Annotated in this window: 97 protein-coding genes and 1 pseudogene; 37 read left to right on the top strand and 61 right to left on the bottom strand. The window is 72.9% G+C overall.

All coding sequences use genetic code 11. The annotated features are described in order from the left end of the window. Positions 1-16 precede the first annotated feature (16 nt). Complete coding sequence (locus ACFY04_RS36190) at positions 17-1,168, bottom strand: acyl-CoA dehydrogenase family protein (RefSeq protein WP_389123725.1); 1,152 nt, start codon at positions 1,166-1,168, stop codon at positions 17-19. A gap of 68 nt (positions 1,169-1,236) precedes the next feature. On the opposite strand from ACFY04_RS36190, the gene ACFY04_RS36185 reads away from it, so the two are divergent. Next, positions 1,237-1,887 carry a TetR/AcrR family transcriptional regulator gene (locus tag ACFY04_RS36185; RefSeq protein ID WP_389123722.1) on the top strand — a complete coding sequence of 217 codons (651 nt, stop codon included), beginning with the start codon at positions 1,237-1,239 and terminating at the stop codon, positions 1,885-1,887. Then, positions 1,884-3,281 (top strand): HEAT repeat domain-containing protein, encoded by a 1,398-nt coding sequence (locus tag ACFY04_RS36180; protein ID WP_389123719.1) that lies wholly within the window; start codon positions 1,884-1,886, stop codon positions 3,279-3,281. The genes ACFY04_RS36185 and ACFY04_RS36180 overlap by 4 nt, the downstream gene beginning before the upstream one ends. Here the strand turns inward: ACFY04_RS36180 and ACFY04_RS36175 are convergent. The 8 genes from ACFY04_RS36175 to ACFY04_RS36140 all read right to left on the bottom strand — a co-directional run bounded on the left by ACFY04_RS36175 (position 3,278) and on the right by ACFY04_RS36140 (position 15,485). Further along, positions 3,278-4,357: a Zn-dependent alcohol dehydrogenase gene (locus tag ACFY04_RS36175; RefSeq protein WP_389123772.1), complete on the bottom strand. Its 1,080-nt coding sequence runs from the start codon at positions 4,355-4,357 to the stop codon at positions 3,278-3,280. The two genes, ACFY04_RS36180 and ACFY04_RS36175, sit on opposite strands and share 4 nt — an antisense overlap. Positions 4,358-4,437: 80 nt before the next feature. Then, positions 4,438-5,850: an aldehyde dehydrogenase family protein gene (locus ACFY04_RS36170; RefSeq protein ID WP_389123716.1), complete on the bottom strand. Its 1,413-nt coding sequence runs from the start codon at positions 5,848-5,850 to the stop codon at positions 4,438-4,440. Positions 5,851-5,948: 98 nt separating this feature from the next. Beyond that, positions 5,949-7,436 (bottom strand): CitMHS family transporter, encoded by a 1,488-nt coding sequence (locus tag ACFY04_RS36165; protein ID WP_389123714.1) that lies wholly within the window; start codon positions 7,434-7,436, stop codon positions 5,949-5,951. A gap of 73 nt (positions 7,437-7,509) precedes the next feature. Continuing rightward, positions 7,510-9,708: a molybdopterin oxidoreductase family protein gene (locus tag ACFY04_RS36160; protein ID WP_389123711.1), complete on the bottom strand. Its 2,199-nt coding sequence runs from the start codon at positions 9,706-9,708 to the stop codon at positions 7,510-7,512. A 307-nt stretch (positions 9,709-10,015) separates the two neighbouring features. After that, positions 10,016-10,636 (bottom strand): TetR/AcrR family transcriptional regulator, encoded by a 621-nt coding sequence (locus ACFY04_RS36155; RefSeq protein WP_389123770.1) that lies wholly within the window; start codon positions 10,634-10,636, stop codon positions 10,016-10,018. Positions 10,637-10,671: 35 nt separating this feature from the next. Then, on the bottom strand, positions 10,672-11,973 hold the full coding sequence (locus ACFY04_RS36150) for a hypothetical protein (protein WP_389123768.1): 1,302 nt from the start codon (positions 11,971-11,973) through the stop codon (positions 10,672-10,674). 406 nt (positions 11,974-12,379) lie between these two features. After that, positions 12,380-13,198 (bottom strand): hypothetical protein, encoded by an 819-nt coding sequence (locus ACFY04_RS36145; RefSeq protein ID WP_389123766.1) that lies wholly within the window; start codon positions 13,196-13,198, stop codon positions 12,380-12,382. Between the two features lie 148 nt (positions 13,199-13,346). After that, positions 13,347-15,485: a right-handed parallel beta-helix repeat-containing protein gene (locus tag ACFY04_RS36140; protein WP_389123709.1), complete on the bottom strand. Its 2,139-nt coding sequence runs from the start codon at positions 15,483-15,485 to the stop codon at positions 13,347-13,349. Positions 15,486-15,782: 297 nt separating this feature from the next. Between ACFY04_RS36140 and hmgA the strand changes: the two genes are divergently transcribed. Both hmgA and ACFY04_RS36130 read left to right on the top strand, forming a co-directional pair. Further along, the gene (gene hmgA, locus ACFY04_RS36135; protein WP_389123706.1) at positions 15,783-17,096 is read left to right on the top strand and encodes a homogentisate 1,2-dioxygenase; all 1,314 of its coding nucleotides are present in this window, start codon (positions 15,783-15,785) and stop codon (positions 17,094-17,096) included. Positions 17,097-17,186: 90 nt separating this feature from the next. Beyond that, complete coding sequence (locus ACFY04_RS36130) at positions 17,187-17,936, top strand: GntR family transcriptional regulator (protein WP_314249322.1); 750 nt, start codon at positions 17,187-17,189, stop codon at positions 17,934-17,936. Between the two features lie 87 nt (positions 17,937-18,023). On the opposite strand, the gene ACFY04_RS36125 is transcribed toward ACFY04_RS36130, so the two are convergent. Then, a complete protein-coding gene (locus ACFY04_RS36125; RefSeq protein ID WP_189739804.1) occupies positions 18,024-18,185 on the bottom strand; it encodes a hypothetical protein in 162 nt (53 codons plus the stop codon). A gap of 136 nt (positions 18,186-18,321) precedes the next feature. On the opposite strand from ACFY04_RS36125, the gene ACFY04_RS36120 reads away from it, so the two are divergent. After that, on the top strand, positions 18,322-19,446 hold the full coding sequence (locus ACFY04_RS36120) for a type ISP restriction/modification enzyme (RefSeq protein ID WP_389123763.1): 1,125 nt from the start codon (positions 18,322-18,324) through the stop codon (positions 19,444-19,446). A gap of 135 nt (positions 19,447-19,581) precedes the next feature. Here the strand turns inward: ACFY04_RS36120 and ACFY04_RS36115 are convergent, their stop codons facing one another. Then, positions 19,582-20,304: a TetR/AcrR family transcriptional regulator gene (locus tag ACFY04_RS36115; RefSeq protein ID WP_314249319.1), complete on the bottom strand. Its 723-nt coding sequence runs from the start codon at positions 20,302-20,304 to the stop codon at positions 19,582-19,584. 73 nt (positions 20,305-20,377) lie between these two features. On the opposite strand from ACFY04_RS36115, the gene ACFY04_RS36110 reads away from it, so the two are divergent. From ACFY04_RS36110 to ACFY04_RS36100, 3 genes are all read left to right on the top strand, one after another. Beyond that, entirely contained in the window at positions 20,378-21,379 is a 1,002-nt protein-coding gene (locus ACFY04_RS36110) for an ATP-binding cassette domain-containing protein (protein ID WP_389123703.1), read from the top strand. Further along, positions 21,376-22,164 carry an ABC transporter permease gene (locus ACFY04_RS36105; RefSeq protein WP_389123701.1) on the top strand — a complete coding sequence of 263 codons (789 nt, stop codon included), beginning with the start codon at positions 21,376-21,378 and terminating at the stop codon, positions 22,162-22,164. The genes ACFY04_RS36110 and ACFY04_RS36105 overlap by 4 nt, the downstream gene beginning before the upstream one ends. A 78-nt stretch (positions 22,165-22,242) precedes the next feature. Beyond that, entirely contained in the window at positions 22,243-23,439 is a 1,197-nt protein-coding gene (locus tag ACFY04_RS36100) for a CaiB/BaiF CoA transferase family protein (protein WP_389123699.1), read from the top strand. Positions 23,440-23,488: 49 nt separating this feature from the next. Here ACFY04_RS36100 and ACFY04_RS36095 read toward each other — a convergent pair whose 3' ends face one another. Then, positions 23,489-23,758 (bottom strand): hypothetical protein, encoded by a 270-nt coding sequence (locus ACFY04_RS36095; protein ID WP_076046471.1) that lies wholly within the window; start codon positions 23,756-23,758, stop codon positions 23,489-23,491. A 279-nt stretch (positions 23,759-24,037) separates the two neighbouring features. Here ACFY04_RS36095 and ACFY04_RS36090 point away from each other — a divergent pair, with 279 nt between their 5' ends. Next, positions 24,038-25,834 (top strand): serine/threonine-protein kinase, encoded by a 1,797-nt coding sequence (locus ACFY04_RS36090; protein ID WP_389123697.1) that lies wholly within the window; start codon positions 24,038-24,040, stop codon positions 25,832-25,834. Here the strand turns inward: ACFY04_RS36090 and ACFY04_RS36085 are convergent. Next, positions 25,804-26,616: an SGNH/GDSL hydrolase family protein gene (locus ACFY04_RS36085; protein ID WP_389123695.1), complete on the bottom strand. Its 813-nt coding sequence runs from the start codon at positions 26,614-26,616 to the stop codon at positions 25,804-25,806. The genes ACFY04_RS36090 and ACFY04_RS36085 overlap by 31 nt on opposite strands. Before the next feature lie 200 nt (positions 26,617-26,816). Here ACFY04_RS36085 and ACFY04_RS36080 point away from each other — a divergent pair, with 200 nt between their 5' ends. Further along, positions 26,817-27,914: a DUF5925 domain-containing protein gene (locus ACFY04_RS36080; RefSeq protein ID WP_389123692.1), complete on the top strand. Its 1,098-nt coding sequence runs from the start codon at positions 26,817-26,819 to the stop codon at positions 27,912-27,914. Positions 27,915-28,148: 234 nt separating this feature from the next. Here ACFY04_RS36080 and ACFY04_RS36075 read toward each other — a convergent pair whose 3' ends face one another. Further along, positions 28,149-28,538: a GntR family transcriptional regulator gene (locus tag ACFY04_RS36075; RefSeq protein ID WP_389123691.1), complete on the bottom strand. Its 390-nt coding sequence runs from the start codon at positions 28,536-28,538 to the stop codon at positions 28,149-28,151. 71 nt (positions 28,539-28,609) lie between these two features. Here ACFY04_RS36075 and ACFY04_RS36070 point away from each other — a divergent pair, with 71 nt between their 5' ends. From ACFY04_RS36070 to ACFY04_RS36050, 5 genes are all read left to right on the top strand, one after another. Beyond that, positions 28,610-29,551 (top strand): GNAT family N-acetyltransferase, encoded by a 942-nt coding sequence (locus tag ACFY04_RS36070; RefSeq protein WP_389123688.1) that lies wholly within the window; start codon positions 28,610-28,612, stop codon positions 29,549-29,551. Next, the gene (locus ACFY04_RS36065) at positions 29,548-30,030 is read left to right on the top strand and encodes a DUF402 domain-containing protein (protein ID WP_389123685.1); all 483 of its coding nucleotides are present in this window, start codon (positions 29,548-29,550) and stop codon (positions 30,028-30,030) included. The genes ACFY04_RS36070 and ACFY04_RS36065 overlap by 4 nt, the downstream gene beginning before the upstream one ends. A gap of 249 nt (positions 30,031-30,279) precedes the next feature. Next, positions 30,280-30,951 (top strand): histone deacetylase, encoded by a 672-nt coding sequence (locus ACFY04_RS36060; protein ID WP_389123683.1) that lies wholly within the window; start codon positions 30,280-30,282, stop codon positions 30,949-30,951. Between the two features lie 154 nt (positions 30,952-31,105). Then, a complete protein-coding gene (locus tag ACFY04_RS36055; protein WP_373041385.1) occupies positions 31,106-31,333 on the top strand; it encodes a hypothetical protein in 228 nt (75 codons plus the stop codon). A 331-nt stretch (positions 31,334-31,664) separates the two neighbouring features. Continuing rightward, on the top strand, positions 31,665-32,750 hold the full coding sequence (locus tag ACFY04_RS36050; protein WP_389123680.1) for a lytic polysaccharide monooxygenase: 1,086 nt from the start codon (positions 31,665-31,667) through the stop codon (positions 32,748-32,750). A 31-nt stretch (positions 32,751-32,781) separates the two neighbouring features. Here the strand turns inward: ACFY04_RS36050 and ACFY04_RS36045 are convergent, their stop codons facing one another. From ACFY04_RS36045 to ACFY04_RS36025, 5 genes are all read right to left on the bottom strand, one after another. Then, positions 32,782-33,642 (bottom strand): esterase/lipase family protein, encoded by an 861-nt coding sequence (locus ACFY04_RS36045; RefSeq protein ID WP_389123678.1) that lies wholly within the window; start codon positions 33,640-33,642, stop codon positions 32,782-32,784. Between the two features lie 180 nt (positions 33,643-33,822). Then, a complete protein-coding gene (locus ACFY04_RS36040) occupies positions 33,823-34,833 on the bottom strand; it encodes a hypothetical protein (RefSeq protein WP_389123675.1) in 1,011 nt (336 codons plus the stop codon). After that, positions 34,830-38,369, bottom strand: coding sequence for a DNA polymerase III subunit alpha (locus ACFY04_RS36035; protein ID WP_389123673.1), 3,540 nt, complete (start codon positions 38,367-38,369; stop codon positions 34,830-34,832). Before ACFY04_RS36035 ends, ACFY04_RS36040 begins: the two co-directional genes overlap by 4 nt. Before the next feature lie 699 nt (positions 38,370-39,068). Continuing rightward, positions 39,069-40,724: an amidohydrolase gene (locus tag ACFY04_RS36030; RefSeq protein WP_389123670.1), complete on the bottom strand. Its 1,656-nt coding sequence runs from the start codon at positions 40,722-40,724 to the stop codon at positions 39,069-39,071. Between the two features lie 32 nt (positions 40,725-40,756). Further along, entirely contained in the window at positions 40,757-42,148 is a 1,392-nt protein-coding gene (locus ACFY04_RS36025) for a purine-cytosine permease family protein (RefSeq protein ID WP_389123667.1), read from the bottom strand. A gap of 138 nt (positions 42,149-42,286) precedes the next feature. Between ACFY04_RS36025 and ACFY04_RS36020 the strand changes: the two genes are divergently transcribed. The 8 genes from ACFY04_RS36020 (at position 42,287) to ACFY04_RS35985 (ending at position 54,306) form a co-directional block, all read left to right on the top strand. Beyond that, positions 42,287-42,889 (top strand): TetR/AcrR family transcriptional regulator, encoded by a 603-nt coding sequence (locus tag ACFY04_RS36020; RefSeq protein ID WP_389123665.1) that lies wholly within the window; start codon positions 42,287-42,289, stop codon positions 42,887-42,889. A gap of 382 nt (positions 42,890-43,271) precedes the next feature. Next, the gene (locus ACFY04_RS36015; RefSeq protein WP_389123662.1) at positions 43,272-44,174 is read left to right on the top strand and encodes an alpha/beta fold hydrolase; all 903 of its coding nucleotides are present in this window, start codon (positions 43,272-43,274) and stop codon (positions 44,172-44,174) included. A 371-nt stretch (positions 44,175-44,545) separates the two neighbouring features. Then, on the top strand, positions 44,546-44,710 hold the full coding sequence (gene fxsA, locus ACFY04_RS36010; protein ID WP_389123660.1) for an FxSxx-COOH cyclophane-containing RiPP peptide: 165 nt from the start codon (positions 44,546-44,548) through the stop codon (positions 44,708-44,710). A 28-nt stretch (positions 44,711-44,738) separates the two neighbouring features. Beyond that, complete coding sequence (fxsBH, locus tag ACFY04_RS36005) at positions 44,739-46,991, top strand: radical SAM/SPASM protein FxsBH, inactivated beta-hydroxylase extension form (RefSeq protein ID WP_389123657.1); 2,253 nt, start codon at positions 44,739-44,741, stop codon at positions 46,989-46,991. Beyond that, positions 46,988-47,884 carry an aminoglycoside N(3)-acetyltransferase gene (locus ACFY04_RS36000; RefSeq protein ID WP_389123654.1) on the top strand — a complete coding sequence of 299 codons (897 nt, stop codon included), beginning with the start codon at positions 46,988-46,990 and terminating at the stop codon, positions 47,882-47,884. Before fxsBH ends, ACFY04_RS36000 begins: the two co-directional genes overlap by 4 nt. Before the next feature lie 80 nt (positions 47,885-47,964). Beyond that, positions 47,965-49,341: a TIR-like protein FxsC gene (locus ACFY04_RS35995; RefSeq protein WP_389123652.1), complete on the top strand. Its 1,377-nt coding sequence runs from the start codon at positions 47,965-47,967 to the stop codon at positions 49,339-49,341. Further along, a complete protein-coding gene (gene fxsT / locus ACFY04_RS35990) occupies positions 49,325-53,323 on the top strand; it encodes an FxSxx-COOH system tetratricopeptide repeat protein (RefSeq protein WP_389123650.1) in 3,999 nt (1,332 codons plus the stop codon). Before ACFY04_RS35995 ends, fxsT begins: the two co-directional genes overlap by 17 nt. Positions 53,324-53,409: 86 nt before the next feature. Further along, a complete protein-coding gene (locus tag ACFY04_RS35985) occupies positions 53,410-54,306 on the top strand; it encodes a DUF4231 domain-containing protein (protein ID WP_389123648.1) in 897 nt (298 codons plus the stop codon). 18 nt (positions 54,307-54,324) lie between these two features. Here the strand turns inward: ACFY04_RS35985 and ACFY04_RS35980 are convergent, their stop codons facing one another. The 4 genes from ACFY04_RS35980 to ACFY04_RS35965 form a co-directional block, all read right to left on the bottom strand. Next, positions 54,325-54,804 carry a hypothetical protein gene (locus ACFY04_RS35980; RefSeq protein ID WP_389123645.1) on the bottom strand — a complete coding sequence of 160 codons (480 nt, stop codon included), beginning with the start codon at positions 54,802-54,804 and terminating at the stop codon, positions 54,325-54,327. Positions 54,805-54,901: 97 nt separating this feature from the next. After that, positions 54,902-55,798, bottom strand: a complete 897-nt coding sequence (locus tag ACFY04_RS35975; protein WP_389123642.1) for a S1 family peptidase — start codon at positions 55,796-55,798, stop codon at positions 54,902-54,904. Positions 55,799-55,933: 135 nt separating this feature from the next. Beyond that, positions 55,934-56,749, bottom strand: coding sequence for a DUF1684 domain-containing protein (locus tag ACFY04_RS35970; protein WP_389123639.1), 816 nt, complete (start codon positions 56,747-56,749; stop codon positions 55,934-55,936). A gap of 77 nt (positions 56,750-56,826) precedes the next feature. Continuing rightward, positions 56,827-58,134 carry a DUF5685 family protein gene (locus tag ACFY04_RS35965; RefSeq protein ID WP_389123636.1) on the bottom strand — a complete coding sequence of 436 codons (1,308 nt, stop codon included), beginning with the start codon at positions 58,132-58,134 and terminating at the stop codon, positions 56,827-56,829. A 285-nt stretch (positions 58,135-58,419) separates the two neighbouring features. On the opposite strand from ACFY04_RS35965, the gene ACFY04_RS35960 reads away from it, so the two are divergent. Continuing rightward, positions 58,420-58,869: a cell division protein SepF gene (locus tag ACFY04_RS35960; protein WP_373041407.1), complete on the top strand. Its 450-nt coding sequence runs from the start codon at positions 58,420-58,422 to the stop codon at positions 58,867-58,869. A gap of 9 nt (positions 58,870-58,878) precedes the next feature. Here the strand turns inward: ACFY04_RS35960 and ACFY04_RS35955 are convergent, their stop codons facing one another. Continuing rightward, entirely contained in the window at positions 58,879-60,051 is a 1,173-nt protein-coding gene (locus ACFY04_RS35955) for an acyl-CoA dehydrogenase family protein (protein WP_189739730.1), read from the bottom strand. 314 nt (positions 60,052-60,365) lie between these two features. Next, positions 60,366-62,024, bottom strand: a complete 1,659-nt coding sequence (locus ACFY04_RS35950) for an MFS transporter (RefSeq protein WP_389123634.1) — start codon at positions 62,022-62,024, stop codon at positions 60,366-60,368. Positions 62,025-62,329: 305 nt separating this feature from the next. Between ACFY04_RS35950 and ACFY04_RS35945 the strand changes: the two genes are divergently transcribed. Both ACFY04_RS35945 and ACFY04_RS35940 read left to right on the top strand, forming a co-directional pair. Beyond that, positions 62,330-63,445: a hypothetical protein gene (locus tag ACFY04_RS35945; protein WP_389123761.1), complete on the top strand. Its 1,116-nt coding sequence runs from the start codon at positions 62,330-62,332 to the stop codon at positions 63,443-63,445. Between the two features lie 242 nt (positions 63,446-63,687). After that, positions 63,688-64,836: a phosphatase PAP2 family protein gene (locus tag ACFY04_RS35940; RefSeq protein ID WP_389123631.1), complete on the top strand. Its 1,149-nt coding sequence runs from the start codon at positions 63,688-63,690 to the stop codon at positions 64,834-64,836. A 286-nt stretch (positions 64,837-65,122) separates the two neighbouring features. Here ACFY04_RS35940 and ACFY04_RS35935 read toward each other — a convergent pair whose 3' ends face one another. The 3 genes from ACFY04_RS35935 to ACFY04_RS35925 all read right to left on the bottom strand — a co-directional run bounded on the left by ACFY04_RS35935 (position 65,123) and on the right by ACFY04_RS35925 (position 67,543). Then, on the bottom strand, positions 65,123-66,103 hold the full coding sequence (locus tag ACFY04_RS35935; protein WP_373046256.1) for a helix-turn-helix transcriptional regulator: 981 nt from the start codon (positions 66,101-66,103) through the stop codon (positions 65,123-65,125). 37 nt (positions 66,104-66,140) lie between these two features. Then, positions 66,141-66,695 (bottom strand): hypothetical protein, encoded by a 555-nt coding sequence (locus ACFY04_RS35930; protein ID WP_389123628.1) that lies wholly within the window; start codon positions 66,693-66,695, stop codon positions 66,141-66,143. Between the two features lie 101 nt (positions 66,696-66,796). After that, a complete protein-coding gene (locus ACFY04_RS35925; RefSeq protein ID WP_389123625.1) occupies positions 66,797-67,543 on the bottom strand; it encodes a transglycosylase family protein in 747 nt (248 codons plus the stop codon). 296 nt (positions 67,544-67,839) lie between these two features. Between ACFY04_RS35925 and ACFY04_RS35920 the strand changes: the two genes are divergently transcribed. Beyond that, positions 67,840-68,649, top strand: coding sequence for a hypothetical protein (locus ACFY04_RS35920; protein WP_389123622.1), 810 nt, complete (start codon positions 67,840-67,842; stop codon positions 68,647-68,649). A 208-nt stretch (positions 68,650-68,857) separates the two neighbouring features. Beyond that, entirely contained in the window at positions 68,858-69,220 is a 363-nt protein-coding gene (locus ACFY04_RS35915) for a hypothetical protein (RefSeq protein WP_389123619.1), read from the top strand. A gap of 22 nt (positions 69,221-69,242) precedes the next feature. Here ACFY04_RS35915 and der read toward each other — a convergent pair whose 3' ends face one another. The 5 genes from der to ACFY04_RS35890 all read right to left on the bottom strand — a co-directional run bounded on the left by der (position 69,243) and on the right by ACFY04_RS35890 (position 74,007). Further along, a complete protein-coding gene (gene der / locus ACFY04_RS35910) occupies positions 69,243-70,706 on the bottom strand; it encodes a ribosome biogenesis GTPase Der (RefSeq protein WP_301372070.1) in 1,464 nt (487 codons plus the stop codon). Between the two features lie 76 nt (positions 70,707-70,782). Next, positions 70,783-71,370: a lysophospholipid acyltransferase family protein gene (locus tag ACFY04_RS35905; protein WP_389123759.1), complete on the bottom strand. Its 588-nt coding sequence runs from the start codon at positions 71,368-71,370 to the stop codon at positions 70,783-70,785. A gap of 56 nt (positions 71,371-71,426) precedes the next feature. After that, the gene (gene cmk / locus ACFY04_RS35900) at positions 71,427-72,134 is read right to left on the bottom strand and encodes a (d)CMP kinase (RefSeq protein ID WP_389123616.1); all 708 of its coding nucleotides are present in this window, start codon (positions 72,132-72,134) and stop codon (positions 71,427-71,429) included. A 142-nt stretch (positions 72,135-72,276) separates the two neighbouring features. Beyond that, the gene (locus ACFY04_RS35895) at positions 72,277-73,365 is read right to left on the bottom strand and encodes a prephenate dehydrogenase (RefSeq protein WP_389123613.1); all 1,089 of its coding nucleotides are present in this window, start codon (positions 73,363-73,365) and stop codon (positions 72,277-72,279) included. A 132-nt stretch (positions 73,366-73,497) separates the two neighbouring features. Then, on the bottom strand, positions 73,498-74,007 hold the full coding sequence (locus tag ACFY04_RS35890; RefSeq protein ID WP_389123611.1) for a YidB family protein: 510 nt from the start codon (positions 74,005-74,007) through the stop codon (positions 73,498-73,500). A 59-nt stretch (positions 74,008-74,066) separates the two neighbouring features. Between ACFY04_RS35890 and ACFY04_RS35885 the strand changes: the two genes are divergently transcribed. The 3 genes from ACFY04_RS35885 to ACFY04_RS35875 all read left to right on the top strand — a co-directional run bounded on the left by ACFY04_RS35885 (position 74,067) and on the right by ACFY04_RS35875 (position 75,687). Further along, complete coding sequence (locus tag ACFY04_RS35885) at positions 74,067-74,408, top strand: DUF952 domain-containing protein (protein WP_389123609.1); 342 nt, start codon at positions 74,067-74,069, stop codon at positions 74,406-74,408. An 81-nt stretch (positions 74,409-74,489) separates the two neighbouring features. Next, on the top strand, positions 74,490-74,969 hold the full coding sequence (locus tag ACFY04_RS35880) for a Rieske (2Fe-2S) protein (RefSeq protein WP_389123606.1): 480 nt from the start codon (positions 74,490-74,492) through the stop codon (positions 74,967-74,969). Between the two features lie 28 nt (positions 74,970-74,997). Continuing rightward, positions 74,998-75,687 (top strand): DNA polymerase beta superfamily protein, encoded by a 690-nt coding sequence (locus ACFY04_RS35875; protein WP_389123603.1) that lies wholly within the window; start codon positions 74,998-75,000, stop codon positions 75,685-75,687. A gap of 311 nt (positions 75,688-75,998) precedes the next feature. Here the strand turns inward: ACFY04_RS35875 and ACFY04_RS35870 are convergent, their stop codons facing one another. The 4 genes from ACFY04_RS35870 to ACFY04_RS35855 all read right to left on the bottom strand — a co-directional run bounded on the left by ACFY04_RS35870 (position 75,999) and on the right by ACFY04_RS35855 (position 79,393). Continuing rightward, positions 75,999-76,832 (bottom strand): ABC transporter permease, encoded by an 834-nt coding sequence (locus ACFY04_RS35870; RefSeq protein ID WP_389123600.1) that lies wholly within the window; start codon positions 76,830-76,832, stop codon positions 75,999-76,001. Continuing rightward, positions 76,829-77,749 (bottom strand): ATP-binding cassette domain-containing protein, encoded by a 921-nt coding sequence (locus tag ACFY04_RS35865; RefSeq protein WP_389123598.1) that lies wholly within the window; start codon positions 77,747-77,749, stop codon positions 76,829-76,831. Before ACFY04_RS35865 ends, ACFY04_RS35870 begins: the two co-directional genes overlap by 4 nt. Positions 77,750-77,916: 167 nt before the next feature. Next, positions 77,917-78,300 carry a VOC family protein gene (locus tag ACFY04_RS35860; RefSeq protein ID WP_389123596.1) on the bottom strand — a complete coding sequence of 128 codons (384 nt, stop codon included), beginning with the start codon at positions 78,298-78,300 and terminating at the stop codon, positions 77,917-77,919. Between the two features lie 142 nt (positions 78,301-78,442). Next, positions 78,443-79,393 (bottom strand): alpha/beta fold hydrolase, encoded by a 951-nt coding sequence (locus ACFY04_RS35855; RefSeq protein ID WP_389123593.1) that lies wholly within the window; start codon positions 79,391-79,393, stop codon positions 78,443-78,445. Between the two features lie 139 nt (positions 79,394-79,532). Between ACFY04_RS35855 and ACFY04_RS35850 the strand changes: the two genes are divergently transcribed. Next, entirely contained in the window at positions 79,533-80,189 is a 657-nt protein-coding gene (locus ACFY04_RS35850; RefSeq protein ID WP_389123590.1) for a TetR/AcrR family transcriptional regulator, read from the top strand. Positions 80,190-80,491: 302 nt separating this feature from the next. Here the strand turns inward: ACFY04_RS35850 and ACFY04_RS35845 are convergent, their stop codons facing one another. The 13 genes from ACFY04_RS35845 to ACFY04_RS35785 all read right to left on the bottom strand — a co-directional run bounded on the left by ACFY04_RS35845 (position 80,492) and on the right by ACFY04_RS35785 (position 95,315). Continuing rightward, on the bottom strand, positions 80,492-81,502 hold the full coding sequence (locus ACFY04_RS35845) for an ADP-ribosylglycohydrolase family protein (protein ID WP_389123587.1): 1,011 nt from the start codon (positions 81,500-81,502) through the stop codon (positions 80,492-80,494). Beyond that, entirely contained in the window at positions 81,499-82,227 is a 729-nt protein-coding gene (locus ACFY04_RS35840) for an NUDIX domain-containing protein (protein ID WP_389123584.1), read from the bottom strand. The genes ACFY04_RS35845 and ACFY04_RS35840 overlap by 4 nt, the downstream gene beginning before the upstream one ends. Continuing rightward, on the bottom strand, positions 82,224-83,303 hold the full coding sequence (locus tag ACFY04_RS35835) for an AAA family ATPase (protein WP_389123582.1): 1,080 nt from the start codon (positions 83,301-83,303) through the stop codon (positions 82,224-82,226). The genes ACFY04_RS35840 and ACFY04_RS35835 overlap by 4 nt, the downstream gene beginning before the upstream one ends. Next, positions 83,300-83,908, bottom strand: coding sequence for a nicotinamide riboside transporter PnuC (gene pnuC, locus ACFY04_RS35830; protein ID WP_389123579.1), 609 nt, complete (start codon positions 83,906-83,908; stop codon positions 83,300-83,302). Before pnuC ends, ACFY04_RS35835 begins: the two co-directional genes overlap by 4 nt. 145 nt (positions 83,909-84,053) lie before the next feature. Continuing rightward, positions 84,054-85,496: a pseudouridine synthase gene (locus tag ACFY04_RS35825; protein WP_389123578.1), complete on the bottom strand. Its 1,443-nt coding sequence runs from the start codon at positions 85,494-85,496 to the stop codon at positions 84,054-84,056. Continuing rightward, the gene (gene scpB, locus ACFY04_RS35820; RefSeq protein ID WP_389123576.1) at positions 85,496-86,116 is read right to left on the bottom strand and encodes an SMC-Scp complex subunit ScpB; all 621 of its coding nucleotides are present in this window, start codon (positions 86,114-86,116) and stop codon (positions 85,496-85,498) included. The genes ACFY04_RS35825 and scpB overlap by 1 nt, the downstream gene beginning before the upstream one ends. An 8-nt stretch (positions 86,117-86,124) precedes the next feature. Then, entirely contained in the window at positions 86,125-87,195 is a 1,071-nt protein-coding gene (locus ACFY04_RS35815; RefSeq protein ID WP_389123574.1) for a segregation and condensation protein A, read from the bottom strand. A gap of 336 nt (positions 87,196-87,531) precedes the next feature. After that, positions 87,532-88,053, bottom strand: a complete 522-nt coding sequence (locus ACFY04_RS35810) for a hypothetical protein (RefSeq protein WP_389123572.1) — start codon at positions 88,051-88,053, stop codon at positions 87,532-87,534. Continuing rightward, a complete protein-coding gene (locus tag ACFY04_RS35805) occupies positions 88,038-89,156 on the bottom strand; it encodes a ParA family protein (protein WP_078851667.1) in 1,119 nt (372 codons plus the stop codon). The genes ACFY04_RS35810 and ACFY04_RS35805 overlap by 16 nt, the downstream gene beginning before the upstream one ends. Before the next feature lie 368 nt (positions 89,157-89,524). Next, a complete protein-coding gene (ald, locus tag ACFY04_RS35800) occupies positions 89,525-90,640 on the bottom strand; it encodes an alanine dehydrogenase (protein ID WP_389123569.1) in 1,116 nt (371 codons plus the stop codon). Between the two features lie 152 nt (positions 90,641-90,792). Next, positions 90,793-92,781, bottom strand: a complete 1,989-nt coding sequence (locus ACFY04_RS35795; protein WP_389123567.1) for a tetratricopeptide repeat protein — start codon at positions 92,779-92,781, stop codon at positions 90,793-90,795. Between the two features lie 162 nt (positions 92,782-92,943). Next, the gene (locus tag ACFY04_RS35790; RefSeq protein ID WP_389123756.1) at positions 92,944-93,579 is read right to left on the bottom strand and encodes an NUDIX domain-containing protein; all 636 of its coding nucleotides are present in this window, start codon (positions 93,577-93,579) and stop codon (positions 92,944-92,946) included. Between the two features lie 83 nt (positions 93,580-93,662). Further along, entirely contained in the window at positions 93,663-95,315 is a 1,653-nt protein-coding gene (locus ACFY04_RS35785) for a CTP synthase (RefSeq protein ID WP_389123566.1), read from the bottom strand. A 464-nt stretch (positions 95,316-95,779) separates the two neighbouring features. Here ACFY04_RS35785 and ACFY04_RS35780 point away from each other — a divergent pair, with 464 nt between their 5' ends. The 3 genes from ACFY04_RS35780 (at position 95,780) to ACFY04_RS35770 (ending at position 100,741) form a co-directional block, all read left to right on the top strand. Next, the gene (locus ACFY04_RS35780) at positions 95,780-97,591 is read left to right on the top strand and encodes a glycoside hydrolase family 15 protein (protein ID WP_389123753.1); all 1,812 of its coding nucleotides are present in this window, start codon (positions 95,780-95,782) and stop codon (positions 97,589-97,591) included. 106 nt (positions 97,592-97,697) lie between these two features. After that, entirely contained in the window at positions 97,698-99,080 is a 1,383-nt protein-coding gene (locus tag ACFY04_RS35775; protein ID WP_389123564.1) for an FAD-binding protein, read from the top strand. A gap of 35 nt (positions 99,081-99,115) precedes the next feature. Beyond that, complete coding sequence (locus ACFY04_RS35770; protein ID WP_389123562.1) at positions 99,116-100,741, top strand: PucR family transcriptional regulator; 1,626 nt, start codon at positions 99,116-99,118, stop codon at positions 100,739-100,741. A 255-nt stretch (positions 100,742-100,996) separates the two neighbouring features. On the opposite strand, the gene ACFY04_RS35765 is transcribed toward ACFY04_RS35770, so the two are convergent. The 5 genes from ACFY04_RS35765 to ACFY04_RS35745 all read right to left on the bottom strand — a co-directional run bounded on the left by ACFY04_RS35765 (position 100,997) and on the right by ACFY04_RS35745 (position 106,206). Continuing rightward, positions 100,997-102,109 carry a glycosyltransferase family 4 protein gene (locus ACFY04_RS35765; protein ID WP_389123561.1) on the bottom strand — a complete coding sequence of 371 codons (1,113 nt, stop codon included), beginning with the start codon at positions 102,107-102,109 and terminating at the stop codon, positions 100,997-100,999. A gap of 195 nt (positions 102,110-102,304) precedes the next feature. Further along, on the bottom strand, positions 102,305-104,029 hold the full coding sequence (gene recN, locus ACFY04_RS35760) for a DNA repair protein RecN (protein ID WP_389123750.1): 1,725 nt from the start codon (positions 104,027-104,029) through the stop codon (positions 102,305-102,307). A 107-nt stretch (positions 104,030-104,136) separates the two neighbouring features. Next, complete coding sequence (locus ACFY04_RS35755) at positions 104,137-105,081, bottom strand: NAD kinase (RefSeq protein WP_389123559.1); 945 nt, start codon at positions 105,079-105,081, stop codon at positions 104,137-104,139. After that, positions 105,078-105,893 carry a TlyA family RNA methyltransferase gene (locus tag ACFY04_RS35750; protein ID WP_301372019.1) on the bottom strand — a complete coding sequence of 272 codons (816 nt, stop codon included), beginning with the start codon at positions 105,891-105,893 and terminating at the stop codon, positions 105,078-105,080. The genes ACFY04_RS35755 and ACFY04_RS35750 overlap by 4 nt, the downstream gene beginning before the upstream one ends. 7 nt (positions 105,894-105,900) lie before the next feature. Continuing rightward, positions 105,901-106,206 (bottom strand): hypothetical protein, encoded by a 306-nt coding sequence (locus ACFY04_RS35745; protein ID WP_389123556.1) that lies wholly within the window; start codon positions 106,204-106,206, stop codon positions 105,901-105,903. A gap of 64 nt (positions 106,207-106,270) precedes the next feature. Between ACFY04_RS35745 and ACFY04_RS35740 the strand changes: the two genes are divergently transcribed. Next, positions 106,271-106,618, top strand: a complete 348-nt coding sequence (locus ACFY04_RS35740) for an SCP2 sterol-binding domain-containing protein (RefSeq protein WP_389123554.1) — start codon at positions 106,271-106,273, stop codon at positions 106,616-106,618. 313 nt (positions 106,619-106,931) lie between these two features. Here ACFY04_RS35740 and ACFY04_RS35735 read toward each other — a convergent pair whose 3' ends face one another. Genes ACFY04_RS35735 through ACFY04_RS35720 form a run of 4 tightly spaced genes read right to left on the bottom strand, consistent with a single transcriptional unit; the run spans position 106,932 to position 111,064 of the window. Next, positions 106,932-107,738 (bottom strand): ABC transporter ATP-binding protein, encoded by an 807-nt coding sequence (locus ACFY04_RS35735; protein ID WP_356790931.1) that lies wholly within the window; start codon positions 107,736-107,738, stop codon positions 106,932-106,934. A gap of 20 nt (positions 107,739-107,758) precedes the next feature. Beyond that, the gene (locus ACFY04_RS35730; protein ID WP_389123747.1) at positions 107,759-108,829 is read right to left on the bottom strand and encodes a FecCD family ABC transporter permease; all 1,071 of its coding nucleotides are present in this window, start codon (positions 108,827-108,829) and stop codon (positions 107,759-107,761) included. A gap of 20 nt (positions 108,830-108,849) precedes the next feature. Further along, positions 108,850-109,917: a FecCD family ABC transporter permease gene (locus tag ACFY04_RS35725; protein ID WP_389123552.1), complete on the bottom strand. Its 1,068-nt coding sequence runs from the start codon at positions 109,915-109,917 to the stop codon at positions 108,850-108,852. A gap of 49 nt (positions 109,918-109,966) precedes the next feature. Further along, entirely contained in the window at positions 109,967-111,064 is a 1,098-nt protein-coding gene (locus ACFY04_RS35720; RefSeq protein ID WP_389123549.1) for an HAD hydrolase-like protein, read from the bottom strand. A 113-nt stretch (positions 111,065-111,177) separates the two neighbouring features. On the opposite strand from ACFY04_RS35720, the gene ACFY04_RS35715 reads away from it, so the two are divergent. After that, complete coding sequence (locus tag ACFY04_RS35715; RefSeq protein WP_389123548.1) at positions 111,178-112,449, top strand: DUF1015 family protein; 1,272 nt, start codon at positions 111,178-111,180, stop codon at positions 112,447-112,449. A gap of 67 nt (positions 112,450-112,516) precedes the next feature. On the opposite strand, the gene ACFY04_RS35710 is transcribed toward ACFY04_RS35715, so the two are convergent. Then, on the bottom strand, positions 112,517-113,365 hold the full coding sequence (locus ACFY04_RS35710) for a hypothetical protein (protein WP_389123744.1): 849 nt from the start codon (positions 113,363-113,365) through the stop codon (positions 112,517-112,519). A gap of 282 nt (positions 113,366-113,647) precedes the next feature. Beyond that, positions 113,648-114,491 (bottom strand): annotated as a pseudogene (locus tag ACFY04_RS35705) (hypothetical protein); the annotation flags it as partial.

The following is a 114,491-nucleotide window of genomic DNA, read 5'->3' as shown; positions in this document are numbered from 1 at the left end:
AAGGCCGCGGACGACCTCAGAAGGCGGAAACCCCGGTGCGGGCGCGGCCGATGAGCAGCTTCTGGATCTGGCTGGTGCCCTCGTACAGGGTCATCACGCGGGCGTCGCGCAGCAGTTTGCCCGCCGGGTACTCGTCGATGTAGCCGTACCCGCCGTGCACCTGGAGGGCGTTGCTCGCGGCGCGCACGGCGGCCTCGGAGGCGAAGAGCTTGGCGGTGGAGGACTCGGTGGCGAAGGGCTGCCCGCGGTCGATGAGGTCGGCGACCCGCCAGGTCAGCAGACGGGCCGCGTCCACGTCGACGGAGATGTCGGCGATCAGCTCCTGCACCAGTTGGTGGTGGGCTATCGGCCGGCCGAACTGCTCGCGCCGGGCGGCGTACGAGACGGCCGCGTCCAGGGCCGCCTGGGCGATGCCGACGCAGCCGGCGGCGACCGACATCCGGCCCTTGGCGAGGGCGGACATGGCGACCGAGAAGCCCTTGCCCTCGGGGCCGAGCATCGCGGAGGCGGGCACGCGGACGCCGTCGAGGACGAGCTCGGCGGTGGCCTGGCCGCGCAGGCCGAGTTTGCCGTGGATCTCGCGGCGGGTCAGTCCCGGGGTGTCGGTGGGGACGAGGAAGGCGGAGACCCCGCGGTGGCCGGGCTCGTCGCCGGTGCGGGCGAAGAGCAGCACCACGTCGGCCCAGGTGCCGTTGGTGATGAACATCTTGCTGCCGTCGAGGACGTACGCGTCACCCGTGCGCACGGCCCGGGTGGTGAGGCTGCCGGCGTCGGAGCCGGTGCCGGGCTCGGTCAGGCCGAAGCAGCCGAGTGCGTCGCCGGAACACAGGCGGGGCAGCCAGGCGCGCTTCTGCTCCTCGGTGCCCCAGGCGGCGATGGTCTTGGCGACCAGGCCGAGCGAGACGGAGACGATCCCGCGCACGGCGGAGTCGCCGCGTCCGAGCTCCTCGGTGACCAGCACGTAGGCGAGGTGGTCACCGCCGGAGCCGCCGTACTCCTCGGGGACGGTCAGGCCGAGGAATCCGAGCGCGCCCAGCTTCTTCACGATGGCCCGGTCCACGCGCTCGGCGCGGTCCCACTCGGCGGCGTACGGGACGACCTCGCGCTCGGTGAACTCGCGGGCGAGCCTGCGGACGGCGGTCTGCTCCTCGCTCAGCTCCAGATTCACCGGGCACCTCCGGGGCGGGATCGGCGCCTTTAACTAGCACCGGTAGTTTATGGCGGGCAGGCCCTACTATGTGGCGCATGGCCAGACCGCGCAAGCCCCTCCTCAGCCGGGACCGCATCATCGAGGCGGCCGGCGCCCTGGTGGACGCGGAGGGGCTGGAAGCGGTGTCGACGCGGCGGCTGGCGGCCGCGCTCGGGGTCAGCGGGCCCTCGCTCTACAACCATTTCCGCACCAAGGACGAGATCCTGGACGCGGTGGCGGACGCCGTGAGCGCGCGGGTGGACCTGTCGATGTTCGACGGCGGCCAGGACTGGCGGGCGGCTCTGCACGCGTGGGCGCACTCGTACCGGGACGCCCTGGCGGACCACCCCAACATCGTGCCGGTACTGGCGCGCGGGCCGGGCCGCCGGCCGGCCGGGCTGCGGCTGGCGGACGCGGTCTTCGGGGCGATGACGGCGGCGGGCTGGCCGGCGGCGCAGGCGACCCGGATCGGTGCGCTGATGCGGTACTTCATCCTGGGCTCGGCGGTGGCCTCCTTCGCCGGGGGTTTCGTGGACGACCGCACGGCATACGACCCGGCGGACTACCCGCACCTGGGCCAGGCCCACCTGCTGGCGGAGCGCGGGCGCGAGGTCGACGAGGGCGCCTTCGAGACGGGCCTGGCGGCGCTGCTGGACGGACTGGCCCTCCAGTACGAGGCGTTGAAGGAGACGGCGTGACGCTCGGGGACACCGGCCTGGTCAACCTGGTCAACCTGGTCACGGCGGTGCGGGCCGACGACGCGGTGCGCGTCCGTGCGCTGCTGCGGGCGGCCGAGCAGGCCGCTCCGGAGGGCCGCGACGCGGACGCGCCCGGTGCGGACGCGCCCGGTGCGGACGCGCCTGGTGCGAAGGCGCTCGACGTCGACGCGCTCGGTGCGGACGGGCTGTCGGCGCTGGACATCGCGGCGGTCCGCGGCTCGTACCCGGTGGTCGACGCCCTGCGCGCCCACGGGGCCCGGCTCGACCGCATCGGCCCCGACGGCCGGACCCCGCTGCTGCGGGCGGTCGACGCCGGGGCCTACGCGGTCACCGAGCTCCTCATGTCCTCATCGGTGCCGCTGTGGCCCACGGGCCCCGACGGCCGGACCGCCCTGGAACTGGCCCGTCACTGGCACGAGAAGGGCGCCGAGAACGAATTGCGCCACCGGACGGGGGCCACCGGACCGGCGGAGTTCAGCCGGGTCCCGGACGGCGAACACTCCTTCACCGGCCTGCTGCGGCTGCCGGGCACCGACGCGCAGGTCCGCACCGGGCACACGGCGATCCTCTGCCTCCTGGAGGCCGCCCACGGGATACGGGCCCCCTTCGCCGAGCTCCTCGCCCGCGCCGAGACGGAGGCCGACCTCCAGGGCGTGACGCGCGATGCTGCCGTACAGGTCCTGTACCGCCGGGCCGACCGCGAAAACTGGCAGGAGGCGGCGGCGCTGCGCGCCCATGCGCGCCCGTCCGTACGGCACTTCGGCGCCGAGGTCGTCCGCTGCATCGCCCTCTTCGACGCGTGCGAAGAGGGCGGGAGGTGTGGCGACGGGCACGCGTGCGTGGCGGAAGGGGCGCGCGACCTCTTCCTCGCGTGGGCGGCCTGCGAGCGGGCGCCGGAGGTTCTCGCCGTTCTGCTCCGTGGCCTGCCGGACTGCCCCGCACTGCCCCGGGCCGCCCTCGCGGAGGCCCTGCTCCCCCACGCGCGGCATCCGTCCGCCGTGGTCCGACGGGCCGTCGCGGGTGCGTTCGGCGGTTGCGGGGACGAGGAGGGGGTGCTCCGGGAGGTGCTCGAACACCTTCGGGACCCCGACGCCGAGGTGCGCGTCCAGGGCTGCCGCGCGCTGGCGCGGCAGGCGGACCGTTCCCGTGCGGTACGCAACGCGCTGAGGCCGCTCCTCGCCGATCCGTCGGTCGAGATCCAGATCGAGGCGGTACGGGCCCTCGTACTCCTCCACGACCCGCGCGGCGAGGAGGCGCTGGACTGGCTCAGCAACGGGTACCCGGAGGACGCGCCCGGTTACTGGTCGCTGTACGACGCGCACCGGCACCTGCGGCAGAAGCAGGACACGGGCGCCCGCGTCGGACCCGGCTAGAAAACGATGAGGGAGCGGCCGCCCTTGCCCGCCAGCATGGCGTCGAAGGCGGCCGGGATGCCGTCGAGGGTGATGCGGTCGGTGACCAGGGCACCGAGGTCGAGACGGCCCGCGCGGACGTGCTCGGCGATCACCGGAAGGTCGCGGGCCGGGTCGCTGTTGCCGTAGACGCAGCCGGTGAGGGTGCGGGCGAAGTGGAAGATCTCCATGGAGTGGAAGGTGACCCGCTGCTCCTTGCCGCCGATGCCGACGACCGTGGTGCGGCCGCCGCGCCGGGTCGACTCCCAGGCGCCGCGGATGGTCTCGGCCCGGCCGACACACTCGACGGCGACGTCGGCTCCCTGCCCGCCGGTCAGCGCGCGGATCTGCTTGGCGGTGGTGTCGGAGGCCGTCACGAACTCGGTGGCCCCGGCCGCGCGGGCCAGTTCCTCCTTGGCCGGGGACACGTCGACGGCGATGACCGGGCCGGCCTGCGCGATCCGGGCGGCCTGGAGGGCCACCAGGCCGACCCCGCCGACTCCGAAGACGGCCACCGACTCGCCCGGGCGGACCTGGGCGCTGTGGTGGACGGCCCCGTAGCCGGTGAGGACGGCGCAGCCGAGGAGGGCGGCCTCGGCGAGCGGGATCCCGGCGGGGGCGGGCAGCACGCAGCTGGCCGCGACGAGGGTCTCCTCGGCGAAGGCGGCCACATTCAGCCCGGGGTGCAGTGCGGTGCCCTGCGCGTCGTGCGCGTAGACGGCCCCGACCCCGGTGAGCGCCGTGGCGCAGAGCCAGACTTCACCGATCGTGCAGTGGTGGCACTCTCCGCAGGACGGGGCCCAGTTGAGCACCACGCCGTCACCGGGGGCGACGTGGGTGACGCCCTCCCCCACCGCGAGGACCGTGCCCGCGCCCTCGTGGCCGAGGACGGCGGGGACGGGAACCCGCATGGTGCCGTTGGTGAGGGAGAGGTCGGAGTGGCACACCCCGGCTGCGGCGAGCCGTACGCGGACCTGCCCGGGGCCGGGATCCGGCAGCACGATGTCCCGTATCTCCAGCGGGGCTCCGACGGCGGGCAGGACAGCGGCGCGGACCATGGTCGTCATCTCGTCTTTCCGGTGCGGGGCGGGTGCGGCAGATCGGGCGTGCGTCAGTTCGGGCGGGGCGGGCGAGGGGATCAGAACTGCAGGGACTTGGTCTGGAGGTACTCCGCCAGGCCGTGCGCGCCCAGCTCGCGGCCGACACCCGACTGCTTGTAGCCACCGAAGGGCGCGAGCACGTTGAAGCGGCCACCGTTGATGTCCACCTGCCCGGTGTCCATCCGGCGCGCGAAGGCCACGGCCGTCGCGTCGTCGGCGGCCCAGACGGCGCCGCCCAGGCCGTAGACGGTGCCGTTGGCGATGCTGAGCGCCTCCTCCTCGTCCTCGTAGCGGAGGATCGACAGCACCGGGCCGAAGATCTCCTCCTGGGCGATGGTCATGTCGGGCGTGACGTCGGCGAACACCGTCGGCGCCACGAAGTACCCCTGCTCCAGCGGGGCGTCGGGCCCGCCGGCGACGAGCCGCGCACCTTCCTCCAGGCCCTTGGTGATGAAGCCGCGGACGCGCTCGTGCTGCTTGGCGTTGACGACCGGGCCGACGCGGACACCGGCCTCGCGGGGGTCGCCGGTGGGGTAGTCGGCGACGGCGGCGGCCGCGAGCGAGACGGCCTCCTCGTAGTGGTCCCGGTGGACGAGCATCCGGGTGAGCGCGTTGCAGCTCTGGCCGCTGTTGTTCATGACGTGCCCGACGCCTGCCGCGACGGCCTTGACCAGGTCGGCCCCGGGCAGGATGACATTGGCCGATTTGCCGCCCAGTTCGAGCGCGACCCGCTTGACGGCGGCGCCGGCCGTGGCGCCGATCTGCTTGCCGACCGCGGTCGAGCCGGTGAAGGAGACGAGGTCGACTCCCTCGTGCGCGGCGAGGGCCTGGCCGGCGACCGGACCGGTGCCGGTCACCAGGTTGAAGACCCCGGCCGGGATGCCCACCTCGTGCACGGCTTCGGCGAAGAGCTGTGCGGTCAGTGGGGTGTCCTCGGCCGGCTTGAGGACGAGGGTGCAGCCGGCGGCGAGAGCGGGCGCCACCTTTGCAACGACCTGGTGCAGCGGATAGTTCCAGGGCGTGATGGCCGCGACCACCCCGATCGGCTCCAGCAGCACGGTGGAGTTCCCGACCCGCTCCTCGAAGGCGTACGAGGAGGCGAGTTCGGCGTAGGAGGTGGCCACGGCGATCGGCGCTCCGACGTGGACCGCCTTCGAGAAGCCGAGCGGGGACCCGAGCTCGGCGGTGATGGTCTCGGTCAGCTCGCCCGCGCGGGCCAGCAGTGCGTCGCGGAGCGCGCCGATCAGGGCGGCCCGCTCGGCCGGGGCCGTGGCGGCCCAGCCGGGGAGGGCCGCACGGGCCGCGCGTACGGCCGCGTCCACATCCTCTTCGGTACCGGCCGGGACCTGGGCGATGACCTGGCCGTCGGCCGGGTTCACGACCTCGATCAGATCGCTGCCGACGGCGGGCCGCCACGCGCCGTCGATGTACATCCCGTCGTGGGCCTTCATGGCATTCCTCCCGAGCACGCACGAGCGCGTAGATCCGACCTCGCGAACACCCTACAAACTAGCGTCGGTAGTTTTTACCGGCCAGAGGGCACGGGATTTCAGATGATGCCGAAAAGCATCCCTGCCGCGAGGACCACGAGTGAGGTCAGGGCCGCCCATTTCACGGTGAACCGGGTGTGGTCGCCGAACTCGACCTTGGCCATGCCCACGAGGACGTAGACGGCCGGAACCAGTGGGCTCGACATGTGCAGGGCCTGGCCGACGAGGGAGGCACGGGCGATCTCGAGCGGGGAGACCCCGTGGGCGGCGCCGGCCTCGGCCAGGACGGGCAGGACGCCGAAGTAGAAGCCGTCGTTCGACATGAAGTAGGTGAGCGGCAGGCTGAGCAGGCCGGTGACCAGCGCCATGTGCGGGCCCATGCCCTCGGGGATGGCGCCGACGAGCCAGTCGGCCATGTGCTTGACCATGCCGGTGCCGGTGAGGACCCCGGTGAAGACGGCGGCGGCGAAGACCATGCCGGCGACGTTCAGGACGTTGTCGGCGTGGGCGGCGATCCGGGCCTTCTGGTCGGGCATGTGCGGGAAATTGACGGTGAGGGCGAGGGCGGCGCCGAGCAGGAACAGCACCGGGATGGGCAGCAGCTCCATGATCATCGCGGTGAGGAGGGCCACGGTGAGGCCGGCGTTGAACCAGTAGAGACGGGGCCGCAGGGTGGGGCGGTCGGGGTCCAGGCCCTGGAAACCGTCCTCGGGCTCGGGGGCGGAACCGCTCCCGTGCGGGGCGACGTCGCCCGGACCTGCGGCGGAAGCGGCGGATCCAGCGGAGGCCTTGGATCCGGCGGAGGCCTTGGATCCGGCGGACCCCTCGACGGACGTGGACGTCTCGGCGACGGCCGCGGCGGCCGTGCCGGGCGCGGCCGGGACCAGCTCCGCCTCGGCGGCCTCCGGCGCCGCCTGACCGGGCAGCACCAGCGTGCCGACCCGGCGGCGCTCCTTCACGCCGAGGACGTACGCCAGGACGAACACGAACAGCAGACCCACCGCGAGTGCCGGAATCATCGGGACGAAGATGTCGGCGGCGTCGAGCTTGAGGGCGGTGGCGGCGCGCGCGGTCGGACCGCCCCAGGGCAGGGTGTTCATGACGCCGTTGGCCGTGGCCGCGACGCCCGTCATCACCACCAGGCTCAGGCCGAGCCGCTTGTAGAGGGGGTACATGGCCGAGACGGTGATCATGAAGGTGGTCGATCCGTCGCCGTCGAGCGAGACGATCGCGGCGAGGACGGCGGTGCCGACCACCACCCGCATCGGGTCCGCCTTGCAGAAGCGCAGGATGCCGCGGACGATCGGGTCGAAGAGGCCGACATCGATCATCACGCCGAAGTAGACGATGGCGAACATCAGCATGGCGGCGGTCGGGGCGAGCTTGCCGACGCCTTCGATGACGTAGTCGCCGAGGTGCGCGCCCTTCCCTGCGAACACGCAGAAGAGTGCGGGGATGAGGACGAGCGCCGCGATGGGCGACATTTTCTTCATCATGATCAGGACCAGGAATGTCGCGATCATGGTGAAGCCGAGGAAGGTCAGCATGTGGGGAAGGTAGGTGCCCCCTCCTTGCCCCAACAAGACGTCTGCGCGTGAGCAATACGAGCAAAACCCCAGCTCAGGGCAGCGGTGTGAGCTCGACGGGGAAACCGTTGAGCACCGCCGTACCGGACAGCCGGTCCATGCGGGAGCCGTCGAGCAGCTGGTTGACGTTCGCGCCGGGCGCCGCGGCGGCCACCGACAGCCGAGAGCCGGCCCGGTCGTGACCCCAGCCGTGCGGAAGGCTCACCACACCGCTGCGGATGGCGTCGGTGACCTCGACGGGCACCTCCAGGCTCCCGCCGTCGGCGGTGATCCTGGCCTGACCTCCGTCGACGAGGCCGAGCCGGTCCGCGTCCTGCGGATGGACCTGAAGGGTGCAGCGGTTGGAACCTCCGGTGAGGGCCGGGACGTTGTGCAACCAGCTGTTGTTGGACCGCAGATGGCGGCGGCCCACGAGCACCAGGGCGGCGGGGCGGTCGGCGAGCGCCGCACGCAGTCTGGGAAGCTCGGCCGCGATCGGGTTCGGGAGCAGCTCGATCCTGCCGCTTCGGGTCTTCAGCACGCCCGGGAGCCGGGGCCGCAGCGAGCCGAGGTCGATGCCGTGCGGCGCCTGCCGCAGATCGTCGAGTGTCAGGTCGTACGGGCCGGTGCGCAGCATCAGGTCGAGGCGCCGCTCGGGTCCGCTGCGTCCGGTCAGCCGGCGGGCCAGCTCCTGCGGGTCGCCGCCGTGGAGCGGTGAGTGGGGATCGGTGACGGCCCGGGCCAGGCTGTCGGCGATGACGCGCTCGTCGACTGCCCCCGGCGGCGCACCGTGCAGCCCGGAGACCGCGAGGATCAGGCGCGCGTGGATCTCGCACTCGTCCATGCGCCCGTCCGCCAACGGGAGGGCGGCGGGCGAATAGCGGGCCTGGTTGCGCACGGCGAACCCGTTGAACGCGAAGTCGAAGTGCGCGCTCTGCGAGGGCGGCGGCGGTGGCAGGACGACGTGGGCGTGGCGTGAGGTCTCGTTCAGGTAGGGGTCGACCGAGACCATGAAGTCCAGCCGGGCCAGCGCCCGGTCCAGCCGATCGCCGTCGGGTGCGGACAGGACCGGGTTGGCGGCGATGGCCAGCAGGACCCGGATCCGCCCGTCACCCGGGGTCTCGATCTCCTCCGCGAGGGCGGCCATGGGCAGCTCGCCCTTGACCTCGGGATGGCCGGCGACCCGGCTCGACCAGCGGCCGAGGGCGAACCCCTTGCCCGGGCCCGCGGGGCGGCCCGCGGGGGCCGTCGCGGAGAGCGGGAAGAGGGCTCCGCCCGGCCGGTCGAGGTTGCCGGTGAGGATGTTCAGTACGTCGATCAGCCAGCTCGCGAGCGTGCCGAACTCGACGGTGCAGCTGCCGATCCGGGCGTAGACGGCGGCGGTGGGTGCGGCCGCGAGCTCGCGGGCGAGGGTGCGGATCTCGGCAGCGGTGAGGTCGCATGCGGGTGCGACGGCCTCAGGAGTGAAACTCCCGAGCGCGGCGCCGAGTTCCCCGATGCCGTCGCAGTGTTGCTCCAGCGCTCCGGGGTCGGCGAGCTTCTCCTCGATCAGGGTGTGCGCGAGGGCGGCGAGCAGCAGCGCATCGCTGCCGGGGCGCGGCGCGAGGTGGCGGTCGGCGAGCGCGGCGGTGCGCGTACGGCGCGGGTCGACGACGACCAGGGTGCCGCCGCGGGCACGCAGGGCCTTGAGCCGGCCCGGGAAGTCGGGGGCGGTGCACAGGGAGCCGTTGGACTCGACCGGGTTCGCGCCCAGGAGCAGCAGGAAGTCGGTCCGGTCGAGGTCGGGGACCGGGATGGCGAAGGGGTCGCCGAAGAGCAGCCCGCTGGATACGTGCTTGGGCATCTGGTCGAGGGTGCTGGCGGTGAAGAGGTTGCGGGTGCCGAGGCTCTTGAGGAGCAGGGGCGGGTAGAGGGCGCCGGCCATGGTGTGGACGTTCGGGTTGCCGAGCACGACCCCGACCGACTGGGCCCCGTACTCCTGGACCAGGGCGGGGACGGCGGCCGCGATGGCCTCGAAGGCCTCCTCCCAGGTGGCCTCCTGCAATCGGCCGTCGCGGCGGACGAGGGGCCCCCGCAACCGGTCGGGGTCGGAGTCGAGCGCCCCGAACGCGGCTCCCTTGGGGCAGATGAAGCCGCGGCTGAAGACGTCCTCGCGGTCACCGCGGGCTCCGGTGACTACGCCGTCCGCGAGGGTGAGGGTGAGGCCGCAGGTGGCTTCGCAGAGGGGGCAGATACGCAGGGCGGTGCGGGGCATGGGCCCTCCAGGGGCGGCGGTCTGCGGCACGGGCACGGGCATGCGGAGCGCATCGAGCATACCGACCGGTACGCATGGAGGGGAGGGGTGTGCGGGACCGAATGGGTGCGGGTGACGACCGGCACCTCTCCCGGGCCCGGCAGAGGCCGCGGCACGGACACTGGCAGCGGCAGCGGCAGCGGCAGCGGCAGCGGCAGCGGCAGCGGCAGCGGCAGCGGCAGGGTCAGCGGCAGCGGCAGCGGCAGCGGCAGCGGCAGCGGCAGCGGCAGCGGCAGCGGCAGCGGCAGCGGCAGCGGCAGCGGCAGGGTCAGTCCAGCACGCGGGCGAGGTACGCGTGCATCATCGCGCGGGTTTCGGCGACGATGCCGGGGTCCCCGGCCGGGTCGGCCCGGAACGCGAGCTGTATCAGCGCGTCGGTGGCCTCGACCGCGACGAGGACGGCACGCTCCAGGGTGGCGTCCGGGGTCAGGGCGAGGTGCGCGGAGAGCAGTTCCGTCAGCCGGGCGGCGACCTGATGGTTGGGATCCGCCTCCGGACCCTCGGCCGGAGGTGCGGGCACACCGAAGTCGACGAGCGCGAAGCCGGGAACGCTGCGCTTCATGGCCAGGTACTCGTCCAGTACCGCGTCCACGACGGGCCGCCAGTGGGTGGCCGCGAGGTCGGCGAGCCGGTCCGCGATGCCGTCGACGTAGCGGTCCAGGTTGCGGTGGGCGAGGGCAATGGCCATGGCCCGCTTGTTGCCGAAGAAGCGGTAGACGGAACCGATCGGCACGCCGGCGCGCAGGGCCACGGCACGGGTGCTGAGGTTCTCGTACCCGGTCTCGTCCAGCAGTTCGGCGCAGGCGTCGAGGATCCGGGCGAGCCGGTCGGCGCTGCGCTGCTGGATCGGCGTTCGGCGCAGGGAGTGGGCGGGAGGCACGGGGTCCATCATGCCGCTCCTCGCTTCTCGGTTCCGCGGGGGTCTCAGTTCAGCAGAAGACTGAGCCCTCCGACGGTGTAAATGATCATCAGCGCCAGCAGCGGCAGTTGTCCGGCCACCGCCTTCGCGGGCGGGAAGAGTCGCACGGACCGGTCGTGGGCCGCGACGACACCGAGGACGTGACCGGTGACGACGGCGATGACCTGGAGGGCGGCGAGGCCGCCGGGACCCAGGGGTGGCACGGGTTCGGGGGCGTTGTCAGTGCCGAGTGCCATGCTTACTGTGCGTGGTCCTTCGACTACCAGGAGGGAGAAGTAGTGGGCGGTGAGATAGCCGAGCGCGATCGGTACGAGTGAGTGCGCGAAGGCGGTCAGCGGGCCTGGGTGCGGGCCGCTGACGAGGCGGGTGGCGGCGGCACAGAGGCAGTAGAGGGTGCCGACGAGGGCGATGGAACCGAGCAGTCCGAGTGTGGCCGTGGGGATGCGGCCGAGGGGGGAGGTCTGTATGGCGTTGATCCACGAGGGGTTGTCGGAGAAGCCGTCATAGGCGGTGGAGCCGAGCAGGACGCAGACGGTGGCGACGAGTCCGGGCCGCTCGGGTGTCGCGTCGAGTCCGTGGAAGGGGTTGCGGAGAACGAGGCGGCCGTCGCTGCGACGGCCGAGGGGGGAGAGCCGGGCGAAGAGGGCGGAGTACGCCTCGAAGGCGTCGCCGTCGTCGAACCAGCGCTCGCCGAAGCGGGCGGCGAGCAGGAGGTGGGCGGTGGCGTAGGCGGTGATGGCGATCAGGAGGGTGGTGGTGGATGCGGGATCAGGAGCGACGAGTTCGAGCCAGGTGAAGCCGAACAGTCCGGCGGCGGCGGGCCATTGACCGAGCCGGGTGGGGAGGGGGCGGCCGGGGCCGCAGCGGGGCAGGGCGCGGGAGAGCAGGCGGTGCAGGGTGCGGAGCGGGTTGAGCAGGCGCCAGACGGGGCCGAGGAGGAGGGAGGCGGGCACGAGTCCGACCCAGAGGAGGACGTAGACGGCTCCGGGAGCGGGGTTGTGCGCGGGGTCGTCGGGACCGAGGAGGAGGTGGAGCAGGACGGCTGCCGCGGCGGCGAGCCCCAGTCCCCGCACGGCGGTCCGGGTGGCGGGCGCGTCGGCCACCCGCTGGAGGGCGGCGGGCAGGGCGAGGCCCGAGCGCGCTCCGCGGAAGCGGGAGGTGGACCAGAGCAGGCCGAGCGCGAGAAAGGAGACGAACAGCGCTGCGAAGGCACCGGCGAAGGCGTAGAAGGGAGAGATCGGCAGATCGTGCTGGGACCCGATCCCGTGCGCGAGCGAGGTGAGCGGATCGGCCGGGTGAAGGACCACGCCCTGGCCGTGGCCCCCCTCGCCGGCGCCCGGGGCGAGATCCGGCCCGAGCGGGCTCACCGTCCCCCCGCCCGGGGCGACGTCCCGTCGGCGGCCCGGCCCGGCCGCCCGGACTCCGGCCCTGGTCCGGACGGCCGGGTCTGGACGCCGCTCGGGAACGCGGGCGGCACGCCGGGCCGTGCGGGCCGGGGCGCGGGCCCAGGCACGGGTCCATGTCCAACCGCAGGGCCCAGCACGGGTCCATGTCCAACCGCAAGACCTGGTGCGGGTCCAGGCCCGGCCGCAAGACCTGGTGCGGTCACAGGACCCGATGCGGGCGCAGGGCCCGGTGTCGGCTGGGCCGCGGGCCCAGGCGTCGGCCCGAGCTCCGTTCTGGGCACAGGGCTGGGTTCGGGGCGGGGCGGGGTCATCGGACGAGGAGTTGGGTCAGGACGAGGCTGGACTCGTGGGTCTCGACCTCGAAGAGGCCCGTGCGGTCGGCCGTCAGGATCAGGGTGGCCTCCTGGCCTGCCGGCAGGGCGAGTTCCTTGTCGTAGCCGTGGACGTGCAGGGTGTCCGCGCGGTCGCTCGTGACGCGCAGGGCCACGCGCTCTCCGCGCCGCAGCTCGGTGCGGGCGGGGGCCGGGCTGACCTTGCCGTCCCGGACGGTGACGGTGACCGTGCGATCGGCCTGCTCCGGCGCCGGGGTCTGGCCGGGCGCCTGGGTCTGGCCCGGCGGCGGGGTGTCCCCGTGGCCGTGTCCGCCCGGCCGGCCCGCGGCGGTGGCGGTGAGCTGGGCCGTGCCCTCGACCGGCTTGCCCGAGACCGCCCAGGCGGTGTGGTCGTCCGCGTAGAGGCGGACGGTCAGGGTGTGCGCGCCCTCGGGGACCTGCGCCGCGGGCAGGTGGAACCAGGGGCCGTACAGCCGGGCCAGCTTGCGCCCGTCGAGCTCCAGGTGGGCGTGGCCCGCGCCCGGGAGGGCGGCGCCGCCGGTGCTGTCCGGGGTGAAGCGGTAGTTCGTCACCGCCAGTTGGAGGTTCCAGCCGTCCTCCGAGTCCGGGCGGACGGCCAGCTGGACCTCCGGCGCGCCCTCGACCGGAACCTCGCGGAGCCGGTGGCCGGTGGCGTCGGTGGCCGTGAGCAGGGTGCCCACGCCGCCGGACGCCTGCTCGTGGCTGGTGCCGGGCTTGTGGTGGGTGGTGGCCCGCCCGCCGCAGCCCGTCGCCGCGCCGCCCGCGAGGAGCAGGACGAGGGCGACCGGGGCCGCGGCGCGGGCGGTTCGGCGGAGCGTGCGGGCCGCGCGGGGCGGCGTACCGCAGGCGTCGCGCCGGTTGTCGTCGTCGGGCCGGTCGGTCACGGCTGGCCTCCTGTGGCCGGGGCGGCGTGGGCGGGGGTCACGGCGCGGGGTCCGGGGTCGCTGGGGGCTCGGGGGCGGCGGCGCTGAGCGCCGGGGCGGGACCGGCCGGGGCCGGGGCGCGGTCGCCCGCGGGGTCGCCGCCCGGGCCGGACGGGCGGGCCGGGGTGCCCGGGCGGGCCGAGGCCACCACCGCCCACAGGACCCAGATCACGGCGACCAGGGCCCGTACCCAGGCGGGGCTCAGGGGGGTCCAGGGGATCATCAGGACGGCCTTGTCGAAGGCGTCCAGCAGGGTGAGCCCGGCCAGCAGCAGGGTCAAACGGGCCAGCCAGGGGCGGGTTGGGCGCAGGACCAGGCCGGCGCCCGTCCACCACAGGCCGAGCAGGAGGAGGGCGAGCGCCGGGACGAAGGTGGCGGTCAGCGGCATGGTGGAGCCCGCCACGTCCAGGACCAGACCCGCCAGCCCGGCCAGCGTGGCGGCCGTGCCCAGCCGGGAGCCGCGCAGGCGGCGCCACCACAGGACGCCGCCGACGAGCAGCAGCACCGCGGCCACGGCCAGTGCGAGCTGGGTCTCCACCCGCTCCAGTCCGCGCGCGCCGTACCAGTCGCAGCCGGACGGGAGTTTGCGCGCCTGGACGCTGTAGTCCGCGCAGACGAGGAGTTGGGCCAGCTTGACCGGTTCGCCTACCAGGCGGGCGGACGCCCCCGAGACCTCGCCCCGGCGGTCACCGCACTGCGGGACCGCGCCGGGGGTGGAGCCGTCGGGTCCGTCCTGCCAGCAGTTGGCGCGCCCCTGGCCGTCCCACCAGACGTCCATGCCGTTGGGGCGGGCGGCGCCGGACTTGTCCTTGCCCATGACGTTCCCGGCGTACCGGTTGTGGTGGGAGGTGTCGGTCTGCTTCGACCACGCCTCCTCACCGCGGATGAAGGCGGGGACCGCGCTGAGGAAGAAGCCCGCGCGCCGGTGCCCGTACACCCAGTTGTTCTCGTAGAGATTCCAGTTGCCGCCCGCGGTGATGATGCCGGTGCCCGGCGGCATGGAGATCTGCGGGCAGACCACGCCCCGCTCGTAGCCGCGTTCGATCGGCGGTTTGGCGCAGGTGCCGTCGGCGACGTACCCGTAGTAGTCCTGGTTGTTGTCGTGGATCAGGTTCCGCTCGAACTTGGCGTGGTTCTGCGGGAGTCCGGGGTGACCGGGGAAGGCGCTGTCCATCGAGGCGCCGCCCATGTTCTGGTCGAACTCGTTGTCGTGCACCCACACCGAGTCGCCCGCGGTGCCGGAGTAGCCGACCATGTTGTGGTGGCTGCGGCAGCCGGTGATCTCGATGGAGTACCGGGGGACCTCGTAGCCGCGGCCGTCGTTGATGTTCGAGGCGCTGCCCGGGTAGATGCCGGAGTCGCCGTTCCCGTACGACTCGCAGTTCTTGTAGAGCCCGTGGTCACTGGCGAAGGTCAGGAAACCGTACTCGTCGTTCCAGCGGGTCAGCACGTCGTCGATGACGAAGCCGTCGCCCGCGAGGACGTACAGCGAGTTGAAAGTGGTGCGCTGGGCGGTGAAGTTGCGGAAGTAGACGCCGTTGGACCTGTCCGCCCGGATGGCGTTCAGCTTCTGGTACTTGGCGTCGACGACGACGTCGAGCCGTGACGCGCCCGTGCCCTCGATCTGCAGGTTCGTCTTGCCGAGGATGGCGACGAGGTTCTGGTTGTGCCGGCACCGCACCTGCTGCTCGTAGGACAGGATCTGGTACCCGAGCGAGGACTGGGGGGCCTTGAGCGCGGCGCACTCCCCCGTCGGCGTGGGGAGCGAGGGCTCCTCCTCGTACAGGCCGGGGAGGATCGCGATGTTCATCCCGGGCCGGTCGACGGCGTCGACGGCCTCCTGCAGGTGCCGGTAGCCGCTCTTCTCGCACCGCTCGTACAGGGCGAGGTTGCGCTGCCTGAGCTCGTCGGGGAAGGCGGATATCCGGCGCTCGAAAGCGGGCCGGTCGGTTTTGCAGACGATCAGGTCGGGCTCCGCCGTGCGGTACTCGGGTACCGATCCGGAGCCGTCCGGGAGGGTGATCGGGCGCTCCTCGTGCGCGCCGGCGGTGGGCGCCGCGACGAGGAGGGACAGGAGGGCGAGAAGGGCGGCGAGGAGCGCCGCCGGCACGGCAGGGAACCTGCGGGTCCACGACATGCGCGTGAGAGTAGAGCAATGTTCATCTTTTGGGATCCCCCTCGACCGAATCCGTGTTCCCGACCGGCCTTTCCGCCCCTTGCTCCGCCCCCTGCCGCCGACCCTGCCGCCGGCCCTGCTGCCGCCCCCTGCCGCCGACCACCGCTTCCGGCCGCCACTTCCGCCCGCACTCCCGCCACCCCGCATTTCCGGCCTTTCCCGCCGATCTCCGGGCCGGGCCCAGGTCTCCCGTTGACGTGCGAGCCACGGAATCCTACTGTCGACCATAGGATTCCTTCGACGGAGCGGGAGCAGCACATGAGCGAGCAGGCCAGGAAGACGGCAGAGGCACTGGAGTACCTCACCGGCTTCGGCAACGAGCACAGCTCGGAGGCCGTCCCCGGCGCACTGCCGATCGGCCGGAACTCGCCCCAGCGCGCACCCCTCGGCCTCTACGCCGAGCAGCTCAGCGGCAGCGCCTTCACCGAGCCCCGCACCCACAACCGGCGCTCCTGGCTCTACCGGATCCGCCCCTCGGCCGCGCACCCGCCCTTCACCCGGATCGACAACGGGGCCCTGCGTTCCGCACCCTTCACCGAGTCCGTGGCGGACCCGAACCGGCTCCGCTGGAACCCGCTGCCCGACCCGGCCCCCGGCACCGACTTCCTCTCCGGCCTGTGGACCCTCGGCGGCAACGGCGACGCCGCCCAGCGCGCCGGCATGGCCATCCACCTCTACGCCGCCAACGCCGACATGACCGACCGGGTGTTCAGCGACTCCGACGGCGAGCTGCTCATCGTCCCCGAGCGCGGCGGACTGCTCCTGCGCACCGAGCTGGGCCAGCTCGCCGCCCGCCCGGGCGACATGGCCCTCATCCCCCGCGGCGTCCGCTTCCGCGTCGAGCTGCTGGACGCCGACGCCCGCGGCTACATCTGCGAGAACTACGGCCAGCCCTTCGAGCTGCCGAACCTGGGCCCGATCGGCGCCAACGGCCTCGCCGCCGCGCGGGACTTCCAGGCCCCCGTCGCCGCGTACGAGGACGGCGAGCGCCCGACCGAGGTGATCAACAAGTTCTGCGGCAACCTCTGGTCCGCCACCTATGACCACTCCCCGCTCGACGTGGTCGCCTGGCACGGCAGCCACGTCCCGTACGTGTACGACATGCGCCGCTTCAACGTCCTGGGTTCGATCAGCTACGACCACCCCGACCCGTCGATCTTCACGGTCCTGACCTCACCCTCCGACACCCCGGGGCTGGCGGGCGTGGACTTCGTGGTCTTCGCCCCGCGCTGGCTGGTCGGCGAGGACACCTTCCGTCCGCCCTACTTCCACCGCAACGTGATGAGCGAGTACATGGGCCTCATCGAGGGGGCCTACGACGCCAAGGCCGAGGGCTTCGTCCCCGGCGGCGGCTCGCTCCACAACATGATGTCCGCGCACGGACCCGACCACGAGACCTTCGAGCGGGCGAGTGCGGCCGAGCTGAAGCCGCAGAAGATCGACGACGGCCTGGCCTTCATGTTCGAGACCCGCTGGCCGATCACCGCCACCGCGCAGGCGGCCGGTGCCGATCACCTCCAGCGCGGCTACGACGACGTGTGGCAGGGTCTGCAGCGCCACTTCCGCGCCTGACCTGCACTGCATACGCTGCATGCGCCGTACCCGTACCCGTACCCTGCATGCGCCGCACGTCACCCCTGTCCAGCCTTCGGAGATCCACCCGTGACCGCCTTCGCCCCCGACTCGCTGGTACTGAACCGGAAGCTGCCGCTCTGGTACCAGGTGTCGCAGTCACTGCGCGCCTCGATACTGGGGCGCACCCCGGACGCCTCGCTGCGCCTGCCCACCGAGGAGCAGCTGGCCGGGCACTACGGGGTGAGCGTGCTGACCATGCGGCAGGCGCTCAAGGAGCTGGAGGGTGAGGGCCTGATCAGTCGGCACCGGCGGCGCGGCACCTTCATCGAGCCGGGCGCGCTGCGCAGCACCCCGGTCCGGCTGCTGGGCTCGGTCGACGCGATCGTGGCCCAGCAGTCGGGCGACCGCACGACGATCCTCGGGCACGGCCGCACGGCCGTGTCCGGGGAGCTGCTGGAGCACTTCCCGGACACGGCCGAGGTGGTCACGTACCGCCGCCTGCGCCACGACCGGGAGAGCGGCGAGCCGACCAACTGGGCCGAGAACGCCGTCCTCCCGGAGTTCGCCGAGGCGGTGGATCTCGCCGATCTCGAACGCTGGCCGATGACGAAGGTCCTGCGGGACATCGTGGGGGTCCGCATCAGCCGGATCACGGACACGGTGGAGGCCCGGCTGGCCGACCCGGAGACGGCCGAGCTGCTCCAGGTACCGCTGCTGAGCCCGATCCTGCACTACACGGGCGTCACGTACGACGAGGACGGCCGGGTGGTGGACGTGGCCCGGATCCGCTACCGGGGCGACCGGTTCTCGTTCACCGTGACGGTCGACGCGCACTGACGCCCCTCCGGCGCCACTCCGACAGCCCTCCGACAGCCCTCCGGCCGCCCCCCGGCGGTCCTCTGGCGCCCCTCCGGCTCCGCGCGACTACTTCTCGTCGTCCTCCCTGGTGCGTTCGCCCTCCGCCTGGGACGGCGTGGTCCGCATCGTCTGGGGGTGCCGCTGCTTGCGCTGGGCCTCGTCCATGTCCTCGTCGAGGCGCTCTCCCTCGGCCTGTGACGGGGTCGTGTATTCGTCGTACTGGCTCATGACCGCCTCCTCGGTCGATACCGTACGTATGCGTACATAAGGAGCCTAGCTCTTCGGCCTGCACGCAGCCCGGCCATCGGATGCCGTCGCTACCATCGGCGGCGTGAGCGAAGACGTACCGCTGCTCGATGATCTGATGCCCTGGTCCGTGGGCGGCCTGCGCCTGGGCCGGGACTGGGTGGCCGCACCCGATCCGGCGGCCCTGCGCGCCCGCTGGGCCGCCCTGACCGGCTCCGAGGGTGCCGAGCGGGAGCGGCTGTTCCGCCCGAGCCGCAGCCGCGGGCCCGACGCCGGGGCGGCCGCCCTGCCGGGGCAGCGCTCGGCGGCCACGGCCCGTTTCGCCGACGACCCGGGCCCCTGCCCCGACCCCGTACGGGTGCTCCGCGAGCCCTTCGACGAGCAGTGGCTGCTGCCCGACCAGCGGCTCATCGACGCGGCCCGCCCCGAGCTCTGGCGGGTGCGGGACGAGCACCAGCTGTTCCTCGTCGGGACCCCGGATCCGCTGGTCACCGCGCACCTCCCGGTCGGCCGCCTCGGCCGGATCCGCCCCCTGCACCGGCGCCCCGGCGGCGCCGAGCCGAATCTCGCCCCCGGCCTGCTGCCCCTGCTCGGTGCGCGCCACGGCGGCCGGGTCACCGCCGAGGACGTCCTGTGCTGGATCCTCGCGGCGGGCCGCCGGGGCCCGCGCGGGTACGAGGTCCCGCTCGCCGCCGGCTCCGAGCACTGGCGGGCCGGGCTGGAGCTGGGGCACCGGCTGCTGAGCGTGCAGCTGCGCGGTGCGCGCGGCGGTGAGCCGCCCCGGCTGCCCGGCGGGCGCCGCCCGTACGTCCGCTCGGCGGTCACGGGCCGGCCGCGCGAGCTCGCGTACGACGCCGGGAGCGAGACGCTGAGCCTCGGGAGCGGGACGGTCTCCCCCGTACCGGCCGGGGCCTGGGAGTACGAGGCGCAGGGCGTGCGGGTGCTCCCGGCCTGGTTCGCCGCCCGCACCGCGCACCGGGGTCCGGACGCCGAGGGTCTGGCCGCGCTGGGGCCGGCCGAGTGGCCGCAGAGCTGGACCTCGGAGCTGCTCGCCCTGGTGACCACGCTGGCACTGCTGGCCGAACTGGCCCCGGAGCGGGCCGCGTTCGAGCCCGGGCCGGGGCTGTCGGCGGAGGCGCTGCGCGCGGCCGGGGTGCTGCCGCCGCCGGCCTGGGCCCGGCGGCCGGCTTCGGTGCTGGACCACCAGGAGGAGGGCCCGGGCGGGCAGTTCGCCCTCCTCTGAGGATCCGAGGAGGGGCGGGCCTAGGCCGGGCAACCGAGCCACCGGACCGCCGGGCCACCGGGCCACCGGGCCGCCGAGCCGCCGGACCACCGGGCCGCCGGACCACCGGACCGCCGGACCGCCAGACCGCCAGACCTACGCTCCCCAGGCCCCCAGCAGCCGGGACACCGTACGGTCGAAGACCTGGGCCATGTCGAGCCCGGCGCCCGGGACCGGGCCGCCACCGACGGCCGCCGCCAGCCGCGGATACTCCCCGGTGGCCAGCCGGGAACCGAGCCAGGCCGTCCGTACGCGCTGCTCCTCCGCCTCGCCCCAGGGCAGCGACCGGGCCCGTTCGGCCAGCGCCAGCTCGCTGGCCACGTAGGTCGCGACGGCCCCGTTGACGGCGGCTACGAGCTCCAGCTTCTCGCCGTCCGGCACGTCGAGCGGAGCCAGGCAGTCCAGGCTGTACTCCAGGTAGCGCAGGGCGTTGGGGCCGAAGCCGTAGACGGGGCTCAGCAGGCGCGGCAGCCAGGGATGGCGGTGCATCAGCGCGCGTGTCCGGCGGGCCAGCGCGAGCAGGTCGGCCCGCCAGTCGCCGGTCGGCGCGGGGAACTCGTACTCCCCGCTGACCGCGTCGACCATCAGCTCGTACAGGTCCTCCTTGCGCGGCACGTAGTTGTAGAGGGACATCGTCCCCGCGCCGATCCCGGCCGCCACGCGCCGCATGGAGACGGCCTCGATCCCCTCCTCGTCGGCGATCCGCACCGCCTCGGACGCGATGGACTCGCGGCTGTGCGCGGGCCTGGGGCCGCGGCCGGCCCGCTGGGGGCGGGACCAGATCACTTCGGGTTCAGCGGGTCGCCCGCCGGCTGTCATGGCTCAGATCACCTCGTCGTCTCCCCACCATCTTAGTTACGTACGTCGTACGTAGTGAGGTACGGTGGCGCACATGATGACTACGTACGCTGTACTTAGTGAAGGTCTGGAGAAGAGCTACGGGGAGGTCCACGCCCTGCGCGGCCTCGACCTCGCCGTCCCCGAGGGCACGGTCTGCGGCCTCCTCGGCCCCAACGGCGCGGGCAAGACCACCGCCGTCCGGATCCTCACCACGCTCACCGCACCCACCGGCGGCCGCGCCCTCGTCGCCGGTCACGACGTCACGCGGGATCCCGCAGCCGTCCGCCGCGCCATCGGCGTCACCGGCCAGTACGCCTCCGTCGACGGGGACCTGACCGGCCGTGAGAACCTCCGGCTCTTCGCCCGGCTGGCCGGACTGCGCGGCCCCGCGGGCCGGGCCCGCGCGGACGAGCTGCTGGAGCGCTTCGGGCTCGGCGAGGCAGCCGACCGAGTGGCCGCCACCTGGTCCGGCGGCATGAAGCGGCGCCTGGATCTGGCCGCCGGCCTGGTCACCCGCCCCCGGGTGCTGTTCCTCGACGAGCCCACCACCGGCCTGGACCCGGCGGCCCGCGAGCAGATCTGGACGGCGGTGCGCCGGCTCTCCGAGGAGGGCACCACGGTGCTGCTCACCACCCAGTACCTGGAGGAGGCCGACCGGCTGGCCGGCGAGATCGCGGTCGTCGACCGCGGCCGGGTCGCCGCCACCGGCAGTCCGGCCCGGCTGAAGGCCCGGATCGGCGCCCGCGCCGAGGTCACCGTCGCGCGGCGCGGGGCGCTCGCCCGCGCCGCCGCCGTGCTCGACCAGCTCACCGGCGGCCGGCCCGTGCTCGACGAGGAGCGGCTGACCGTCGGCGTCACCGTCCTCGACGGCGCCCTCACCCTGCCCCGGATCATCCGGGAACTCGACACCGCCGGGGTCCCGGTTACGGACGCGACCCTGCGCCCGCCCACCCTCGACGAGGTGTTCCTGCGGCTCACCCAGGCCCGTTCCACCGACACCGACACCGACACCGACGCAGGCGCAGGCGCCGGCGATCAGGAGTACGCCGCATGAGCACCCTGCTGTCCGACGGCGGAGCCGTCCTCACCCGCCAGCTCCAGAAGGCCCGGCACGCCCCGGCGCTGCTGGTCCTCACCCAGACCATGCCGATCACCATGCTGCTGTTCTTCGGCTATGTCTTCGGCAGCGCGCTCGCCATGCCGGGCGCGGAGTACCGGGAGTTCCTGGTCCCCGGGCTGCTGGCCGCCACCGCCGCGAACGGCCTGATGACCGGCATGTTCACGGCCGCGCAGGACGCCCACCGCGGGGTGATGGACCATTTCCGGACCCTGCCGATGAGCCGTACCGCCGTACCGCTCGGGCAGACGGCCGCCGATCTGCTGACCACCGGCGTGTCGATGGTGCCGCTGATGCTGGTGGGGCTGGCGATGGGCTGGCGCATCGAGAACGGCCTGCCCGGCGCGCTGGGGGCCCTGGGCGTGCTCCTGCTCTTCCGCTTCGCCACCGCGTGGGTGGGCACGTACCTCGGGCTGCTGAGCAGCAGCGAGGAGGCGGCCGGCCAGCTCGGCAGCGCCACCTTCGTCCTGCCGATGCTCTCCAGCGCCTACCTGCCGACCGCGGGGCTGCCCGGGTGGCTGCGCGCGGTCGCCGAGTGGAACCCGATCAGCGCCGTCGCCACCGCCGTGCGCGAGCTCTGCGGGAACGCCGGGGGCGAGGCCGCGGCGGGCGCCGCCTGGCCCGCCGCGCACCCCGTGGCCGGGGCGCTGCTGTGGTCGGTCCTGCTGCTCGCGCTGTTCGTACCGTTGGCCACGCGCCGGTTCGCCCTCGGCGCCCGGTAGCGGCCGTCATATGTGATCAATGGCGCGCATCGCCGCCGGTGTGGTGACATCAGCCCGTCGACCCGGTAGGCAGGGCCCATGGCCACCGAACCGCTCCCCCTGGACGGCATCACCGTCGTCGCCGTCGAACAGGCCGTCTCGGCCCCCTTCGCCACCCGTCAGCTCGCCGACCTGGGCGCCAGGGTGATCAAGGTCGAACGCCCCGACGGCGGCGACTTCGCCCGTGCCTACGACACGGCCGCGCACGGCCTCGCCTCGCACTTCGTGTGGGCCAACCGGGGCAAGGAGTCGATCGCGCTCGACCTGAAGGACCCGCGCGGCCGGGAGGTCCTGCACGGACTGCTGGCCGGGGCCGACGTCTTCGTGCAGAACCTCGCGCAGGGGGCCGCGGCCCGGCTGGGGCTCGACTCGGCCGCACTGTGCGCGCGTTACCCCCGGCTGGTCGCCGTGGACGTCTCCGGCTACGGCGCCGAGGGCCCGTACGCCCACAAGCGCGCCTACGACATGCTCGTCCAGTGCGAGGCGGGCCTGGTGTCGGTGACCGGCACACCGGACCAGCCGGTCAAGGCGGGTATCCCGGCGGCGGACATCGCGGCGGCCATGTACGCCTTCTCGGGGGTCCTGGCCGCCCTGCTGCGCCGCGGGGTCACCGGGCGCGGGGGCCGGGTGGAGGTGTCCATGCTGGACGCGCTCGCCGAGTGGATGGGCCACCCGCTGCACCACACGATGCACGGCGGCGAGCAGCCCGTGCGGACCGGCCTCGCGCACGCGGTGATCGCGCCCTACGACGCCTACCCGACGGCGGACGGGGACCGGGTGCTGCTGTCGGTGCAGAACGACCGCGAGTGGCGGCGGCTGGCGCAACAGATCCTGGAGCGGCCCGAGTTGACCGAGGATCCGGCGTACGCGACGAACGCGGCGCGCACCGGGAACCGGGAGAAGACCGACGCGGTGGTGGCGGAGGCGCTGGGCCGGCTCGGCGCGGACGAGGCGATCGGGCGGCTGGAGGCGGCGGGCATCGCGTGCGCGCGGCTGAATTCGGTGGCTCAGCTGGCCGGGCATCCGCAACTCGCGGCCCGGGACCGCTGGCGGGAGGTGGATTCACCGGCCGGTCCGCTGCGGGCCTTGCTGCCGCCGATCGGACTGCCGGGCGGCGCGGCACCGCACATGGGTGCGGTGCCCGCGCTGGGCGAGCACACCGAGTCCCTGCTGCGCGCCCTGGGGATGGCGGACGCACAGATCTCGGAACTGCGCCGGGACGGTGTGATCGGGTAGGGCCGGGGAGCCGGAGGCCGAGGGGCCGACGGCTGCGGTACGGGGACGGTTACGAGCGGCGGCTGCCGAAGAGCGTGCGACGCAGACGGCGCAGCGGCGCGAAGAGCGAGACGCGCGCGCTCCGGCTCCGCAGGCGGTGCGTGTGGTCGCGGGAGGTGAGCTCGCGCATCAGCAGCGTCGCCTCGGCGGTCTCCCGGTGCGGGACGGCGGGACCGCCCAGCACGGCGAGGTGGCGGTCGAGGCGCGAGCTGGTCGCACTGCTGCCGCAGGTGATGGCAGGCACGCGAGGCGGCCTGCTGCGCATTGCTATCTGTTCCATGTTCTCTCCCCACCCGTACGAGGGCACCCGGCCCGGGCAGGTTAACCCTATCGCCCCCGCGTCGCCCCCGGGTATCCCGGTGGTGTGAATTACCCCTGTGGCGACGGGGAGTTGACGATTACTCAACGGAGTCGCCGATTACTCTCCGCACAGACGTCACGCTGCGAAAGGCCTCTGCGCGAGTCCCGTCACGACAGGGGCCACTTGGCCCACACTGCGCTAACTTGGAGTGATCGCCCGATGACACCCGGGCGCACGGGAGCACACTCGGGGGCGCGCGTGAGTGACCAATCGAACTCCGATCGTGTCATCTCGGGCCGCTACCGGCTGCTCGAACCGATCGGCCACGGCGGGATGGGCATCGTGTGGCGGGCCCGGGACGAGGTACTCGCCCGCGAGGTCGCCGTCAAGGAGGTACGGGCGCCGGCCGGACTGGAACCCGCCGAACTGGAGCGGCTCTACCGGCGGCTGGAGCGCGAGGCCTGGGCCGCGGCCCGCGTCTCGCACCGCGGGGTCGTCACCGTCTACGACGTGGCCTCCGAGGGCGGGCGCCCCTGGATCGTGATGGAGCTGGTGCGCGGGCTCTCACTGGCGGACGTACTGGAGGCCGAGGGGCCGATGACCCCTCAGCGGGCCGCGCACATAGGGGAACAGGTGCTCGCCGCGCTGCGCTCCGCGCACGACTCGGGGGTGCTGCACCGGGACGTGAAGCCGGGCAACGTCCTGATCGCCAACGACGGACGGGTGGTGCTCGGCGACTTCGGGATCGCGACCCTGGAGGGCTCCTCGGCGATCACCATGACGGGCGAGGTGGTCGGCTCGCCCGAATTCCTTGCGCCTGAGCGGGCGTTGGGGCGCGATCCGGGACCCGCGTCGGACCTGTGGGCGCTCGGGGTCATGCTCTACGCCGCCGTCGAGGGGGTCTCGCCCTTCCGGCAGGCCACCCCGCTGGACACCCTGCGGGCCGTGGTGGACGCTGAGTTGCCGCCGCCGCGCCGGGCCGGGGCGCTGGAGCCCGTACTGGAGGGGCTGCTGCGCAAGGACCCGGACGAGCGGCTGCCCGCGGCGGAGGCGGCCCGGATGCTGCGCGTGGTGGGCGCGGGCGGGACCGTACGGGCCCCCGGCGGGCCGGTGTCGGGACCGGATACGCCGACGGCCACGGCGGCGCACCACGGACCGGGGGCGGGCCACGGCCACGGGGCGGGCGAGCCGCACACGGCGCCGTACGGGACGCACGCGGCACCGTACGGGACGCCGCCACCGACCGTGTCCGGGCCGGGGGCGCGCGAGAGCCGGGCCGGGCTGGTGCTGACGGCCGGGATCGTGCTGATGCTGCTGGCCCTGGTCGCGGTGGGGTGGCTGCTGCTCAAGGACCGCGAGAACACGGGTGGGAAGGGCGGCGGGAACGGCGGCGCACCGACCGGCTCGGCGACCGCCGCACAGACCGTCACGACGACCCCTTCGACGGCTCCGTCGGCCTCGTCGTCGGCGTCGGCGTCCGCCCCGGCCACGCCGGGACAGCAGGTCTCGGTGTACGTGGACACGGTGCGCTCCTCCTACACCGGCAGCTGCCCGCCGTCCGCCGAGTACGCGCCCGCCTTCACCGCCACCGTCGAGGTGGAGCGCACCCCGGTCGTACTGGAGTACCGCTGGGCCACGCGGAGCGGGCGAACGTCCGGCCCCGACTGGCGCTCCGTCACCTACGAGGAGGGCGGGCCGAGGAGCCGGCGGCTGGAGCACACGGAGCTCACGCACGCACCGGACGGGGTCTTCGAGGACGCGGTCCGGCTGGAGGTGCGGGGACCGGCCGAGGTGACCACCCAGTGGGTGGCCACCTCGGTGACGTGCCGGAAGGAGACCCCGACGAGCGGGGCCCCCTCCCCCGGGCCGAGTCCGTCACCGGCCTCGCCGACGGCGAGCGCTCCGGCAGCTCCCGCCGAGACCGGCGAACCGGATCGGACCGTCAGGACGGACCGGATGGATCGGCCGGACCGGATGGACCGCATGGACGGGGCGGGTGGGACGGACGGGGCGGACCGGGCCGATCAGGCGGCGTTCGTGAAGACCGGCAGGTAGCCGCCGGACTGTCCGGCCGCGGTCGGGTGGTACGACTCGCCGATGTTCAGCCAGTTGACGCTGTGCAGCCACGCGTTGCCGGAGCAGATCTCGTGACCCGTGAAGGCTCCGGAGACCGAGGCGAAGGTGAAGCCGTGGTTGGCGGCGCGTTTGGCGATGGCGGCGTTGAGGTAGTCGGCGGCTCCGTTGATGGCGGCCCGCTCGCCCTCGGTCAGGCCGGTGGTGCAGGTGCCGTTCAGCTTGTAGAAGCGGGGGTAGCCGAGGACGACGACGTGCGCGCCGGGCGAGCGGCTGTCGATGGCGTTGTAGACCTGGTCGAGCTGGCCGGGGAGGGTGGAGTCCACGTAGGACTTGGCCTGGTTCACGCGGTTGACGCAGGTGGATTCGGACTGGAGGACGCAGGTCGTCATGACGTCGGAGAATCCGGCGTCGTTGCCGCCGATGGTGATGCTGACCAGGTCGGTGCCGGAGTTGAGCGGGGCGAGCTGGCTGGCGAGGACATCACCCGTGCGAGCGCCTGAGCAGGCGGTGAAGGAGAAGGTCTGGGGGGAATGGGCGGCGGCCCACAGGGCCGGGTAGGCGCGGGTGGTGCGCTTGCAGTTGCCGCTCGTGCCGTCGTAGTTGCCGGCGCCGACGCCGGAGGAGTACGAGTCGCCGAGGGCGACGTAGCCGAAGTCGGCCCGGGCGGTGGCGGCCGCCTGGCCCGCGCCGAACAGGGTGGCGCCCGCGGCGAGTAAGAGGGAGGAGGTCAGGGCAGCGAAGCGCGACAGTTTCCAGCTCATGTGTGCGGCTCCTTGTGGGGGTTACTCCTGAGTCCGTGGTACAAGCAGCCGAGGTTGGCTGGAAGTGTCCATGCCAAGAATGTTCAGGGCAGAGTTGCAGCCCGAACCTTCACTCCGAATGCGTTTGAAGAGGGAACTTGGGCACCCGATCCAGCGAAACACGGGTGCACGAGGGCACCGTGTGCCGGATCATGGGCGCCATGTCAGCCAACCCGCAGGACGCGCTGCCGATCCGGCTCAACGTCGACGACAGCGACTCACCGTCGGACGTCGTCGACGCGCTCTTCCTCGGCCGGTTCGCGTCCGGCGAGCAGCCGTACTCGCACAGCGTGTCGATCGAGCGGGTCAAGGCGGAGGCCACCTTCCTGCCGCCGGAGGCCACGGTGTTGCGCTCGGCGCGCGACAGCGACCGCAGCGCCACCCTCGCCGAGGGCGAGGGCTGGACCATGCTCGTCTCGCGCTGGAGCCGGGGCGCGGACGTCACCGTGACGGCGGTCAGCGACGAACTCGCCGCCGGCGTGCTCGGCAAGGCCACGGAAGGCGTGCAGGACGAGCCCGAACCGCAGCCCGAGAACGTCACGATGGGCTTCTGGTACGTCTCCCCGCGGCGCGGCCCGTACCGGACGACCCGCCAGATCGCGGCCGGGACCTGGGCGGAGGTGCGGCCCAACTACACCGCGCCGGTGGCCGGGGCGATGGACCGGCTGATGAAGGTGACCCCGGACGACATCGCGGGCCGGCTGCTCCTGCTGCACGGGCCGCCCGGCACGGGCAAGACCTCCGCGCTGCGCACGCTGGCCCGGTCCTGGCGCGACTGGTGCCAGGTGGACTGCGTCCTGGACCCGGAACGGCTGTTCAACGACGTGGGCTACCTGATGGACATCGCGATCGGCGAGGACGAGGGCACGGCGAAGGGCCGCTGGCGGCTGCTGCTGCTGGAGGACTGCGACGAGCTGATCCGGGGCGAGGCCCGCCACACGGCCGGGCAGGCGCTGTCCCGGCTGCTGAACCTGACGGACGGACTGCTGGGGCAGGGCCGCAACGTCCTGGTGGGGGTCACCACCAACGAGGACCTGGAAAGGCTCCACCCGGCGGTGGTCCGCCCGGGGCGCTGCCTGGCCCGCATCGAGGTCGGCCGGCTGACCCACCGGGAGGCGGTGGACTGGCTGGGCACGGACGAGGGGGTCTCCCGCGAGGGGGCCAGCCTGGCGGAGCTGTTCGCCCTGCGCCGCGGCACCGGCCCGGCGGCGATCCTGCCGCCCCAGCCGCACAGCTCGGAGGCGGGGCTGTACCTCTAGCCTCCGGCTCGGTGGGCGGTTCAACGGCCCGGCCGCGCCTCAATCGCCGGCGAGGCTCATTTCCAGCCTCTCCGGCGTTCGAGGCGAGGGGGTCCGGGGCAGCGCCCCCGGCGACCGGCCGGCGGGGCCGACGTACCGCGCTCCGGGGCCCGTGCCTCACACGCCGGCGAGGCTGGGGTTACGCCCGGACCGGCCCGCGCGGGGCCTGGGGTCGCACGGCCTGACCAGCGGAGGCTACTTGGCGGCGTACCGGGCCCGGAGGGCGTCCGTGGCCGCGGCGAGGGCTTCGGCCTGCGTCAGGCCGAGGCGGCGGACCCGGTCCGCGTACGCCTGCGCGGCGGACGCCGCCTCGCGGGACACCGCGTCCCCGGCGGCCGCGATGAAGGTCCCGTTCCGGCCCCGCGTCTCGATCACCGCGTCCGCCTCCAGCGCCCGGTACGCCTTCGCGACCGTGTTGGCGGCCAGCCCCAGCTCCTCCGCGAGGCCCCGTACCGTCGGCAGTTTGAAGCCCGCCGGGAGCTTCCCCGACCGGGCCCGGTCGGCGATCTGCGCGCGCAGCTGTTCGTACGGGGCGGCCGACCCGGCCGAGCCGTCAATGGTGATCTTCAGGTTTGTCGAGGTCACGCGGGTGATTGTCCACCATCGGCGGTTAATTGGGAGGCGCACGCCGCGAAGGCGCACGTAGCGTCTGCCGCATGACCGTATCGATCCGCGACCTTCGCCCCGGCGACCCCTCGGAGGCGGAGTCCGTCGTGCGGGTACGCCGCGCCGCCCTGCCATTCATGATCACCACTGCCGAGGGGGTGGCCTTCGAGCTCTCCTCCGCCCACCCGGCGAAGCACCACCGGATCCTCGTCGCCGAGACCCCGGACGGCCGGGTCATCGGCACCGCCCAGGTCGGCATCGTGTACGACAGCCCCGAGCCGGGCCAGTCGTACGTCAACGCCTACGTCGATCCCGCCCACCGCGGCCTCGGCGCCGGCGCCCTCCTGCTGCGCACCGCCGAGGAGCACCTCGCCGCGCGGGGCGCGGTGGACGTGTACGCCTGGGTGCTCGACGAGCCCGCCCACCGCGCCTTCGCCGAGCGGCGCGGCTACCGCCCCAGCCGGTCGGCGCACTTCCTGCGCCTGGACCTGGCGGCGGCCACGCTGCCCGAGCTCCCGCGGGACCTTCCGACCGGGGTCGAGCTGCGCCCCGGCTCCGCCTTCGCCGCCGACCCGCGGCCGCTGTTCGAGGCCGACGCCGAGACGACCTCCGACGAACCGGGCGACGTCGCGGCCGAGTTCGACGACTACGAGGACTGGCTCGCGCACACCTGGAACAGCCCGTCCCTCGACAAGGAGCTGACCACCGTCGCCCTGGTCGACGGCGTCGTGGCCTCCTTCGCCGCGGCGCAGACCGACGGCGGGACCCGCTACGCCTCCGCGATGACCGGCACCCTGCGCGCCTTCCGCGGCCGGGGGCTGGCCAAGCTCGCCAAGACGGCCTCCCTGCACCGGGCCCGCGCGGCCGGGTACACCGAGGCCTTCACCGGGAACGACGCGGGCAACGGCCCGATGCTCGCCATCAACGAGTGGTTCGGGTACGAGATCTGCGCGACCGAGACGCGCCACACGAAGAAACTGGAGACCCTGTGACCGCACAGCTGACCGTCGTCCTGACCAAGGCCGGACGGACCAAGATCCGCTACCCGGCGGCGCAGGTCGCCGACGACGGCGACCGGATCTCCGTGCGCGCCCCCTGGGCGGCGGAGGGCGTACGGGACTTCGGCTTCGTGCGCTTCGAGCCGGGCGACGTGTTCGTCGAGCACTTCTGGCGGACCCGCTGGTACGCGGTCAAGGAGGTGTGGACCGCGGACGGTGTCCTCAAGGGCTGGTACTGCGACGTCACACGGCCGGCGCTGGTGCAGAGCGGGGAGATCCTCGTGGAGGACCTGGACCTCGACCTGTGGGTCTCGGCGGACGGCAGCTCCGTGCTGCGGCTGGACGAGGACGAGTTCGCCGAGAGCGGGCTCGCCGCGAGCGACCCGGAGGCCGCGGCCCAGGCCGTACGGGCCCTCGACGCGCTGGACGACCAGGCCCGGTCCGCGGCCGGCCTTTCCGCACTCCTCGCGTAGTCCGGGGACGTGGGACGCGGGCGCGGGGCGCGCGGCGGCCCTCCCGTGGGGAGCCGGGAGGGCGCCGGGCCCGGGATGGTCCGGGGCCACACCATACGCACGGGCCTCAGTGGCCCGATAGGCATATGACAGGGGAGATTCCGGATCCCCGGCAGCCCGCCGGGCGGCCGGGCGCGCGATCCGGTACTCCGTCTCGGCGGGCCGGTGCAATCCCCTCACCCCAGCCCCCCATCCCCGGAGGAACCGAGCATGCCCGTCCACACCGCCACCCCGCTCGCCGAGTCGGTCTCCACGCCCGAGAAGGTCTGGTACGCCTCCTACGGGTCCAACATGCACATGGACCGCCTCGCCACGTACATCGCCGGCGGCACCCCGCCGGGTGCGGCCCGCACGTACCCGGGCTGCCGGGACCACAGGGCGCCCGAGCGCTCGATCGCGGTCGAGCTGGAAGGCCGCCTGTACTTCGCCACGGAGTCCCCTGTGTGGACGGGGGGCCGGGGCTTCTACGACCCCACCGCTCCCGGTCGCATGCGCGGACGGGCGCACCTGGTGACGGTCGGCCAGATGTCCGACATCGCCGCACAGGAGATGTACGAGGAGCCGGGGGCGGACCTGGACCTGACGACGGCCCTGCGGGACGGTCGTGACGAGCTGGGCCCGGGGCGGTACGAGACCGTGATCTGCCCGGGCACGATCGAGGGCATCCCCATACTGACCTTCACCGCGCCGTGGAGTCTTCAGGACGTCGAGGTGCTCAACCCGTCGGGCGCGTACCTGCGCTACCTGGCCGGCGGCCTCCTGGAGTCCGGCCCTTGGCAGGAGCAGGACATCGCCGACTACCTCGCAGCCTGCCCCGGCGCCTCCGGCAACTGGACGGCCGCACAGGTGAGGGACCTGCTGACGACCGACACGGGCCGGTGACGCCGCCGGAAGGGCAGGCGACGCCCTGCCGATCCCGCTTCCTGAGGCGGCTCTCGGCCCTGCGGTGCCTGATACCTCGTCCGCGTCACCACCGGCGTCGGCCGGACGGCGCGCTCGGCGTGCTGGACTGACGTCGGGGCGGCAGGCTGGGGGCATGTCGGATCAGACGGAGATCATCGTGCATCCGGTGTCACCGCAGGGTGGTCGCAAGGTCACGGTGCATGCGCTCGGCGTGGACGCGGACCTCGGGCGTGCGCACACCCCCAGGGATGTTGCCGAGTTCCTGCGCCGCGCCGGCCTGGAGGACGTGGACCTGAGCGAGGACGGGCCGATCACCTGGGAGGGCGGCGGTCCCGAGGTATGGAAGCGCCCCGAAGCCTGAACGTCATCGGCGGCACTCGGGGAGCCGGTCGGGGAGCCACCGGAGGCGGCACGAGCCGGATCGGCCTGGACTGTCATGGACGGTGGGGAGCCGGAACCCTTGGGGTGCGAGGGTTGCGTGACACCGCTTCCTGAGGCGGCTCTTGTCCCTGCCTTAAGAGGACCCTAAGGATCCGCTCCGGCGGGCTCGGGGTGGCAAAACCCGTGGTCGGGGCGGCTAGCTTGGCCGGGCCAGGACAGGAAGGGCCCGTTGTGGCGCCGCCGGGGGGCGGCGCACCGCGGAGCCCGATTCCGCCGGCATACCCCTGCCTTGTGCCCGAAGGAGATCTCCCATGCCCGCACGCCGCCGCACCGCCGTCACGCTGACCCGTATCGCCGCCGCCGGCCTGGCCCCGCTCGCGCTGGCCGCGTACGCGGCGGCTCCCGCGGTCGCCCACGGCTCGATGACGGACCCGGTCAGCCGGGTGGCCGCGTGCTACGCCGAGGGACCGGAGTCCCCGAAGTCGGCGGCGTGCAAGGCGGCGGTCGCGGCCGCCGGAACGCAGCCGTTCTACGACTGGAACGCGGTGAACATCGCCAACGCGGCCGGCAACCACCGGTCGTTGATCCCGAACGGCCGGCTCTGCTCGGCCGGCAACGACAAGTACCGGGGGCTGGACCTGGCGCGTGCCGACTGGCCGGCCAGCCCGATGGCCGCCGGCGCGCACACCTTCCGTTACAAGGGCACGGCCCCGCACAAGGGCTCCTTCGAGCTGTACGTGACGAAGGACGGCTACGACCCGGCCAAGCCCCTGGCCTGGTCCGACCTGGAGCCCGCGCCGTTCGCGAAGGTCACCGACCCGGGCATGCAGAACGGCGACTACGTCTTCTCCGGGACCGTCCCGAACAAGTCGGGCCGCCACCTCATCTACAGCATCTGGCAGCGCTCCGACAGCCCGGAGGCCTTCTACACCTGCTCGGACGTGGTCTTCGGCAAGGACAACGGAGGCGCGGGCGGCGGGAACGGCGGCAACGGCGGCGGCGCCGGTACCGCTCCGGCCACCGGGGCGGGTGCCAAGCCGAGCGGCCCCAGCGACAAGCCGTCGGACAAGCCGGGCGACAAGCCGGCGGACAAGCCCTCGGCCCCGACCGACCAGCAGATCTCCGACGGCGTCGGCAAGTCCACGGTGGAGCACAACGGCCACGGCGACAACGACCCGAAGACGAACGGCACGACGGATGCCGCCGCCGTCCCGATCGCGGCCGGCCCCTCCTCGCCGGCCGCGGCCAGGGACAACCTCGCGGAGACGGGCGGCAACAGCGCCACCCCGGCGATCGCGATCGCCGGGGCCGCCGCCCTGGCCGTCGGCGCGGCCGCGCTGTTCGCAGCCGCCCGCCGCCGCACCGCGCGTACGGCGACGGGCCGCCACGGCCGCTAGCCCTGTCCGGTGCCGGACCCCCTGCGCCCGGTCAGTCGAAGACCGAGGCGCAGGTGGTCCGTTCGGCGTTGGCCGGGTCGAGGGCGTGGGCCGCCTCGTGCCAGGCGATCCGGTCGGTGAGCCCGATGGCGACGTGCTCCGAGAGATCCAGGAAGCACAGGTCCTGGAGTACGACGTTGCGTACGTTCGGACCGTCCAGGAAGGCGCTCCGGTACGGGGTCACCACCTCGTCGTATTTGGTCGCGATGACCGTGTACTTCACCCCGGGCACGGTGTCCCCGCCCTCGTTCAGCTTCTGCTGGAAGGCGGATCCGGCGATCTGGTCGGCGAGACCCGGGGTCGCGGTGCTGATCAGGTCCTCGGCCCCGGGGAAGTACGGCAGGAGCTTGGTGAATCCGAGCAGGGTGGTGCCGTGGTTGTCGGGGGCGAGCCCGACCAGCGCGTTGACCTTCGAGGCGCCGCCGAGGAACTTCAGGTAGTAGCGCGGCATCATGCCGCCCTGCGAGTGGCCGATGATGTCGGTCTTGGCGGAGCCGGTGGCGGCGAGCACCTTGTCCACGAAGACGTCGAGCTGTCCGGCGGACTTGTCGATGGGCCCGAGCCCGTTGAAGAGGGGGACGCCGGGCAGTTGACCGTAGTCGAGCGAGTAGACGCAGTACCCGCGGTGGACGAGGTAGGGCGCGAGGCCGAGCCAGTTGTCCCAGGAGTTGCCGAAGGTGCCGTGGACGAGGACGACGGGGCGCGGGTGCGCGGCGGACGGCTTGCACGACCAGTTGTTCCAGCCGCTGCTGGGGGCGGCCGCGGCCTGCGCTGCGCCGGTGGGGGCGACGAGTGCGGCGGCGGTGAGGGTGAGGACGGCGAGTGGGCGGAGCAGGCGTCTCCAGGGCAGCATCGGGTGATCTCCTCGCGGGTCGACTCAAGGGGATGAGCGTGGGGGTTCGTCCCGTGATCCGGATCACAAGGGGGAGCTGCTGCCGCTAAATTACGGGTGAGTAGCAACACAGGGAAGTTACGCGTCGGTAAAAACTCGCGCGTCGCCCGGGCGACCGCCCGTACGGCGCCCGACGGTCCGTCAGGCGGCCAGCGTGCCGCGGGCGATCGCGTGCGGTCCGAAGCGCGCGCGGACCCGGTCCGTGACGGCCTCCAGGCGGCGGGCCTTCTCGTCCTCGGGGTCGAGGCTGAGCTGCCGCGTGGCCCGATCGGCCGAGGTCAGGTCCTCGGCGCGCAGGGACAGCGCGCGGACCCGGGCCCGCTGCAGGCCGAGGCCCGCGTAGAGGGCGTAGGCCGTGGCGGTCAGGGCGGCCGAGTGCGCGGTGGGCTCGGCCAGGGTGCGCGTCCGGGTGAGCGTGGTGCGGTCGGCGCAGCGGACGGTGAGCGAGAGGGCGCGGCAGACCTGCCCCCGGCCCTGTTCCTGTGTACGAAGCTTCGCGCCGAGCTCCTCCGTCAGCGAGAGCAGCGCCCGCCGGTGCCGTACGGGATCCAGCTCGTCCAGACCGAAGAGCCGCTCGGCGGCGATGGCGCGGGCGGCGGCGCCCGGCCGGACGGGGGTCCGGTCGATCCCCAGGGCGCGCTCGTGCACCTCGCGGCCGAGCCGGGCGCCGAGGATCCGCCGCAGGGCGGCGGGCGGGGCGGCGGCGACCCGGCCGACGGAATCGAGGCCGTAGGAGCACAGGGTGCGGGCGGCCTTCGGTCCGACCCCGTCGAGGGCGGTGACGGGCTTGCCCGCCAGGAAGTCCCGTACGGCGGCGGGCTCCCCGGGGATCACCAGGGTCTCCCCGGGCCGGGCCTCGCGGGCCGCCGCCCTGGCCAGCATGGGGTTGCCGGCCACGCCGACGGCGGCGTCCACGCCGTACAGGGCGAGGGCCCGGACCCGGATCACGGCGGCCAGCCGGGCGGCGTCGCAGCCGAAGTACCGCAGCGCGCCCCGGACCTCGGCGAGGACGGTGTCGGGCGCCAGGGCCTGCACGGCCGGGGTGATGCCGCCGAGCAGCGCGAGCACCCCGGCGTACTCCCGCGCCCCGAGCGGGCCCCCGTCGGCGGGGTACGGGCGCAGGCACATCACGACCCGCTCGGTGGCGGTCATCCCGCGCTCCCCGGGCTGGAGTGCCACAGCTTGCGGCCGGTCGCGGGGCCGGTGCCCGGCGGCTGGAGGTCGGCCCAGGGGTTCATCTCGTACCCCGTGGGCATGCGGATCCTGCGGCCGGGACCCTGCGGGCCCTTCGCCGCCGGCTCCCCGTCGGCTCCCGGGGCTCCCGGGGCTCCCGGCTCGGCCGCCTGGTCGCCCGCCGGCTCGGCGAGGCGGGCCGCGACCGCGTCCAGGCCGCCCGCCGCCCGCAGTTCCACCAGCTCCGCCAGGTTCCACGCCGCCGCCCCGACCACGCTCAGGCTCTGCGGGCCCCGCCGCTGCACGACACCTCGTACCAGCAGCAGGAAGGAGTGGAAGACGGTGTGCGCGCAGCGTTCGTGGCTGTCGTCGAAGAAGGCCAGGTCGACCAGGCCCGTCCCGTCGTCCAGCGTCGTGAAGATGACCCGCCTCCCGGAGCGGATCGGCGGGGTCTGGGTGGCCGCCTTGGCGCCCGCGACCAGCACGGTCTGCCCGTGCTCGGTGTCCCGCAGCCGACGCGCCGGGATCACTCCCAGTTCGGCCAGGAAGGCGTGGTGGTCTCCCATCAGGTGCCGCGAGGCGTCCATGCCGAGGACGCCCAGCTCGGCGCTGAGCCGTTCCGCCTCGGTCAGGTCGGGCAGTCCGACGGAGGCCGTGGACCGGCCGCCTTCCAGGGGAAGCTGGGGGCCGCGCACACCCGCGGCCCGCTGCGCGCCGTGCAGTTCGGACACGTGCAGCAGCAGGTCCCGCCGGTTGGCGCCGAAGGCGTCCAACGCCCCGACCTGCGCCAGCCGTTCGGCGACCGGGCGGCCCGGGTGCGCCCGGTCCCAGAAGTCGCGCAGGGAGGCGTACGGCTGTCCCGCCTCGATCCGGTCCGCCTCGGCCCCGCTGATGCCGTGGACGTCGGACAGCCCGAGCCGCAGCCCCCACACCCCTCCGTCATCGGACACCAGTTCGATACGATGGGCGGCCGCCGACCGGTTCACGTCCAGCGGCAGCACCGGCACGCCCCGCCGCCGCGCGTCCGCCAGCAGCAGCCGTTTCGGGTACATCCCCGGGTCGTGGGTCAGCAGCCCGGCGTAGAAGGCCGCCGGGTGATGCGCCTTCAGCCAGGCCGACTGGTACGTGGGCACCGCGAAGGCCACCGCGTGCGCCTTGCAGAAGCCGTACGACCCGAAGGCCTCCACGATCTCCCAGGTCCGGCCGATCACCTCCACCGGATAGCCGCGCTCGGCCGCCTTCGCCGCGAACCAGACCTTGATCCGCGGCTGCGACTGCGGGTCGGACAGCCCGCGCCGCACCCGGTCCGCCTCGTCCCGCCCGCAACCGGTCATGACGTGCACGATCTCGATGATCTGCTCGTGGAAGACCACCACCCCGTACGTCTCGCGCAGCGCGTCGGCCAGGTCCGGGTGCGGGAAACGGACCGGGGCCCGCCCGTGCCGGGCCTCGATGAAGGGCCGCACCATGTCGGCGGCCACCGGACCCGGCCGGAACAGCGAGATGTCGACGACCAGGTCGTGGAAGGTGGCCGGCTGCAGCCGCCCCACCAGGTCCCGCTGGCCCGGCGATTCGATCTGGAAGCAGCCCAGGGTCTCGGCCGAGCGGATCAGCTCGTACGTGGCCCGGTCGCCCGGCGGCACCTGCGCCGGGTCGTCCAGATCGAGCTCCCGCCCCGTGCCACGGCGGATCTCCGCGACCGCGTGGGCCATCGCGGACTGCATCCGCACGCCCAGCACGTCCAGTTTGAGCAGCCCGAGCTCCTCCACGTCGTCCTTGTCGAACTGGGACATGGGGAAGCCCTCGCCACTGGTGGGCACCACCGGCGTACGGGCGAGCAGCGAGTCGTCGGAGAGCAGCACCCCGCACGGGTGCATGGCGATCCCGCGCGGCAGCGCGTCCAGCGATTCGACGAGCTCCCACAGCCGCCCGTACGACTCCCCCCGTACGTCGCGCAGTTCGGGGAGTTCCTCCAGCGCGGCGCGGGCGTCGCGGGCCCTGATGTGCGGGAAGGCCTTGGCGAGCCGGTCGGTGACGGCCGGGTCCATGGACAGGGCGGCGCCGACGTCGCGGATGGCGTGCCGGACCCGGTAGGTCTCGGGCATGGAAACGGTGGCGACGCGCTCGGTGCCGAACCGGTCCATGATCCGCCGGTAGACCTCCAGCCGGCGGGCGGACTCCACGTCGATGTCGATGTCGGGCAGGACGCGCCGCCGCTTGGAGAGGAAGCGCTCCATCAGCAGGCCGTGGGCGACGGGGTCGGCGTGCGCGATCCCGAGCAGGTGGTTGACGAGGGAACCGGCTCCGGAGCCGCGGGCGGCCACCCTGATGCCCATCTCCTTCACGTCGTCCACCACTTGAGCGACCGTCAGGAAGTACGAGGCGAAGCCGTGGTAGGCGATGATGTCGAGCTCCTGGTGCATCCGCTCCCAGTACGCACGGTCACCCGCGTAGCCGCGCAGCACCATGCCCGCCGAGGCCCGGGAGGTGAGGACCCGCTGGGCGCTGCGGTGGGCCGCGCCGACGAGCCGGGCCTCGGGGAAGTGCACGGAACCCATGCCGAGGTCGTCCTCGGGGTCCACGGAGCAGGCCTCGGCGGTACGCCGGGTCTCCGCGAGCAGGCGCCTGGCGTCGGCGGGACGCAGGCCGGCCGCCTGCGCGATCCGGTCGGCGGCCTCGGCCATGGCGGCGGGGGCCTTGAGCCAGCGCTCGCCGCCGTCGAGCGGGTACGCGGGGTTGCGGGGGTCGATGGGGACCAGGCGGCGGGCCGCGTCGAGGATGTCGGCGACCGGGCCCTGGCCGGGGTCGGCGTAGCGGACGGCGTTGGTCAGCACGGCCGGAACACCCTGCTCGGCGGCGAAGCCGACGGTACGGGCGGCCAGCCGGAGCGAGCCGGGCCCGGTGCCGGTGCGGCCGTGGTGGACGGCCTCCAGACGCAGGGAGTCGCCGTAGATCTCCCGCCAGGGTGCGAGCAGCCGGGCGGCCCGGTCGGGGCGGCCCGCGGCGAGCGCCCGCCCCACCTCGGAGCCGGGCCCGAGCAGGACGAAGACGCCCTCCCCGCGCAGGGCCTCCCAGGGCACCAGCGGGACCTCGGCGGCCCCCGCGTGGGCGGCGGTGACCATCCGGCACAGCTCGGCCCACCCGGCGGCCCCGTCCCGGGCCAGGAAGACGGCGCGCGCGGCGGACTCGTCCACGAAGGCCCCGCCCTTGACGGGGGTGCGCCGCCGGTACGAGGCCTCGCCGGACCCGTCGCCCGCGGCGGATCCGGCCGGGCCCCCCGACCCGGCCGGGCCCGTCGCGGGCGGGACCGCCATGTCCACTCCGAACACCGGCCGGATGCCTGCCTGCGCACACGCCTTCGCGAACCGGACCGCGCCCGCGAGGGTGTCGCGGTCGGTCAGGGCGAGGGCGTCCATGCCCCGCTCGGCGGCGCGCTCCGCCAGCCGCTGCGGGTGTGAGCCTCCGTAGCGCATGGAGAACCCCGAAACGGTGTGCAGATGCGTAAAACCAGGCACCCGCGGCCTCCTGCTTCGCTCGAATGAACACCTCCCCCGCTCTCCACCATAGAGTAATTCGAATATTCGTGCGAAACACTTGTTCGATCACCTGAGCGGGCCGTGCGGGCGGCTCGGCGGTGTGCGGCTCGGCGGTGTGCGGCTCGGCCGCGCCGTATCCCGGGCGCTGCCCGGACCCGCGCCGTTGCCCTGCTGGCGGCTCGGCGGTGTGCGGCTCGGCCGGATCCACGCCGGGCTCTGCCCGGACCCGCGCCTCAAACGCCGGCGGGGCTGGAAGTGGCGGGCCTGTCGGCAAGGTGTCGGGGCGGGGTGCCGGGGCGGGGTGTCTCCTCGGCTCGGCGCGTGCGGGCATGTCTCGGCTGTACCCGGTGGTCGCGCGCTCGTCCTGCGGGGACACCCCACCCCGTCCCCCCACCCCTCAGGCTGTCGAAGCCCACGGGGGATGGGAGCCGGGCTGTCGCAGCCCAGCCGTGGGGCGGGGACACGCAGGAGGGTCCCCGCAGGACGAGCGCGCAACCCAGGCCGTACGGCAGAACCGCGGCCGCCTGGCGCGAGCCGAGGAGACCCTCGTGCGGGGCACCGACCCACACCACCAAGCCCCGCCGGCGATTGAGGCGCGGGTCCGGGCAGCGCCCGGCGTGGATCCGGACCCGCCGTACACCGCCGAGCCGCCCGCAGGGCACCCCGCAGGGGACCGGGTCAGGACCGGTGGACCACCTCGCCCGCCACCACGACCGTCTCGGCGACCGTGCCCGGGATCTCGTCCGCCGGGACGGTGAGGATGTCCCGGGACAGGATCACGAAGTCCGCCGCCTTGCCCACCGTGAGGGAACCGCGCTCCCGCTCAAGGAAGTTGGCGTGGGCCGAGCCCATCGTGTAGCCGTACACGGCCGTCGCCACGTCCACCGTCTCGGCCGGCTGCCAAGCTGGGCCGCCGCCGGACAGCGGGCGGCGCGTCACGGCCGTGTAGATGCCGATCATCGGGTCCATCTCCGCCACGTTCCAGTCGCTGGAGAACGCCAGCACCGCACCCGCCTCGTGCAGGCTCCGCATCGGCCAGGCCTTGTGCCAGCGGTCCTCGCCCACGTTCTCCGCCCAGTCCTGGCCGGGGCCCGCGATCTCCGGCGCGCAGTGCCTCGGCTGCATGCACGCGATCACGCCGAGCTCCGCGAAGCGCGGTACGTCCGCCGGGTCCAGGCACTCCACGTGGACCACCTGGTGGCGGGCGTCGCGCGGGCCGTTGAGGGTCCGCGCGTGCTCCACCGCGTCCAGGACGGTCCTGATGCCCCGGTCGCCGGTCGCGTGCACGAAGCACTGGAAGCCGCGGGCGTCCAGCTTCGCCAGCAGTTCCGCGAACTCCTCCGCCGGGTAGAAGGTCTCGCCCCGGTGCGCGCCGCATCCGGTGTACGGCTCCAGGAGCGCGGCCGTACGCGGTTCCACCACGTCGTCGATGTAGAGCTTGAGCGGGCCGACCCGCAGCCGGTCCCCGGCGAATCTCCTTGCCGCGTCGGCGAATTCGTCCAGGTCGGCGTCGCCGGTGCCGCGCGGGTGGAACAGTGCCGCGACGATCCGTGAGCGCAACCGCCCTTCCGAGCGGGCCCGTTCGAAGAGTTCGAGGTCGTCGAGGGAGTTCTGCGGCTCGACCACCGTGGTGATGCCGAAGCCGATGGCGTCGTCGAGGCTCTTGGCGAGCCGCCCGTACTGCCGGTCCGGCGAGGCCCACGGCACGCCCAGCTCGCGCAGGGCCCGGTGGCCGTCGCGGGAGAGTCCCTTGATGGCGAAGTCCTTGACGAATCCGGTGGGTTCGCCGGTCTCCGGGTCCACCGCCGCCGTGCCGAAGGGGAGGTCGGTGCGGTCCCGGGAGACTCCGAGCCGCCGCATGGCCGCCGTGTTCAGCCAGGCCGTGTGCACGTCGTACGAGAGCACGATCGCCGGGGTGTCCCCGGTGACCGGGTCCAGGTCGGCGGCGCACGGCATCCGCCCGCCCGGGATGGCGGAGTAGTCGAAGGCCTCGGCCTCGATCCACCCGGCGTCCGGGTTGGCCTGCCGCCAGGCCAGGATCCGCTCGTGGATGCCGCCCAGGGTGCGCACGCCGGCGAGCTGGACGCAGTCCGCGTCGGAGCCGAGCCGGACGTGGTTGTGGGCGTCGATGAAGCCGGGCAGGACCAGCTTGCCGCCCGCGTCGATCCGCTCGGTGTCCGGGCCGGCCCAGGCGGCGGCCTCGTCGTCCGGGCCGACCCAGACGATCAGGCCGTCGTGGACGGCGAGGGCCTCGGCAGCGGGCAGGTCGGGATCGACGGTGTGGATCCGGGCTCCGGTGAGCAGCAGGTCGGCGGGGAAGGGGTGGCGTGTCATGCGGGGGTGCTCCATCGGGTGTGCGGTGTCGTTCAGGCGGCCGGGGCGTACGCCGCGACCCGGCGGCGGGTGAGGGCCCAGTAGGTGAGTCCGGAGACGACCGAGCCGAGCAGCGTGAGGTCGGCGCCGCCGAGCGGGGCGACCAGCGGCCCGGTCCACAGCTCGGAGTCGCAGGTCAGGGCGGCGAAGGCCATACCGGCGAGCAGGGCGGTGATGCCGGCGGGGTGGTAGCCGGAGCGGTACCAGTAGGCGCCCGCGCTCCCGGCGTGCAGCGCGTCGGCGTCGTAGTGGCAGCGGCGCAGCAGCATGTCGGCGAGGAAGACGCCGCCCCAAGGGGCGAACACGATGATCAGCAGGGAGAGGAAGGAGAGGAGGGAGGTGGTGAAGTCGGTGAGGAAGAGCGCGGCGAGCGAGCCGGCGGCGGTGACGGCGGCGCTGATGACGATGGCCCGGGCGCGGCTCCACGGGATGCCGAGGACCTGGAGGTTCAGGCTGGAGGAGTAGAGCGTGATGATCGAGTTGGTGACCGAGCCGCCGAGTACGAGAGCCAGGAACAGCGGCTGGAACCAGCCGGGGAGCAGGCTTTCGGCCCCGGCGACCGCGTCGGTCATGTCGGTCTGGGTGGCGGCGGCGACGCCCGCGACGCCGAGGGCCACGGAGGAGAGGAAGCCGCCGAGGGCGCCCATCCAGGTGATGGACCTCAGCGAGGTGGTCCGGGGCAGGTAGCGGGTGTAGTCGGCGGGCATCGGCAGGTACGAGAAGGGTCCGGCGAGCATGACCACGAAGGCGAGGCTCCAGCCGGAGAGCCCGGGGGCGGCGGCCGGGGCGGCGGTGTCGGTGCCGGGCAGGACGAAGAGGAGCAGGACGCCGAAGCCGGCGGCGAGGACGTAAGCCATCCAGCGTTCGGCGAACTGCACGGTGGCGTGGCCCCACATGGCGACGGCGAAGGTCAGCGCGAGGGTGACCAGGAGGGCGACGGCGCGGCCGGCGGTGCCGCTCTGCCAGCCGATCTCGGCGAAGAAGACTTCCAGCGCGAGGGTGCCCACCACGGTGTTGACGATGGTGTAGCCGATGCTCACCACCCAGTTGAGGACGCCGGCCGGGAAGTTGCCGCGTACGCCGAAGGCGGCGCGGGAGATGACCAGGGTGGCGGTGCCGGTGCGGATGCCGCTGAGTCCGGCGGCACTGATGGCGAAGAAGGAGAGTCCGCCGATCACGACCACGGCGGTGGCCTGCCAGAAGGAGAGCCCGAAGGCGACGGCGAGGGCGCCGTTGATCACGTAGGTGAAGGTGAGGTTGGAGCCGAACCAGAGCCAGAACAGGTCTTTGGCGCTGCCGTGGCGTTCGGCGTCCGGAATCGGGTCGATGCCGTGTGTTTCGACCCGGAACACCTCGTCGACGTCGACTGTCTCCTGCTGCCCCATGGCGGACCCCTGACCTTGAACGATCTTGAATGGCGTTCTAACTTCTTGAACGGCATTCAAGATGAGGGCTGGACCGCGACCCCGTCAAGACCCTGTCCGGGATAAGGTCGGTCCACGAAGATCCGGAGGGCGGGAGCGGTGGCGGGAGCAGCACGGCGGCGCGACGGGCAGATCGCCCAGGAGCGGATGCTGGAAGAGGCCATGGCGGCCATCGCCGAGGACGGACTGGCCGCGCTCACCATGTCCGCGCTGGCCGAGCGCCTCGGCACCAGCGGGGGCCACATCCTGTACTACTTCGGCAGCAAGGACCGGCTCCTGCTGGAGGCCCTGCGCTGGAGCGAGGAGCAGCTCACCGGGGAGCGCCGGGCGCTGCTGGGTCGCAGGGTGACGGCGGCGCGCAAGCTGGACCAGTTCCTGGAGCTCTACCTCCCCGAGGGCCCCCGCGACCCGCGCTGGACGCTGTGGATCGAGCTGTGGGCCCGTACCGCCTCCAATCAGCCGCTGAAGGCCGCCCAGGAGGAGATCGACGACAGCTGGCAGCGGGACCTGGAGGCGCTCCTGGCCAAGGGTGTGGTCCAGGGCCGCTTCGCGCCCACGGACGTGCCCGCGCGGGCCTCGGAGCTGCTCGCCCTGCTGGACGGCCTGAGCACCCGGGTCGTCCTGGGTCAGCGCGGCGCGGACCGCGCCCGCGCCCTGGAGCAGGCCCGCTCGGCGGCGGCCCTGCTCGTGCCCCGCATCTGAGACGAGGGCCCGGCCGGCGCTTCTCGCACCCGCCGGTCAGGAACTCCCCTCTTTTCCCGACTTGGCGACTCGACCTGATGACCCGGACTGCCGACTCGACCTGATGACCCGGACTGCCGACTCGGCCCGCCAAGTCAATTCGACAGCCAAAAGCGGAAGCCACCGCACCAAAAAGGCCATTCACGGCGACCGGGCATCCATTCACGCCCGTTCACTCCCCTCATGCGCCCCCTTGACCAGGGCATATGCAAGCGGAACAAAGGCCTTCCCGGACTCGTGAAGGCATTCACAAGAATTCCGCCGGAAGTGCGCCCTACCGCACTCCTCCCCCAGCACGCACAATCGCGGTGACGACTCACATCGACCGTGAAGGAGGGAGCGCGTGCGCAATCAGGTGCGCACAGCGGACGGGCGCGCTCTGACCGTGGAGCGCTGGGGCGATCCCGACGGTAAACCCGTCTTTCTGCTGCACGGCATGCCCGGCAGCCGCCTCGGCCCGGCCCCCCGGGGCATGGTCCTCTACCAGCGCCGGATGCAGCTCATCGCCTACGACAGACCCGGCTACGGCGGCTCCGACCGCCATGTGGGCCGCACCGTCGCCGACGTGGCCCAGGACGTGGCCGCCATCGCCGACGCCCTCGGTCTGGACACCTTCGCGGTCGCGGGCCGCTCCGGCGGCGCCGCCGGAGCCCTGGCCTGTGCCGCCCTCCTCCCGGACCGGGTCACCCGGACCGCGGGAATGGTCGGCCTCGCCCCCCGGGACGCGGAGGACCTGGACTGGTTCGCCGGAATGGCCGCGTCGAACGTCCGGGAGTACACCACCGCCACCGACGACCCCGAGGAGCTGGCGGCCCGGCTGATCCCGCGCGCCGACGGCATCCGCAAGGACCCCGGCCGGCTGCTGGACGAACTGCGCCGGGAGCTGACCGACAACGACCGCATGATCGTCTCGGACGCCGGCCTGCGGGCGATGCTCCTGCGGAACTACCGGGAGGGGCTGCGCCATTCGGCGTACGGATGGATCGACGACGTCCTCGCCTTCAGCCGCCCCTGGGGCTTCGACCCGGCCGACATCCGCTGTCCGGTGCTGATCTGGCACGGCGAGCTCGACGTATTCTCCCCCGTGGGCCACTCCCGCTGGCTGGCCCGCCGCATCCCCGGGGCCACGACCAACATCGTTCCCGCCGCCGCGCACTTCGCCTCCCTGCGCGCGCTGCCCGACGTACTGAACTGGCTGCTGCGCGACCTCCCGGCACCGGATCTCACCGAACAGCAGCCCGCGTAGGGACGGTTGACCGCGCAGGACCGCGCTCTTCCTGCTGTTCGGCGGGGGCGGTTCCGCGTCGGCCGGGCCGGACTCCCGGCCAACCGGACACGCCCTCGCATCGCACCAGGTCAGCGAGGTACCACCGGCGCAGGTCCGGTCCGGACGGGGCCGCCGCCGGGACCCCCGGCGATGAAAAGGATCTTTCCTTGCGGCAAACGGCCGAATCCGCCCTCTTGAGAAATCCGCCACGCATTGCATGGAAGTCTTGACCAGGCGTCATGTCTCGTGTTGCCAAGGGGGACTGTCCTAGTAAAGTCCCTGCTTGACAGCAGCATGTAGCCGTTGTCATTCACATGTCCATTCCACATGGCTTCCCCAAGGACGGTGCCGTGAACACTTCAGCATCCCCCGCGACCAGCTCGGTCAAGGCCCACCGGGTCCCGCTCAGCAAGATCGACGTCCACACCGCGGCCGCGGCGACGACGCTCGGTCGCGTGCTGCCGGCCGAATCTGCTCGTCCGGTTCAGGCACCGATCTTCAACTCCGCACTCTGACCCGAACTCGGCGCTCTAGACTGGCGGAATGACCGGCCTGATCGCATTTCGCGAGATCGTCCTAAAGGTTCACAGCAGATGCGATCTTGCTTGTGATCATTGCTACGTCTACGAACACGCAGATCAGAGCTGGCAGGCCCGGCCGAAAGTGATCTCCCCCGAGGTCATTTCGCATACCGCGTCCAGGCTCGCCGAACATGCCCGTGACCATGCACTCCCCTCCGTCACGGTGATTCTCCATGGAGGGGAACCCCTGTTGGCGGGCACGGCCCGGCTCCGCCTCGTGTGCGAGGAGTTCACCCGGGCGCTCAGCGGGATCGCCGCCCTCGACCTGCGGATCCACACCAACGGGCTCCAGCTCAGCACCCGTTACCTCGACCTCTTCGACGAGTACGGCGTCCGGGTCGGCATCTCCCTCGACGGGGACCGCGCCGCCAACGACCGCCACCGCCGCTTCGCCGACGGCCGTACGAGCCACCCGCTGGTCCTGGCCGCCGTCGCGCTGCTCCGCTCCGAGCCGTACCGCCACCTCTACCAGGGCCTGCTCTGCACCGTGGACGTGGCCAACGATCCCGTCGCCGTACTGGACGCGCTGGTCGAACTGGAGCCCCCGCGCGTGGACTTCCTGCTCCCCCACGCCACCTGGGAGACACCCCCGGCCCGCCCCGACGGTGCCCCCGACGCCTACGCGCGCTGGCTGCTGCGGATCTTCGACCACTGGGACCGGCTGGGACGCCCGGTGCCCGTACGGCTCTTCGAGTCCCTGCTCTCCACCCTGCGCGGCGGCCCCAGCCTCACCGAGTCGCTCGGCCTCGCGCCCACCGACCTCGTCGTCGTCGAGACCGACGGGACCCTGGAACAGGTGGACTCCCTCAAGAGTGCCTTCGAAGGGGCCGCGGCCACCGGCTTCAATGTCTTCGACCACGCATTTGACCAGGTCGCGACCCATCCAGGGGTCCGCGCCCGGCAGCTGGGCCTCGCGGGCGTCAGCGACTCGTGCCGCCGGTGCCCCGTCGTACGTTCGTGCGGGGGCGGGCTCTACACCCACCGCTACCGCGACCGGAACGGCTTCGACAACCCCTCCGTCTACTGCACCGACCTGCGCGAGCTCGTGGACGGGGTCGAGGGCCGCACCGCACCGCGGGAGACCGCGCCGCAGCTGACCGACCCGGCCGAACTCGCCCGCTCCCAGGAGGAACTGACCCGGATCCTGCTGGCCCGGCTGCACGCGGACCTCGCCGCCGACCCCGGCTGGGCGCACGCCTGGGAGATGCTGGCCGCCGTGGAGGGGGCCGGGGAGGCGGGCCCGGACGCGCTGGACGCCGTACTGGACCACCCCTTCACCCGGACCTGGGTACTGGCGGCCCTGGACGCCGCCCGCGACGGCAGGCAGGACGCCCCGGAGGCGGCGCGCCGGCTGACCGCGCTGGCCGCCGCGGCCGTGCTCCGCGGCGGACTGGACCTGCCGGCCGAGGTGGCCTACCGGGACGGTGAGGTGTACCTGCCGACGCTGGGGCTGCTGCGGCTCGGGGAGCCCGGCACGGAGGGCCGGGCCGCGCTGCACGTCACCGCCGAGGGGTACGCCGTACGGGACGGCCGTGCCGAGCACCGGTTCGGGCCCACGGCGGGGGACGCCCGCTGGCAGCCCGTACGCACCTGGTCGCCCGGGCCGGACGCGGCCCCGGTGGCCCTGGAGGACCTCGACCCGTACCGCAACTGCTTCCCCCGCCCGCCCAGGCTCCGCCTCGGCGCCGGGGAGGCCGAGGAGTGGCGGGGCAGGCTGGACCGGGCGTGGGCGCTGCTGCACAAGGCGGTGCCGGAGTTCGCCCGGGCGGCGGCCACCGGGCTGACCACGCTGACCCCGCTCGCGGGCGGCCCGCGGGCGGGCGGCTGGGGCGAGGCCGGACGGCACGGGCCGGGGGCGCTCGGGGTGCCGTACGCGGCGGGGGTGCGGGAGACCGCGCTGGCGCTGCTGACCGGGCGGCGGCGGACCAGGCTGCGGGCGCTGACCGAGGTGGCCGACCTGTACGCGCTGGACGGTCAGTGGCAGCACCGCTCGCCGTGGCGGGAGCGGCCGGTACCGGTGTCCCGGCTGCTGGCGGACGTGCACGAGCGGGTGGCGGTGGAGGCGTACCGGCGGGCCACGGCGGCGCCCGAGCCGGGCGGCTCGGACCGTATCCACCGGGCCCTGGACCGGCTCTCGGAGGCGGCCGAACTGACCGTCACCGGGAAGAGCCTGGTCGCGGAGCTCCGGTACGAGCTGAAGACGGTCGACGCGTGACCGCGCCCTCCCCGGCGCCGTCCTCCGCGCCCTCCCCGGCGCCGTCCTCCCCGACGCCGTCCTCCGCGGCCTCCCCGGCGTCGCCCCCCGCGCCGTCCTCCGCGCCCGGCAGGCTCCGGCTCGCCGTGCAGTTGCGGCTGGCCGGGGTCCGCCCCGGCATGCGGCTCGTGGTGCACTCCGCCCTCGGCGGGACCGGGCTGCGCGCGGAACTGCTGCGCGACGCCCTGACGGGCGTCCTCGGGCCGCGCGGCACCCTGGTGGTCCCGGCGTTCACCCCGGAGAACTCCAAGACCTCCACCGCCCACCTGGAGCGGATCCGCGGTCTGGACGAGGCCGGGGTGCGCGCCTTCCGCGAGCGGATGTCCGCCTTCGATCCGGCGAGCACCCCGAGCCAGGGCATGGGGTCCTTGGTCGAGGCCGTCCGCACCGCGCCGGGCGCCGCGCGCAGCTCCCATCCGCAGACCTCCTTCGCGGCCCTCGGGGCGGACGCGGAGCGGCTGTGCTCGGGGCATCGCCTCGAAAGCCATCTGGGGGAAGAGTCACCCCTGGGAAAGCTGTGCTGGGAGGGCGGGCAGGTACTCATGATCAATGTGGGGTTTTCGGTCTGCACCGCTTTCCATCTCGCGGAGTACCGAATTCCGAAGCCCCCCTTGCGCATGTACGAGTGTGTGGTGAAGGTGAACCTTCCGGGGCAGCAAAGGCACCGTCAGGAGGAGGAGTGGACCGCATACGAGGACGTCGCGCTGGACGACAGCGATTTCGCGGAGATCGGTGACGCGTTCCCGGATTCACGGGTGCGCAGGGGGCGGGTGGGAGGTGCGTCGACCATGCTCTTCTCCCTCCCGGAGGCCGTCGATCACGCCCTTGACTGGATGACCGAAAACAGACGCTGATTGACTGAACGATGAGGGGATGTGGCGAAGCAGCTCCGGAATGATGTTTCTTCGCTTCGCATCTTCGGGACGGGGGTCGTGTGCCCGCATCAGGGGAGCCGTACTTTTTTCTCAGTTACGCACATACACCGAGGTTCGGGGCCGGGGGCCCCGACCCGGACATGTGGGTCGAGCGCCTTTTCCGTGATCTCTGCGGGCATGTCATGGCGCTGACGGACCTGCGCGCCGGGTACGACGTCGGGTTCATGGACCGGGAGATACGCAGCGGCGAGGGCTGGTCCGAACGGCTCGCCCGGGCACTCGCCAACTGCCGGGTCTTCGTTCCCCTGTTCTCGCCGCGGTACTTCGCCAGCGAGATGTGCGGGAAGGAGTGGTTCGCCTTCGCGCAGCGCGCCGTCCAGCACGGCGCGGTCAGCAACAAACAGGCCGAGGCCATCGTGCCCGCGTTATGGGTACCGGTGCCGCCGGAGCAACTCCCCGGCCCGGCCGAGCGGTTGCAGTTCAACCACAACACCTTCGGCGAGCGCTACGTCACCGACGGCCTGTACGGGCTGATCAAACTGCGCGGGTACGCCGAGCAGTACGAACAGGCCGTGTACGAGCTCGCCCGGCGCATCGTCCAGGTCGCCGAAACCGCGCACCTGGACCCCATCCGCCCGCTGGACTACCGCAACGTACCGAGCGCCTTCGGCTCCAGCGGCAGCCCGGCCCGCACCCTGCACGTGACGGTGGCCGCCGCCTCCCGGCACGATCTGCCCGAGGGCCGCACCCCCGAGTACTACGGGGACACCGCGCTGGAGTGGAACCCGTACCATCCGGTCGCCCAGCGGCCCATCGCCTACGTCGCCGAGGACCTGGTCAAGAACCTCAACTACCAGACCACCATGTCCTCCTTCGACGACGAGGCCGGGCACCTCGACAGCAAGCAGCTGCCGACCCGGCCGGAGATCCTGATCGTCGACCGGTGGGCGGTGGAGGACGAGCAGCGCCGCCGGCGCCTGGCCGCCTTCGACCGGGAGCCCCGGCCGTGGGTCAACGTGGTCGTGCCGTGGAACCGGTACGACCATCAGAGCCGGTCGAAGGAGAACGAGCTGGCCGACCGGCTGGAGCACACCATGCCCAAGACGATGAGCCAGGGCCGGGCCGCCTGCCGGGCCGCCGCGAACGGAGTGGCCAACGTGGAGACCCTCGGCCAGATCCTGCCGCAGGTGGTCGAGGCCGCCGCCCAGCAGTTCCTCAGACACGCGCAGCCGTATCCGCCGAAGGGCGACACCTCCATCGAACGGCCCCGGTTGCTGGGGCCGATGGGGATGAACGGGCCGCCAGGGCCGCCATCGCCCCGTGTCCCGTTCCCGCCCGACTCCGACCGGCACCGGGCCGGGCCGGCGGGGGCCGGCCTCCACGACAACGACGACAACGACACCGACCGGGGGGACGCGGATGACAGCGAGCAGTGACAACAGCGGCAGCGACAGCGACAGCCGTGACGGACGCATCGTCACCTTCTATTCGTACAAGGGCGGCACGGGCCGCACCATGGCGCTGGCCAACACCGCGTGGATCCTGGCGGCCAACGGCAAGCGGGTCCTCGCCGTGGACTGGGACCTGGAGGCCCCGGGCCTGCACCGCTTCTTCCACCCCTTCCTGGACCCCTCCACGCTGGGGGCCACCACCGGGGTCATCGATCTGATCAGCGAGTACGCCTGGGCGGCGACCAGCCCGGTGCAGCGGCCCGACGACTGGCACAAGGACTACGCGCGGATACAGCCGCACGCCGTCTCGCTCACCCCGGAGACCCACGGCTGGGAGTTCCCGGACGGCGGCACCCTGGACTTCGTCTCGGCGGGCCGGCAGAACCGCGAGTACTCGGCGACCGTCTCCACCTTCGACTGGGACAACTTCTACGACCGGCTCGGCGGCGGGCTCTTCTTCGACGCCTTACGCGCCGACATGAAGCGGAACTACGACTACGTCCTGATCGACAGCCGCACCGGTCTGTCCGACATCGCCGACATCTGCACCGTCCACCTCCCCGACATCCTGGTCGACTGCTTCACCCTCTCCGACCAGTCCATCGACGGCGCCGCGTCCGTCGCCCGCCAGATCGACGAGCGGTTCAACGACCGCGGCATCAAGATCTACCCGGTCCCGATGCGCATCGACGAGGGCGAGAAGGAGAAGGCCGACGCAGGCCGGGCGCTGGCCCGGATCAAGTTCGACCGCTTCCCGAACGGCCTGGTCGGGGACGAGCTCACCTCCTACTGGGGCGCGGTGGAGATCCCGTACCGCCCCTACTACGCCTACGAGGAGACCCTGGCCACCTTCGGCGACGAGGCCGGGCTCACCAACTCCCTGCTCTCCGCCTTCGAACGGCTCACCGCCGTGGTCACCGAGGGCCACATCACCTCCATGCCGGTCATCGGCGAGGAGGTCCGGCTGCGCATCAGGGACGCCTTCACCCGGCGCCGCCCGGCACTGCCCGCCGACCTGTTCCTGTCCTACGTCGCCGAGAACCGGATGTGGGCCGACTGGATCGAGTCGGTGCTCACCCGGGCCGGTTTCCGGGTCGTGCCGAAGGACGTCTCGGCCGAGCGGGCACCGGGAGCGGCCGCCGGGGACACCCTCGGGGGCGCGGGCATCAGCATCGACACGGCCGCCCGGACCGTGGTGCTCCTCTCCACGGCCTACCTCAAGTCGGCCCGGGCCGTGGACGTGTGGGAGCGCGCGGCCGCCGAGGACCCGACCGGGGGCCGGCGCCAGCTGGTGCCGCTGCGGGTGGGCGACGTACGGCTGTCCACGCCGTACATCGACCGCAACCCGGTCGACCTCTTCCGGCTCGACGAGGCGCACGCGACGACCGCCCTGCTGCGTGCGGTGGAGCGGCCCATGGCGCTGCCCGACAGCGTCAGCAGTGCCTCGCAGCCCGGTCCCCGCTTCCCGGGGACCGTCCCGAAGATCTGGAACGCGCCGCCCCGCAATCCCGGGTTCACCGGGCGCAGCATCGTGCTGGAGCGGATGCGCGACCAGCTCGGCGGGGGCATGGCCGTGGTGCTGCCGCAGCCGCAGACCCTGTTCGGGCTCGGCGGCGTCGGCAAGACGCAGGTGGCGCTGGAGTACGTGCACCGGTTCATGGCCGACTACGACCTGGTGTGGTGGATCTCCTCAGAGCAGACCGACGACGTGGTCGCGGCCCTGGCGGAGCTGGCGGTGCGGCTGGGCGCGCAGACAGGCGAGGACATGGCGGCCGCCTCCCAGGAGGCGATCGATCTGCTGCGGCGCGGGGTCCCATCCTCCCGCTGGCTGCTGGTCTTCGACAACGCGGACGATCCCGAGACGCTCAAGCGGTTCTTCCCGCCGGGCGGGCCGGGCCATGTCCTGGTGACCTCCCGCAACCAGTCCTGGTCGCAGTACGGTGACGCGCTGCCGGTGGACGTGTTCCTGCGGGAGGAGTCCATCGAGCACCTCCAGCGCCGGGCCCCCGGACTCAGCAAGGACGACGCCGAGCAGGTGGCGGTGGCGGTGGGCGACCTGCCGCTGGCCGTCGAGCAGGCGGGTGCCTGGATCGCGGAGACGGCGACGCCGGTGTCGGCGTACATCGAGCAGCTGGCGCAGCAGGCCGCCCGCGTCCTGGCCCTGAACCAGCCGCCCGGTTACCCGGAGCCGGTGGCCGCCACCTGGAACATCTCCATCGAGCGGCTGCAGTCCCGGTCCCCGGCGGCCGTCCGGCTGCTCCAGCTCTGCGCCTTCCTCGCGCCCGAGCCGATCTCCGCGAACCTGCTCTACAGCAGGGAGATGATCGACGCCCTCAAGCCCTACGACTCCTCGCTGCAGGAGAAGCTGGTGCTGGGCCGGGTGATCCGGGAGATCGGCCGGTTCGCGCTGGCCAAGGTCGACCAGGTCAGCAACAGCATCCAGGTGCACCGGCTGGTCCAGGCGGTGATCCGGGCCCAGCTGAGCGAGGAGGAGCAGCGCGAGGCGCGGCACGCGGTCCACCGGATCCTGGCCGGGGCCCGGCCGGACGACGACGAGCCGATCGACAATCCGGAGACGTGGCCGCGGTTCAACACCATCTGGTCGCACCTGACCCCGTCGGAGGCCCGGTACTGCAAGGAACCGGAGACGCGCAGGCTGCTGATCGACCGGGTGCGCTACCTGTGGAAGCGCGGCGATTTCAAGGCCGCGTACGCGCTCGGCGAGGAACTGCGCGAGGCGTGGAAGGAGATGCTGGGCAACAACGACCTGCAGTACCTGTACCTGCGCTTCCACCTGTCGAACATCCTGCGCTCGCAGGGCCGGTTCGTGGAGGCGAAGGAGCTGGACGAGGTCACGCTGGAGCGGCAGAAGGCGGTGCTCGGCCCCTCGCACCCGCACACGTACATGACCATGAGCGGTCTGGCCAACACGCTGGGCGCGCTGGGTCATTACGGACAGGCGATGGAACTGGCGACCGAGGCGCACGAGGGCTTCAGCCAGATCTTCCACGAGGCGCACCCGCGCACGCTGGCCGCAGCGAACAACCTGGCGCTGAACCTGCGGCTCGTGGGTCAGTACACCAGGGCCCGGGAGATCGACCAGGAGGTGCACGACCTGCGCACGGAGGTGCTCGGGCCGGAGCACCCGTACACCTTGTCCTCCGCGCAGAACCTGGCCCGCGACCTGCGCGAGGTGGGCCGGTACGAGGACTCGGTGCAGCTGCTCAGCCGGACGTACGACACCTACAAGCGGACGCTGGGGAGCGCCTTCCCCGGCACCCTGTCGGCCGCGAAGAACCTGGCGGTGTCGCTGCGCCGGGCCGGCCAGCTGGAGGACGCCCTCCGGCTGACCACGGCCACCCGGGCCCGCTACCGGGCCAAGTACACCTCCGTCAACCCGGACCTGCTGTCCTGCGAGCTCAACCTGGCCTCTGACCTGTTCGCGACCGGGGATCCGGGCGGGGCGCGGGACCTGGCGCAGGAGGTGGTGGACGAGTACATGAAGGTGCCGGGCGAGCGGCATCCGTACACCCTGGCGGCCGTGAACAACCTGGCGGTCTTCCACTGGGGCACGGGCGCCGCGGAGACGGCGGAGACGATGCTGCGCCAGACGATACGGGGGATGCGGGACGTACTCGGCGACAACCACCCGCACACCGTCTTCGCCCACCTCAACCTGGCCAACACGAGGGCCGACCTGGGCGATCCGGAAGGCGCTCTGGAGCTGGAGCGGCTCGCGGTGATGCGGTTGCGCGAGGCGCTCGGGGCGCACCATCCCGAGACCCTGGCGAGCAGCTCCAACATGGCGGTCAGCCTGGACTCTATGGGCCGCAAGGAGGAGGCGGCCCGGCTGCGGGCGGAGGCGGTGTCCGAGCTGACCCGGCTGCTCGGTGAGGACCACAGCCTGACCCGGTACGCGCGCGACGAGCGGCGGGTCCACCGCGACCTGGAGCCTCTCGCCGTCTGATCCGAAGGCGGGCGGCGGGGGCTCCGCGACCGCGGGGGCCCCGCCGCCCGCCACCCGACAGCAGGGGGGGCGCTGTGACCGACAGCATGACCTTTCGAAACGAGGACCTGCCGGCCCTCTTCCACCACACCGACCAGGCGGCGATCTCCCGGCAGCGGGAGTCCACCCAGGCCACCCGCGCCCAGCTGCTTCTGCTGGTCGCGGCCGCGGCGGCCGCCGCGCTGCCCGCCGGTCCGAAGCTGGGCTCGATGTACCTCTTCGGGCTGCTGAGTGTGCTCGCGTACGTGGGGGTGCTGGGCGTGGGCATGCGGGCGACCCGCCGCCGGGCCCGCCCGCAGTGGCAGCTCAACCGCAGTGCGGCGGAGTTCATCAAGTCCCTGGCCTGGCGGTACGCGGTGCACGGGGCGCCGTTCGGCAGTGAGGTCGCCACGCCCGAGGCAACGTACCGCACCCGGCTGGAGGCGGGTCTGGCCGAGCTGCGGAAGATGGGCTGGGAGGATCCGCGGGGTGCCGGGACGGTGCCGGAGGGCGGGGAGATCACCGGCGCGATGCAGCGGCTGCGCGGGTTGGACTACCAGGCGCGGCGCGAGACGTACGTCCGGGACCGGCTGATCGAGCAGCGCAACTGGTACCGGCGGCGCACGGAGGTGTCCCGGCGGGCGACGAGCCTGTGGTCGTGGACGATCGTGCTGCTGACCTGCCTGGCGCTGCTGTTCGCGCTGCTGGGGTCGTTCGGTTCGGGTCCGGGGCCGAGGCTGACCGCGCTGCTGAGCGCGGCGGCGGCGGCCGGGATCGCCTGGAACGAGGTGCGCCGCCACCATCCGCTGATCGAGGCGCACACGCTGATCGAGCAGGACCTGGCGGCGATGATGGTCGTGATGCAGACGACCATCACCGAGTCGCAGTGGCCTTCATCGGTGTACGAGACGGAGCGGTACGTGTCCCCGCAGCACACGGACTGGCTGGTCCGGCATAGCAGTTGAGGGTGGGGAGGGCGTGGCTCAGTCCCGGGTCACGCCCTCGCACCAGATGACGGTGACCGGTTTGCCGAGTGCCCGCGCGTAGGCGACGATCTCGGCGGTGCCGCCGTGCCCGCGGGCGGGCTGCCCGTCCCAGACGGCGACGAGCCGGTCGCAGGAGTCGGCGATGTAGGTGCCGGCGGCGTAGTAGGCCTCGTCCGTGGAGCGGGCGAAGTCCATCCGGACCTCCTGGGTGGCCCGGTTCTTGAGGCCCCGGTAGCGGGCGAGGGCCTCGGCGCCTTCGAAGGCGTCCTCGTAGTCCCCGCTGGGGATCACCACGGTGAGGTCGGCGCCGTGTTCGAGGGCGATGGCGGCGAACAGCTGGTCCGCTCCCTCGGCGAGGCTGGAGAAGGCCTCCAACGGTCCTTCGTGGCCGCCCAGTACGGCGCGCAGGCCGCCCTCCACATGGCCGAGCACCGAGTCGGGAATGGCTCGGTGCCCGGTCACGCCGATTCGTTTCATGCAGAAACCAGCCTCCCCCGTGGACACGGCCGCCTGGAACATCCTCCCAGAAGGCGGGAGGACGTCCAGGGGTGCGACGGGGGCGCGTGACTCACCGTCAGTAGACGCTGACCCCGTAGGCGTTGAGGGCTTCGACCACGGGCTGGAAGAAGGTCGTGCCGCCCGAGGAGCAGTTGCCGCTGCCGCCGGAGGTGAGGCCGACGGCGCGGGTGCCCGAGTAGAGCGGGCCGCCGCTGTCGCCGGGTTCGGCGCACACGTTGGTGCGGATCATGCCGTAGACGATGTCGCCGCCGCCGTAGTTGACGGTGGCGTTGAGCCCGGTGACCCGGCCGCTGTGGATGCCGGTGGTGGAGCCGCGCCTGGTCACCGACATGTTGAGGGTGGCGTTCACGGCGCTGGTGATGTCCTGGCTGCCGACGGTTCCGGGGGGAGCCGGCGTGTTGCTGGCGTACTTGATGAGGCCGTAGTCGTTGGTCGGGAAGCTGGAGCCGACGGTGGAGCCCACGACGGCGGTGCGGGCGGAGTTGCTCCACCAGGTGCCCGCTCCGTCGGTGCAGTGCCCGGCGGTCAGTGCGTAGTAGTTGCTGCCGCTGCGCACGTTGAAGCCCAGCGAACAGCGCCAGCTCGTGGCGTAGATGGCGTCGCCGCCGGACACCAGTTTGGTGAGCTTGCCGGGGATGCGTTCGATGCGCAGGGCTCCGACGTCGGCTCCGGCCTCGCGCTTGATTCTCGCGATACCGGCCTCGGAGACCGTGGAGTCGGCGGAGACCACGAGGGTTCCGGTGGCGGGGTCGGTGTGCCAGGCGGTGCCCGCCACGTTGGCGCGCAGGACGGATGCGCCGGCCGAGGCGAGCCGGTCGGCGCTGAAGGCCGTGTCCTTGCCGTCCCGGCTGGAGTCCGCGCTCGCGGCCGTGGGGACGGCGAGCGCTGCGGCGGCGGCCAGGCCGGTGGCCGCCGCGAGCAGCCTGGTACGGGTCATGCGCTTGATCCTCACTTCTCGTCCTCCTGGAGAGGGTTGGGGGCCCGGCGGTTGTGGGGGTGCCAGAGCCCGTGAGGCGCAGCCGGGGGCACGGCGGGCGCATGAACTTTGGCCGTGCCCCTGACAAGCGCTGTCGGGAGTGTCCTGTCGTCAGATACCGGTCGCAAGAGCGGCTTTCAGCCTCCGCTCGCCCGCCGTCACCTCGAAGGGCAGCGTGTTCCCGGGCGGCGGGAAAGGGCAGATGAAGTGGTCCGCGAAGGCGCAGGGAGGCAGCGGGGAGCGGTTGAAATCCACCGCGATCGCACCTCGCGCGTCGGGTATGCCGGGCTTGGGGAAACGGAAGCGGTGGCTGGAGCGCCCGCCGGTGGCGTCGCCGAAGACGGCCCAGAGGCTGCCGTCGTCGGCGTCGACGGCGACCTGGAGGGTGTGCCCGGCTCCCCCGAAGAAGAAGACCGGCTCCCCGCCGAGGCCGAGTCCGCGCGCCCGCCCGTCGGCGTTCCCCACCTCGACGCTCCGGTCCTCGGCGTACGGCCGGAATCGCCCCGGCCGTACGAAGGCGGGGTCGTAGGGGGTGACCTCGATGCCGGTGCAGGTCCGGCGGGCCTCGGAGGCGGGGTCGCAGACGCGGACGCCCCACTCCCCCTCGCGCCGGATCACCACGATCCGGAGCTCCCCTGCGGAGAGCCGGGAGCGCGCGGGCGGGGCCTCGTCGGCGCCCAGTACGACGTCACCCGTGAAGGGCTCGCCGTCGAGACGGACGGAGTCCCCGGCGGTGGCGGTCAGCGCCACGCCGGTCTCCGTCCGGCGCCAGTGCCCCGGAACGGCCGGAATTCGACCTTCCGGGTAGTCGGCGAGCCAGAGGGTTCCGGTCAGCGCGAGGGGGCCGTAGGGCGCGGACACGGCCGCCGCCCTGCGCTCGTGCCATTCCCGCCACGCGGCGTGCGGGTCGTCTGCGTCGTCGCTCATCCCGCTCAACCCTTCCACGCGGGTCCGGACGGGAATCCCCGCGTACGCCGTCCGGACCTGTGAAATCTGAAAGAGCCTCAGCAGTCGCAGCCGCAGCAGTCACAGCTGCAGCAGCCGTCTCCGCCTCCGCCCCCGCTCCCGCTCCCGCCACCGCCGCTGGAATCACTGGTGCCGTTGCAGCAGTCGCAGCAATCACAGGAGTCGCACCACGGGTCCCGCTTCTTCCGGGACCACGGGCCCTCGTGCTCGGTGCAGCACATCTGGCAGGTGCAGAACAGCCCGATGGCCACCGCGCAGCCCGCGAGCAGTCCGCGGCGGGGCCGCTGCGGGGGCGGCGCGCCACCGAATCCGCCCGGGCCCGTGGGCGGCATCCCGGGGCCGCCCGCTCCACCACCGTACGGAGCCCCGCCGTACGGGTTCTGGCCGTAGGCGTCCTGGCCGTACGGGTTCCCGCCCTGGCCGCCGTACGGCTGGCCCGCGTACGGGTTGCCGCCCTGCCCGGCGGAGGCCGTCGCCGTGTGGCCGCAGCTGCCCGTGCCGAAGGCCCGGTCCACCGAGGTGCGCAGCTCGTGCACGAGCAGCCGGTGGGCGAGGCCCGCGTCCGTGAACTCGACCTCGCCCAGGGCCAGCCTGATGCCGTGGAGGGCGTCGTCGCAGAGCCTGCGGGCTTCGGTGAGCGAGGTCCCGGTGGCGGTGAGCGGGTTCCAGGCGCCCGCGACGGCGTCGGCGCCCTGGTCCTCCACCGCGTCCAGCAGGTGCGCGAGCCGGCCGAAGTACCGGCCGGCCTCGGCCAGCGCGGGGGCGTTGCCTGGCCGTCCGGCCAGCTGCGCGGTATGCGCGAAGGCGGCGGCCGTCGCGGTCTCCGTCGGCTCGGTCACCACGAGCACGGGGGTGCCGAGACCCGCGAGCGTCTCGATGCCCGCCTGCCGGTCCACGGCGTCGACGAGCACGGCGGTGTCGAAGCCGAGCGAGGCCCCGGTGCGGGCTCCGGCCCGGTCCCAGCCGCGGGCCACCTTGCGCGCGGCGGCGGCTATGGGAGCGCGGGCCAACAGCCCGTCCCGGTCGGCCACGTGGTCGCGCACCTTGGCGGAGGCGAGCACGAGCGAGACGGCGGCGGCGAGCCGCGCGCCCTCGCCCTGGGCCACGGAGGCGGTGCGCATCCCGCGCAGCGGGCAGGGCCCCGCGGTGCGCCGGGCCTCGGGCGCGGTACCCGACTGAGCCTCCGTCAGAACGGAGACGAGCAGCCCGTCATAGTTCGTCACGATCCGGGCGAACTGTCCGTGATCTCCCCGAAGTGCCAGGCACAGCCCGCACAGATGGGCCATCCACTCCGCCTTGAACCGCTCTCCCAACCGGTGCGTGCAAGGTCTGACGATGCCGAACAAGCTGCTTCCCCCGTGTGTCGTACGCGTGCTTGCCGGGCATCGTATCGACCCGCGCGTTTCACCCGTACGTCCGCGTCGCTCACCCGTACGGCGGCGGCGGTCGTATTTTCACTCAGTCAGCAGTGGTAGCCACCAGGATCCTTGACCGTGCAACGGATGTTCTGCACCAGTACCGTCACGAAACCCCTGCGCGGCGACTATCCACTTGGCGCGTTGTCAGCATCATGGACGAGCATAGGGGCAGCGGAGAGAAGACAGACTGACCGCGGTGAAAGGAGGCAGTCCATGGGTTCGGTGCGCAAGGCGAGTGCCTGGCTGGGTCTCGTGGAGGACAGCGACGACGAGCGCTACTACGACGACGACTACGCGGAGGCCCCCCAGGGTTCGGTGGCCGGCCCCGGCGAGCAGTGGGTCACCGACCCGCGGGTCCGGGTGGCCTCCCAGTCGGCCGTGGAGCACGGCCGTCGCATCGCGACGGTCACCCCGGACGGTTTCCGTGACGCGCGGGGCATCGGCGAGCTGTTCCGCGACGGGGTCCCGGTGATCGTCAACCTGTCGTCGATGGACCCGGGCGACGCGAAGCGCGTCGTCGACTTCGCGGCCGGACTGACCTTCGGGCTGCGCGGTTCGATCGAGCGGGTGGCGACCAGGGTCTTCCTCCTGACCCCGGCCGACACCCAGATCGTCAGCGGCGAAGCGGGCGGCCGCTCACGCGACTTCTTCAACCAGAGCTGAGCAGGGCTCTCACCGGAAGGCGTCCAGGCCGGTGAGCGCCTTGCCCAGCACCAGCTGGTGCATCTCGACGGTGCCCTCGTAGGTGAGGACCGATTCGAGATTGGTGGCGTGCCGCATGACGGGGTATTCGAGCGAGATCCCGTTGGCGCCGAGGATGGTCCGCGCGGTGCGGCAGATCTCGATGGCCTCGCGGACGTTGTTGAGCTTGCCGAAGCTGATCTGCTCCGGCCGCAGGGTGCCCGCGTCCATGCGGCGGCCCAGGTGGTGGGCGAGCAGGATGCCCTTGTGGAGTTCCAGGGCCATGTCCGCCAGTTTGGCCTGGGTGAGCTGGAAACCGCCGATCGGCTTGCCGAACTGCTCCCGCGTCCTCGCGTAGTCGAGCGCGGACTCGAAACTGGCCCGCGCCGCGCCCATGGATCCCCAGATGATCCCGTACCGCGCGTGGCTGAGGCAGCCGAGCGGCCCCTTGAGCCCGGTGACCAGCGGCAGCACCGCGTCGGCGGGCAGCCGTACGTCGTCCATCACCAGCTCGCTCGTGACGCTGGCCCGCAGCGACCACTTGTGCTTGATCTCCGGCGCGGAGAACCCGGGGGTGTCGGTGGGCACCGCGAAACCGCGGATCCCCTCGTCGGTCTGCGCCCACACCACGGCGACCGCCGCGACGGAACCGTTGGTGATCCACATCTTGCGGCCGTTCAGCACCCAGTCGGTGCCGTCGCGCTTGGCGTAGGTCCGCATCGCCGCGGGGTCCGATCCCACATCGGGCTCGGTCAGCCCGAAGCAGCCGATCAGCTCGCCCGCGGCCATGCCGGGCAGCCAGCGCTGCTTCTGCTCCTCGGAGCCGTACTTCCAGATCGCGTACATGGCGAGCGACCCCTGCACCGACACGAGCGACCGGATCCCGGAGTCGGCGGCCTCCAGCTCCAGGCAGGCGAGCCCGTACTGCACGGCGCTGGCGCCGGCACAGCCGTAGCCCTGGAGGGACATCCCGAGCGCCCCGATGCCGCCGAGCTCCCGGGCCAGCTCACGGATCCCGGGCAGCTCGCCGCTCTCGTACCACTGCGCGATGTTCGGCAGCACCCGGTCGGCGGCCCAGGCGCGGACGGTGTCCCGGACGGCGAGGTCCTCGGGCCCGAGGAGCTCGTCGAGCCCGAGCGGATCATGGGGCAGGAACGCGGACACTGGGCCTCCCGGCGGCCTGAGACAGAACCTAGCAGCGCAAGTTTTGCGCTCGCCCGAAGCTATTCGCCCGGGCCGGGCAAATCCAGCCCCCACCGACCCGGCCCCGCCGCACCACCTCAGCCCCGCCGACGTTCGAGGCGATCTTTCAGCCCCGCCGGCGTTTGAGGCGATCTTTCAGCCCCGTCGGCGTTCGAGGCGATCTTTCAGCCCCGCCGGCGTTCGAGGCGATCTTTCAGCCCCGCCGGCGTTTGAGGCGCGGGGGTCCGGGGCGGCGCCCCCGGCAACGGCGCCGCACCCGGCGGCACCGGACGGCGTCAGCCCGCCTGCTCAACCGGGGTCGGCCGCACCTCACCCTTCGCCTGCGCGGGCAACCGCACCGCCTCGCCGGCGGCCGGCGCCGCCACATCCTCCGCCGCCCCGCAATCCATCGCCCGCGGCAGCTTCAGCGCCATCACCGCCCCCGCGAACAACAGCACGGCGCTCACCAGCAACGTCACATGCAGTCCGTGCACGAACGACTGCCGCGCCGCCGCGTGCAGCGACGCCCCCGCCGGCCCCCCGAGGTGCGCCGCGATCTGGTAGGCCTCGCCCAGAGAATTCGCCGCGCCCGCCGAATCCGCCGCCGTCACCCCCGGCACGCCCACGAGCCCCGGCCGGTACGCGGCGTTCATCACGCTGCCCAGCAGTGCGATGCCCATGCCCGCGCCCAGCTGGTACGAGGTCTCGCCGATCGAGGCCGCGCCGCCCGCGGTGGCCGCCGGGGCCTCGCTCAGCATCGACTCGTACGCGGCGAACAGCGTGGTCTGCAGCCCGAAGCCGAGCAGGATGAAGCCGATGGTCAGCAGCAGCGGCCGGTCCTGCTGTCCCATGAGCGTCAGCAGCAGCACGGCCGACGCGGTCAGGACGAAGCCCAGCGACACCATCGTGCGCGGCCCGACCCGCCCCAGGGTGTACGAGCCGGTGGCGCCCGCGGCCATGGCGGCGAAGGTCAGCGGCAGCAGCCGCAGGCCGGTCTCCAGCGGGCTGAGGTGCAGCACCAGCTGCAGGTACTGGACGGCGATCAGCTCCAGGCCGACCAGGGCCAGCATGGCGAGGACGATGCAGGCGACCGAGGTGGAGAAGGCGGCCCGCGAGAACATCCGCATGTCGATCAGCGGGTGCTCGCGCCGCTTCTGCCGCCGCACGAACACCACGAGCAGCACCACACCGACCAGCAGCGGGAGCAGCGCCTCGGCGTCGAGGAGCCGGCGTTCGGCGCCCAGCCGCTTGATCCCGAGCACCGCGCCGAGTACACCGGCGGCGGCCATCAGCGCGCCGAGCACGTCCCAGGGCCCGTCCGCGGAGCCGCGCGACTCCGGCAGCAGCCAGCGGCCGAGCGGCAGGATCAGTGCCATCAGCGGGATGTTGATGAGGAAGACGGAGCCCCACCAGAAGTGCTGGACGAGGAAGCCGCCGAGCACCGGGCCGCTGGCCGCGCCGATGGCGGCGACGGCGGTCCAGATGCCGATGGCGAGCGCCCGCTCGCGCCGGTCGGGGAAGACCTGCCGCAGGATCGACAGGGTGGCGGGCATGATCATCGCCCCGCCGATGCCGAGCAGGGCGCGCGCGGCGATGAGGACCTGGGCGCTGTCGGCGAGGGCCGCTATCGCGGAGGCCGCGCCGAAGAGCCCGTAGCCGAGGAGGAGGATGCGGCGGCGGCCGACCCGGTCACCGAGGGTGCCGAAGAGGATGAGCAGCGAGGCGCAGACCAGGGGGTAGGCGTCGACGATCCACAGGAGCTCGATCGAGCCGGGGCGCAGGTCCTCGGTGACGGAGGGGACGGCGACGTGCAGGATCGTCGCGTCGAGCGCGACGAGGACCAGACTGACGCAGAGCACCGCCAGGACGACCCAGCGGTTGGTCCCACCGGAGGCGGCGTTCAGCCGCTGCCAGGGGGAAGGGGTCCGGACCCCGGCCGCGTTCGTCCCCGACATGCATGTACCTCCCAGGTGATCCCTCGCGCTCGGCGGACCAGCGTCTTGTGGAGCCACGGGGGGTGGTGCGCTGTGCGGCGTCCAACGGGGTCCGGCATCGACACGCGAGTGAACGGTCAGCGTACGCGAGTTCGTCTGCCCGACACGTGGTCAAGCTCTCATCCCTGCGGGGGCCCCGGTGTGGCGTATGCCACTCCCTCCGCCGCCCTCCTTCCCCCGTGTACACGCGCGCTCACGGCCCGTGGTTTCCGCACACCACGTCCCCCCGGCCCTTGAGGGGCATATGGCCGGCTCCACCGATAATCATTCCTGTGGAAGATCTTGGATTTCGCCGGGCCGCGCCCGCGCTGGCCGTCTTCGCGGCGGTCCGGCTGCTCGGGCTGACCGTGCTCGCGGTGTGGGGCGCGGCGGTCGGCACCAGCCCGCACACGCTGCTGTCGGCCCGCTGGGACTCGCTCTGGTACGCCCGCATCGCCGCGGAGGGGTACGGGTACGAGGTGCTCCTCCCGAACGGGGACGTTCACTCGAACCTGGCGTTCTTCCCGCTGCTGCCGTGGCTGGAACGGGTGGTCTCCGCCGCGACCGGGTTCTCGTACGGCTCCGCGGGTCTGGTGGTGTCGGTGGTCGCCGGGCTGGCCGCGGCCTGGGGGATCTTCGCGGTGGCCGATCTGGTCCACGGCCGCCGGGCCGGGGTGTTCGCGGTCGCGGTCTGGGCGGCGCTGCCGGTCGGGATCGTGCAGTCCATGGCGTACAGCGAGTCGCTGTTCACCGCCCTGGCCGCCTGGGCGCTCTACGGGGCCCTGCGCGGACGGTGGCTGACGGCGGGGCTGCTCGCGGCCGGGGCCGGGCTGACCCGCCCGGTCGGCGCGGCGGTGGTCGCGGCGGTGTGGGTGGCCGCCGCGATGGCCTGGCGGCGCGGGGAGCGGTCCTGGCGGACGGTCGCGGGGGTGCTGCTGGCTCCGGCGGGCGCGGCGGCGTACGTGCTGTGGGTCGGCGCGCGCACCGGGGGCGGCCTGCTGGGCTACCTGGACGTGCAGGGCGGCTGGGGCAACGGCTTCGACGGCGGCTGGGCGTTCGCGGGGTTCATCGGGGCGAAGCTGGCCTCGTCCGCGTTCCTCGCCGGGGTGGGGCTGATCGCGGGGGTCGTGCTGGTGCTCTGGCTGTACGGGAGGTGCGTCCGCCAGCGGCAGCCGGTGCCGCTGCTCGTGTACTGCGGGATCGTCGTGGCGCTGGCGCTGTGCGCGTCCGGGTACTTCGGCTCCAAGCCCCGGCTGTTGCTGCCCGCTTTCCCGCTGATGCTGCCGCCGGCGGTGGCGCTGGCGCGGTGGCGGACCGGGCGGGCGGCCGCGGTGGTGGGCGCGCTGGCCCTGGCCTCGGCGGTCTACGGGGCGTTCTGGCTGAACGGCTCGGGTCCTCCATAGAGCCCCCACATCACGGAATGGATCATTCCGGTCCATCTTTCAGCAAAAGAAATGACCTGTGCGGCGATAAAGTCCGGATAAGTGACCGAATCAATTCGCCGAGGCAGTGGATCAAGCAGTCGCCAACCACTGTCGAAATAACGGGAATTAAGTCCCGCGTGAGACCAACTCCACATCACATGGTCATCACAAAGCCCGCGATTCGCCCGGGCCGACCATCGACGGGCGGTAACGTCGATTGAGTGCGTACCGACCAAATCCTGACCCGTCTGGAGCGGGTGTTCGCCCGGCTGGACCGGGAACCAGAGCGACCGGCTCATCTGCAAACCCCGCAGATGAGCCGGCACCGCGTCGTACTCCTGGGATCGACCCTCGCCTTCTATCTCGCAATCGTGGTTGCCGTACTGACCACTTCCTGGCTGGTCCGCCTGGACTGGCAGATCATGTTCTTCCGGCCCTACGAGCAGTGGCCGCAGCTGCACGCCTTCCTTGACTATCTGGTCGTGCTGGGCCAGCGCGGACCCACCGCGGTCATGGTCGCCGCCTGGCTCGGCTGGCGCTCCTGGCGGCAGCACACCCTCCGCCCGCTGATCACCCTCGGCGTGGCGCTGCTGCTGCTCAACATCACCGTCGGGTCCGTCAAGCTCGGCCTCGGCCGGCTCGGTCCGCACTACGCCACGGAGATCGGATCCGCCGAACTCTTCGCCGGTGGCGATATATTCCCTTCCGGTCACACCGCCAACGCCGTGGTGACCTGGGGAATCCTGGCCTACCTGGCTTCCACCGGGGTCACCCGCCGGGTGCTGTCCGTGGTGTCCGCGGTCGTCTCGCTGAGCGTCGGCGCCACCACTGTGTACCTCGGCACCCACTGGGTCAGCGACGTCCTGCTCGGATGGTCCGCGGGCCTGCTGATCCTGCTGGCCCTCCCCTGGTTCGAGCCGCTCATCGCGCGGACCGAGGCCTACGTCTTCGACGTGCGCGAGCTGCTGCGCCGCCGCGCCGAGACCGGCCGGATGCCCGCGCCGGTCGTCTCCGTGCTCACCCCGCTGCTCTCGGCGGGCGGCAAGTGGCAGTTGCGGAGCCCCGCCGAGACCGCTGCCGGCGCCGCCGAGGAGCCGGTCCCGCAGCCCGTCACGGCCACCGTGGCCGCGGCGGCCACGGTGGCACCCACGAGCACCGTGGCCACCACGAGCGCCGCAGCCACCGCGAGCGCCGCGACCGCCGTCACCGCGCACTCCCCCACCGCCCGGCCCGCCGTGCACCCGGCCGGCCGGCCGCACGTGATCCGCTCCGAGCGGACCCCGGTCACGCCGGTCGGCAGCCGCCGCCCGGCGCACACCGAACGGGCCCCCGCCCGGGGGGCCGCGGCCCGTCCGGTGGCCGGCGGCTGACGTCCCGCCGCGGGGGCGGTACGCACCCCCTCTCCCCGCGGCGCACGAAGGCGGGCCAGGTCCTCGGACCTGGCCCGCCTTCGCCGTTCGTCAGCGCCACGCCCGGACGTTCGTCCGTCCCGGGTCACGCTTGTGTCACAGAATATCAACAGCCGCAAATTGTTTACCGGTCCGCGACACGCCCGGCGTTCAGGCGGTTTGGAATTTGCGCCGAACTCTGCCGAATTCCTGTCCGGGATTGCCACGATCCTCTTGGACCAGACCAGTTGAATCACCCTCAGCTCCCCTACATTTCCTTCACTTCCCCGGTCTCCACGGCCCTCCCCAGGAGATCCCGCGCGGCCCTGATCCGATCCGTCAGCTCGGGCGGCTCGACCACTTCGAACTCACAACCGAGCAGCATGACGTGAATCACCAGAACGTCCAGGTTGACCGCCCCGGTGCGCAGCAGACAGCTCTGCCCGTCGACCGGTTCCAGGACCCCGTCGCTTGGCCCGATGATCCGTGCCGCGTCCTGCGCCGAAACCTTCAGCCGCACCACCGCGCGGGCCGCGTACGCCCGCTGCGACACGCCCGCGGAGACGTACGCGGCGAGGTCCTCGGCGGGCGCCGGGCGCGGGGTGAACCGCGGTCCGTGCGGAGGCCTGGGCTCGATCCGGTCCGCGCGGAAGGTCCGCCACGCCTCCCGGTCCAGGTCCCAGGCGACCAGGTACCAGCGCCGCTCGGTGCACACCAGCCGGTGCGGTTCGACGGTGCGGCGGCTGACGTTCCCCTCGTGGTCGCGGTACCCGAAGCGCAGCCGCTCGCCGTCCCGGCAGACCGAGGCCAGCTCGGTCAGCACCGAGGGGTCCACGGTGGACCGCTGGGCGCCGCGCAGCATCGGTACGGTGAACTCGTTGAGCGCGGACACCCTGCGGCGCAGCCGTGACGGCAGCACCTGCTCCAGCTTCGCGAGGGCGCGTACGGAGGCCTCCCCGATGCCCTCGACCCCGTTCCCGGCGGCGGTCCGCAGGCCCACGGCGACGGCCACGGCCTCGTCGTCGTCCAGCAGCAGCGGCGGCAGCTCGGCCCCGGCGCCCAGTTGGTAGCCGCCGCCGGTCCCGGGGCTGGCGTTCACCGGATACCCGAGCTCCCGCAGCCGGTCCACGTCGCGCCGGACCGTCCGCGCGGTGACCCCGAGGCGGTCCGCGAGATCGGCCCCGGTCCATTCGCGGTGGGCCTGCAGCAGGGACAGCAGGCGCAGCAGTCGTGCGGAGGTATCGAGCATCCCCAGAGTCTGCCAGCGCGTTGCGACCGGCCGGGCCTCAGCAGACCAGCGGTGGCGCCTCGGCTCCGCTGAGCTCGACGAGCGCGCAGAGGGTCTTCAGGGAGACCTTCCAGACCCCGTCCTCCAGCACCACGGTCCCCTTGCTGCCGGGCAGTACCGTCTCGTCGCCGACCTTCAGGTCGTAGGTCACCTCGGCCTCGGTGGGCGAGGTGAAGGTGACGCCGGTGACCTCGACGGAGGTCTTGGCCGCCTCGGCACCGGCCGAGAAGCCGTCCAGCAGCACCTTGAGCAGGTCGCCGTGCTGCAACAGCCCGGCCTTCTCGTCGGTCGGGGTCTTCGGGTCGAAGAACGCGGTCCAGTTCTTCTCGATCTGTTCCTTGGCCGCCTCGGGATCCGCGGGCCCGTCCGCGGCCGGCAGGATCAGGACCGCGGCCGGCGGTGGGCCCGGGGGCTCCGCCGCCACCGCGGGCGAGGACCACCCCACGGCCGCCGGTACGGCCAGCAGGACCGCGGCCGCCGTGCAGGCCGCGGCACGTACGGGTGCGCGCGGGTGCACGTGTGGGTGGGCGCGTAGGGGTCTGCTCTGGGCCATCTGGCTCACCACCGGTGTCCGAGCGAGCCGTTCGGCCCGTCGTTTCCAGGGTCAGCGCCCGCACGGCATCGCGCAACGCGCGGACGGCCCGGGCGCCCCGGTCAGGGACGCGGGGCCGGTGGCGGAGCGGCCGGAGCGGTGACCGGCACGGGCACGTGCGCCGGCACGGGCGTCGCCACGGGCACGGGCGCCGGCACGGGCTCCGGCACGGGCTCGGGCGGGAGCTGCGGCGGGGCGGTGGGCTCCGGGGTGGGGACGACCAGCAGCATGCCCACCACGAGGGCCTCCGGCTTCGGCCCGATCCGCTCCCGGTTCGCCGCGTACAGGGCCCGCCACCCGCCCCGGACCCGGTGCTTGCGGGCGATCGACACCAGCGTGTCGCCGTCCCGCACCGCGTGCATCCGTCCGGCCAGCCCGTACCGCTTGGAGCACACCGGCCACGCGTTCCAGCCCTGCGAGCCGAGGACCTCCTCCGCGACCCGGATCTGCTGTACGCGGCTGGCCAGGTCGGCCCGTTTCGCGAACGCCAGCCCGCCGTACTCCTCCCACGTCGGCTGCCAGAACTGCAGCCCCCCGTAGAAGCCGTTGCCGGTGTTCACCGCCCACCGCCCACCGCTCTCGCAGTCGGCCACGCAGTCCCAGGGCCATTCCCCGCCCGGTCCGCAGTCCCCCGGCCCGTCCCCGATCACACCGGGCGAGCCTGGGTGCGCCGCCCCGGCCGGCCCGGGCGCCGGTGGCGGCGGAGCCACGGCCGCGGCCGCGGCCGCGCGGGGCTGTACGAGCGCCAGCACGGCGGCGAGCACGACGGCGCCGCCGGATACGGCCCGCCAGGTCCGGTGGTTGGGCATCGGGTCACGCTACGCAGCCACCCGCGGCCCCCTTCGGCCCGCCACGCGGCAGGTCACCGCACACCACCCGGTCGGCCGACCGCCACCACCGGCCCAAACGACCACACATGGGCATCAACGGAGCACAAATAGAAAAGAGTTGGCACGAAAGCGAAGCTCCGGTCGCACGGTTCACCCTTCCGGGGGCCAGGTTCGAATCCGTTCCCTCAAATGGCGTGACCCCGGCCGCCGCTCGGCCGTTGAGCCCGGCGAGCCGGGAGCCTCCCGGACCCGCACCTATGCCGAGGAGCCACCCCGTGCCGCGCATGCTCGACGTCAGTGATGAGGTACGTGCCGAGATCGGTGACGAAGAAGCCGACAGGCTGCTCGTCGGCGAAGACGCGCCGCGCAGTTACGACTGCACCTCCTGCCGTACCCCGGGCGACCCCGAGAACGACCGCACCAGCACGGTGCTGTTCGTCGGCGAGGAGACCGCAGTCCTCGCCTTCGCCCACGCCACCTGCATCCCCTCGCAGGTGGTCTCGGTCTCCGAGGAGCAGCTCCAGGGCGCCGTCCGCAGCATCACCGGCGACAGCCCGGCCGCCGCCGGCGGCCCCGGCGCCGCCCCGCAGAACGTGCCCGGCGGCCAGGCCGTCCTCGGCATCACCAGCGGCCTGATCCTGATCGCCGGGGAGCTGCACCCCGCCCTGGTCGTCGAGCCGACCGCGCCCATCGCCCGCCCCGGCAGCGACGGCCCCGGCGACGACTTCCTGCCGCTCCTCATCGAGCAGGGCTTCATCCCGGTCACCGACACCTCCGAGGTCCCCGCCGTCCTCGGCGGCTGGTCGGTCCTGCTCGCCGCGGGCCAGCTGCACGCCGTACTGCAGCCGGGCCACGACGGCGGCGGCCAGGTCGCCTGGTGGCAGGCGCACCAGGCGCTGTCGGTCACCGACGGCTGGCGGGCCGCCGTCAACAAGACCCAGCGCGTGCTCATCTACGCCGCCCCGGTCGGCTCCATCGGCCAGCAGCCCCGTGAGGACCTGCTGCGCGACGCGCTGGACAAGGCCGCCGCCGCGGGCAAGCTCGTGGCCGCCGCGATGCCGCTGGCGGGTACGCCCGGCGCCTGATCCCAGCCGGTACGAGAACGGCCGCCCAGCCCCCGCCGAGGGGGCCGGGCGGCGTGCGCCGGGGGTGTGCGGTCCGTCCCGCACACCCCCGGCGATCTGCGTTTCGTCCCCCGTCACCCCGCATCCGCAGCGCGCCGGTTTCGTTGGCTGGTACGTGCATTCATACGACTCCTCCCGCGCCCCGTCCTATCCGAGCACCGTCCCCGCGATGCGTCCCGCACGGGACCGGGACACCCCTCCGGCCGTCTCGCACACCCCGATCTACGACACGCTGTACTCGGAGTACCTGCGCGCCTTCCGGGCGCTGCCGGGCGACCGTACCGGCGAGGAGGACCACGGGTTCACGTCCTTCTCCTACGGGGGCTCGTACACGGGCGGCAGCTCGTACGGCAGCGGTTGGAACGGTTCCGCGTGGCAGCGCGTCGACGGCTGGCAGCCCTCGTACACCCCGCAGCCGCTGCCGGCGTACTCCTACGCGAGCACCCCCGGATACGCCGACGGGCGGCAGCACCAGACCGGGATGACGCACATCCCGGCGGCCCTGCCGCCCGCTCCGCGCCGGGGTTACTGACCCCTCGGAGTGTTCCGCCCGGCTACTTCTTCTTCTTGTACTGGGCGCCGCGCTTCTCGCGCACCCGCACCGAGATGTGGATCGGGGTGCCGTCGAAGCCGAACTCCTCGCGCAGGCGGCGCTCGATGAAGCGCCGGTAGCCGTGCTCCAGGAAGCCGGAGGCGAAGAGGACGAACCGCGGCGGCTTGCTGCCCGCCTGGGTACCGAACAGGATGCGGGGCTGCTTGCCGCCACGGATCGGGTGCGGGTGGGCGGCGACGACCTCACCGAGGAAGGCGTTCAGCCGGCCGGTGGGGACGCGCGTCTCCCAGCCCGCCAGCGCCGTCTCGATCGCCGGGACCAGCTTCTCCATGTGGCGGCCGGTGAGCGCCGAGACGTTCACCCGGGGCGCCCACGAGACCTGCTGCATCTCGGTCTCGATCTCGCGCTCGAGGTAGTAGCGGCGCTCCTCGTCGAGCTCGTCCCACTTGTTGTACGCGATCACGATCGCGCGGCCCGCCTCGACGGCCATCGTGATGATGCGCTGGTCCTGGACGCTGATGGTCTCGGTGGTGTCGATCAGGATCACCGCGACCTCCGCCTTCTCGACGGCGGCGGCCGTGCGCAGGGAGGCGTAGTAGTCGGCGCCCTGCTGCAGGTGGACCTTCTTGCGGATACCGGCGGTGTCGACGAACTTCCAGGTGATGCCACCGAGTTCGATCAGCTCGTCGACCGGGTCGCGGGTGGTGCCGGCCAGCTCGTTGACGACGACGCGGTCCTCCTTCGCCACCTTGTTCAGGAGCGAGGACTTGCCGACGTTCGGGCGGCCGATCAGCGCGATGCGGCGCGGGCCGCCGGGGGCGGCGCCGCCGAAGGTCTGCGCGGGGGCCTCGGGCAGGGCCTCCAGGACGGCGTCGAGCATGTCGCCGGTGCCGCGGCCGTGCAGCGAGGAGACCGGGTGCGGCATACCGAGGCCGAGCGACCACAGGGAGGCCGCGTCGGCTTCGCCGCTCTGGCCGTCGACCTTGTTGGCGCACAGCACGACGGGCTTGCCCGCCTTGCGCAGCAGGCGTACGACGGCCTCGTCGGTGTCGGTGGCGCCGACCTTGGAGTCGACGACGAAGACGACCGCGTCGGCGGCCTCGATGGCGTATTCGGCCTGGGCGGCGACGGAGGCGTCGATGCCGAGGACGTCCTGCTCCCAGCCGCCGGTGTCGACGACCTTGAAGCGGCGGCCGGCCCATTCGGCCTCGTACGTGACGCGGTCGCGGGTGACGCCGGGCTTGTCCTCGACGACCGCCTCGCGGCGGCCGATGATCCGGTTCACCAGGGTCGACTTGCCGACATTCGGGCGGCCGACGACGGCGAGGACGGGAAGCGGGCCGTGACCGGCCTCCTCGATCGCGCCTTCGACCTCTTCGATGTCGAAGCCCTCTTCCGCGGCGAGCTCCATGAACTCCGCGTACTCGGCATCGCCAAGTGCTCCGTGGTCGTGCTGGTCGTTCATGAAGTCCGTTCCTCGTCGTTCGTGGTGGTCGGTGGTACCCGCGCAGCGCGGTTCCACTACTGGTTTCAAGTCTCGCTCAGCGCCCGGTGAGGCGCTTGGCGTCGGCCAGGTGGGCGGTCAGCCGGTCCTGGATGCGTACGGTGGCCTCGTCCAGCGCGGTACGGGTACGGCGGCCACTGCCGTCACCCGCGTCGAAGGCCGAGCCGAAGACGACGTCGACCCGGCTCTTGAGGGCCGGCAGGCCCTTGACGACCCGGCCCGGGGTGTCCCCGCTGCCCAGGACGGCCACGGGGACGATGGGTGCGCCGCTGCGGACCGCGAAGTACGCGAGGCCCGCGCGCAGCGAGGCGAAGTCGCCCTCGCCCCGGCTGCCCTCGGGAAATATCCCCAGGGCCCCTCCATTGTCGAGCACGCCGAGGGCGCGGCCTATCGCCGTCCGGTCGGGGCCGCCGCGGTCGACCTTGACCTGCCCGATCCCGTCGAGGAAGGGACCGAGCGGGCCCACGTACGCTTCCTTCTTGATCAGGAAGTGCAGCGGCCGGGGCGCGGTGCCCATGACCATGGGGCCGTCGATGTTGTGCGAGTGGTTCACGGCGAGGATGACGGGGCCCGAGGCGGGCACCTTCCAGGCCCCCAGTACGCGCGGCTTCCAGAGCCCGTACATGAGCCCGATGCCGATGCGCCTGCCGACCGCCGCACCCTTGAGGGAGGGCGCTTGGCTCACTTGCGGACCGCCCGCTTCTCTTCCACCAGCGTCACGACGCACTCGATCACCTGGTCGAGCGTGAGTTCGGTGGTGTCCACCTCGACGGCGTCGTCGGCCTTGGCCAGCGGGGAGGTCTTGCGGCCGGAGTCGGCCGCGTCGCGCTTGATCAGCGCCTCCTTGGTGGCCACGAGGTCGGCGGCCTCCTTGCCGCGGAGCTCGCCGCTGCGCCGGGCGGCGCGCGCCTCGGCGGAAGCGGTCAGGAAGATCTTGAGGTCGGCGTCGGGCAGGACGGTGGTGCCGATGTCCCGGCCCTCGACGACGATCCCGTCGGCCTCCTGGGCCGCCTCGGCGGCGATGGAGCGCTGCAGGTCGGTGATCAGGGTGCGCACCTCGGGGACGGCGCTGACGGCGCTGACCTTGGAGGTGACCTCCTGGGTCCGGATGGGACCGGCGGCGTCGAGGCCGTCCACGGTGATGGTGGGGGCGGCCGGGTCGGTGCCGGACACGATGGTGGGCTTGCCGGCGGCGATCGCGATGGCCTGCGGGTCGTCGGTGTCGACGCCGTTGGTGATCATCCACCAGGTGATGGCCCGGTACTGGGCGCCGGTGTCCAGGTAGCGCAGCCCGAGCTTGGCGGCCACGGCCTTGGAGGTGCTGGACTTGCCCGTGCCGGAGGGACCGTCGATGGCGACGATCACGGCGGACGGAGCTGCGGTTTCCACGGTGCGGGCACCTTCCTGGTTGCGCGTACGTGTCCGGGCGCGGCAAAGCGCCCCTCCCCAAGGTTACCGGCCCCGGACGGCCCCCGTCCCCGCCGTATGTTCCGGGGGCCGGCCGGCCCCCGGAAGCCGCCCTGCCGCTCCGCTACTGCTGCCGCAGCGCCCAGCCCCGCTCGCGCAGCTCGGCGGTCAGGCCGGCCACCGCCCGCGGCTCCACCATGAGCTGGACGAGGCCGGCCTGCTGGCCCGTCGCGTGCTCGATCCGTACGTCCTCGATGTTGACCCCGGCCCGCCCCGCGTCGGCGAAGATCCGCGCCAGCTCACCGGGCTGGTCGCTGATGAGCACGGCCACCGTCTCGTAGACCGTGGGTGCCGCGCCGTGCTTGCCCGGCACCCGGACCCGTCCCGCGTTGCCGCGGCGGAGCACGTCCTCGATGCCCGCGGCGCCGCCGCGCCGCTTCTCCACGTCGGCGGACTGCAGGCCCCGCAGTGCCTCCACGGTCTCCTCCAGGTCGGCGGCGATCCCCGCGAGGACGTCGGCCACCGGTCCCGGGTTGGCCGACAGGATCTCCACCCACATCCGCGGGTCGGAGGCCGCGATCCGGGTCACGTCGCGGATGCCCTGCCCGCACAGCCGGACCGCCGTCTCGTCGGCCTCCTCCAGCCGGGCCGCGACCATGCTGGAGACCAGCTGCGGGGTGTGCGAGACGAGCGCCACCGCGCGGTCGTGGGCGTCGGCGTCCATCACCACCGGTACGGCCCGGGACAGGGCCACCAGCTCCAGTGCGAGGTTGAGCACCTCGTGGTCGGTGTCCCGGGTGGGGGTCAGCACCCACGGGCGGCCCTCGAAGAGGTCCGCGGTGGCGGCGAGCGGCCCCGACTGCTCCTTGCCTGCCATCGGGTGCGTCCCGATGTACGCGGTGACGTCCACGCCGAGGGCCGCCAGCTCCCGCCGCGGTCCGCCCTTGACGCTGGCCACGTCCACGTAGGCGCGCGCGACCCCGCGTCCGATCAGGTCGGCCAGGGTCGCGGCCACGTGGGCCGGCGGTACGGCGACGATCGCGAGGTCGACCTGCTCCTTGGGGACCTCGTCGATGCCGGCCCCGAGGGCGGCCGCCGTACGGGCCCGGTCCGGGTCGTGGTCGGCGAGGTGGACGGTGATCCCCCGGGCGGACAGGGCGAGCGCCGCGGAGGTGCCGATCAGTCCGGTTCCGATGACGACGGCGGTTCTCACGAGGCACTCCCAGGGGACGAAAAGGCGAGCTGACGGACTGTCCGGCCAGGGTAACCAGCACCCGCCGCACGAGGGCCCGACCGCCCATCCCGTGGGACGGCGGCCGGGCCCTCGTGCGGCGCTGTCGGGCGGTCAGAACTTCTGCGCGCGGATGATGTCCTCGAGCGAACCGGCCGGAAGCTGCCCTTCCGGGCTCAGCTTGTCGACGGCCGCCGGCAGCGCCTGTGCGATCTGGTCGGCGGCCTCCTGCGGGCTGACACCGGCCTGCGCGGCCGCCTTCTGCAGGGCCTCGTCGGGCAGCGCCTCGGCGATCTGGGCTCCGCTGACCGACTGGTTGTCGCCGGTGCCGATCCAGGACTGGGCCTGGTCGGCGAGGCCCGACTTGGTCAGCATGTCCAGCAGCCCGCCGAGCGGATTGCTCCCGCCGGCCCGGGAACCGCCGGCCCCGCCCATGAGGGCGCCGAGCAGCGCACCGAGGACGTTGCCGCCGCCGGAGCCCGCGCCCTGACCGCCGCTCCCACCCAGGAGGCCGCCGAGCAGAGAGCCGAGGTCGTTACCCGCCATCGTCGTGCCTTTCGCAGAGGGACCGGGCCGCGCGGACAGCGGCGCACCCGGCTTCGGGACACGGACAATGTCACCCATGGCGGACCATGCCGCCACCTGGCGCACACGTCCGCGCCCCCTGCGGTAGAACGATCCGCATGATCTTCCACATCGTCCCGCTCACCGACTGGGCCGCCGCGCCCGAGCTCCCGTACGCCCCGCCGTCGCTGGGGGCGGAGGGGTTCGTCCACTGTTCCGCGGACCGCCCCACGGCACTGGCGATCGTCGACGCGCACTACCGGTCGGTACCCGGGATCCTGCTCGCGGTGGAGCTCGACGAGGGCGCGCTGACCGCCGAGGTCCGCCGGGAGAGTGATTCCGGTGGCCGATATCCACATGTTCACGGTCCGCTGAACCGGGAAGCCGTGATCCACGTGTGGGAGGTCGTACGCACACCCGGCAGCCCTGCCTCACTGGCCCCATGGGAACCGGGCCGATGAACCGGCGCGGCAGGCTTCACCTGAGGCCCGCCGCAGGCCAGGATGCTGCACGCCATCCGGCCACGAAGCGAGGAGAGACTCATGAGCGACCTCACGCACACCGCCCGGCGCACGGTACTGACGATCGGCGCGGCCACCCTGGCCGGCGGCGCGATCACCGCCTGCGGCGGTGGAAGCGGCGAAAAGGCTTCCCCGGGGGAGCCGAACGACGCGGCCGTCCAGCCCGCCGCCCCGGCTCCCGCCACCCCGTCGGACGCGGGCGCAGCGGCCGGCAAGGCCCTCACCAAGAAGGCGGACGTGCCGGTGGGCGGCGGCAAGGTCTTCAAGGAGGAGAAGGTCGTGGTCACCCAGCCCAAGGCCGGCACCTTCAAATGCTTCACGGCGGTCTGCCCCCACCAGGGCTGCCTGGTCAACAAGGTGGAGGACGGCAGCATCGACTGCCCGTGCCACAACAGCAAGTTCGCGATCGCCGACGGCGCGGTGACCAAGGGCCCGGCCACCAAGGGGCTGGCGGAGAAGAAGATCAACGTCGCGGCGGACGGCAATATCTCGCTCGCATAGCGGCAGGTCAGGCGCCTACGCTCCCCAGATGGACGATCTGACGCTGGTACGGGACCACACGGTCTACCGGTGCGTGATGGGCTCCCGGGCGTTCGGACTGGCGACGGAGGCGAGCGACACCGACCTGCGCGGTGTCTACCTCGCCCCGACGCCGCTGTTCTGGCGGTTCGAGAAGCCCCCCACGCACGTGGAGGGCCCGCGGGACGAGGAGTTCTCCTGGGAGCTGGAGCGCTTCTGCGAACTCGCCCTGCGGGCCAACCCGAACATCCTGGAGTGCCTGCACTCCCCCCTGGTGGAAGAGGTCACCCCGGTCGGCGAGGAACTGCTCTCCCTCCGCGGGGCCTTCCTCTCCCGCCGGGCCCACACCAGCTTCAGCCGGTACGCGGCCTCCCAGCGCGGCAAGCTCCTCGCGGACGTCCGCGTCCACGGCGCCCCGCGCTGGAAGCACGCCATGCACCTGCTGCGCCTGCTGCTGTCCTGCCGTGACCTCCTGCGCACCGGCCGGCTGACCATCGACGCCGGCCCGCACCGCGACCGCCTGCTCGCGGTCCGCCGCGGCGAGCTGACCTGGGAGGAGGTCGATGCCTGGATGGCCCGCCTCCAGGAGGAGTGCGAGGCGGCCCTCGCCACCACCCCGCTTCCGGAGGCACCGGACCTCGCCCGCGTGGCGGACTTCCTCCTCCGCACCCGCCGTGCCTCGGCCGCCGTCCACCTCTAGCTCGGTGTGCGCGGAGCCCGCCCTCGCCGGCCCGGCCCTGTGGACGGCCCGCGCCGTGGGGAACCGGCTGGCCGTATGGCAGGTGTACGGGGATTCACCGGCCGTCCGCGAGCGGCTCGGGCTCCCCCGGGACCCGCCTGAAACGGCGTTTCGCGAACGGCGACCTGCGGAATCGTGATCGCTCCGGGGGCTCTCGCAGAACTCTCACAGATGTTCATCTATGAGAGACCGTCATCAGCGCTGCGACGAGCAACCGGGCCTCGCCCCCGAAGTGTGTCTCCAGGACGGGGAGTGCGCGCCCCGAGGCACGCTCACACGTCGCGGCGCCTGATGACGAGCACGGCGAGTGCGACCGTGATCAGCGGCCAGAGCGCGTACACGATCCAGGAGCCGGGGACCGTGGCGGTGTAGCCGAGGGATCCGGGATCCGGCTCCCAGCTCTGGACCAGGCGCTTCCAGGCGGCCGACACCATCGCGTGGTTGATGTCCGCCGACCAGCGATCGCTCTCCGAGAACATGGGCGGCAGCATCAGCAGGGTCAAGACGCTGGTGACCATGGTCGCAGCGCTGTGCCGGAGCAGGACGCCGAGGCCCAGACCGATCAGTGCGCAGACCGGGGCCAGCAGGGCGGATGCCGCCAGCGCCCGGAACACCCCGGGGTGAGTGAGCGGGACCCCGGCGTGCCGACCGCTGAGGACGGCCTGGGAGACCAGGAAGGAACCGGTGGAGATGACCGTGCCGACCGCGGTCCACAGCGCGGCGGTGACGGCCGCCTTGGCCAGCACCACCGAGCCGCGGGCCGGGACGGCCACGGCGGTGGTGCGGATCAGCCCGCTGCCGTACTCGCTCACCACGGTGAGGGCGCCCATGGTGCTGGCGACGAGCATCAGCGTCCAGTAGCCGGCCGGCGGATAGGCGTCGTAGGGCAGGAAATCGGCGGGACCGGAGCGGGCGGCGTTGTCCGCGAGCGTGGCCACGGCGGAGGACCCGATGACGAACAGGACGGTGAGTGCGATCGTCCACGGCGTGGAGCGCAGGGACCGCATCTTGATCCACTCGGAGGCGAGCAGGTCGCGGAAGCGGGCGGGTGGCCCGGCGAGGGGCGCGGCCGAGGCGGTCGGGGGGATGGAGGCGAGTGTGGTCATCGGGGCTGTCCTGCCTGGTATTCGACGCTGTCGGCGGTGAGTTCCATGAAGGCCGCCTCCAGTGAGGCGGTGTGGGTGGTCAGCTCGTCCAGCCGGATGCGGTTCTCGAAGGCGAGCGCTCCGATCCGGTCCGCCGGGAGCCCGGTCACGGCGAGTTTCTCGGCGCCCGCCGAGCCTTCCGGCTCGACCGTGGCGCCCGCCGCGGTCAGCACGGCTGCCAGCTCGGCGGTCTGCGGTGTCCCGACCACGACGCTGCGACGGGTGCCGCGGGCCGCGAAGTCCCGTACCGACTCGGCGGCGATGAGGCGGCCCCGGCCGATGACTACCAGCTGGTCGGCGGTGTTCTCCATTTCCGACATCAGGTGGCTGGAGAGGAAGACCGTACGTCCCTCGGCGGCCAGACGCCGGAAGAGCCTGCGTACCCAGAGCACGCCCTCCGGGTCCATGCCGTTGATCGGCTCGTCGAACATGAGCACGGGCGGGTCGCCGAGCAGGGCGGTGGCGATCCCCAGCCGCTGCTTCATGCCGAGGGAGAATCCGCCGATGCGACGGCTCGCCGCCTCGGCCAGCCCCACTTCCTGGAGCACCTCGTCCACCCGGCGCCGCGGGATGCCGTTGCTGCGGGCCAGGGCGGACAGGTGGGCGGCGGCGCTGCGGCCGCCGTGGACCTGTCCGGCGTCGAGGAGGGCGCCGACGTGCCGCAGGCCGCGCGCGTGGTGGTGGAAGGGGACGCCACTGACGGTGGCGGAGCCGGTGGTGGGCGCGTCCAGGCCGAGGATCATCCGCAGGGTGGTGGACTTGCCGGCTCCGTTGGGGCCGAGGAATCCGGTGACCTGGCCCGGCCGCACGGTGAAGGACAGATGGTCGACGGCCGTCTTGCTGCCGTAGCGCTTGCTGAGTTCGTTGACTTCGATCACGGCACCCACACTGCCGAGAGGACCCCGTCCGCACATGGGGCCGTGGGAGGCAATCGTGCGGCCGGGTTAGCCCGTGGGCGTACGTCCCGGGGCTAATGCCGCGCGGGCGGTGGGCCGGTCGGTCCCGAGACGCGTCGCGGGACGAGACGACGAGCGGAACAACAAGGTCAGGGGCCGACGTACTCGAAGACGCCGCCGTACGGGTGCCGCAGCACCGCACGGCGGCCGTTCGGGGTGGGCTGAATGGGCATCACGATTTCGGCCCCTCCCGCCTCCGCCTCCTCTACTGCCGCGTCGAGGTCGGCGACGGTGAGAGTCGCCGCCACGCCCGCGACGCGCTGCACCGCCTCATCAGGCCCGGCAAACAGGAGGAAAGGTCCGACGCCGGCCAGGGTGACCCCGGCAAAGGCGAACCGCGAGGCGCTGCTTCCAGTCAGCCTCTCGTAGAAGGGAACAGCCGCATCCAGATCCTCCACGCGCTGTCGCACGACCACTGAATCTATAGCCATGATCAACACCATCCCCTCTTCATACGCGCCCGCGAAGGTCATCCTGCAGACCCGCAAACCGCGGAGCGCCCGTCACGTTCGAGACGCCGTTCGACGCCGGACCTTAAACGACGAGCTCAGGGCGCGGTGCCCGTCGAACTTCTGTTGCGCCCTGTCGGACAGTTCGCGTCTGCGGCCCTCGCGGCTACGCGTCCGTGGCGCCCCGTGCCGCCGCCGGGCCGAGGGAGTCGACGTCCTCCATGAAGCTCAGCATCCGGGCGTTGACCAGCTCGGGGTGGTCGATCTGCGGTCCGTGACCGGTCGCGGCGACGATCTCGGCGCGGGCGCCGGGGATCAGGCGCGGTACGCGTTCCAGCTGCCGCTTGGGGTGCACGAGCAGGCTGCGCTTGCCCATGATCAGGTAGAACGGCGTCCGGATGGAGCCCAGTTCCGCGTCCGACAGGGGCAGCGGGGCGGGGCGGCGGATCCGGTAGGCCTTCACGCTGGCCTGGATCATCGCGCGCAGCTCGGGAACGATGATCACCGGCTGTTCCAGCCATGCAGCGAGGCGGGGGCGCCACGCCTTGGGGGCGTAGGTGGCGAAGAGGCTGGCGAAGATCCATACGAAGAAGCGCAGGCCGACCTTCTCCAGACCGCCCGGGTCCAGGGCGGTGACCGAGGCAAGCCGCCCGGGCCGAAGGTGGGCCTCGTTGATGACCAGCCAGCCGCCGTACGACGAGCCGACCAGGTGGACCTTGTCGAGGCCCAGCGCGTCGAGGGCCTCGTCCATCCACTGCGCCGCGCGCTCGGGCTGCCACATCGGTTCGCGCTGGACGCTGCGGCCGGGGTCGCCGGGAGTGTCGAGGGCGTAGACGGGGCGCTCGGCGCTGAGGGCAAGGGTGTTGGGGTACCACTGGGCGGAGCAGCCTCCCGAACCGTGTATCAGGACCACGGGCGTGCGCGACTCGGCTGCCGGGTCGACGGGTCCGTACCGGTAGACGTGGGTGGTGCCGAAGCTCGTCTCGACGTCCGTCTCGGAGCGGACGGGCGCTCCCTTCGCGTAGAGGACCTCGCAGGTGGCGAAGTACCGGTCGCGCAGCTCGTCATTTACGTAGTGACCGATGTCGCGGCGCACTCGGGTCGTGTTCTCGGGCACGGGGCACCTCCGGAAGATCCGTTCTTCGTGATACGAACGTACCATATGGTTGATACGGCGGTACCATGAAGATGTTCGGACCGAGCCGGACTGTGAGTCCCTGAACCACCCACCCCACCCACGGCCGGAGACAGCACTGATGCCAAAGCGCGTGGACCACGCGGAACGGCGCACCCAGATCGCCGAAGCGCTCATCCAAGTCGCGGGGCGGCGAGGGCTGCACGCCGTCGGCATGCGCGACGTGGCCGCCGAGGCCGGTGTATCCCTCCGGCTCGTGCAGTACTACTTCGAGACCAAGGAGAAGCTGCTCTTCTACGGACTCCAGCACCTGACCGACCGCTTCACCGCCCGCGTGGGCGCCCGCCTGGCCGCCGCCGGTCCGGCCCCGGGCCCGCGCGCGACGATCGAGGCGCTGCTGCTGGCATCCCTGCCGACCGACCAGGAGAGCCGGACCTTCCACCTCCTGTACAGCTCCTACTCGATCCTGTCCGTGACCGACGGAGCACTCGCCGCGCAGCCCTTCATCGACAACCCCGACGCGGCCGAGAACGCCCTGACCGGCTTGATCGAAGGAGCCCAGGCGGCAGGCCTGGCCGATCCCGGCGCCGACGCACGCACCGAGGCCATCAGCCTGCTCGCCATGACCGCGACCATGGGCACCAGCATCCTCGTCGCCCAGCGGACACCAGAGTCAGCCATCGCCGTACTCCGCCACCACCTCGACCGCATCTTCACCGCCGGCGGCCACACCGCCCCGGCCGCCGGACAACGGACAGACGCCCGTACCTGTCCATGATTTCGGCTCGAACGGCAGCAGGTGGCCGGGGGTGACGCCCTGTGGATTCGAGTGCGGGTGTGTGGGTGGGGCGGTATCCGTCACATGGCACGCGTGGCCGGCGCCGTTGCCGTCTGCGGCGGCTCGGACGTCGAAAAGACGGTGTGGTGTCCGCCGAGACCGACCTCCGCGAATGCCTCCAGGCCCGGCCTCACCCGACCGCGGAGACCCACAGCCGAATCCCGTGATCGATCTCAGTGCCAGGGGCTGTACCGCTGTTCCCGAAGGCCGCGAAGCGGCCTACCCGTCACGTCCGGCCCGGCTCAAGCGTCCCAGAGGGTGCCGAAGGCCAGGAGTTCGTCCCGGTACTCGATGCGGCCCTCCCACTCGCGCGGCCAGACGTCCGCGCCGAGGTGGGCTCCGGCGAAGGCGCCCGCGAGGCAGGCGATGGAGTCGGAGTCGCCGCGCGTGCAGGCGGCCCGGCGCAGCGCGGTCAGCGGCTCGTCGGGGAAGAGCAGGAAGCAGTGCAGGGCGGTGGCGAGGGCCTCCTCGGCTATCCAGCCGTCGCCCGTGGTCAGGCAGGGGTCGGTCTCCGGGGAGGGGGACCGCAGGGCGGCCGCGAGCCGGTCCAGGGCCGCCAGGCACTCGTCCCAGCCCCGCGCGATGAAGGACTCCGGGGAGGCGTCGGACGCGGTCCGCATCCACAGGTCGCCCAGCCAGCGCTCGTGGTAGCGGGTGCGGTTCTCCAGGGCGTAGGAGCGCAGCCGTCCGACGAGCCCGGTCACCTCGGTGCCCTCGGCCAGCAGGTACACCGCCCGCGCGGTCAGGTCGGAGGCGGCGAGCGCCGTCGGGTGCCCGTGGGTGAGGGCCGACTGGAGCTGTGCGGCGCCGGCCCGCTCCTCCTCGGTCCAGTCCGGCACCAGCCCGACCGGGACCACCCGCATGTTGGCGCCGCAGCCCTTGGAGCCGATCTGGCTGGCGTCGCGCCAGTCCCGGTCCGGGGTGTCGAGCAGCCGGCAGGCCGTCATACAGGTGCGGCCCGGGGCCCGGTTGTTCTCCGGGGAGTGGTACCAGTCGACGAACTCCTCGCGGACCGGCCGGGTCAGGCGCAGCGGGCCCACGGGGCCGCGCTCGGCCGCCGTACGCATGCCGCGGGCCAGGGCGAGGGTCATCTGGGTGTCGTCCGTGACGATCGCCGGGCGCGGCAGGCCCATCTCGCGCCAGGGGCCCGTCTTGGCCAGGATCGAGGGCACGTCGTTGAACTCCGTCGGGAAGCCGAGGGCATCGCCCAGGGCCAGGCCGATCATGGCGCCCGTCGCGGCTCGCTTGGTCATCGGGTGGATCCTTCCGGTCGCAGCAGGGGAGGGTGGAGGGTGGTCGCCGGACCGGGCCGGTAGAGGGCGGCCGGTTTGCCGCGGCCGCCGGTCAGCCGGGCGGCGCCCGGCACGGCCTCGACGAATCCCGGCGTCGCCAGGACCTTGCGGCGGAAGTTGGGGCGGTCGAGGGTGGTGTTCCAGACGGTCTCGTAGACGGACTGCAGCTCGCCGAGGGTGAACTCGGGCGGGCAGAAGCCGGTGGCCAGGCAGGTGTACTCCAGCTTGGCGCCGATCCGCTCGCGTGCGTCCGCCAGGATCACCGCGTGGTCGAAGGCGAGTTCCGAGACCTCGTCCAGCGCGGTCCAGCGGGCGTGCGCCGCGTCCCCGCCGCCCTCGGCCGCCGGCTCCGGCAGGTCCGGGACGAGGGCGGTGAAGGCCACCGAGACCACCCGCATCCGGGGGTCGCGGTCCGGTTCGCTGTAGGTGCGCAGCTGCTCCAGGCGGAGCGCGGCCACGAGCCGGTCCGGCAGGCCGGTCTCCTCGGCCAGTTCGCGCCGGGCGGCGGTCTCGGCGGACTCCCGCGGCAGGACGAACCCGCCGGGCAGCGCCCAGGCCCCGGCGTACGGTTCCCGGCCGCGCCGGATGAGCAGGACGTGCAGGGCGCCGCCGCGTACGGTGAAGACGGCCAGGTCGGCGGTCACCGCGAACGGCTCGAAGGCGTGCGGGTCATAGCCGGCGGTCATCGGTTCTCCGGAAGGGGGTCGGTGAAGTGCCAGCCCTCGGCCAGCAGTCCGTCCACGGCCCGGACGGCAGCCTCCAGCCGGGCCGCCCGGTCCCCGCGTACGACGAGGAAACGCCTCCCGGTGCGCTCCAGTTCCGCCCGGAACCGCTCGGTCATCCAGGGCCGCAGCTGTGGCCCGTCCCGCAGTCCGTCGTCCTCGAAGGGCACGTCGGCGTGGTCGGTGAGCAGGTACAGGTCACGCCGGGTGAGGTCGGCGATCCGCTCGACCTCCGCGTTCCGGCCACCCGTGTACCGCTCGTGCCAGATGGCGGTCGCGAAGGAGTCGGTGTCGCAGAACAGCACCGGGGAGCCGAGCCGGGCCGCGTGCTCCTCGTCCGCGTCCTGGCGGCGCGCGATGACCGGGAACTCCTGCGAGGTGAAGGACACGTCCGCCCAGGAGGCCGCCGGGTCGGCGGCGCGGGCCGCCGCCAGCTTCTCCTCGCTGTACCGGCGCCCGTACTCGGCGACCCAGCCCGTCTTGGCCCAGACGCCGCCGCGCCGCCGGTAGCGGTCCGCCAGGGCCCGCGAGAGCGTGGTGGTCCCGGTGGACTCCGCGCCGAGGACGACGACCCGGCGGGTCAGGGCGGCGCGGACGGCCGGCCCGAGGAACTCCCAGGAGCCGGCCGGGTCCTTGCGTACCGCCGTACCGGACACCGGGAACAGTGTCCGTTCCCGGTCCACCAGGACCTCCTCGGCGCCGAACCGCCGGGCGAGCTCGCCGCCGTACTCCTCGGAGGTGAACACGGCGTCCACCCGCCCGGGAACGGCGCCGCGGAAGACGGCCATGTGCGCCTCCCAGATCTCCGGGTCGTGCAGGTCGACCGGGATGTCGTCCACCGCGCCGACGACCTCGGCCCCGGGGTGCGCCTCGCGCATCCAGGCGACCCGGTCGGCGAGCGGGACGGACTCCACCGAGGCGGCGCAGACCAGCACGGTCAGCCGCTCGCACTGGTCCTGGGCGGTGCGTACGAGGTGGTGGTGCCCGGCGTGCGGCGGGTAGAACTTGCCGAGGACCAGGCCGTGACCGTGGCGTCTCATGCCGTCGCCTCCGCCGCCGTACGGGCGTCCCGCGCGGGCAGGGTGCGCCGCCAGCCGAGGAGCCCGACCACGCACAGGGCGAGGAAGCCCACGTAGAGCGCGGAGGTCAGGTAGAGCCCCTTGTGGGCGTAGAGCGGGATGTAGACGAGGTCGGCGGCGATCCACAGCCACCAGGACTCCACGAGCTTGCGGCACTGCCCGTAGGTGGCGAGGAGCGAGAGCCCGGTGGTGGCTGCGTCCCAGAAGGGGACGGTGGAGTCGGTGGCCCGGCTCAGCAGCAGGGTGAGCGCGAGCACCCCCACCGCCCCCGCCGCGGCGAGCGCGGCCCATTCGGTGCGCGTGGTGCGGCGCACCGGCAGGGCCTCGGCGGATCCTGGTCCACCCCCGTGGGTCCAGGACCACCAGCCGTAGGCGGCGAGGGCGATGAAGACGATCTGGAGCCCGGCGTCGGCGTAGAGGCCGGCCTGGGCGAAGAGCGCGATGAAGAAGATGTTGTTGGCGATCCCGATCGGCCAGTTGGCCACGTGCTGCCGGGCGACCAGCCAGACGCACAGGGCGCCGGTGGCGAAGCCCAGCACCTCGGTCCAGCTCATGGTCCAGCTCATGACGACCCCCCTCGGACTATTTAATGGTCATACTGACTATAAACAGAGACCGGGGTTCCCGACAAGCAGAAAACCCGCGGCGCCCTGGGGCACCGCGGGTTTTCTGCGATCGGACCGGCCGCCTGCGCGGCGGCCGGCCTGCGTCCTAGAGACCGACCTCGCGCATCAGCATGCCGACCTCGGTGTTGGTCAGGCGGCGCAGCCAGCCGGACTTCTGGTCGCCCAGCTCGATCGGACCGAAGGAGGTCCGGACGAGCTTCTCGACCGGGAAGCCCGCCTCCGCCATCATGCGGCGGACGATGTGCTTGCGGCCCTCGTGGAGGGTGACCTCGACCAGGTAGTTCTTGCCGACCTGGTCGACGACGCGGAAGTGGTCGGCGCGGGCGTAGCCGTCCTCCAGCTCGATGCCGTCCTTGAGCCGCTTGCCGATCTCGCGCGGCAGCGGGCCGGTGATGGCCGCCACGTACGTCTTCTTCACGCCGTACTTCGGGTGCGTGAGGCGGTGGGCCAGCTCACCGTGGTTGGTGAGCAGGATGATGCCCTCGGTCTCGGTGTCGAGCCGGCCGACGTGGAAGAGACGGGTCTCACGGTTGGTGACGTAGTCGCCGAGGCACTGACGGCCGTCCGGGTCCTCCATGGTGGAGACGACACCGGCGGGCTTGTTCAGCGCGAAGAACAGGTACGACTGGGTGGCGACGGTCAGGCCGTCCACCTTGATCTCGTCCTTCGGCAGGACGCGCTTGCCCTGCTCCAGCACGATCTCGCCGTTGACCTCGACGCGGGCCTGCTCGATGAGCTCCTCGCAGGCGCGGCGCGAACCCATGCCGGCGCGGGCGAGCACCTTCTGCAGACGCTCACCCTCCTCCTCGGCACCCGGGAAGGTCTTCGGGGTCTTGACCACGGGCTTGTCGGCGTACCGGTCGCGCACGCGCTCCTCGATCCGCGCGTCCAGCTCGCGCGGGCGGGACTGGCCGCTCCGGCTGCCGGGGCCGCTGCGCGGGCCGCCGGCGCCGCCGATGCCGGGGGTCTTGGAGGTCCGGGGACCGCCCTTGGCACCACCGCGCGCCGCGGCGCCGCGGGCACCGCCGCCGCCCGCCTTGGGGCCGCTGCGTCCGCTGCGCTCGCCCTCGGGGCCGACGTCGTAGCGGCGCTCCTCGGGACGCGGGTTGCGGATGCGGGGGGCCGGCTGGTCGCGGTCGCGCGAGTCGGAGCCGCCGCCCTGGTAGCCGCCACCGCCCTGGTAGCCGCCGCCCGAGCTGCCGCCGCGGGAGCCGCCGCCCTGGTAGCCGCCGCCCGAGCTGCCGCCGCGGGAGCCGCCGCCCTGGTAGCCGCCGCGGGAGCCGCCGGAGCTGCCTCCACGGGAGCCGCCGGAGCTGCCGGAGCCGCCGGAGCTGCCACCCCGGTAGCCGCCGCCGGAGCTGCCGCCGCGGGAGCCCCCGGAGCCGCCGGAGCCGCTGCCACCGCCGGAGCCGCTCCCGCGGTAGCCACCGCCGCCGCTGGAGGAGCCGCCGCGGGCGTTACTGCGCCCGCCGCCACCGCCGCCGCTGTTCCTGTTGCCGCCACCGTTGCCGTTGCCGCTGCTTCGCATCAAAGTTCCGTCGTCTTGTCGTCTTCATCGGTGTCCGGTGCGTCCGGATCGAACGACGGCACACCTTCTTGCGTCTCGGCTTCGATCGCGTCCGCCTCGGGGAGGAAGGGCGCGAGCTCCGGGAGCTCGTCCAGGCCACGCAGGCCCATCCGCTCCAGAAAGTAGTTCGTCGTCCTGTACAGGATCGCACCTGTTTCGGGTTCCGTCCCCGCCTCCTCCACCAGACCGCGCTGGAGGAGGGTCCGCATGACCCCGTCGCAGTTGACTCCGCGGACCGCGGAGACCCGCGACCGGCTCACCGGCTGGCGGTACGCGACGACGGCCAGGGTCTCCAGGGCCGCCTGGGTGAGCCGGGCCTGCTGGCCGTCCAGTACGAAGCCCTCCACGGCCGGCGCGTACGCGGCCCGGGTGTAGAACCGCCAGCCGCCGGCGACCAGCCGCAGCTCGAAGCCCCGGCGCGCGGCCGTGTACTCGTCGGCGAGCTCCCGCAGCGCCTGCCCGACCTCGCGCGGGGTGCGCTCCAGCACCTTGGCCAGGTGCGCCTCGGTGGCCGGCTCGTCCACGACCATGAGCACGGCCTCCAGGGCCGGCTTCAGCTCCAGCGCGGCCACCGCGCTCACGTCGCCGTTCAATCCTTCGCCTCCACGATCTGGTCGAACTCGTCGGTCACGGTCGGCATCCCGTCGCCGTCCCCGCCGCTCCAGCGCACGGTGAGGGTCTGCAGGGCCTCCTCCTGGTCGAGGACGACCGCCTTCTCCCGGTAGAGCTCCAGCAGCGCCAGGAAGCGCGCGACGACGGTGAGGGTGTCCCCGGCGTCCTCCGTGAGCTCCTGGAAGGTGGCCTCCCCGCGCGCCTTCAGCATCCGCACCATCAGCCCGGCCTGCTCGCGCACGCTGACCAGGGGGGCATGGATGTGGTCCACGTACACCTGCGGCTTGGCCTTGGGCTGCATGGCCTTCACGGCGAGCCGGGCGAACCCCTCCGGCCCGATGCTGATGACGACCTCGGGCAGCAGGTCCGCGTGGTGCGGCTCCAGCCCGACCGTCCGCGGGTACCGCCGGCCCTCGGCCTCCGCGCGCCGCTCGAAGATCTCGGCGATCTGTTTGTACGCGCGGTACTGGAGCAGGCGCGCGAAGAGCAGGTCCCGGGCCTCCAGCAGGGCCAGGTCCGCCTCGTCCTCGACCTCCGCGACCGGCAGCAGCCGGGCGGCCTTCAGGTCGAGGAGGGTGGCGGCGACGACGAGGAACTCGGTGGTCTGGTCGAGGTCCCAGTCGGGCCCCATGGCACGGATGTGCACCATGAACTCGTCGGTGACCTTGGACAGCGCGACCTCGGTGACGTCGAGCTTGTGCCGCGAGATCAGCTGGAGCAGCAGGTCGAAGGGGCCTTCGAAGTTCGCGAGCCGCAGGGTGAACCGCCCGTCGCCGCCCGCGGGGGGCCCGGTGTCCGGGCGTACGGCCGCTGCGGCGGCCGGGGCCGGGTGGGACTCAGGGGGCTGCTGCTGGCCGTCTGCGGGCCCGGTGGAACGTTCCGGCTCGGTACCGCCCGCCGTCGGCGCGGGGCGCGCAGCGGGCGCCTCAGGGGCTTCGGGGCCCGCTTCCCCGTCACGCGCGTCCGGCTGCCCGGCCGTGTCGGGGACGCCGGGGCCGCGCCCCAGGACGCGCCGGGTCGGTCGGCCGGAATCGGCGGGGAAGGGCATCGCGGTCCAGGAGGTACATGGGGGCGGCGTGGAGGGCCGGGCGCCGTGGCCGCGGCCACCAGCAGCCTACGGGCTCCCCCGCGCTCCCCGGTGGACCACCGCCCGGCACGGCGCCTCACCGCCGGACCGGCGCTCCCCCGTCCCTGCGGAGCCCCGTGCGGGCGGCTCCCCGCGACGGGGCGGAGCTCCGGGGGGCCGGGCCGCAGATCGCCCGGAGGCCCGGTCACCGGGCGGACGGCCGCCTGGGTCCCGCTCCGGGAAAGCGCCGCGGGCCGGGCAGCGACCCGCCGGAGGCCCGGGCGGGCGGGGCATCGGGAGAGCGGGCCCGCAGGGCGGTCAGCGGCCGCGCAGGCGCCGTACGAGGATGCTCGCGTCGCCGCGGGATTCCAGATCGGCGAGGACGACCGCGACCGCCTCGCGGACGATGCGGCCCCGGTCCACCGCCAGCCCGTGCTCCCCGCGCAGCACCAGCCGCGCGTGTTCCAGGTCCATGAGCTCCTCGGCGGAGACGTAGACCGTGATCTTCTCGTCGTGGCGCTCGCGGCCGCTGGGGCGCCGGTTCGCGCCCCGGCCCTGCCCCTTGCCCCGGCGGCCCGCGCCGGCCGGGGCGGACCCCACGCCGCCGGCCGGGCCGGCAGAACCTTCCTGCGGCCGCCTGGGCTGCCCCACGACGGGCCCGCCGGCGTCCGCGGCCTCCCGGCCGCGGCCCTCACCCGCCGTGCCCTCGGCCGAAGTGGCCGAGTGATCCGCGGAGGGCGTCTCCTCGACCCCGCGCCGCGGCGAGGACGACTGGAGCGCCATCCCCCCGGTCGTACGGAACAGCTCGTCGGCTCCGGGCAGACTCACTCGGCGTGACACCGGGCGAGCACCTCCCTGGCCAGCTGGCGGTAGGCGGCGGCGCCGACGGAGTTGGACGCGTACGTCGTGATCGGCTCACCGGCGACCGTGGTCTCCGGGAAGCGCACCGTGCGGCCGATGACCGTGTGGTAGACGTGGTCGTCGAAGGCCTCGACGACGCGCGCCAGCACCTCACGGCTGTGCACCGTACGGGAGTCGTACATCGTGGCGAGGATGCCGTCGAGCTCCAGCTCGGGGTTGAGCCGCTCCTGCACCTTCTCGATGGTCTCGGTCAGCAGCGCCACGCCGCGCAGCGCGAAGAACTCGCACTCCAGCGGGACGATGACCTTGTGGGCCGCCGTCAGGGCGTTCACGGTCAGCAGACCGAGCGAGGGCTGACAGTCGATCACGATGTAGTCGTAGTCGGCCAGCAGGGGCTTCAGGGCCCGCTGCAGGGTGGACTCGCGCGCGACCTCACTGACCAACTGCACCTCGGCAGCGGACAGGTCGATGTTGCTCGGCAGCAGGTCCATGTTGGGGACCGCCGTCTTGAGCAGCACCTCGTCGGCCGACATGCCCCGCTCCATGAGCAGGTTGTAGACCGTCAGGTCGAGTTCCATCGGGTTCACGCCGAGACCCACGGACAGCGCGCCCTGCGGGTCGAAGTCGACGAGCAGCACGCGGCGCCCGTACTCGGCGAGCGCGGCACCCAGGTTGATGGTCGACGTGGTCTTGCCCACGCCGCCCTTCTGGTTGCACATCGCGATGATCTTCGCCGGACCGTGGTCGGTCAGCGGACCCGGGATCGGGAAGTACGGAAGCGGGCGTCCGGTCGGGCCGATCCGCTCACGGCGCTGACGGGCAGCGTCGGGGGCGAGGGTGGCCGCGTACTCGGGGTCCGGTTCGTACTCCGCGTCGGGGTCGTAGAAGTGCCCCTCGGGCACATTGTCGTAGTCGGCGAAACCCACGGGCTTTTCGCCGCTCAGGTCGCCGGCCCTGGAGTTCACGTCTAGGCCGTCCATGCTCTTTTGGGGCGTCGTCATGTGCTGGTGGTTTGCGAAGGTGCGTACTGCGACGGAGCCGACAGCTTCGAGCCCGGTAGGGCCCTGGCCCCGCTCAGGCATCCCTGCTCGACCACCCCCAGGAGCAAATGTCGACTCATTCACAAGTCGTCTTACCTCCTCGGACGTGACCAGGACACTTATCGATAGGTCAGCGTGGCACCATGCCGACGGTTGGCGACTCTATGGCGTGTCACCGCCCAGCGGCAACACAATCCGCCGGACCCGGCACGATGTGTCGGCAACCGAACACCACTCTGTCAAGGGCGCACGAGCTGTCGCTGCGAAGTTTCGCGGGTGTGCGAAAGGGTTAAAGGGTTACGTTCGAGGCGAGTTGAGCGGGGTCCCGGGGCACCCCGCAAACACGTCCGGCCGGACCTTGCGGGCAAGGTCCGGCCGGATACGTGAGATTGACGTCAGTCGTTGACGTGTCAGCCGAGCAGCGTGCTCAGCTCAAGGGTCTCCAGGCCGTGGGCCTCGGCAACGGGACCGTAAACGACCTGGCCGTCATGGGTGTTGAGGCCCAGCCCGAGCGCGGCGTCGCGACGCAGCGCCTCGACCCAGCCGAGGTTGGCGAGCTGCACGATGTAGGGCAGCGTCGCGTTCGTCAGCGCGTAGGTGGAGGTGTTCGGAACCGCGCCCGGCATGTTGGCGACGCAGTAGAAGACCGAGTTGTGGACCGTGAAGGTCGGCTCGGCGTGAGTGGTCGGACGGGAGTCCTCGAAGCAGCCGCCCTGGTCGATCGCAATGTCGACAAGAACACTTCCGGGCTTCATCTTGGCGACGAGCTCGTTGGTGACCAGCTTCGGGGCCTTCGCACCCGGGATCAGCACCGCGCCGATGACGAGGTCGGCCTCGACGACGGCCTTCTCCAGCTCGAAGGCGTTGGAGACGATCGTCTTGATCTTCGTGCCGAAGACCTTGTCGGCCTCGCGGAGCTTGTTGATGTCGCGGTCGAGCAGGGTCACGTGGAAGCCCATGCCGATGGCGATCTGCGCGGCGTTCCAGCCGGAGACGCCGCCGCCGATGACGACGCACTCGCCAGCGTGGGTGCCGGGGACACCGCCCGGGAGGACGCCACGGCCGCCGGCCGAGCGCATCAGGTGGTAGGCGCCGACCTGCGGGGCCAGGCGGCCCGCGACCTCGGACATCGGGGCGAGCAGCGGAAGCGCGCGGTTGGCGAGCTCGACCGTCTCGTACGCGATGGCGGTGGTGCCGGACTCCAGCAGGGCGTCCGTGCACTCGCGGGAGGCCGCCAGGTGCAGGTAGGTGAAGAGCGTCTGGTCCTTGCGGAGGCGGTGGTACTCCTCCGCGATGGGCTCCTTGACCTTGAGCAGCAGGTCGGCGGTGGCCCAGACCTCGTCGGCGGTACCGAGGATCTCGGCGCCGGCCGAGACGTACTCGGCGTCCGTGATCGAGGAGCCCACACCGGCGTTCTGCTCGATGAAGACCTGGTGGCCGTTGCGGACCAGCTCATGCACGCCGGCGGGCGTGATGGCGACCCGGAACTCGTTGTTCTTGACCTCGCGGGGGATGCCGACCTTCATCGTCGATCACGGTCCTTGGCTCAGGGGATATTACGGGGCACTTCCATACATACCCGCCCACAAGAACGCGCAACGGGATGCACCACGGGAAGCCGCGGTGAACCCAGTCTAATGAAGGATGAGTCGCTGTCTAGCCTTGCAAACCAATAATCTCAGTCGGAAGCACTACGGATTTCGCAGGCTGCAGGGTCATCTCCCAACAATCTGTCGGCTGCGGAGCGGTGCAGCCTGGCAGCCGCGGGGTCCCCGAGTCTGTCCAGCGTGTCGGCCAGCCGGACCTGCAGTGCGGCCTGAAGTCGCTGGTCGCCCGCCCTGCGGGCCAGCTCCACCGCCTCGCGGCAGGTGTGCAGCGATTCCTCGGGCCGGCCGGCGTACTCCTGGACCCGCGCCATCTCGCTCAACGCCTTTGCCTGACCGGGGACATCGGCCAGCTTCCGGTAGCCCGCGGCGGCCGCCCGCCAGCTGCGCAGCGCGTCCCCGTACCGCCCCGCGTAGGTGTGGACGTTGCCGAGCCGCCCGTACAGCCGGGCCTCGTCCGCACGCTCGCCCCGCGCGAGGGCCTGGGAGAGCGCCCGGCCGAACCAGTCGGAGGCCCGGTGCCAGTCCGCCAGCTCCTGGTAGGCGCCCCCTACGGATTCCATCGCGCGGCCCGTCGCGTACGGATCGTTCGCCGCCCGTCCTGCGTCCAGCGCGGCCCGGTAGCGCTCCAGGGCCTCCTGGGTCCGGCCGGTCTCGGCGTCCAGGTCGGCCAGGTTCAGCAGCGCGGCGGCCTGCTCCCGGCGCAGGTTGCGGCGCTCGGCCACGTCCAGGACCAGGCGGTGCAGCCCGTACAGCTCGGGGGCGGCCCCGGCCGTGCCCCGGTGGTCCGCCAGCGCCCGTACGAGGGCCGCGACCAGCCGGCGGGCCAGGGTGTCCAGGTCCCCGTCGGCAACGGCCAGGGAGGCGGCCGCGGTGAGCGCGGGCAGCCGGGTGTCCAGCCAGGTGGCGGCGGCCCGCCGGTCGGGAAACCGCAGGGCGCGCGGCAGGCCGTCCAGCAGCTCGCGGAGGCCGTCGTCGACGGCGGCGTCCACCCCGGGCTCCTCGGCCTCGGCCATGGCCCGGCAGGAGTGCAGCAGCCGTACGGTGCGCTCCAGCATCCGGGCCCGGGCCAGCTGGACCTCGGCGGGGCGCTCCCTGGCCTCCAGGAGGGCCTGGAGCAGCGGCGCGAGGCAGCCGGGCAGCAGGAAGAGGCCGTCGCGGGAGGGGCGGACGAGGCCCAGCCCGGCGAAGTCGTCCAGGGTGGACTGGGCGGCGGCCACGGAGCAGCCGGCGAGGGCGGAGGCGGTGTGCGAGTCGACGATGCCGGCCGGGGCGAGCGGCAGCAGCCGCAGGGTCCGCTGGGCGGGCTGCGGCAGGGACTCGTAGACCAGCCGGAAGCCGCGGGCGAGCGGGCCGCCGGTGGTGGCGGGCATGTCGTGGAGCTGCTTGGCCACGTCGGCGACGGAGGCCTTGGGGTGGGCGGCGAGCCAACCGCCGACGAGGACGAGCGCGGCGGGCTGTCCCCCGCACTCCTCGGCGAGGGTCTCGGCGGCCCGGGGGTCGGCGGTGACCCGGGTGTCGCCGATGCGCTGGGCGAGCAGTTCCACGGCGGAGGGGGTGTCGAGTCCGCCGAGGGTGCAGGGCCGGACGTCGGGGATCCCGGTGAGCGGCCCCTCGGCGGTGACCACGACGAGGCACTCGGGGGTGTCCGGCAGCAGGGCGTCCACCTGCTCGGGATCGGCGGCGTCGTCGACCAGGATGATGACCCGGCGGCCTTCGAGGGCGCTGCGCAGGGCGGAGCTCAGCTCGTCCTCGCCGGCCCCGGGCGGGGTGGGCCGCCCCAGTCCCTCCAGCAGGCTCCGGACGGCACGCTCGGTGGCCACGGTCTCCCCGCCGGGGGCGGTGAGCCGGGTGCGGATGACTCCGTCGGGGTACTCCTCGGCGACCTCGTGCACGAAGGCCTCGGCGAGGGCCGTGCGCCCGGAGCCGGGCCGCCCGGCGACGAGCAGCACCCGGGCCCGGGGCGCCTTGGCCTTGCGGCCGGAGAGGGTGTCGAGCCCGGTTCGCGCGATGTCCTCGCGCAGCTCCTTGAGCTCACGCCGCCGCCCGACGAAATCCGCCACGGATCCGCTCCTCTCCCTGCCACCGGATTGCGAGCGTAGTTCACGCAGAGCGACGACCCGGGTGGAGCGCGGCGGGCAAATCCCCCAATCGGATCAGCAGATGGACCTATTTTTCACGCGCCGCTCGCGCGGCGCGCTCGGCGGGCACCCCGCGGACACCCCCTAGGCCTCGTAGGGGCGGGCCGGCCAGGGGGCGAGGGCCGGGCGCAGGGCCTCGATGCCGCCCTCGGAGGCGAGGGCCGCCGCGAGGGCCAGTACCCCGGTCACCAGCCCCGGGTTGTGCAGCTCGCCCGCCAGCACCCCGCGGACCAGGTCCGCGAGCGGGACCCGGGCGATCTCCATGTCCGCCTCCTCCTCGGAGACCGCGTACCGCTCCCCCTCGGCCTCCGCCAGATCCCGCGCGAGGAAGATCCGGACGGCCTCGTCGGATCCGCCGGGCGAGGTGAAGAAGTCGGCCAGCACCCGCCACTCGCCCGCCTTGGCGTGCGCCTCCTCGTACAGCTCCCGCTGGGCCGCGTGCAGCGGGTTCTCGCCGGGTACGTCCAGCAGTCCGGCCGGGAGCTCCCACAGCCGGTGCCGCACCGGGTGACGGAACTGCTTGAGGACCAGCACCCGCTGCTCCTCGTCGAGGGCGAGGACGCACACCGAGCCCGGGTGCACCTGGTAGTCGCGGCGCACCACCGAGCTGTCGGGCATCCGGACCTGGTCCGACTTCACGGCCGTCTTCGCGCCCTCGAACGGGGTCCGTGAGGCGACGACCTCCCACGACTCCGGTGTGTCCACGATGTCGTTGCGCATGGCCATGGCCGATACCTTCCCCGAGAACGCGACAGCCGGGACACGGTCCGTGCCCCGGCTGCCTACGTTATGCGGTCAGGCTCTCACTTCGCGGACTGCTGCCGCTCCACGGCCGCCTTCACCAGGCCGGCGAAGAGCGGGTGCGGGCGCGTCGGGCGCGAGCGCAGCTCCGGGTGGGCCTGGGTGGCCACCAGGTAGGGGTGCACCTCGCGCGGGTACTCGACGTACTCGACGAGCTTGTTGTCCGGGGAGGTGCCGGAGAAGACGAGGCCCGCCTTCTTCTCCAGCTCGCCGCGGTAGGCGTTGTTGACCTCGTAGCGGTGGCGGTGGCGCTCGTCCACGTACGCCTCGTCGCCGTAGACCTCGCGCACGATGGAGCCCTCGGCGAGCTTCGCCGGGTACATGCCCAGGCGCATCGTTCCGCCCAGGTCGCCCGCGCCCTCGACGAAGGCCAGCTGCTCCTCCATGGTCGAGATGACCGGGTGCGGGGTGGAGGCGTCGAACTCGGTGGAGTTGGCGTCATCGATGCCCGCGAGGTTGCGCGCGGCCTCGATGACCACGCACTGCAGACCCAGGCACAGGCCGAGCAGCGGGATCTTGTTCTCGCGGGCGTAGGTGATCGCGCCGACCTTGCCGTTGACGCCGCGGTCGCCGAAGCCGCCGGGCACGCAGATCGCGTCCACGTCGCCGAGCACCGCCGCGGCACCGGCCGGGGTCTTGCAGTCGTCGGACGTGACCCACTTGATCTGGACCCGGGCCTTGTTGGCGAACCCGCCGGCGCGCAGCGCCTCGGTCACCGAAAGGTAGGCGTCGGGCAGGTCGATGTACTTGCCGACGAGCGCGACCTTGACCTCGTGGTCGGGGTTGTGGACCCGGTCGAGCAGGTCCTCCCACACCGTCCAGTCGACATCGCGGAACGGCAGGTCGAGCTTGCGCACGACGTATGCGTCCAGGCCCTCGGTGTGCAGCACCTTCGGGATGTCGTAGATCGACTTGGCGTCGATCGCCGCGACCACGGCCGCCTCGTCCACGTCGCACATCAGCGAGATCTTGCGCTTGATGGAGGTGGGGACGTCACGGTCGGCGCGCAGCACGATGGCGTCGGGCTGGATACCGATGTTGCGCAGGGCCGCGACCGAGTGCTGGGTCGGCTTGGTCTTGAGCTCACCGGAGGGGCCGATGTAGGGGAGCAGCGAGATGTGCACGACGAAGACGTTGTCGCGGCCGACCTCGTGGCGGACCTGGCGGACGGTCTCCAGGAACGGCAGCGACTCGATGTCGCCGACGGTGCCGCCGACCTCGGTGATGACGACGTCGACGTCCTCGGTCGCCATGCGGCGGATGCGGTGCTTGATCTCGTTGGTGATGTGCGGGATGACCTGCACGGTGTCACCGAGGTACTCGCCGCGGCGCTCCTTGGCGATGACCGTGTTGTAGACCTGGCCGGTGGTGACGTTGGCCGAGCCGTCGAGGTCGACGTCGAGGAAGCGCTCGTAGTGGCCGATGTCCAGGTCGGTCTCGGCGCCGTCGTTGGTGACGAACACCTCGCCGTGCTGGAACGGGTTCATCGTGCCGGGGTCGACGTTCAGGTACGGGTCGAGCTTCTGCATCGTGACCCGCAGACCGCGCGCCTTCAGCAGCGCACCCAGGCTGGAGGCCGTCAGGCCCTTGCCGAGGGACGAAGCGACACCCCCGGTGACGAAGATGTGCTTGGTCGTCATGGATTTGGGCGGCATCGCCAAGAGGGGGCTCCCGTGGTCGCGAAGTGAGGTGCGTCCGGCGCCGGCCACCTTCGATCCGGAAGGGTCTCAGGGGGCGCCGAAGCTGCGGTTTCGGGGCTCCTGATTCGCACAGGCAGACCACCGGTCCACGGGGTACCAGCCTATCAGCGCCCGGAGCGGTCCGCCTCCGGGCACGCGGCGCGCGCGCTCGGTCCGGGGGCGCCGAAGCGCGCCGGGGCGGCATCGCCGCCGCTCACCCGTTCGGCCCAGCCACATTCTCCACAGGCTCACGGAGATCACTAGGGTGCCGTCATATCCTGCTCGGATATTGCACACATCACCGCCGGGCAGTCCGTCAGACGGCCTAACCGAGCCGATATACGGAATCATGGGCTCACGCGGAGATCCCTGCACACAGGAGACCGCGCAACCGCGCAATGCAAGCGCCCTTCGGGGCGGACGTGGCCGTTCGACTGGAGATGCACGTGTCCGGGCGCATCGAGGATTACGCACTGATCGGGGACATGCAGACCGCGGCACTGGTCTGTCGGGACGGAGCGGTGGACTGGCTGTGCCTGCCACGCTTCGACTCGCACGCCGTGTTCGCGAGCATTCTCGGCACCGAGGATCACGGGTTCTGGCGGATCGGCCCGTCGTTCCCGGCGGGCACCGAGGCCCCGCGTGCGACCCGCCGCCGCTACCGCGGTGATTCGCTGGTGCTGGAGTCGGAGTGGGACACCCCGCGTGGCAAGGTCCGCGTGATCGACTTCATGCCGCCCCGCGAGGATCACGCACCGCAGCTGATCCGCATCGTGGAGGGCGTCAGCGGGCGCGTGCCGATGCGTTCGGCCCTGCGGATGCGCTTCAGCTACGGGCGGGTCGTGCCGTGGGTGCACAAGGTCGACGGGCGCACCGTGGCCGTGGCCGGCCCCGACTCCGTCTGGCTGGACGCCGACGCGCAGACCTACGGCAAGGACCTGACGACGTACTCCGACTTCACCGTCGGCCCCGGCGACCGGAAGGCCTTCAGCATCAGCTGGCAGGCCTCGCACCGCGACGCGCCCGAGACCCCCGAAGCCGAGGCGGCCCTGGAGTCGACCACCGAGTTCTGGCGCGAGTGGGTCGAGCAGTGCACGTACCACGGGCCCTACCGGGAGGCCGTGATCCGCTCGCTGATCACCCTCAAGGCCCTCACGTACGGCCCCACGGGCGGGATCGTCGCCGCGCCCACCACCTCCCTCCCCGAGGAGATCGGCGGGGTCCGGAACTGGGACTACCGCTACACCTGGCTGCGGGACGCGGCCATCACCCTCTCCTCGCTGCTGCGCACCGGATACCGCGAGGAGGCCCGTGCCTGGCGCGAGTGGCTGCTGCGCGCGGTTGCCGGCGACCCGGAGAACCTGCAGATCATGTACGGGATCGCGGGCGAGCGGGAGCTCGGCGAGACCGAGCTGGACTGGCTGCCCGGCTACGAGAACTCCCGCCCGGTCCGCGTCGGCAACGGCGCCGCGGGCCAGCTCCAGCTCGATGTGTACGGCGAGGTCACCGAGGCCCTGCACCTGGGCCACATGACCGGGCTCGCCCGCAGCGACTACGCCTCGCTCCTCCAGCTCAAACTGATCCGCTACCTGGAGACCCACTGGGACCAGCCGGACGAGGGCATCTGGGAGGTGCGCGGCCCGCGCCGCCACTTCGTGCACTCGAAGGTGATGGCCTGGGTGGCCGTGGACCGCACGATCAAGCTGATCGAGAGCGGGGACGCGGACGGCCCGCTGGAGCGGTGGCGCGAGCTGCGCGACGAGATCCACCAGGACGTGTGCGAGAAGGGCTACGACAAGGAGCGCAACACCTTCACCCAGTCGTACGGGTCGAAGGAGCTGGACGCCTCCCTGCTGCTGATTCCGCAGATGGGCTTCCTGCCGCCGGACGACAAGCGGGTCATCGGCACCATCGAGGCGATCCAGCGCGAGCTGTCCACGCCCGACGGTTTCATCCTGCGCTACCCGACGGCGGGCGAGGAGGCCGGCGTGGACGGCCTGGAGGGCGACGAGGGGGCCTTCCTGGCCTGCTCGTTCTGGATGGCCGACGACCTGGCGATGATCGGCCGGGTGGACGAGGCACGGCGGCTGTTCGAGCGGCTGCTGTCGCTCCGCAACGACCTGGGTCTGCTCGCGGAGGAGTGGGACCCGCGGCTCCAGCGGCAGGTCGGGAACTTCCCGCAGGCCTTCAGCCACGTTCCGCTGATCGACACGGCCCTGCGGCTGACGGCCAGCGGGGCGTACGGAGGCTAGTGCCGGGCGACTCGCCGGAGCGCGGATCTTCTCGCCGCGCCCCGGTGATCGTCCGCGCCTACCCTGGAAGGGTCCTATGCCCTCCCTCCGGTGGAAGGGGGCAGCCATGGCTCCCCTGTCGAAGGCGGGCGCGGCCCTGACCGCGCTCCGCGAGGATCTGTCCGGCGAGGTCTTCGCCCCGGAGGATCCGGGGTACGACGAGGCCCGGACCCTCTTCAACGCGATGATCGACCGCAGACCCGCCGTCATCGCCCAGTGCGAGAGCACGGCGGACGTGGTGACCGCCGTGCGGTTCGCGAGGGAACTGGACCTGAACATCGCCGTGCGCGGCGGCGGGCACAGCGTGGCCGGGATGTCCCTCAACGACGGCGGCCTCGTCGTGGACCTGCGGCGGATGCACGAGGTGACGGTCCATCCGGCGGCCGGGGCCGCGCACATCGAGGGCGGGGCCACCATGAGCCACCTGGACCGGGCCTGCGAACCGTACGGGCTGGCGACCACCGGCGGCCGCGCCTCCACCACCGGCGTCGGCGGTTTCGTCCTGGGCGGCGGCAGCGGCTGGCTGGACCGGAAGTTCGGCCTGGCCGTGGACAACCTGCTGGGCGTGGACCTGGTCACCGCCGAGGGCGAGCTGATCCACGCCACCGCGGAGGAGCACCCGGGGCTGTTCTGGGGGCTGCACGGCGGTGGCGGGAACTTCGGCGTCGCCACCTCGCTGACCCTGCGGCTGTACGAACTGCCCGCCATGTCGATCGCGTTCCTGCTGTACCTGCCGGAGCGCGGGCCCGAGGTGGTCCGTACGTACCGGGACGTCATCGAGGCCGCACCGCCCGAGGCCTCGGGCGCCGCGCTCTACCTCACCGGCCCGCCCGAGGAGTTCGTCCCGCCGCACCTGGTCGGCCGGCTGCTGGCCGGGGCGCTGCTGACGTACGCGGGCCCCGAGGACGAGATGCGGAAGCTGGCCGAGCCGCTGCTGGCGATCCCCCACGAGTCGGAGATCGTCACGGCCATCCCGTACGCCGATCTCCAGTGCATGATCGACGACCCGCCGGGCATGCGGAACTACTGGTCGGCCGAGTACCTCACCGGCTGTCCCGACGCGTTCGTGGACGTCTTCTGCGCCCGCGCCGAGGTCATGCCGGTACCGACCGGCACCCAGCACCTGGTCTTCCCGCAGGGCGGCGCCATCGCCTCCGGCCCGGCCGACTACCCCGTTCCGTACCGCGACTCGCCGTGGGCGGTTCACCCGTTCGGGATCTGGGAGGACGCGGCCGACGACGAGCGCTGCCGGCAGTGGGTCAAGGACGTCCGCGCCGACGCCCGGCCGTGGAGCACCGGCGCGGTCTACCTCAACTTCACCGGGGACGAGGGTGTGGAGCGGGTGGTCTCGGGCCTCGGCGGCGAGAACATGCAGCGGCTGGGCGCGCTGAAGCGGCAGTACGACCCGGACAACATCTTCCGCTTCAACCACAACATCCAGCCCACCTGACGATGGGCACGGTTCTGCCGGTAGCGTCCCGCGATATGGAAAACCAGGGCGGGATCACGGTTCAGCGGGCACTGGAGCTGCCGGGGCTGCGCAGCGGACTCCCGGAGGTGGTGGCCTGCGCCGACCGCCTGGGGCGGACCGTCCGCTGGGTTCACGCAGGCGAGGTGCCGAACATCGCTTCGCTGCTCAAGGGCGGTGAGCTGCTGCTGACCACGGGCCTGGGCCTCGGCACCCGGCCGGCCGAGCAGCGTGCCTTCGTACGCCGCCTCGCGGACCGCGGGATCGCCGCCCTGGTCGTCGAACTGGGGCCGCGCTTCACCCGGCTGCCGGCGACCCTCGTGGAGACCGCGCGCTCGGCGGGGCTGCCCCTGGTCCAGCTCCACCGGGAGGTCCCCTTCGTGGCGGTCACGGAGGAGGTCCACACCGAGATCGTCAACCACCACTACGCCCTGCTCCAGCGGGCCGAGGAGGTCCACCGCCGCTGTACGGAGGCCCTGCTGGGCGGTGGGGGCATCCCGCAGGTCCTGCGGATCCTGGCCGACTTCACGGGGAACCCGGTCTTCCTGGAGACCCCCGACGGGCAGCTCCTGTACGCGGCCGGCAGCGCGGCCGGGGACGCGGGCGCGGACCCGCTCCAGGTGTGGGAGGGCCTGCGGGGCCAGCGCGAGGCCGAACCCTCCACGAACACGGTGGTGGTCGACGTACCGGGCGGGGGCCACGGCACCGGCTCGGTCCGGGCCCGGGTCGTCCTGGTCGGTGTATCGGCCCCGCTGCTCCCGGTGCACCGGATGGCGGCCGAACGCACGGCGGGCGTCCTGGCCGTCGTCCTGATGCAGGCGCGGCAGGAGGAGGAGCTGGCGGCGCGCGGCCGCGGCGACTTCCTGACGGACCTGGCGGAGGGCCGTATCTCGGCGGAGGACGCACCGGCGCAGGCCCGTGTCCTGGGCTTCAAGCCGGGCGGCGGTCCGCTGCTGCCGGTGGTGATGCGGCTGGCCTCGGACCTCGGTGCGTCCGGGAACTGGGCGGTCCTGGCCCGTGCGGTGCTGGAGGAGCTGTCGTCCGTCGGGGTCCCGGTCCTGCTGGGCGTCCGCCCGGTCGAGGGCCGTGTGCCGCTGCTGGTCTCCCTGCGCGCGGAGTCGGAGCGTACGGCGGTGGCGGACCGGGTCTCGGCCGCGCTGCGGGCGGGCGTCGAACGCGCGGGCCTGGACCGGGCCGACGCCCCGCCGGCCGTGGTCGTCGGCGTGGCGGGTGGCTGGGCGGCGGCCTCGGCGGGTCTGCGCCACGCCGCGGAGACCGCCACGGCCGCCCACGGCCTGCCGGCCCGCCCCTGGTACGACGCCCGCCGCCTGGACATCGACCTGCTGCTGTGGCGGCTGCGCGAACACCCCGACCTGGCCGCCTTCGTGGACCGCGCGATCGGGCCGCTGCGCACGCACGACACGACGTCGCGCCCGCCGCTGCTGCCGACGCTGGAGACGTACCTGGCCCACGCGGGCCGCAAGGCGGAGACGGCGCGTGAGCTCCATCTGAACCGGCAGACGCTCTACAACCGGCTGGCCCGCATCTCGGAACTCCTGGGCACGGACCTGGACGACCCCGAAACGGTTCTCTCCCTGAGCCTGGCCCTCCGCGCCCGCCGCCACGCGCCCGCTCCTTCCTGACGCGCCGCTGCGCCGGACTCCGTCCGTCGACTCCTGGGCGGGGGATGCCGGTGTCGCCTGCGTGCGGGCGGGTGGCCGACGGCCCTGCGGGGCTGTCCCCCACCCGCCCTTCCACCGTTCCCCGGGGCCCTGCCCGGACCCGCGCCTCAATCGCCGGCGGGGCTGCATTTCAGCCCCGCCGGCGATTGAGGTGAAAGCGCGGCGACACCCGGGGGCGGGCGGGCCGCAGCCGGCAACCGTTACCCCGCTGGGAGGCTACCTACGGCGTTCCATCAGTTCGTCGTAGACCGACAGGACCTGCGCCACCGTGTCGTCCTCCGACGGCCACGTGGCGGCCTGGACGCGCCCCGCGGCCACCAGGGCGGCCCGGCGGTCCGGGTCGGCCAGCAGGCCGGTCACGGCCGAGGCGAGCGGCCCCGGCTCCCCCGGCGGGACCAGTACCGCGCCCTCCCCCACCAGTTCCGGGACACCGCCCACCGCCGTGGCGACCAGCGGCACGCCCACCCGCAGTGCCTCCTGCGCCAGCAGCGCCCGCGCCTCCCACCGGCTGGGCAGCACCGCCAGGTCGGCCGCCGCCAGCAGCTGCGCCGCGTCCCGGCGGCGCCCCAGCAGCCGTACCGGGAGTCCCTCCGCCTCGATCCGCCGGGAGAGCTCCGCCCGTAGCGGCCCCTCCCCCGCGATCACCAGCAGCGGTGCCGGGTCCAGGCCGCGCCACTCCCGTGCCGCGTCGAGCAGTACGGAGTACCCGCGGTGCGGCACCAGGCTGCCGACGGCGATCAGCAGCGGCCGTTCCACTGCGCCGAGTTCCGCCCGCACCTTGCCGGGGTCGGCCGCCGCCTCCGGACCCGCCGGTACCGCCACCGGGGCCAGCCGCGCGTCCCTGGCGCCCCGCAGCCGCGCTGCGTCGACCTGGTCCGAGGAGGCCCCGAGCACCACCGCGGCGGCCCGCGCGACGTGCCGTTCCAGCATCCGGCCCAGCCGCCCGAGCGCACCGGCCGCCGTGGGGCCCTCGCCGTGCCAGCTCACCACCAGCGGCACCCGGCGCCCCCGTATGGCCAGCGCGGCGCGCATCCCGGCGCGCACGCCGTGCGCGTGCACGAGGTCCGCCCCGGCACAGGCGGCCCGCAGCACGCTGACCGCGTCGGGCGCGAACTGCGCCCCGGCGCCGGTGAAGTCGTACTCCCCCTCCGCCTGGACGGGCGCGCACACCGTGACCCGTACCCCGCGCGCGGCGAGGCCGGTCGCGAGGGACCGTACGTGGGCACTGCTGCCCGCGCCCGCACCGCCGCCGAGTACTTGCACGGTGCGCAGCGGCGGCCGGCCGTAGGGCTGGGCCGGGAGGGAGGTGGAGACCGGGGAGCTGCTCACGGGCCGAAGCTCCAGGGTGAGGGAGTCAGAGAACGCCAAGGATGCCAGTCCGCACGCGCGTTCCGGGACCATACGGGTGCGGATCCCGTACGAGATACCGCCGGACGCGCCTCAGCCTCACCCACACGGGCCATCCCCGGACGGCGAAGGGCCCGGAACGGCGCGCGTTCCGGGCCCTTCGCGCCGTGTGTCATCTCACGCGTCCGCGCGCGCCGCCGCCAGCAGTTCCTCGGCGTGCGCCCGCGCCGAGACCGAGTCCTCGTGGCCGGCCAGCATGCGCGACAGCTCGCGGATCCGGTCCTCGCCCTCCAGGACGGTGACCCCGCTCCGGGTGACCGATCCGTCGTTGGTCTTCTCGACGAGCAGCTGCCGGTCCGCGAAGGCCGCCACCTGCGGCAGGTGCGTGACGACCACGACCTGCGCCGACTTGGCCAGCTTCGCCAGCCGCCGGCCCACCTCGACGGCCGCCTTGCCGCCGACGCCCGCGTCGACCTCGTCGAAGAGGTAGGTGGGCACCGGGTCGGAGCCCGCGAAGACGACCTCGACGGCCAGCATCACCCGGGACAGCTCACCGCCCGAGGCGCCCTTGGCGATCGGCCGCGGCTGGGCGCCGGGGTGCGGGGCCAGCAGCAGCTCGACCTCGTCCGCGCCCGAAGGGCCGTAGGCGACCGGGCGGCCGTCCACGTCCACTCCGTCGGGGTCCTCGGCCTGCCGGATGTCGATGGTCACGCGGGCGTGGGGCATCGCCAGCGAGGCCAGCTCCTCCGTCACCGCGGAGGCGAAGCGCGTCGCGGCCTCCACCCGGGCGTCCGTCAACGCCTGTGCCAGCAGGGACAGTTCACCGCGCAGTCCGTCGCGCTCGGCGGTCAGCTCGGTGATCCGCTCGTCGTCGCCGTCCAGTTCCAGCAGCCGCGCCGCGCCCTGTTCGGCCCACTCCAGTACGGCGTCCACGGTGCCCGCGGAGCCGTACTTGCGGGTGAGCTGCGTCAGGGCGGCCCGCCGCTCCTCCACCGCGGCCAGCCGCAGCGGATCGGCGTCCAGGTCGTCGGCGTAGCCCGCCAGTTCCCCGGCCACGTCGGACAGCAGGATTCCCAGTTCCCCGATCCGCTCGGCGAGCGCGCCGAGGGCCGGGTCGTGGGACCGTACGGATTCCAGCGCCCGGTGGGCGCCCGCGACGAGCATGTTCGCGTCGATGGCCTCCGGGTCCTCGGGGTTGCCCGCGAGCGCGGCGTGCGCCAGCTGCGCCGCCGTGGACAGCGATTCGGCGTGCCCGAGCCGCTCCGCCTCGGCGGCGAGTTCGGCGTCCTCGCCGGCCACCGGTTCCACGGCCGCGATCTCGTCCAGCCCGAAGCGCAGCAGGTCCGCCTCCTGGGCCCGTTCGCGGGCCCGGGTGGTGATCTCCTCCAGCTCGACGGCGACGGCACGGAGCCTGCGGTAGGCCGAGCCGTACTTCTCCAGCGGGACGGCGACGGCGTCCCCGGCGTACCGGTCGAGCGCCTGCCGCTGCCGGGCGGGGCGCAGCAGCCCCTGCTGGTCGGTCTGCCCGTGTACGGCGACCAGGTCGTCGGCGAGCTCGGCGAGCAGTCCGACGGGGACGGAGCGGCCGCCGACGTGGGCGCGCGAGCGCCCCTCGGCGGACACGGTCCGGCTGATCAGCAGGGCGCCGTCGTCGAGCTCGGCCCCGGCCTCCTCGGCGCGTACGGCGGCGGGGGCGTCGGGGCGCATGACGATGCGGCCCTCGACCACCGCGGCCTTGGCCCCGATCCGTACCAGGGCCGGGTCGGCGCGACCGCCGAGCAGCAGCCCGAGGCTGGTGACGACCATCGTCTTGCCCGCGCCGGTCTCGCCGGTCACCGCGGTGAATCCGGGCGACAGCTCGACCACCGCGTCGTCGATGACCCCGAGCGACCGTATCCGCATCTCCTCAAGCACGGGACGACGATACCGAGGTTTCATGGGTGCCATGTGACGTCACCCGTTCCAAGTTGTTCGAACGGATGTGCTATCAGAGAGGTGTGAGCTGCGCCTCAGTGCGGCGCCCCACGCCAACCCGACACCGGCAGCGCGAACTTGGCGACGAGCCGGTCCGTGAAGGACGCGTGGTGCAGCCGGGCGAGCCGCACCGGCACCGCACCACGCCGCACCTCGACCCGTGCCCCGGCGGGCAGCTCCAGCATGCGCCGCCCGTCGCACCACAGCACTCCGTGCGGCGTGCCGTTCTGCACCTCCACCGCCAGCACCGAGGTCGGCGAGGTCACCAGCGGCTTCGCGAACAGCGCGTGCGCGCTGATCGGCACCAGCAGCAGCGCCTCCACCTCCGGCCAGACCACCGGCCCGCCCGCGGAGAAGGCGTAGGCCGTGGAGCCCGTCGGAGTCGCGCAGACGATCCCGTCGCAGCCGAAGCCGGTCACCGGGCGCCCGTCGATCTCCAGGACCACCTCCAGCATCCGCTCCGGGGACACCTTCTGGACCGCGGCCTCGTTCAGCGCCCAGTCCCGGTGGACCACATCGCCGTTCGTGCGCACTATCACGTCGAGCGTCATGCGCTCCTCGACCTCGTACGAGCGCGTCACCACCCGGTCCACGACCTTGTCCAGGTCGTCGCGCTCGGCCTCGGCGAGGAACCCCACCCGGCCCAGGTTGACGCCCAGCATCGGCACCCCCGAGGCGCGCGCGAACTCCGCGCCCCGCAGCAGGGTCCCGTCCCCGCCGAGGACGATGAGCAGCTCACACCCGTCGAGCACCCCCGGGGTGGACTCGGTGACCAGCTCCACCTCGGGGGGCAGCGGCAGGTCCACCGCCTCGTGCTCCATGACGCGTACGCCCAGCCCGCATCTCAGCAGCCCCTGCACGACCAGCTCGGCGCTGCGGATGGCCGCAGGCCGCCCGGTGTGCGCGAGCAGGAAGACTGTCCGCCCTTCCCCCGAAACACGTGAACCCGCTGCACCTGCTGAACCCGCTGAATCTGTCACTGCGGCCCCTCCGCCACTGCACGGTCAACATCCGCCGGATCGAGGGCCGGTGCCCCCGCCCGCAGCCACAGAAAGTACTCGACGTTCCCCGACGGCCCCGGCAGCGGACTCGCCGTCACGCCGAGAACACCCAGCCCCAGCTTCGCCGCCTGCGCCGCGACCTCGCGTACGGCACCGGCCCTCAGCTCCGGGCTGCGCACCACTCCGCCGCTGCCCAGCCGGTCCTTGCCGACCTCGAACTGCGGCTTGACCATCAGCACCAGGTCCGCGTCCGGCGCGCAGCAGCGCACCAGCGCCGGCAGCACCAGACCGATGGAAATGAACGACAGGTCACCGACGACCAGGTCGACCGGGACCCCGTCGAGCTGCTCCACCGTCAGCTCGCGCACGTTCGTACGGTCCTTGACCGTGACCCGGTCGTCGCTCTGCAGCGACCAGGCCAGCTGCCCGTAGCCGACGTCCACGGCCATCACGTGGGCCACGCCCGAGCGCAGCAGCACGTCGGTGAACCCGCCGGTGGAGGCGCCGGCGTCCAGCGCGCGGCGGCCCTCTACGGCCAGCCCCTGCGGCTGGAAGGCCGCCAGCGCGCCGGCCAGCTTGTGGCCGCCCCGGGAGACGTAGTCGGGGTCGCTGTCGTCCTTGCGGACCACCAGGGCCGCGCTGGTCTCGACCTGGGTGGCCGCCTTGGTCGCGGTCGTGCCGCCCACGGTCACCCGGCCCGCGGCGATCAGCTGCGCGGCGTGCTCGCGCGAGCGGGCCATGCTGCGGCGTACCAGTTCGGCGTCCAGGCGGCGGCGTGCCACTCCTGCCACGTTCGGTTCAGCTCCTGTTTTCGTACGGTCCGGGGACGGGCGGTGCGTCCAGCGCGGTCAGCGCCTCGCGCAGCCCCCGGTGGACATCCTCGTACACCTCGACGTGTCCGTCCGCCGCGAGGTGGTCCGCGTCCGCCAGCCGCGCCAGGTGCGCGTCCACGCCGGCGTGGCCGGTGGGCGTGCGTACGACGCCCAGCGCCACGGGCCCGGCGGGCTCGACGGGCTCGACGGGCTCGACGGGCTCGACGGGCTCGACGGGCTCAACGGGCTCGGCGGAGGCTTCGACCCGGGGGTCGGCGGCTTCGTCGGTCATGCCCCGACGCTACCCCGAAGCGCCCCGCGACCACGCATGGCTCTGCGGTACGGTCGTGATCACGATGGCTACGATCCAGGAGTGCCGCGAAGCACTCGACAACCTCTCCGGCAATCTCGCACGGGCCGACGGCGGCGTACGCGGCGCGGCCGCGTTCGACCGCTCCCTGAGCTGCCACATCACCGACCTGGACCAGACGTTCACGGGCCGCCTCGACGCGGGCCGGATCCGGGTGGACGCGGTCGCCCCGGGCCCGCCCGCGGCGAAGGCCGAGATCCGGCTCGCGATGACGGGCGACGACCTCGTGGCACTGGTCGCCGGCGAGCTGAAGTTCGCGAAGGCCTGGGCCTCGGGCCGCGTCAGACTGGAGGCCGGGTTCCGCGACCTGCTCCGCCTCAAGACCATGCTCTAGCCGCGCCGCACTCCCCCTCGTCCAGCCCCGCCGCCTTCTCCAGCCCCCTCGGCACCCTCCAAGCCCCGCCGCCCCCTCCAGCCCCCTCCAGCCCCCTCCAGCCCCCTCGGCACCCTCCAGCCCAGCCGGCACCCTCCACCCTCCAAGCCCCGCCGGCGATTGAGGCGTTCTTCCAGCCCCGCCGGCGATTGAGGCGCGGGGCCGGGGGCGGAGCCCCGGTCTTTCCAGCCCCGCCGGCGTTTGAGGCGCGGGGGTCCGGGGGCGGAGCCCCCGGCAACCGGCCCGCACCCGAAGCCGCCCGGCCAGCCGGGGGCTACTCCGCCCGGGCCACCGCACGGGCCTTGCGCGCCGCCGGAACCACCAGCGGCGTCCCCGTCTCCGGATCCGGGATCACCTGGCAGCGCAGCCCGAACACCTTCTCCACGAGCTCCGCCGTCACCACCTCGGCCGGCGGCCCCTCCGCGACGACCTTCCCGCCCCGCATCGCGATCAGGTGCGTGGCGTACCGGGCCGCGTGATTCAGGTCGTGCAGCACCGCCACCAGCGTTCGCCCCTGCGTCTCGTGCAGCTCCGCGCACAGGTCCAGCACGTCGATCTGGTGCTGGATGTCCAGGTACGTCGTCGGCTCGTCGAGCAGCAGCAGCGGCGTCTGCTGGGCCAGCGCCATCGCGATCCACACGCGCTGCCGCTGCCCGCCCGACAGCTCGTCCACGGCCCGGTCGGCGAGCTCGGCGACCCCGGTCGAGGCCATCGACTCGTTCACGACCCGCTCGTCCTCGGCCGACCACTGCCGCAGCAGCCCCTGGTGCGGGTACCGGCCGCGCGAGACCAGGTCGGCCACCGTGATCCCGTCGGGCGCGATCGAGGACTGCGGGAGCAGGCCCAGGGTCTTGGCGACCTTCTTCGCGGGCATCGACCCGATGGCCTGCCCGTCCAGCAGCACCCGCCCGGTGGACGGCTTCAGCATCCGCGACAGGGCCCGCAGGAGCGTGGACTTGCCGCAGGCGTTGGGGCCGACGATCACCGTGAAGGAGTTGTCGGGGATCTCCACCGACAGGTTCTCGGCGATGACCCGCTGGTCGTAGCCGAGGGTCACGTTCTCCGCGGTCAGCCGCTGCACTTGCGTACTCCTCATCAGGTTCATATACGTCCCGCCTTGCGCTCGGTGACGAGCAGCCAGAGCAGGTAGACACCGCCGACGAGGCCGGTCACCACACCCACCGGCAGCTGGTCGGCGCCGAAGGCCCGCTGCGAGGCCCAGTCGGACACCATCAGCAGCACCGAGCCCATCAGGGCGGCGTTCACCAGGTTCCCGCCGGGCGAGCGGGTCAGCCGCCGGGCCAGCTGCGGCGCGGCCAGCGCGACGAAGCTGATGGGCCCGGCCGCTGCGCTCGCCGCGGTGGTGAGCAGGATCGCCGCGAGCATCAGCAGCAGCCGCGTCCGCTCCACCCGCACCCCGAGCGCGTACGCGGCGTCGTCGCCCATCTCCATCATCCGCAGGGCCCTGCCCTGCCCGAGGACCAGCGGGAAGAGCACCGCGCACACCGCGAGCAGCGGCCACACCTGCGCCCAGTCCCGGCCGGCCAGCGAGCCGGTCAGCCAGACCATGGCCCGCGTGGCCTCGATCAGCTGGGCCTTCGTGATCAGGTACTGGATCACGGCGACGAGCATGGCGGAGGCGCCGATGCCGACCAGCACCAGCCGGTAGCCCTGGATGCCCTGCTTGTAGGCGAGCAGGTAGACGGCGGCTCCGGCCAGCAGACCGCCGACCAGCGCGCCGACGGCCACCTCGGTGGCGCCGCCCTTGAACAGGATGATGACGACGAGCGCGCCGACCGCCGAGCCGTAGCCGAAGCCGAGCAGGTCCGGGGAGCCCAGCGGGTTGCGGGAGACGGACTGGAAGACGGCTCCGGAGATCCCGAGCGCCGCGCCGACGAGCAGCGCGACCAGGGCCCGCGGCAGCCGCAGGTCGTTGACGATGAAGTCGGTGGCGGGGGTGCCGTTGCCGAGCAGGGTCTGTACGACGTCCCACGGCGCGATCTCGAAGTCGCCGGTGCCGATGAGCACGACGGACATCGCGAGCGCCGCGACAGTCAGCAGGACCCCGACGGCCAGGGCGCGCCGTTCGACGCGCAACGAGACCCCGCCGGGCAGGTGCAGCGGACGGGGGCCGGACCGGCGGCCCTTGCGGGGGGTGTCGGTCGCGGTCACGGTGGTGGGCGCGGTCGCGGTCACAGCTGGGCCATCCTCTTGCGCCGAACCAGGTAGATGAAGACCGGGCCGCCGATGAGCGCGGTCACGACGCCGACCTGCAGTTCGGCGGGCCGGGTGACGACTCGGCCGACGATGTCGGAGCCGAGCAGCAGGGCCGGCGACAGGACGGCCGAGTACGCGAGCACCCAGCGCATGTCGGGACCGGTGAAGGCCCGGACGAGGTGCGGGACCATCAGCCCGATGAACACGATGGGTCCGCACGCGGCGGTCGCCGCACCGCACAGCAGGGTGATGGCGACCATGGCGCCGATCCGGGTCCGCGTCAGGTGGGCGCCGAGCGCCCGCGCCGTGTCGTCGCCCATCGCCATCGCGTTGAGCGGCCGGCCCAGCACCAGCGCGAGCAACGCGCCGACGAGCAGGAAGGGGGCCACCTGCCGGACGGTGTCCATGTTGGCCGAGGCCAGCGAGCCCACCGTCCAGAAGCGCAGCTTGTCCAGCGCCTTGCTGTCCATCAGCTGCACGGCGTTGATGTAGCCGACGAGTGCCGCGCTGGCCGCCGTACCGGCGAGCGCGAGGCGCACCGGGGTCGCGCTGCGGCTGCCGCCGAGCACGTACACGAGGACCGAGACGAACGCGGCGCCGAGGAAGGCCCACCACACGAACTCGTTCAGCGAACTCGCGCCGAAGAAGCTGATCGCGGAGACCACGGCGGCCGCGGCACCCGCGTTGACGCCGAGGATGCCGGGCTCGGCCAGCGGGTTACGGGTCAGCGCCTGCATCACGGCACCGGACAGGCCGAGTCCGAGCCCGACCATCAGCCCGAGCAGGGTGCGCGGGATCCGCAGATCCCGCACCACCACATCGGCGGGCGTACCCGCGTAGGCGAACAGGCCGTGCCAGACCTCGTCCAGGGACATCTGCTTGGCGCCCACGGCGATGCTCACGACGGCGATCAGTGCCAGCACCGCGAGAGCGGCGAGCAGACCGGCGGCGCGCGCGGCATGGCGCGGGCGGGCTACGGCGGCGGCGTCGCCCTCTTCGGGCGCCGCGCTCCGTTCGGGTTCGGGGGGACTCTCGACCAACACGCAGGTTAGGCTAACCTACCCTCCGCACGGGCGGATCCCCCGGACGGCCCTAAAGACCCAGCCTGGCCAGCGCCTTCGCCGCATCGAGGGTGCAGACCCCGTCCCCGGCCACCGTCCAGGCCGCCGCGCACAGCGCCCGCAGCGCGTCGAGCGGATCCCCGACTTCCCCGCCCTGCCCGCCCTGCCCGACCTCTCCGCCCTCTCCGGCCTCTCCGCCCTCTCCGGCCTCTCGCAGTTCCAGCACGCCGCCGTTCGTCGCGACCGCCGTCCAGCCGCCGCACCGGAAACCCTCCGCGCACGGCTCCACTTCCGGCTGCCCGGTCAGCAACCCCCGCAGGTCCCGGTCCACATAGGTCGGACGGTGCCTGGGCTCGGCCCGCAGCAGCTGCTCCGCGTCCGTGACCCCGGTCAGCACCAGCAGCGAGTCCACCTCCCCGTTGAAGGCACCCTCGATGTCGGTGTCCAGCCGGTCCCCCACCACCAGCGGCCGCTCCGCCCCGGTCCGCAGCACCGTCTCCCGGTGCATCGGGGGCAGCGGCTTGCCCGCCACCTGCGGCTCCGCGCCCGTGGCGATCCGTACGACCTCCACCGCAGCCCCGTTGCCCGGCGCGATCCCCCGCGCCCCCGGAATCGTCAGGTCGGTGTTCGACGCGAACCACGGCACTCCGCGGTTGATCGCGTACGAGGCCTCCGCGAACCGCCCCCACGGCAGGTCGGGACCGCCGTACCCCTGGACGACCGCCGCGAGCCCCTCCTCCTCCGCCGATTCCACCGGCACCAGGCCCCGCTCGCGCAGCGCGACCCGCAGCCCGTCCCCGCCGATCACCAGCACCTTCGACCCCGGCTCCACCTGCTCCGCGATCAGCCGGGCCACCGCCTGCGCCGAGGTGATCACCTCGGCCGCCACCGTCGGGATGCCCAGCTCGCCCAGGTGCTCCGCGACCGCGTCCGGCGTCCGCAGCGCGTTGTTCGTGACGTACGCGAGGTGCATCCCGTCCGCCCGGGCCGCGGCGAGGGACTCCACGGCGTACGCGATGGCCTCGCCGCCCGCGTACACCACCCCGTCCAGATCCAGCAGCGCGGTGTCGTACGCCTGGTGCAGACTCTGCTCACTCGCCGCGGGACTGGTCCTGCTCTGCCGGCTCATCCTGTCCGCTCCTCCCGGGGCCCTCCCAGCGGCAGCCGGGGGGGGATCGACCTTGTCCGATTCCGTACTGCCCCGATCATCCCGCATGGCGAGACGCGATTTACCATGCACCAATGACCACATCTGGTACCGCGGAGCATGGGCTGCGCCTGATCCCGTTCCATGGCCTGCGCTACGTCCCCGAGCGTGTCGGCAGCCTCGCCGCCGTCACCTCGCCGCCGTACGACGTGGTCGTGCGTCCCGACGGAGTCGACCACCTCGAATCCGCCGACCCGCACAACATCGTCCGCCTGATCCTCCCGCAGGCGGGTACCCCGGCCGCGCGCAACGAGCAGGCCGCCCGCACCCTGCACGACTGGCTCGCCAAGGGCATCCTCAGCGCCGACCCCGAGCCCGCGCTCTACGTCTACGAGCAGCGCCGGGCCGGACTGCTCCAGCGCGGCGTCATCGGCGCCCTGGCCCTGTCCACCGCCGACGCCGGCATCGTCCTGCCCCACGAGGACGTCATGCCGGACGTGGTCACCGACCGGGCCGGCCTGATGCGGGCCACCTCCGCCAACCTCGAACCCCTCCTGCTCACCTACCGGGGCGACGACCCGGGCACGGGAGCGGCCGCGGTCGTCGAACGGACCGCCCAGCTCGCCCCCCTCCTGTCGACCACCACCGAGGACGGCTTCCAGCACCGCCTGTGGGCCATCACGGATCCGGCCGAACTCGAAGCCGTCATGGCGGACCTCAGCCACCGCCAGGCCCTCATCGCCGACGGCCACCACCGCTGGGCGACGTACCTGCGCCTCCAGGAGGAGCACGGCTCCCCCACCGCCTGGGACTTCGGCCTGGTCCTCCTCGTGGACACCGCCCGCTATCCGCTCCAGGTCCGCGCCATCCACCGGATGCTGCGCCGCCTCCCGGTGCCGGACGCCCTCGCGGCCCTCGACGGCCACTTCCGCGTCCGCCCGGTCGACGGACCGCTCCCGCTGGCCCTGGACACCCTCGCGGACGCCTCGGAACGCGGCAACGCCTTCCTGATCGCCGGCGACGGCGCCTTCCACCTGGTCACCGACCCTGACCTGGCGCTCCTCGACACCACGGTCCGCCACGACCGTCCCGAGGCCTGGCGCCGGCTGGACGCGACCGTCCTGCACGCGACCCTGCTCGACGCCCTCTGGCACATCCCGGACGCCCCGGACCAGATCACGTACATCCACGACGCCGCGTCCACCGTGGCCATGGCCGAGCGGCACGGCGGCACGGCGGTCCTGCTGCATCCCGTACGCGAGGAAGTCGTACGGGACCTGGCCCGCCAGGGCGTCACCATGCCCCGCAAGTCCACGTCCTTCGGACCGAAACCGGCCACCGGCCTGGTCCTGCGCGGCCTGGGCTGACCACTTCCGGACATGAAGAAGGGCGGTACCCCGGTCGGGGTACCGCCCTTCTTCATGTCACCGTGCCTCAGGCCTTGTCGCCCTCGACGTCGGCGTCGGCCTCGGACTGCTCCAGCGGCTCGTACTCCTCGTCGTCCTCGTCGTAGTACTCGGCGACGTCGGAGGCGCGCTCGGCCGCGGCGATCTCCGCCGCGTCCTCGCCCTCGTCGTCATCCTCGTCCTCGCCCTCGTCCTCGCGCTCGTCCTCGCGCTCGTCCTCGCCCTCGGCGAGGTCGGACAGGTCGATCGAGGCGTCGACGAACTCGACACCGTCGAGCTCGGCGAGACGGTCGGAGGCGTCGGTGGCCCCGTCCTTGTCCGCTTCGAGGGTCTTGCCGAACCACTCGCGCGCCTCGTCCTCACGACCGGCCGCCAGCAGGGCGTCGGCGTAGGCGTACCGCAGGCGCGCGGTCCAGGGCTGGACCGAGCTGGAGGCCAGCTCCGGGCTCTGCAGGGTCACGATGGCCGCTTCGAGCTGCCCCTGGTCCCGCCGGGCACCGGCCGCGACCAGACGCATCTCGACCTGGCCGGCCTTGTCCAGCTTCTGCACCTCGGGCTCGCCGGCCATGGCCAGCGCCCGCTCCGGACGGCCGAGGCCGCGCTCGCAGTCGGCCATGACGGGCCACAGCTCGACCGAGCCGGTCATGCGCTTGGCGGCGCGGAACTCCGCGAGGGCCTCGCTGTACTTCTGCGTGGCGTACGCGGCGAAGCCGGCGGCCTCGCGGACAGCGGCGACGCGGGAGGCCAGCCGCAGGGCGATGCGCGAGTACGCGTAGGCCTGCTCGGGCTCGTCGTCGATCAGCCGCGCGACCATGACGAGGTTCTTGGAAACCTCTTCGGCCAGGCCCTTGGGCAGGCTCAGCAGCTCCTGGCGCACATCGGCGTCGATCTCGAGGCCGGTGACGTCCTCGTCGATCGGGAGCCGCTTGACCGGGTCGCGGTCGGAGCGGTAGTCGCGGTCGCCGCCGCGGTCATCGCGACCACGGTAGCCACCACGGTCACCACCGCGATCGTCACGGCCACCACGGAACCCACCACGGTCGCCACCGCGGTCGTCACGGCGGGGGTAGGACGGGCGGTCGCCGCCACGGTCGTCGCGACCGCCACGGAACCCACCACGGTCGTCCTCACGGCGCGGGTACGACGGACGGTCGCCACCACGGTCGTCACGACGCGGGTAGGACGGACGGTCGCCGGCCGGGCGACCACCACGGTCGTCCTCACGGCGGGGGTAGGACGGGCGGTCGCCGCCACGGTCGTCGCGACCGCCACGGAACCCACCACGGTCGTCCTCACGGCGCGGGTACGACGGACGGTCGCCACCACGGTCATCGCGACGGGGGTAGGACGGGCGGTCGCCACCACGGTCGTCACGGCGGAAGCCGCCGCCACCGCCGGAGGGACGGCCACCACGGTCGTCCTCGCGACGGGGGTACGACGGACGGTCGCCACCGCGGTCGTCGCGACGGAAGCCGCCGCCACCACCGGAGGGACGGCCGCCACGGTCATCGTCACGACGGGGGTACGACGGACGGTCGCCACCACGGTCGTCACGGCGCGGGTACGAGGGACGGTCGCCGCCACGGTCGTCGCGACGGAAGCCGCCGCCACCGCCGGAGGGACGGCCACCACGGTCGTCCTCGCGACGGGGGTACGACGGGCGGTCGCCACCGCGGTCGTCGCGACGGAAGCCGCCGCCACCACCGGAGGGACGCCCGCCACGGTCATCGTCACGACGGGGGTACGACGGACGGTCGCCACCACGGTCGTCACGACGCGGGTACGAGGGACGGTCGCCGCCACGGTCGTCACGGCGGAAGCCGCCACCGCTGCCGCCACCGGAGGGACGGCCGCCACGGTCATCGTCACGACGGGGGTACGACGGACGGTCGCCACCACGGTCATCGCGACGCGGGTACGAGGGACGGTCGCCGCCACGGTCGTCACGGCGGAAGCCGCCACCGCTGCCGCCACCGGAGGGACGGCCGCCACGGTCATCGTCA

This window comes from Streptomyces sp. NPDC001549 (assembly GCF_042894025.1).
GTDB classification, from domain to species: Bacteria; Actinomycetota; Actinomycetes; order Streptomycetales; family Streptomycetaceae; genus Streptomyces; species Streptomyces kutzneri.
The sequence above is the reverse complement of the archived record's forward strand: the minus strand, read 5'-3'. Positions and strand labels throughout refer to the sequence as shown.

Excerpts from the sequence above, each read along its gene's own strand:
- ACFY04_RS36185 (WP_389123722.1), top strand. The coding sequence starts at position 1,237 with ATGTGGCGCATGGCCAGACCGCGCAAGCCCCTCCTCAGCCGGGACCGC.
- ACFY04_RS36175 (WP_389123772.1), bottom strand. The coding sequence starts at position 4,357 with ATGGTCCGCGCCGCTGTCCTGCCCGCCGTCGGAGCCCCGCTGGAGATA.
- ACFY04_RS36170 (WP_389123716.1), bottom strand. The coding sequence starts at position 5,850 with ATGAAGGCCCACGACGGGATGTACATCGACGGCGCGTGGCGGCCCGCC.
- ACFY04_RS36165 (WP_389123714.1), bottom strand. The coding sequence starts at position 7,436 with ATGCTGACCTTCCTCGGCTTCACCATGATCGCGACATTCCTGGTCCTG.
- ACFY04_RS36160 (WP_389123711.1), bottom strand. The coding sequence starts at position 9,708 with ATGCCCCGCACCGCCCTGCGTATCTGCCCCCTCTGCGAAGCCACCTGC.
- ACFY04_RS36155 (WP_389123770.1), bottom strand. The coding sequence starts at position 10,636 with ATGGACCCCGTGCCTCCCGCCCACTCCCTGCGCCGAACGCCGATCCAG.
- ACFY04_RS36140 (WP_389123709.1), bottom strand. The coding sequence starts at position 15,485 with ATGTCGTGGACCCGCAGGTTCCCTGCCGTGCCGGCGGCGCTCCTCGCC.
- hmgA (WP_389123706.1), top strand. The coding sequence starts at position 15,783 with ATGAGCGAGCAGGCCAGGAAGACGGCAGAGGCACTGGAGTACCTCACC.
- ACFY04_RS36125 (WP_189739804.1), bottom strand. The coding sequence starts at position 18,185 with ATGAGCCAGTACGACGAATACACGACCCCGTCACAGGCCGAGGGAGAG.
- ACFY04_RS36120 (WP_389123763.1), top strand. The coding sequence starts at position 18,322 with ATGCCCTGGTCCGTGGGCGGCCTGCGCCTGGGCCGGGACTGGGTGGCC.
- ACFY04_RS36115 (WP_314249319.1), bottom strand. The coding sequence starts at position 20,304 with ATGACAGCCGGCGGGCGACCCGCTGAACCCGAAGTGATCTGGTCCCGC.
- ACFY04_RS36110 (WP_389123703.1), top strand. The coding sequence starts at position 20,378 with ATGATGACTACGTACGCTGTACTTAGTGAAGGTCTGGAGAAGAGCTAC.
- ACFY04_RS36105 (WP_389123701.1), top strand. The coding sequence starts at position 21,376 with ATGAGCACCCTGCTGTCCGACGGCGGAGCCGTCCTCACCCGCCAGCTC.
- ACFY04_RS36100 (WP_389123699.1), top strand. The coding sequence starts at position 22,243 with ATGGCCACCGAACCGCTCCCCCTGGACGGCATCACCGTCGTCGCCGTC.
- ACFY04_RS36095 (WP_076046471.1), bottom strand. The coding sequence starts at position 23,758 with ATGGAACAGATAGCAATGCGCAGCAGGCCGCCTCGCGTGCCTGCCATC.
- ACFY04_RS36085 (WP_389123695.1), bottom strand. The coding sequence starts at position 26,616 with ATGAGCTGGAAACTGTCGCGCTTCGCTGCCCTGACCTCCTCCCTCTTA.
- ACFY04_RS36080 (WP_389123692.1), top strand. The coding sequence starts at position 26,817 with ATGTCAGCCAACCCGCAGGACGCGCTGCCGATCCGGCTCAACGTCGAC.
- ACFY04_RS36070 (WP_389123688.1), top strand. The coding sequence starts at position 28,610 with ATGACCGTATCGATCCGCGACCTTCGCCCCGGCGACCCCTCGGAGGCG.
- ACFY04_RS36060 (WP_389123683.1), top strand. The coding sequence starts at position 30,280 with ATGCCCGTCCACACCGCCACCCCGCTCGCCGAGTCGGTCTCCACGCCC.
- ACFY04_RS36055 (WP_373041385.1), top strand. The coding sequence starts at position 31,106 with ATGTCGGATCAGACGGAGATCATCGTGCATCCGGTGTCACCGCAGGGT.
- ACFY04_RS36050 (WP_389123680.1), top strand. The coding sequence starts at position 31,665 with ATGCCCGCACGCCGCCGCACCGCCGTCACGCTGACCCGTATCGCCGCC.
- ACFY04_RS36045 (WP_389123678.1), bottom strand. The coding sequence starts at position 33,642 with ATGCTGCCCTGGAGACGCCTGCTCCGCCCACTCGCCGTCCTCACCCTC.
- ACFY04_RS36040 (WP_389123675.1), bottom strand. The coding sequence starts at position 34,833 with ATGACCGCCACCGAGCGGGTCGTGATGTGCCTGCGCCCGTACCCCGCC.
- ACFY04_RS36030 (WP_389123670.1), bottom strand. The coding sequence starts at position 40,724 with ATGACACGCCACCCCTTCCCCGCCGACCTGCTGCTCACCGGAGCCCGG.
- ACFY04_RS36025 (WP_389123667.1), bottom strand. The coding sequence starts at position 42,148 with ATGGGGCAGCAGGAGACAGTCGACGTCGACGAGGTGTTCCGGGTCGAA.
- fxsBH (WP_389123657.1), top strand. The coding sequence starts at position 44,739 with ATGACCGGCCTGATCGCATTTCGCGAGATCGTCCTAAAGGTTCACAGC.
- fxsT (WP_389123650.1), top strand. The coding sequence starts at position 49,325 with ATGACAGCGAGCAGTGACAACAGCGGCAGCGACAGCGACAGCCGTGAC.
- ACFY04_RS35985 (WP_389123648.1), top strand. The coding sequence starts at position 53,410 with ATGACCTTTCGAAACGAGGACCTGCCGGCCCTCTTCCACCACACCGAC.
- ACFY04_RS35980 (WP_389123645.1), bottom strand. The coding sequence starts at position 54,804 with ATGAAACGAATCGGCGTGACCGGGCACCGAGCCATTCCCGACTCGGTG.
- ACFY04_RS35970 (WP_389123639.1), bottom strand. The coding sequence starts at position 56,749 with ATGAGCGACGACGCAGACGACCCGCACGCCGCGTGGCGGGAATGGCAC.
- ACFY04_RS35960 (WP_373041407.1), top strand. The coding sequence starts at position 58,420 with ATGGGTTCGGTGCGCAAGGCGAGTGCCTGGCTGGGTCTCGTGGAGGAC.
- ACFY04_RS35950 (WP_389123634.1), bottom strand. The coding sequence starts at position 62,024 with ATGTCGGGGACGAACGCGGCCGGGGTCCGGACCCCTTCCCCCTGGCAG.
- ACFY04_RS35935 (WP_373046256.1), bottom strand. The coding sequence starts at position 66,103 with ATGCTCGATACCTCCGCACGACTGCTGCGCCTGCTGTCCCTGCTGCAG.
- ACFY04_RS35930 (WP_389123628.1), bottom strand. The coding sequence starts at position 66,695 with ATGGCCCAGAGCAGACCCCTACGCGCCCACCCACACGTGCACCCGCGC.
- ACFY04_RS35925 (WP_389123625.1), bottom strand. The coding sequence starts at position 67,543 with ATGCCCAACCACCGGACCTGGCGGGCCGTATCCGGCGGCGCCGTCGTG.
- ACFY04_RS35915 (WP_389123619.1), top strand. The coding sequence starts at position 68,858 with ATGCGTCCCGCACGGGACCGGGACACCCCTCCGGCCGTCTCGCACACC.
- der (WP_301372070.1), bottom strand. The coding sequence starts at position 70,706 with ATGAACGACCAGCACGACCACGGAGCACTTGGCGATGCCGAGTACGCG.
- ACFY04_RS35905 (WP_389123759.1), bottom strand. The coding sequence starts at position 71,370 with ATGTACGGGCTCTGGAAGCCGCGCGTACTGGGGGCCTGGAAGGTGCCC.
- ACFY04_RS35890 (WP_389123611.1), bottom strand. The coding sequence starts at position 74,007 with ATGGGTGACATTGTCCGTGTCCCGAAGCCGGGTGCGCCGCTGTCCGCG.
- ACFY04_RS35885 (WP_389123609.1), top strand. The coding sequence starts at position 74,067 with ATGATCTTCCACATCGTCCCGCTCACCGACTGGGCCGCCGCGCCCGAG.
- ACFY04_RS35880 (WP_389123606.1), top strand. The coding sequence starts at position 74,490 with ATGAGCGACCTCACGCACACCGCCCGGCGCACGGTACTGACGATCGGC.
- ACFY04_RS35875 (WP_389123603.1), top strand. The coding sequence starts at position 74,998 with ATGGACGATCTGACGCTGGTACGGGACCACACGGTCTACCGGTGCGTG.
- ACFY04_RS35870 (WP_389123600.1), bottom strand. The coding sequence starts at position 76,832 with ATGACCACACTCGCCTCCATCCCCCCGACCGCCTCGGCCGCGCCCCTC.
- ACFY04_RS35860 (WP_389123596.1), bottom strand. The coding sequence starts at position 78,300 with ATGACCTTCGCGGGCGCGTATGAAGAGGGGATGGTGTTGATCATGGCT.
- ACFY04_RS35850 (WP_389123590.1), top strand. The coding sequence starts at position 79,533 with ATGCCAAAGCGCGTGGACCACGCGGAACGGCGCACCCAGATCGCCGAA.
- ACFY04_RS35845 (WP_389123587.1), bottom strand. The coding sequence starts at position 81,502 with ATGACCAAGCGAGCCGCGACGGGCGCCATGATCGGCCTGGCCCTGGGC.
- ACFY04_RS35840 (WP_389123584.1), bottom strand. The coding sequence starts at position 82,227 with ATGACCGCCGGCTATGACCCGCACGCCTTCGAGCCGTTCGCGGTGACC.
- ACFY04_RS35835 (WP_389123582.1), bottom strand. The coding sequence starts at position 83,303 with ATGAGACGCCACGGTCACGGCCTGGTCCTCGGCAAGTTCTACCCGCCG.
- pnuC (WP_389123579.1), bottom strand. The coding sequence starts at position 83,908 with ATGAGCTGGACCATGAGCTGGACCGAGGTGCTGGGCTTCGCCACCGGC.
- ACFY04_RS35825 (WP_389123578.1), bottom strand. The coding sequence starts at position 85,496 with ATGCGAAGCAGCGGCAACGGCAACGGTGGCGGCAACAGGAACAGCGGC.
- ACFY04_RS35815 (WP_389123574.1), bottom strand. The coding sequence starts at position 87,195 with ATGCCCTTCCCCGCCGATTCCGGCCGACCGACCCGGCGCGTCCTGGGG.
- ACFY04_RS35805 (WP_078851667.1), bottom strand. The coding sequence starts at position 89,156 with ATGCCTGAGCGGGGCCAGGGCCCTACCGGGCTCGAAGCTGTCGGCTCC.
- ald (WP_389123569.1), bottom strand. The coding sequence starts at position 90,640 with ATGAAGGTCGGCATCCCCCGCGAGGTCAAGAACAACGAGTTCCGGGTC.
- ACFY04_RS35790 (WP_389123756.1), bottom strand. The coding sequence starts at position 93,579 with ATGCGCAACGACATCGTGGACACACCGGAGTCGTGGGAGGTCGTCGCC.
- ACFY04_RS35785 (WP_389123566.1), bottom strand. The coding sequence starts at position 95,315 with ATGCCGCCCAAATCCATGACGACCAAGCACATCTTCGTCACCGGGGGT.
- ACFY04_RS35780 (WP_389123753.1), top strand. The coding sequence starts at position 95,780 with ATGCACGTGTCCGGGCGCATCGAGGATTACGCACTGATCGGGGACATG.
- ACFY04_RS35775 (WP_389123564.1), top strand. The coding sequence starts at position 97,698 with ATGGCTCCCCTGTCGAAGGCGGGCGCGGCCCTGACCGCGCTCCGCGAG.
- ACFY04_RS35770 (WP_389123562.1), top strand. The coding sequence starts at position 99,116 with ATGGAAAACCAGGGCGGGATCACGGTTCAGCGGGCACTGGAGCTGCCG.
- recN (WP_389123750.1), bottom strand. The coding sequence starts at position 104,029 with ATGCGGATACGGTCGCTCGGGGTCATCGACGACGCGGTGGTCGAGCTG.
- ACFY04_RS35745 (WP_389123556.1), bottom strand. The coding sequence starts at position 106,206 with ATGACCGACGAAGCCGCCGACCCCCGGGTCGAAGCCTCCGCCGAGCCC.
- ACFY04_RS35740 (WP_389123554.1), top strand. The coding sequence starts at position 106,271 with ATGGCTACGATCCAGGAGTGCCGCGAAGCACTCGACAACCTCTCCGGC.
- ACFY04_RS35720 (WP_389123549.1), bottom strand. The coding sequence starts at position 111,064 with ATGAGCCGGCAGAGCAGGACCAGTCCCGCGGCGAGTGAGCAGAGTCTG.
- ACFY04_RS35715 (WP_389123548.1), top strand. The coding sequence starts at position 111,178 with ATGACCACATCTGGTACCGCGGAGCATGGGCTGCGCCTGATCCCGTTC.